At 64.3% G+C, this 115343-nt stretch carries 87 protein-coding genes, 3 other RNA genes and 4 pseudogenes (1 of these 94 cut by a window edge); 47 read left to right on the top strand and 47 right to left on the bottom strand.

The genetic code is table 11. From position 1 onward, the window contains the following. The 4 genes from mdoH to ACCQ06_RS03675 all read right to left on the bottom strand — a co-directional run. Window positions 1-1605, bottom strand: partial view of a glucans biosynthesis glucosyltransferase MdoH gene (mdoH, locus tag ACCQ06_RS03690; RefSeq protein ID WP_316690222.1) — the 5' portion only. Its footprint begins 333 nt before the window's first position; 1605 of the gene's 1938 nt are visible here — the first part of the coding sequence; the start codon lies at window positions 1603-1605; its stop codon lies beyond the left edge, outside the window. 929 nt (window positions 1606-2534) lie between these two features. Beyond that, entirely contained in the window at window positions 2535-4184 is a 1650-nt protein-coding gene (locus tag ACCQ06_RS03685) for a M28 family metallopeptidase (RefSeq protein ID WP_316690221.1), read from the bottom strand. 149 nt (window positions 4185-4333) lie between these two features. After that, window positions 4334-5314: a GGDEF domain-containing protein gene (locus ACCQ06_RS03680; protein ID WP_228325278.1), complete on the bottom strand. Its 981-nt coding sequence runs from the start codon at window positions 5312-5314 to the stop codon at window positions 4334-4336. A 240-nt stretch (window positions 5315-5554) separates the two neighbouring features. Beyond that, window positions 5555-7042, bottom strand: coding sequence for a SulP family inorganic anion transporter (locus ACCQ06_RS03675; protein WP_316690220.1), 1488 nt, complete (start codon window positions 7040-7042; stop codon window positions 5555-5557). 211 nt (window positions 7043-7253) lie between these two features. Here ACCQ06_RS03675 and ACCQ06_RS03670 point away from each other — a divergent pair, with 211 nt between their 5' ends. Together ACCQ06_RS03670 and ACCQ06_RS03665 are read left to right on the top strand one after the other, a co-directional pair. Then, window positions 7254-8729 (top strand): cellulase family glycosylhydrolase, encoded by a 1476-nt coding sequence (locus ACCQ06_RS03670; RefSeq protein WP_316690219.1) that lies wholly within the window; start codon window positions 7254-7256, stop codon window positions 8727-8729. 358 nt (window positions 8730-9087) lie between these two features. After that, window positions 9088-11220, top strand: coding sequence for a methyl-accepting chemotaxis protein (locus ACCQ06_RS03665; RefSeq protein WP_316692493.1), 2133 nt, complete (start codon window positions 9088-9090; stop codon window positions 11218-11220). Window positions 11221-11525: 305 nt separating this feature from the next. Here the strand turns inward: ACCQ06_RS03665 and ACCQ06_RS03660 are convergent, their stop codons facing one another. After that, window positions 11526-14204: a sensor domain-containing diguanylate cyclase gene (locus ACCQ06_RS03660; protein ID WP_316692492.1), complete on the bottom strand. Its 2679-nt coding sequence runs from the start codon at window positions 14202-14204 to the stop codon at window positions 11526-11528. A gap of 104 nt (window positions 14205-14308) precedes the next feature. Between ACCQ06_RS03660 and ACCQ06_RS03655 the strand changes: the two genes are divergently transcribed. Beyond that, window positions 14309-17188, top strand: coding sequence for a M16 family metallopeptidase (locus ACCQ06_RS03655; protein ID WP_316690218.1), 2880 nt, complete (start codon window positions 14309-14311; stop codon window positions 17186-17188). A gap of 747 nt (window positions 17189-17935) precedes the next feature. Then, entirely contained in the window at window positions 17936-18868 is a 933-nt protein-coding gene (locus ACCQ06_RS03650; RefSeq protein WP_316690217.1) for a GAF domain-containing protein, read from the top strand. A gap of 80 nt (window positions 18869-18948) precedes the next feature. Here ACCQ06_RS03650 and ACCQ06_RS03645 read toward each other — a convergent pair whose 3' ends face one another. Continuing rightward, on the bottom strand, window positions 18949-19965 hold the full coding sequence (locus tag ACCQ06_RS03645) for a hypothetical protein (protein ID WP_228325104.1): 1017 nt from the start codon (window positions 19963-19965) through the stop codon (window positions 18949-18951). Window positions 19966-20316: 351 nt separating this feature from the next. Here ACCQ06_RS03645 and ACCQ06_RS03640 point away from each other — a divergent pair. Next, window positions 20317-20393, top strand: a non-coding RNA gene (locus ACCQ06_RS03640) — sX9 sRNA. A gap of 95 nt (window positions 20394-20488) precedes the next feature. Here ACCQ06_RS03640 and ACCQ06_RS03635 read toward each other — a convergent pair. Together ACCQ06_RS03635 and ACCQ06_RS03630 are read right to left on the bottom strand one after the other, a co-directional pair. Further along, a non-coding RNA gene (locus ACCQ06_RS03635) (sX9 sRNA) lies at window positions 20489-20564 on the bottom strand. Between the two features lie 226 nt (window positions 20565-20790). Continuing rightward, complete coding sequence (locus ACCQ06_RS03630) at window positions 20791-21543, bottom strand: DNA-formamidopyrimidine glycosylase family protein (protein WP_316690216.1); 753 nt, start codon at window positions 21541-21543, stop codon at window positions 20791-20793. Window positions 21544-21648: 105 nt separating this feature from the next. Between ACCQ06_RS03630 and ACCQ06_RS03625 the strand changes: the two genes are divergently transcribed. Further along, on the top strand, window positions 21649-22431 hold the full coding sequence (locus ACCQ06_RS03625) for a DUF72 domain-containing protein (RefSeq protein ID WP_316690215.1): 783 nt from the start codon (window positions 21649-21651) through the stop codon (window positions 22429-22431). A gap of 461 nt (window positions 22432-22892) precedes the next feature. Beyond that, window positions 22893-24566 carry an alpha,alpha-trehalase TreA gene (gene treA, locus ACCQ06_RS03620; RefSeq protein WP_316690214.1) on the top strand — a complete coding sequence of 558 codons (1674 nt, stop codon included), beginning with the start codon at window positions 22893-22895 and terminating at the stop codon, window positions 24564-24566. A 461-nt stretch (window positions 24567-25027) separates the two neighbouring features. Here treA and ACCQ06_RS03615 read toward each other — a convergent pair whose 3' ends face one another. Continuing rightward, the gene (locus tag ACCQ06_RS03615) at window positions 25028-27124 is read right to left on the bottom strand and encodes an SMP-30/gluconolactonase/LRE family protein (protein WP_372365058.1); all 2097 of its coding nucleotides are present in this window, start codon (window positions 27122-27124) and stop codon (window positions 25028-25030) included. 205 nt (window positions 27125-27329) lie between these two features. On the opposite strand from ACCQ06_RS03615, the gene ACCQ06_RS03610 reads away from it, so the two are divergent. After that, complete coding sequence (locus ACCQ06_RS03610; RefSeq protein ID WP_005993016.1) at window positions 27330-28025, top strand: AIM24 family protein; 696 nt, start codon at window positions 27330-27332, stop codon at window positions 28023-28025. 157 nt (window positions 28026-28182) lie between these two features. On the opposite strand, the gene ACCQ06_RS03605 is transcribed toward ACCQ06_RS03610, so the two are convergent. Together ACCQ06_RS03605 and cycA are read right to left on the bottom strand one after the other, a co-directional pair. Beyond that, on the bottom strand, window positions 28183-29094 hold the full coding sequence (locus ACCQ06_RS03605) for a CorA family divalent cation transporter (RefSeq protein WP_316690211.1): 912 nt from the start codon (window positions 29092-29094) through the stop codon (window positions 28183-28185). A 285-nt stretch (window positions 29095-29379) separates the two neighbouring features. Then, window positions 29380-30753: a D-serine/D-alanine/glycine transporter gene (gene cycA / locus ACCQ06_RS03600; RefSeq protein WP_316690210.1), complete on the bottom strand. Its 1374-nt coding sequence runs from the start codon at window positions 30751-30753 to the stop codon at window positions 29380-29382. A gap of 556 nt (window positions 30754-31309) precedes the next feature. Between cycA and ACCQ06_RS03595 the strand changes: the two genes are divergently transcribed. Continuing rightward, window positions 31310-33082 (top strand): expansin EXLX1 family cellulose-binding protein, encoded by a 1773-nt coding sequence (locus tag ACCQ06_RS03595; RefSeq protein WP_316690209.1) that lies wholly within the window; start codon window positions 31310-31312, stop codon window positions 33080-33082. Between the two features lie 453 nt (window positions 33083-33535). Here the strand turns inward: ACCQ06_RS03595 and ACCQ06_RS03590 are convergent, their stop codons facing one another. Next, window positions 33536-33751 (bottom strand): hypothetical protein, encoded by a 216-nt coding sequence (locus ACCQ06_RS03590; protein WP_316690208.1) that lies wholly within the window; start codon window positions 33749-33751, stop codon window positions 33536-33538. Between the two features lie 304 nt (window positions 33752-34055). On the opposite strand from ACCQ06_RS03590, the gene ACCQ06_RS03585 reads away from it, so the two are divergent. Next, window positions 34056-34826, top strand: coding sequence for a transporter substrate-binding domain-containing protein (locus ACCQ06_RS03585; protein WP_104616763.1), 771 nt, complete (start codon window positions 34056-34058; stop codon window positions 34824-34826). Window positions 34827-34938: 112 nt separating this feature from the next. On the opposite strand, the gene ACCQ06_RS03580 is transcribed toward ACCQ06_RS03585, so the two are convergent. Next, window positions 34939-35814: a DMT family transporter gene (locus tag ACCQ06_RS03580; RefSeq protein WP_104616764.1), complete on the bottom strand. Its 876-nt coding sequence runs from the start codon at window positions 35812-35814 to the stop codon at window positions 34939-34941. Window positions 35815-36250: 436 nt separating this feature from the next. Here ACCQ06_RS03580 and ACCQ06_RS03575 point away from each other — a divergent pair, with 436 nt between their 5' ends. Then, on the top strand, window positions 36251-37102 hold the full coding sequence (locus ACCQ06_RS03575) for a class I SAM-dependent methyltransferase (RefSeq protein WP_228325095.1): 852 nt from the start codon (window positions 36251-36253) through the stop codon (window positions 37100-37102). 66 nt (window positions 37103-37168) lie between these two features. Continuing rightward, the gene (locus ACCQ06_RS03570; protein ID WP_228325094.1) at window positions 37169-37702 is read left to right on the top strand and encodes a hypothetical protein; all 534 of its coding nucleotides are present in this window, start codon (window positions 37169-37171) and stop codon (window positions 37700-37702) included. A gap of 146 nt (window positions 37703-37848) precedes the next feature. Here ACCQ06_RS03570 and ACCQ06_RS03565 read toward each other — a convergent pair whose 3' ends face one another. Then, window positions 37849-38187, bottom strand: coding sequence for a hypothetical protein (locus ACCQ06_RS03565; RefSeq protein ID WP_104616765.1), 339 nt, complete (start codon window positions 38185-38187; stop codon window positions 37849-37851). A 308-nt stretch (window positions 38188-38495) separates the two neighbouring features. On the opposite strand from ACCQ06_RS03565, the gene ACCQ06_RS03560 reads away from it, so the two are divergent. Continuing rightward, window positions 38496-39038 (top strand): hypothetical protein, encoded by a 543-nt coding sequence (locus ACCQ06_RS03560; RefSeq protein WP_104616766.1) that lies wholly within the window; start codon window positions 38496-38498, stop codon window positions 39036-39038. Window positions 39039-39118: 80 nt separating this feature from the next. On the opposite strand, the gene ACCQ06_RS03555 is transcribed toward ACCQ06_RS03560, so the two are convergent. Then, window positions 39119-39364 carry a hypothetical protein gene (locus tag ACCQ06_RS03555; RefSeq protein ID WP_316692741.1) on the bottom strand — a complete coding sequence of 82 codons (246 nt, stop codon included), beginning with the start codon at window positions 39362-39364 and terminating at the stop codon, window positions 39119-39121. Between ACCQ06_RS03555 and ACCQ06_RS03550 the strand changes: the two genes are divergently transcribed. After that, window positions 39356-39431: non-coding RNA, sX9 sRNA (locus ACCQ06_RS03550), on the top strand. The two genes, ACCQ06_RS03555 and ACCQ06_RS03550, sit on opposite strands and share 9 nt — an antisense overlap. Window positions 39432-39598: 167 nt before the next feature. Here ACCQ06_RS03550 and ACCQ06_RS03545 read toward each other — a convergent pair. Beyond that, the gene (locus ACCQ06_RS03545) at window positions 39599-41467 is read right to left on the bottom strand and encodes a diguanylate cyclase domain-containing protein (RefSeq protein WP_372365752.1); all 1869 of its coding nucleotides are present in this window, start codon (window positions 41465-41467) and stop codon (window positions 39599-39601) included. Between the two features lie 651 nt (window positions 41468-42118). On the opposite strand from ACCQ06_RS03545, the gene ACCQ06_RS03540 reads away from it, so the two are divergent. Then, a complete protein-coding gene (locus ACCQ06_RS03540) occupies window positions 42119-43210 on the top strand; it encodes a DUF1615 domain-containing protein (protein WP_316690206.1) in 1092 nt (363 codons plus the stop codon). A 51-nt stretch (window positions 43211-43261) separates the two neighbouring features. Here ACCQ06_RS03540 and ACCQ06_RS03535 read toward each other — a convergent pair whose 3' ends face one another. Then, complete coding sequence (locus ACCQ06_RS03535) at window positions 43262-44695, bottom strand: GAD-like domain-containing protein (RefSeq protein WP_316690205.1); 1434 nt, start codon at window positions 44693-44695, stop codon at window positions 43262-43264. A 430-nt stretch (window positions 44696-45125) separates the two neighbouring features. On the opposite strand from ACCQ06_RS03535, the gene ACCQ06_RS03530 reads away from it, so the two are divergent. Beyond that, entirely contained in the window at window positions 45126-47453 is a 2328-nt protein-coding gene (locus tag ACCQ06_RS03530; RefSeq protein WP_316690203.1) for a S9 family peptidase, read from the top strand. Between the two features lie 384 nt (window positions 47454-47837). Here ACCQ06_RS03530 and ACCQ06_RS03525 read toward each other — a convergent pair whose 3' ends face one another. Both ACCQ06_RS03525 and ACCQ06_RS03520 read right to left on the bottom strand, forming a co-directional pair. Beyond that, window positions 47838-49814 (bottom strand): alpha/beta hydrolase family protein, encoded by a 1977-nt coding sequence (locus tag ACCQ06_RS03525; protein ID WP_316690202.1) that lies wholly within the window; start codon window positions 49812-49814, stop codon window positions 47838-47840. Between the two features lie 167 nt (window positions 49815-49981). Further along, window positions 49982-50317, bottom strand: coding sequence for a DUF3817 domain-containing protein (locus ACCQ06_RS03520; RefSeq protein WP_228325086.1), 336 nt, complete (start codon window positions 50315-50317; stop codon window positions 49982-49984). A gap of 211 nt (window positions 50318-50528) precedes the next feature. On the opposite strand from ACCQ06_RS03520, the gene ACCQ06_RS03515 reads away from it, so the two are divergent. The 6 genes from ACCQ06_RS03515 (at window position 50529) to ACCQ06_RS03490 (ending at window position 54870) form a co-directional block, all read left to right on the top strand. Beyond that, window positions 50529-51164: a YiiX/YebB-like N1pC/P60 family cysteine hydrolase gene (locus tag ACCQ06_RS03515; RefSeq protein ID WP_316692491.1), complete on the top strand. Its 636-nt coding sequence runs from the start codon at window positions 50529-50531 to the stop codon at window positions 51162-51164. A 277-nt stretch (window positions 51165-51441) separates the two neighbouring features. Continuing rightward, complete coding sequence (locus tag ACCQ06_RS03510) at window positions 51442-52386, top strand: alpha/beta hydrolase (protein ID WP_316692490.1); 945 nt, start codon at window positions 51442-51444, stop codon at window positions 52384-52386. Then, window positions 52383-52676, top strand: coding sequence for a hypothetical protein (locus tag ACCQ06_RS03505; protein WP_228325085.1), 294 nt, complete (start codon window positions 52383-52385; stop codon window positions 52674-52676). Before ACCQ06_RS03510 ends, ACCQ06_RS03505 begins: the two co-directional genes overlap by 4 nt. Beyond that, window positions 52673-53158 carry a MarR family winged helix-turn-helix transcriptional regulator gene (locus ACCQ06_RS03500; protein ID WP_316690201.1) on the top strand — a complete coding sequence of 162 codons (486 nt, stop codon included), beginning with the start codon at window positions 52673-52675 and terminating at the stop codon, window positions 53156-53158. The genes ACCQ06_RS03505 and ACCQ06_RS03500 overlap by 4 nt, the downstream gene beginning before the upstream one ends. A 24-nt stretch (window positions 53159-53182) precedes the next feature. Then, window positions 53183-54112, top strand: coding sequence for a CPBP family intramembrane glutamic endopeptidase (locus tag ACCQ06_RS03495; RefSeq protein ID WP_228325083.1), 930 nt, complete (start codon window positions 53183-53185; stop codon window positions 54110-54112). A gap of 296 nt (window positions 54113-54408) precedes the next feature. After that, complete coding sequence (locus tag ACCQ06_RS03490; protein ID WP_228325082.1) at window positions 54409-54870, top strand: DUF4126 family protein; 462 nt, start codon at window positions 54409-54411, stop codon at window positions 54868-54870. A gap of 20 nt (window positions 54871-54890) precedes the next feature. Here ACCQ06_RS03490 and ACCQ06_RS03485 read toward each other — a convergent pair whose 3' ends face one another. Next, the gene (locus ACCQ06_RS03485; RefSeq protein WP_104616775.1) at window positions 54891-55865 is read right to left on the bottom strand and encodes a glutathione S-transferase family protein; all 975 of its coding nucleotides are present in this window, start codon (window positions 55863-55865) and stop codon (window positions 54891-54893) included. 447 nt (window positions 55866-56312) lie between these two features. Between ACCQ06_RS03485 and ACCQ06_RS03480 the strand changes: the two genes are divergently transcribed. Then, complete coding sequence (locus tag ACCQ06_RS03480; RefSeq protein ID WP_316690200.1) at window positions 56313-57902, top strand: SDR family NAD(P)-dependent oxidoreductase; 1590 nt, start codon at window positions 56313-56315, stop codon at window positions 57900-57902. A gap of 103 nt (window positions 57903-58005) precedes the next feature. On the opposite strand, the gene ACCQ06_RS03475 is transcribed toward ACCQ06_RS03480, so the two are convergent. After that, window positions 58006-58365 carry an excalibur calcium-binding domain-containing protein gene (locus tag ACCQ06_RS03475; RefSeq protein ID WP_316692489.1) on the bottom strand — a complete coding sequence of 120 codons (360 nt, stop codon included), beginning with the start codon at window positions 58363-58365 and terminating at the stop codon, window positions 58006-58008. Between the two features lie 76 nt (window positions 58366-58441). Next, complete coding sequence (locus ACCQ06_RS03470) at window positions 58442-58978, bottom strand: hypothetical protein (RefSeq protein WP_372365749.1); 537 nt, start codon at window positions 58976-58978, stop codon at window positions 58442-58444. 383 nt (window positions 58979-59361) lie between these two features. On the opposite strand from ACCQ06_RS03470, the gene ACCQ06_RS03465 reads away from it, so the two are divergent. Then, complete coding sequence (locus ACCQ06_RS03465; protein ID WP_316690198.1) at window positions 59362-60765, top strand: hypothetical protein; 1404 nt, start codon at window positions 59362-59364, stop codon at window positions 60763-60765. Between the two features lie 164 nt (window positions 60766-60929). Here the strand turns inward: ACCQ06_RS03465 and ACCQ06_RS03460 are convergent, their stop codons facing one another. Then, window positions 60930-61850 carry a hypothetical protein gene (locus ACCQ06_RS03460; protein ID WP_316690197.1) on the bottom strand — a complete coding sequence of 307 codons (921 nt, stop codon included), beginning with the start codon at window positions 61848-61850 and terminating at the stop codon, window positions 60930-60932. 283 nt (window positions 61851-62133) lie between these two features. Here ACCQ06_RS03460 and ACCQ06_RS03455 point away from each other — a divergent pair, with 283 nt between their 5' ends. The 5 genes and pseudogenes from ACCQ06_RS03455 to ACCQ06_RS03435 form a co-directional block, all read left to right on the top strand. After that, window positions 62134-64263 carry an ankyrin repeat domain-containing protein gene (locus ACCQ06_RS03455; RefSeq protein WP_316690196.1) on the top strand — a complete coding sequence of 710 codons (2130 nt, stop codon included), beginning with the start codon at window positions 62134-62136 and terminating at the stop codon, window positions 64261-64263. Window positions 64264-64473: 210 nt separating this feature from the next. Continuing rightward, window positions 64474-64800, top strand: coding sequence for a hypothetical protein (locus ACCQ06_RS03450; protein WP_316690195.1), 327 nt, complete (start codon window positions 64474-64476; stop codon window positions 64798-64800). Between the two features lie 48 nt (window positions 64801-64848). Next, complete coding sequence (locus ACCQ06_RS03445; RefSeq protein ID WP_316685821.1) at window positions 64849-65166, top strand: DUF1153 domain-containing protein; 318 nt, start codon at window positions 64849-64851, stop codon at window positions 65164-65166. Then, the gene (locus ACCQ06_RS03440) at window positions 65166-65990 is read left to right on the top strand and encodes an IS3 family transposase (RefSeq protein ID WP_323706400.1); all 825 of its coding nucleotides are present in this window, start codon (window positions 65166-65168) and stop codon (window positions 65988-65990) included. Before ACCQ06_RS03445 ends, ACCQ06_RS03440 begins: the two co-directional genes overlap by 1 nt. A 31-nt stretch (window positions 65991-66021) precedes the next feature. Beyond that, window positions 66022-66579 (top strand): annotated as a pseudogene (locus ACCQ06_RS03435) (transposase); the annotation flags it as partial. Window positions 66580-66879: 300 nt separating this feature from the next. On the opposite strand, the gene ACCQ06_RS03430 reads toward ACCQ06_RS03435, so the two are convergent. The 8 genes from ACCQ06_RS03430 to ACCQ06_RS03395 form a co-directional block, all read right to left on the bottom strand. Beyond that, entirely contained in the window at window positions 66880-67824 is a 945-nt protein-coding gene (locus tag ACCQ06_RS03430) for a hypothetical protein (protein WP_316690194.1), read from the bottom strand. Further along, entirely contained in the window at window positions 67821-69749 is a 1929-nt protein-coding gene (locus ACCQ06_RS03425) for an ORC-CDC6 family AAA ATPase (RefSeq protein ID WP_316690193.1), read from the bottom strand. Before ACCQ06_RS03425 ends, ACCQ06_RS03430 begins: the two co-directional genes overlap by 4 nt. Beyond that, on the bottom strand, window positions 69746-71023 hold the full coding sequence (locus tag ACCQ06_RS03420; protein ID WP_316690192.1) for a metallophosphoesterase family protein: 1278 nt from the start codon (window positions 71021-71023) through the stop codon (window positions 69746-69748). The genes ACCQ06_RS03425 and ACCQ06_RS03420 overlap by 4 nt, the downstream gene beginning before the upstream one ends. Before the next feature lie 4 nt (window positions 71024-71027). Beyond that, entirely contained in the window at window positions 71028-71819 is a 792-nt protein-coding gene (locus ACCQ06_RS03415) for a DNA adenine methylase (protein WP_316692487.1), read from the bottom strand. Window positions 71820-71932: 113 nt separating this feature from the next. After that, window positions 71933-74620 (bottom strand): pyruvate dehydrogenase (acetyl-transferring), homodimeric type, encoded by a 2688-nt coding sequence (aceE, locus tag ACCQ06_RS03410; protein ID WP_316690191.1) that lies wholly within the window; start codon window positions 74618-74620, stop codon window positions 71933-71935. Between the two features lie 600 nt (window positions 74621-75220). Further along, window positions 75221-76222 carry an arabinogalactan endo-1,4-beta-galactosidase gene (locus ACCQ06_RS03405; protein ID WP_316690190.1) on the bottom strand — a complete coding sequence of 334 codons (1002 nt, stop codon included), beginning with the start codon at window positions 76220-76222 and terminating at the stop codon, window positions 75221-75223. A 461-nt stretch (window positions 76223-76683) separates the two neighbouring features. Further along, complete coding sequence (locus ACCQ06_RS03400; RefSeq protein ID WP_316690189.1) at window positions 76684-78006, bottom strand: XVIPCD domain-containing protein; 1323 nt, start codon at window positions 78004-78006, stop codon at window positions 76684-76686. Continuing rightward, window positions 78003-78602, bottom strand: a complete 600-nt coding sequence (locus tag ACCQ06_RS03395; protein WP_316690188.1) for a hypothetical protein — start codon at window positions 78600-78602, stop codon at window positions 78003-78005. Before ACCQ06_RS03395 ends, ACCQ06_RS03400 begins: the two co-directional genes overlap by 4 nt. A gap of 296 nt (window positions 78603-78898) precedes the next feature. Between ACCQ06_RS03395 and ACCQ06_RS03390 the strand changes: the two genes are divergently transcribed. From ACCQ06_RS03390 to ACCQ06_RS03370, 5 genes are all read left to right on the top strand, one after another. Continuing rightward, on the top strand, window positions 78899-80851 hold the full coding sequence (locus ACCQ06_RS03390) for a SpoIIE family protein phosphatase (RefSeq protein WP_372365746.1): 1953 nt from the start codon (window positions 78899-78901) through the stop codon (window positions 80849-80851). After that, window positions 80848-81279 carry an ATP-binding protein gene (locus ACCQ06_RS03385; RefSeq protein WP_228325056.1) on the top strand — a complete coding sequence of 144 codons (432 nt, stop codon included), beginning with the start codon at window positions 80848-80850 and terminating at the stop codon, window positions 81277-81279. The genes ACCQ06_RS03390 and ACCQ06_RS03385 overlap by 4 nt, the downstream gene beginning before the upstream one ends. Further along, on the top strand, window positions 81276-81695 hold the full coding sequence (locus ACCQ06_RS03380; protein WP_104614427.1) for an STAS domain-containing protein: 420 nt from the start codon (window positions 81276-81278) through the stop codon (window positions 81693-81695). The genes ACCQ06_RS03385 and ACCQ06_RS03380 overlap by 4 nt, the downstream gene beginning before the upstream one ends. A gap of 93 nt (window positions 81696-81788) precedes the next feature. Beyond that, window positions 81789-82412, top strand: coding sequence for an HAD hydrolase-like protein (locus ACCQ06_RS03375; RefSeq protein ID WP_228325055.1), 624 nt, complete (start codon window positions 81789-81791; stop codon window positions 82410-82412). A 167-nt stretch (window positions 82413-82579) separates the two neighbouring features. Next, on the top strand, window positions 82580-82963 hold the full coding sequence (locus ACCQ06_RS03370) for a hypothetical protein (RefSeq protein ID WP_349810193.1): 384 nt from the start codon (window positions 82580-82582) through the stop codon (window positions 82961-82963). 210 nt (window positions 82964-83173) lie between these two features. Here ACCQ06_RS03370 and ACCQ06_RS03365 read toward each other — a convergent pair whose 3' ends face one another. From ACCQ06_RS03365 to mdcA, 9 genes are all read right to left on the bottom strand, one after another. Next, a complete protein-coding gene (locus tag ACCQ06_RS03365) occupies window positions 83174-83893 on the bottom strand; it encodes a GntR family transcriptional regulator (RefSeq protein ID WP_228322991.1) in 720 nt (239 codons plus the stop codon). Between the two features lie 79 nt (window positions 83894-83972). Beyond that, on the bottom strand, window positions 83973-85328 hold the full coding sequence (locus ACCQ06_RS03360; protein WP_316690186.1) for an SLC13 family permease: 1356 nt from the start codon (window positions 85326-85328) through the stop codon (window positions 83973-83975). An 87-nt stretch (window positions 85329-85415) separates the two neighbouring features. Continuing rightward, window positions 85416-86336 carry a malonate decarboxylase subunit epsilon gene (gene mdcH / locus ACCQ06_RS03355; RefSeq protein WP_316690185.1) on the bottom strand — a complete coding sequence of 307 codons (921 nt, stop codon included), beginning with the start codon at window positions 86334-86336 and terminating at the stop codon, window positions 85416-85418. Between the two features lie 184 nt (window positions 86337-86520). Beyond that, a complete protein-coding gene (gene mdcB, locus ACCQ06_RS03350) occupies window positions 86521-87390 on the bottom strand; it encodes a triphosphoribosyl-dephospho-CoA synthase MdcB (protein ID WP_316690184.1) in 870 nt (289 codons plus the stop codon). After that, complete coding sequence (mdcG, locus tag ACCQ06_RS03345) at window positions 87387-88028, bottom strand: malonate decarboxylase holo-[acyl-carrier-protein] synthase (RefSeq protein WP_316690182.1); 642 nt, start codon at window positions 88026-88028, stop codon at window positions 87387-87389. The genes mdcB and mdcG overlap by 4 nt, the downstream gene beginning before the upstream one ends. Before the next feature lie 2 nt (window positions 88029-88030). Next, window positions 88031-88735 carry a biotin-independent malonate decarboxylase subunit gamma gene (gene mdcE, locus ACCQ06_RS03340; RefSeq protein WP_316690181.1) on the bottom strand — a complete coding sequence of 235 codons (705 nt, stop codon included), beginning with the start codon at window positions 88733-88735 and terminating at the stop codon, window positions 88031-88033. After that, complete coding sequence (locus tag ACCQ06_RS03335) at window positions 88726-89628, bottom strand: biotin-independent malonate decarboxylase subunit beta (RefSeq protein WP_316692486.1); 903 nt, start codon at window positions 89626-89628, stop codon at window positions 88726-88728. Before ACCQ06_RS03335 ends, mdcE begins: the two co-directional genes overlap by 10 nt. 139 nt (window positions 89629-89767) lie before the next feature. Further along, window positions 89768-90085 carry a malonate decarboxylase acyl carrier protein gene (gene mdcC, locus ACCQ06_RS03330; protein ID WP_055853061.1) on the bottom strand — a complete coding sequence of 106 codons (318 nt, stop codon included), beginning with the start codon at window positions 90083-90085 and terminating at the stop codon, window positions 89768-89770. A 9-nt stretch (window positions 90086-90094) separates the two neighbouring features. Next, window positions 90095-91741 (bottom strand): malonate decarboxylase subunit alpha, encoded by a 1647-nt coding sequence (gene mdcA, locus ACCQ06_RS03325; RefSeq protein WP_316690180.1) that lies wholly within the window; start codon window positions 91739-91741, stop codon window positions 90095-90097. Between the two features lie 188 nt (window positions 91742-91929). On the opposite strand from mdcA, the gene ACCQ06_RS03320 reads away from it, so the two are divergent. The 3 genes and pseudogenes from ACCQ06_RS03320 to ACCQ06_RS03310 all read left to right on the top strand — a co-directional run bounded on the left by ACCQ06_RS03320 (window position 91930) and on the right by ACCQ06_RS03310 (window position 94897). Next, entirely contained in the window at window positions 91930-92472 is a 543-nt protein-coding gene (locus ACCQ06_RS03320; protein ID WP_316690179.1) for a PadR family transcriptional regulator, read from the top strand. A 621-nt stretch (window positions 92473-93093) separates the two neighbouring features. Then, window positions 93094-93882, top strand: coding sequence for a siderophore-interacting protein (locus tag ACCQ06_RS03315; RefSeq protein WP_316690178.1), 789 nt, complete (start codon window positions 93094-93096; stop codon window positions 93880-93882). 714 nt (window positions 93883-94596) lie between these two features. Continuing rightward, a pseudogene (locus ACCQ06_RS03310) lies at window positions 94597-94897 on the top strand (hypothetical protein). 94 nt (window positions 94898-94991) lie between these two features. Here ACCQ06_RS03310 and ACCQ06_RS03305 read toward each other — a convergent pair. Both ACCQ06_RS03305 and ACCQ06_RS03300 read right to left on the bottom strand, forming a co-directional pair. Then, entirely contained in the window at window positions 94992-95720 is a 729-nt protein-coding gene (locus ACCQ06_RS03305; protein ID WP_316690177.1) for a YceI family protein, read from the bottom strand. Between the two features lie 361 nt (window positions 95721-96081). Then, window positions 96082-96672: a malonic semialdehyde reductase gene (locus ACCQ06_RS03300; protein WP_039424579.1), complete on the bottom strand. Its 591-nt coding sequence runs from the start codon at window positions 96670-96672 to the stop codon at window positions 96082-96084. A 134-nt stretch (window positions 96673-96806) separates the two neighbouring features. Here ACCQ06_RS03300 and ACCQ06_RS03295 point away from each other — a divergent pair, with 134 nt between their 5' ends. The 6 genes from ACCQ06_RS03295 to ACCQ06_RS03270 all read left to right on the top strand — a co-directional run bounded on the left by ACCQ06_RS03295 (window position 96807) and on the right by ACCQ06_RS03270 (window position 102329). Continuing rightward, window positions 96807-97754 carry a mitochondrial fission ELM1 family protein gene (locus ACCQ06_RS03295; RefSeq protein ID WP_316690174.1) on the top strand — a complete coding sequence of 316 codons (948 nt, stop codon included), beginning with the start codon at window positions 96807-96809 and terminating at the stop codon, window positions 97752-97754. Between the two features lie 49 nt (window positions 97755-97803). After that, window positions 97804-98667, top strand: coding sequence for a DUF2145 domain-containing protein (locus ACCQ06_RS03290; protein WP_316690171.1), 864 nt, complete (start codon window positions 97804-97806; stop codon window positions 98665-98667). Then, entirely contained in the window at window positions 98664-99167 is a 504-nt protein-coding gene (locus tag ACCQ06_RS03285; RefSeq protein ID WP_316690168.1) for a hypothetical protein, read from the top strand. The genes ACCQ06_RS03290 and ACCQ06_RS03285 overlap by 4 nt, the downstream gene beginning before the upstream one ends. Window positions 99168-99710: 543 nt before the next feature. After that, window positions 99711-100268, top strand: coding sequence for a VUT family protein (locus tag ACCQ06_RS03280; protein WP_228322977.1), 558 nt, complete (start codon window positions 99711-99713; stop codon window positions 100266-100268). Between the two features lie 513 nt (window positions 100269-100781). After that, window positions 100782-101810 (top strand): alpha/beta hydrolase, encoded by a 1029-nt coding sequence (locus tag ACCQ06_RS03275; protein ID WP_316690166.1) that lies wholly within the window; start codon window positions 100782-100784, stop codon window positions 101808-101810. Window positions 101811-101828: 18 nt separating this feature from the next. Continuing rightward, window positions 101829-102329, top strand: coding sequence for a cyclophilin-like fold protein (locus ACCQ06_RS03270; protein ID WP_316690165.1), 501 nt, complete (start codon window positions 101829-101831; stop codon window positions 102327-102329). Window positions 102330-102519: 190 nt separating this feature from the next. On the opposite strand, the gene glnE is transcribed toward ACCQ06_RS03270, so the two are convergent. After that, complete coding sequence (gene glnE, locus ACCQ06_RS03265; protein WP_316690163.1) at window positions 102520-105345, bottom strand: bifunctional [glutamate--ammonia ligase]-adenylyl-L-tyrosine phosphorylase/[glutamate--ammonia-ligase] adenylyltransferase; 2826 nt, start codon at window positions 105343-105345, stop codon at window positions 102520-102522. 499 nt (window positions 105346-105844) lie between these two features. Here glnE and ACCQ06_RS03260 point away from each other — a divergent pair, with 499 nt between their 5' ends. Next, window positions 105845-106363: a cupin domain-containing protein gene (locus ACCQ06_RS03260; protein WP_316690162.1), complete on the top strand. Its 519-nt coding sequence runs from the start codon at window positions 105845-105847 to the stop codon at window positions 106361-106363. Next, window positions 106363-107280 (top strand): SMP-30/gluconolactonase/LRE family protein, encoded by a 918-nt coding sequence (locus tag ACCQ06_RS03255; protein WP_316690160.1) that lies wholly within the window; start codon window positions 106363-106365, stop codon window positions 107278-107280. Before ACCQ06_RS03260 ends, ACCQ06_RS03255 begins: the two co-directional genes overlap by 1 nt. 222 nt (window positions 107281-107502) lie before the next feature. On the opposite strand, the pseudogene ACCQ06_RS03250 reads toward ACCQ06_RS03255, so the two are convergent. The 3 genes and pseudogenes from ACCQ06_RS03250 to ACCQ06_RS03240 form a co-directional block, all read right to left on the bottom strand. Next, window positions 107503-109293, bottom strand: a pseudogene (locus ACCQ06_RS03250) (hypothetical protein); the annotation flags it as partial. A gap of 123 nt (window positions 109294-109416) precedes the next feature. Next, window positions 109417-109938, bottom strand: a pseudogene (locus tag ACCQ06_RS03245) (hypothetical protein); the annotation flags it as partial. Window positions 109939-110418: 480 nt separating this feature from the next. Further along, on the bottom strand, window positions 110419-112596 hold the full coding sequence (locus tag ACCQ06_RS03240) for a translocation/assembly module TamB domain-containing protein (RefSeq protein ID WP_316690157.1): 2178 nt from the start codon (window positions 112594-112596) through the stop codon (window positions 110419-110421). A 493-nt stretch (window positions 112597-113089) separates the two neighbouring features. Between ACCQ06_RS03240 and ACCQ06_RS03235 the strand changes: the two genes are divergently transcribed. Together ACCQ06_RS03235 and ACCQ06_RS03230 are read left to right on the top strand one after the other, a co-directional pair. Next, window positions 113090-113293 (top strand): hypothetical protein, encoded by a 204-nt coding sequence (locus tag ACCQ06_RS03235; protein ID WP_316690155.1) that lies wholly within the window; start codon window positions 113090-113092, stop codon window positions 113291-113293. A 101-nt stretch (window positions 113294-113394) separates the two neighbouring features. Continuing rightward, window positions 113395-113799: a hypothetical protein gene (locus ACCQ06_RS03230; RefSeq protein WP_316690153.1), complete on the top strand. Its 405-nt coding sequence runs from the start codon at window positions 113395-113397 to the stop codon at window positions 113797-113799. 65 nt (window positions 113800-113864) lie between these two features. Here the strand turns inward: ACCQ06_RS03230 and ACCQ06_RS03225 are convergent, their stop codons facing one another. Beyond that, window positions 113865-114938, bottom strand: coding sequence for a 3-deoxy-7-phosphoheptulonate synthase (locus tag ACCQ06_RS03225; protein WP_316690151.1), 1074 nt, complete (start codon window positions 114936-114938; stop codon window positions 113865-113867). Window positions 114939-115343: the final 405 nt, after the last annotated feature.

Here is a 115343-nt window from a genome sequence, read left to right as displayed (position 1 = left end):
GCCGGCCAGCACTTCGAACACGCCGCGCGACTGCAGGTACATCACCACCGGCGCCATCAGCGCGGCCAGCACGGTTTCCAGCAGGATGCTCAGCAGCGCGCGGATGGCGCCGCCGCAGGCCTTCATCTCGCGCGGGTTGAGCAGCAACGCGATGTAGCCCAACAGCTTGGGCGCCAGCAGCACGAACATGGTGCAGATGAAGATCCAGATCGCATTGCCCTGGCTGCTGCCGTGCCAGTAGCGCGCAGGCGAGAACGGCAGGTCGCCGGCTAGGTCGATGCCGCCGCCGGCCAGCGGAATGCCAATGCCGATCAGCATCAACATGCCCCACATCGGCGCAGTGAAGTAATGGCCGATGCCGATCAGCATGTGCATGCGGCTGATCCAGTGCAGGCCCTTGGCGCTCACCACCTTGGCGTGCTGCAGGTTGCCCTGGCACCAGCGGCGGTCGCGGATCAGCAGGTCGGTGAGCGTGGGCGGGCCTTCTTCGTAGCTGCCCTGCAGGTACGGCACCATGTGCATGGCCCAGCCGCCGCGGCGCATCAGCGCCGCTTCCACAAAATCGTGGCTGAGCACATGCCCGCCAAACGGCTTGCGCCCGCGCAACGACGGCAGGCCGGCGTGATCGGCGAACGCCTGGGTGCGGATGATGGCGTTATGGCCCCAGTAATTGCTCTCGGCGCCATGCCACCAGGCCACCCCGAAGGCGATGATCGGCCCGTACACGCGGCCGCCGAACTGCTGCATGCGCGCGAACAGGGTCTGCCCGTTGACCACCGCCGGCAGGGTCTGGATCAGGCCCACGTCCGGGTTGTTTTCCATGCCGGCGACCAGCCGTACGATGGTGTCGCCGGTCATCACGCTGTCGGCGTCCAGGATCAGCATCTGCGGGTAGCTGCCACCGAAGCGGCGCACCCAGTCGGCCACGTTACCGGCCTTGCGCGCGGCATTGTCGGCGCGGCGGCGGTAGAAGATGCGGCCATGCCCGTCGACGCGGTCGCACAGCTCGTTGTAGACCAGTTCTTCGGCGCGCCCGATGTGATCGCGGGTGGTGTCGCTGAGCACGAAGAAGTCGAAGTGCTCCAGCTGGCCGGTTTCGGCCACCGATTCGTAGATGGCCTGCAGGCCGGCCAGCAGGCGGCGCGGGTCTTCGTTGTAGGTGGGCATCAACAACGCGGTACGCGAACTTAGCGTGGGCAGCGGTTGCTCGGGGTCGATGCCGAGCTTGCGCCCGGCGCGCGCCACCACGGTGATGAAACCGGCCACGGCGCTGGCAAAGGACATCGCGATCCACGCGAACAGCAGCACGAACAGGCCAAGCAGGCAGCCTTCCAGCACGCTGACGCCGTCGGGCCACAGCACGCTGAGCATCACCCACACCGCGATGGCGGTGGTGGCGAAGGTGCCGCCGATCAAATAGAAACGGCGCACGCCGATACCGACCGGCGAGGTGCGCTGATGGGGCACCTGCAGGCTGCCTTGGCGCAGGTTCTGTTCGGGCATCGCCAACGGCGCTTCCGGCGGCAGCGTGGGCTGGCCGGCGTCGAGGGCGGAGGTGGGGGGGAGTGCGGTTGGTGCGGGGGGAAGGGTCACGGTGCCGTCCATCAAGGCTGCCCGTCGCACGCGTGCGACAGTGCGGACTGCAGCGGGAGGTCCATCCCCGCCACGCGTAGCGATCTTGCAAAGCGCATCGCACGGGCAAGGTGCCCGGCGGCGTGCGACCAGGTCGCGGTATTGGCAGCTATGAAACCACTCCGATGCACAAACTCTCCTGGCGGCGACGCGACGTCGCGGCTCATCCTAAAGAATCGACCGTTAAAGGAAACGAAGGCCATCGTGCAGTCTTCGCCCCTCCCGACGAGGACCGCGCGGCAGACTACGCGGTAACGACCGAACGCAACCCCAACAGATTGCAGCCTGAGAGGCGCGCTGTCACGGGCAGCGTGCCCCGCTTTAAAGTCAGGCAACTGCAAATGATGTGCCAGGAAATGCAATCGGTTGCAGCGCCACTGTACTGGCGCTGGAGTTCATGGCAATGACGCTGACCGAAATGCAAAGGCACGGCCACCTCATGGTCGATGGGAATAAGCGATACGGCTCCTGCAGCGACGTCGTGCAGGCTGTGAACGCTGCGTCCTGCGCACTTCAAGTGTTTTGAGACAACCGGATTTTGAGGCGGTGCGACGTTCAGATGCGATCGAACGCTTGGTGATTCGAGTGCGCGGCGCCCTCACCGCTCGCGGGACACGCCGTAAACCCGTCCATGGGGGCTCGATGGCGGCATCCATGCCGCCAACGGTCCCGCAAGCGGTCAGGACACCGCACCAGAAAATTTGTCGGTAGTTTTGTTGAAGAACGAAACCATCGCGTCGCGCTATTTCGAGGATTGCTGGTTGCTGTGCCGAAACCCTGGACACCGATCAACGCGACTGGCCCTTGCCCGCTGACCGTCGCGGGACCCTTGGCGGCATGGATGCCGCCGAGAGCGCCCACAACGCCGCCTGACCGCCACGACGGAGTTTGGCTAGCCGTTGTTACTTGCGCGCTGCTTCGCTGGCATCGCGGGTGGCGCGGAATTCCGAATCGCCGCTCCAGTTCGGCCACTGGCGCGAATCGGCCAACTGCTGGCCCAGCGTGTAGAGCACGCCCAGATCGCGCGCGGCACCGGCGAAGGTCCAATCCGGCTTCCACTCATCGCCTTGCTGGTGATAGCGCTTGGCGGTGTAGTCGTCCGACGCCGCCTTGCCTGCAGCAATGCCGCCCACTTCCCAATCCTGCCCGGCCGCGTACGACAGCGCCGGCACACCGCGCTTGGCGAAGGAGAAATGATCGGAGCGGAAAAAATAGCCCGCCTGCGGCTTGGGGTCGGGCGTGTAGCTCAGCTTGGATTGCGCCGCCACGGTCTTGAGCTGATCGAGCAATTCAAGCTTGGCGGTGCCATAGATGCCGAAATCGCGCGAAGGCACGAACGGGCTCATGCCGTCCATGTTGATCACCGCCACCGTGGTGTCCAGCGGATACAGCGGTTTGGAGGCGTAGAACTCCGAGCCCAGCAGGCCCTTTTCTTCGGCCGTGACGGCCAGGAACACCACCGAGCGCTCCGGCTTGGGCCCGCTGGCAAACCCGCGCGCCAGTTCCAGCAACGCCGCCGTGCCGCTGGCGTTATCCAGCGCGCCGTTGAAGATGGTGTCGCCACGCGCGTCCGGCTTGCCCACGCCGATATGGTCCCAGTGCGCGCTGTAAATCAGCGTCTCATCGGGGCGTTTGCTGCCTTCCAGGCGCGCGACCACGTTGTGCGAGGTGATCACGTCGGACTTGACCTGGTAGCTGGCGCTCAGGCCCTGGCCCTTGAGCTCGACCGGCTTGAAGCCGCGGGTCTGCGCCTGCTTCTTCAACGCATCGAAATCCAGCCCGGCGCGCTTGAACATCGCGGTGGCCAGATCGCGCTGGATCCAGCCTTCCACGGTGGCATGCGCGGCGCGCGGCTTGTCGCGCACCACGTCGAACATGCTGTTGGTATTGGAGCTGGCCACGGTGTCCCAACCATAGGAGGCCGGCGCGGTTTCGTGCACCACCAGCACGCCGAGCGCGCCCTGACGTGCGCCTTCTTCGTACTTGTAGGTCCAACGACCGTAATAGGTCATGCCGGCGCCATCGAAGGCGCCCTTGCCGGTGTCGAAGTCCGGGTCGTTGATCAGCACTACCGCGATCTTGCCTTTCAGATCCACGCCCTTGAAGTCGTCCCAATCGCGCTCCGGCGCCTTGACCCCATAGCCGACGAACACCAGCGGCGCGTTGGCGATGTCGACCTTGGACGAACCATCCAGCGCGGCGCGGATGGCGATCTCCTTGCCTTGCGTCAGCGCCTGCGGCTTGCCGGCATTGGTCAGCGCAAGCGTCGGCGTACCGACGATAGCGGCGCGGCGCAACGGCACTGCCTGGGTCCACAGGCGCTTGCCATCGTTGAGATCGCCGCCGGGCTGCAGGCCCGCGTCGGCGAACTGCTTGCTCAGATAGGCGATGGTTTTTTCTTCGCCGGCAGTGGCCGGGCCGCGGCCTTCGTAGGCATCGGAGGCCAGCTCCTTGACGTCGCGCGAGATGCGCGCGCCATCGAAGGTCGGCGCCTGCGCCATCAGCGCGGTCGAGACCGCCATTGCCAAGAGTCCCACGGCAAGTCGCTTCATTGCATACCCCAGATATCAGACCGCCCTGGAGTGTAGCCACCCGCGCGTGCAGGCGGCGGCATGTCGCGGGATGGCCGCCTGCGATGGCCGCGCTGGGCTGCAGCAGCTGTCGGCACGTCTACACGCGGTAGTGCGAGCGCGATGCGCGCTTAAAACAGGTCCACGCTGCCGGTCTGTTGCGTGGTCTGCAGCAATTGCCCGCTGGCGATCAGTTCGGCGTACACCACGGCGCGATTGCGGCCGTGCTGCTTGGCCCAGTACAGCGCCTTGTCCGCCTCATCCAGCAATTGACTGATCATGCGCCCGCCGGTCAGCTCCACGATACCGGTGCTGAGCGTGACCTGCCCGACCTGCGGGAACACATGCTCGGCAACGGCCAGGCGGAAGCGCTCGAACAGGCTGACCGCAACATCGCGCTCCACGCCACGCAGCACGATCACGAATTCTTCGCCGCCGAATCGGAACAGCAGATCGTCCTGGCGGAACGCGCGCTGCATCAACTGCGCCACCAGCAGCAACACTTCATCGCCATACAGATGGCCGAAGGTGTCGTTGACACGCTTGAAGTGATCGATATCCACGATGCCCAGCCAGCTGCTGTCGTTGGCCGGCACATCTGCCCCGCCTGCAAACAGCCGCAGGATCACATCGTCGAAGGTCTTGCGGTTGCGCAGGCCGGTCAAGGCGTCGCGCTGCGCGTCGTCGAGCAGGCTGCGGTAATTCTGGAAGAAGCGCGCAAAGCCCTGCAGCATCGCCTGTTCTGCAACACCGGGCGCGCGTGCACCGCCCACCCGCAGGCAGGTGCGGATACCGCGCGCTTCCATCATCGGATAGACCAATAGCGCCTGGCCATCCTGGTGCAGGTGCAGCACGTCGCCGGGGCCATGCACGTCGGCCAGCTGGGCACGCATCTGCGCGTCCTTGAGCTCGGCTACCGTCAACGACAAGCGGCCGTCGTCGTGCAGGCGGGTTTCGGCCATGGTGCGGCCATCCGGGGCGATGCGCAGCAGCGACAATTCTTCGGCAGCGCAGAGCTCGCGCATGGTGCGCAACAGGCTCAGATCGAGCAGATCGGCATCGCGGATGGCGGTCATATCCACCATCCGTTCCAGCAACGGCGTGGCGCTCATTGATCGCGCAGCCGGTACGCAGGCGCAGGAACGCCTTGCCGCACACGGCGGGCTGGCGGACAACTGGTGTGGCAACGCGCAGGCTTCACGACAACGACCGACAGTCACGATACCGGTGCATCGGCGCCCCAACCGCAAACTTGAGGTCGGGTGGCCGGCCACGCTCAGCGCGCGGGCAGCCGCCGCTGGCAGCAGACACAAACGCCCGCGACGCCCGCGGGGACGGCTGTCCTTGATTGCTCAGGGCAGCGCGGATTCCAGCGCGTCCTCGCCCAGTGCATGCCGCTGCATCAGCCGGCGGCTGCCGGCATTCAGGCCCTTGACCTGCACGTCCAGATCGTGATGCCGCAACCGCTGCACCACCTTGTCCAGCGCCGCCACGGCGGTGATATCCCAGAAATGCGCGCGGCTCACGTCGATCACCACGCCGCGGCCGGGCACCTCGCGCGCGTCGAAGGCGTCGATGAACACATCGGCCGAGGCGAAGAACACCTGCCCGCGCACGTTGTAGGTGCGCACGTCATCTGCGCCATCGGTGTGGGCGATCTGCAGCAGCCCGGCCACCTTGAAGGTAAAGAACACCCCGCTCAGCACCACGCCCACCGCCACGCCGGCAGCAAGATTGTGGGTCACCAGGGTCACCGCCACCGTGGCCAGCATCACCACGCTGGAGGTGCGCGGGTGAGTGATGACGGTGCGCAGCGAGCGCCAGTCGAAGGTCTCGGCCGACACCATGACCATGATGGCCACCAAGGCCACCACCGGCACCTGCGATACCCACGGCTTCAGCAACACCATCAGGATCAGCAGGAACACGCCGGCGAACAAGGTCGACAGCCGGCCACGGCCGCCGTACTTCACGTTGCCAACGGTCTGGCCGATCATGCCGCAGCCGGCAATGCCGCCGAACAGGCTGGCGGCCGTATTGGCGATGCCCAGCCCGGTGCATTCGCGGTTCTTGTTGCTGGGGGTATCGGTAAGTTCGTCGACCACCCGCGCGGTCATCAGCGATTCGAGCAGGCCCACCATGGCGATGGCCAATGCGGGCAAGGCGATGATGCGCAACGTTTCCAGCGTCATCGGCACCGCCGGCCATTGCAGGAACGGCAGCGCATTGGGCAGTTTGCCCAGATCGGCCACGGTCTTCAGCGGCAGGTGCAGGGCGCTGCCGGCGATGGTCAGCAACAAGATGCACAGCAGCGGCGAGGGAATCGCCGACAGGCCGGGCACGCGCAAGCGCGGCAGCCCGTAGATGATCGCCAGACCCACACCGAGCATGGCCCAGGTGGTGAGGTTGGCGCCCAGCAGATGCGGCAGCTGCGCGGCGAAGATCAGCACCGCCAGCGCATTGACGAACCCGGTGCGCACCGAACTGCTGACAAAGCGCATCAACACGCCCAACCGCAGCAGCCCGAACAGGATCTGCACCGCGCCGGCCAGCAGCCCGGCCGCCAGCAGATACGGCAACCCGTGCGCCGCCACCAGCGGTGCGGCCACCAGCGCCACCGATCCGGCCGCAGCAGAAATCATCGCCGGGCGTCCGCCGCAAAACGCAATCACGATGCCGATAACGAATGAGGCGAACAGCCCGACCTGCGGATCGACGCCCGCCACGAAGGCGAACGCAATCACTTCGGGAATCAAGGCAAATGTGGCGACCGCACCGGCCATCAGTTCGCGCGCGGGAGAAGCGCGCCATTGCGCCAGTTCGGCACGCAGCAAAGACATTGGGGGACACTCCGGGGACAAGAAGGACAGCCTGCGGACAGTGCGCAGCGGCAATAGTGTGCGGGAAAGCGACCGCGCCCGCAGCCCGCCTGTGATCCGTGCGCCAATGCGCCTTTCTGTGGCTGCGATCACGCCGCGCGACGCGGGCGCAGACCAAGATGCCCCCCTCACCGCGCTCGGGTGTCGAGCTCGGTTATCTAGGGAGATCACCATGTCCATTTTCAGGACCGCAAGTACACTCGCACTTGCCACCGCGCTGGCCCTGGCCGCCGCGCCGGCATTCAGCTATTCCATCAGCAACAACAAGATCGTCGACGACAGCGGCAAGGTCGTGCAGCTCAAGGGCGTCAACGTGTTCGGCTTTGAGACCGGCAACCATGTCATGCATGGCCTGTGGGCGCGCAACTGGAAGGAGATGATCAACCAGATGCAGGGCCTGGGCTTCAATGCCGTGCGCCTGCCGTTCTGCCCGGCCACGCTGCGCAGCGACACCATGCCCAGCAGCATCGACTACAGCCGTAACGCCGACCTGCAGGGCCTGACCTCGCTTCAGATCCTCGACAAGGTGATCAACGAATTCAACGCACGCGGCATGTACGTGCTGCTGGATCACCACACCCCCGATTGCGCCGGCATTTCCGAGCTCTGGTACACCGGTTCCTACACCGAAGCACAGTGGCTGGCCGATCTGCGCTTTGTCGCCAACCGCTACAAGAACGTGCCGTATGTGCTCGGCCTGGATCTGAAGAACGAGCCGCACGGCGCCGCCACCTGGGGCACCGGCAACGCCGCCACCGACTGGAACAAGGCCGCCGAGCGCGGTTCGGCCGCCGTGCTGGCGGTGGCGCCGAAGTGGATCATCGCGGTGGAAGGCATCACCGATAACCCGGTGTGCTCCACCAACGGCGGCATCTACTGGGGCGGCAACCTGCAACCGCTGGCCTGCACCCCGTTGAACATTCCGGCCAACCGTCTGCTGCTGGCGCCGCACGTGTACGGCCCGGACGTCTACGTGCAGTCGTACTTCAACGACAGCAACTTCCCCAACAACATGCCGGCCATCTGGGACCGTCACTTCGGCCAGTTCGCCGGCAAGTACGCGTTGCTGCTCGGCGAGTTCGGCGGCAAGTACGGCGAAGGCGATGCACGCGACAAGGTGTGGCAGGACGCGCTGGTGAAGTACCTGCGCAGCAAGGGCATCAACGACGGCTTCTACTGGTCGTGGAACCCTAACAGCGGCGATACCGGCGGCATCCTGCGCGACGACTGGACCACCGTGCGCCAGGACAAGATGACGCTGCTGCGCACGTTGTGGGGCACCGTGGGCACTACCACGCCCACGCCCACGCCCACGCCTACCCCGACGCCGACGCCCACACCAACGCCAGCGCCGACACCCACTCCGACACCTACGCCTACGCCGACCCCGGGCACCGGCACCTTCAGCACCAAGGTCATCGTGGACAGCAGCTGGAGCGGCGGCGCGTGCAACCGCGTGCAGGTCACCAACACCGGTACCGGCAGCGGCACCTGGTCGGTGACGGTGCCGGTCGCCGGCACGGTCAACAACGCGTGGAATGTGGTGTGGTCGCAGAGCGGCAGCACCCTGCGCGCAAGTGGCGTGGATTTCAACCGCACGCTGGCCGCCGGTGCAACGGCCGAGTTCGGCTTCTGCGCAGCAAGCTGATGTGAAAGGCGGGTACGCACTGCGTGCCCGCCGTCGTATCGCGCGATCGAACGTCTGGATGTTCAGGAGATGGCGGCACGTCGCGATTGATCGACCAAGCAAGTTGATTGATGTGTTTGGCCTGCGATCTGTCTAACGACAGCACGCCCTTGTAGGAGCGCACCCGGGCGCGATGCGGCCTTTATCGGTAACGCCGCATCGCGCCCGGGTGCGCTCCTACGTTGCATTGGCATTGCGTCTTTATAAGCAGACGCTGCCGCAATCAGTATTCAACCCGCATGTGAATCAGCCGCTATCCATGACATAGCGCCCTGCGCGGCGCGTTCTGGATACCGTTGCCATGCCCGTTGTCTCCCTGTTGCGTCGCCATGTTGCCAATCTCCCGCTGACCCGCAAATTCATCCTGTTGTGCACGCTACTCACTGTGGGCGTGATCCTGCTCGCAGTCGCCGCGGCACGTCTGCAATATCTGGATCTGGTCGAGGCGCGCAAACTCAGCGTCAGGACCGAGGTCGAGATGGGCCTGACGGTGATGCAGCACTACGCCGACAAGGTCAAAAGCGGCGAGCTGACCGCCGATCAGGCAAAGGACGCGGCGCGCACCACGCTGGCCGACATGCGCACCAACGATGGCGTGGATTACTTTTTCATTGTCGACCCGCAGATGCGCATCCTGATGCATCCCAAGCGCCCGGTCGGCACCGACATGTCCGATTACAAGAGCGATGCCGGGCAGTATGTGTATCGCGACATCAAGACCGCCATCGACAGCGGCGATGGCTTCAGCTATTACGACGCGCCCAAGCCAGGCAAGAAAGAACAACTGCCCAAGATCAGCTATGCCAAGACGTTTCCGGCCTGGAACTGGGTGCTGGTGATGGGCGTGTACGCCGAAGACATCCAGGTGCAGGCGTGGGGCTTTACGCGCACACTGACCTTGATCGGCGGCGCACTGGTTGCGATGGTGATCGGCCTGTGCTGGTTGATCGCCTCGGCGATGGCCGCACCGTTACGCGCCGCCTCACGCACCGCCGAGGCGATTGCCTCTGGCCGGTTCGACAACGACATCCGGGTGGAATCGCGCGATGAAACCGGCCAGTTGATGCACAGCATGCAGCAGATGCAAAACCAGCTGCAACGCTTCAACGGCGAGATGCAGACCATGATTCGCCTGCAGCAGGGCGAGAACATCGCGCACCGCATTCCGGAGGATTTTCCCGGCGATTACGGCAGCCTGGCGCATGGCGTGAACACGGTGGTGTTCGAACATCTGGACGCGATCAACGAAGCGATGGATGTGATGAGCGAATACGGCCGCGGCGATCTACGCCGCGACATGCGCCGCCTGCCCGGCCAGCGCGCGGCATTGCACGAAGCGCTGGATACCGTGAAGAGCAACCTGTCGGCGATCAACAGCGACATCGCGCGCTTGGCCGATGCCGCCGCGCGTGGCGACTTCTCCGCACGCGGCGAGCAGTCGCGCTATCAGTTTGCGTTTGCGGAAATGGTGCAGGCCTTGAACCGCCTGATGCAGCAGGCCGATGCCGGTCTGGACGATGTCGGCCGCATCATGGCCGCCATTGCCGACGGCGATCTGTCGCAGCGGGTGGAATCCCATTACGAAGGTGCCTTCGGCCGCCTGGCCGATGCCGCCAACCGCACCGCAATCCAGCTGACCAGCATCGTGCAGGGCATCCAGCATTCGGCCGAGATGATCAATACCGCCGCCGGTGAGATCGCCAGCGGCAACACCGACCTGTCCACACGTACCGAACATCAGGCCGCGAACCTGGAAGAAACCGCCGCATCGATGGAAGAATTGACCTCTACCGTGCGTCAGAATGCAGACAACGCGCGCCAGGCCAATCAACTGGTCAAAGGCACCGGCGATGTCGCCGAAAGCGGCGGCCGTGTGGTGCAGCAAGTGGTCGTCACCATGCAGGCGATCACGCAATCGTCGGCACGTATTTCCGACATCATCGGCGTCATCGATGGCATTGCCTTCCAGACCAATATCCTGGCCTTGAATGCCGCAGTGGAAGCCGCGCGCGCCGGCGAACAGGGCCGCGGCTTTGCGGTGGTCGCAACCGAAGTCCGTGCATTGGCGCAGCGCTCGGCCGGTGCGGCCAAGGAAATCAAACAACTGATTTCCGATTCGGTGGAAAAGGTGGAGCAAGGCTCGGCGCTGGTGCAGCAGGCCGGCAGCACCATGACCGAGGTGGTCAGCTCGGTGAAACGCGTGACCGACATCATGGCCGAGATCACCTCCGCCAGCACCGAGCAGAGCGCTGGTATCGAGCAGGTCAGCACCACGGTGATGCAGCTGGATGAAATGACCCAGCAGAACGCGGCGCTGGTGGAAGAAGCCACCGCGGCGGCGCGCAGCCTGGAAGATCAGGCAGCGGATCTGACGCGCGCAGTGGCCGTGTTCCAACTGGCACCGGCGCAGCCTGCGTCGATGCAGCGCCATCGCGTCGAGCAGGCTGCGTAGTAGTAGTAGAGCAACACTACTGCAGGTAGGCCAAGTCTTGATGCGACAGCACCACGTGGAGCGAGCCACGTCGTGCTGTCGCATCACGTCGAACAAGCTGGGTGGTAAGCGGGATGGCTTGCGGTTGCGCTTCGCGCGGACGCACCCTCATCCGCCCTTCGGGCACCTTCTCCCGAGGGGAGAAGGAACCGCGCGCACTTCGCTGTTCAAGCCCCTCTCCCGCTGGGAGAGGGGTTGGGATGATGGTGCCCCGTCGGCCAATATGCGGCGACAAGCCAAGATACGCATTGCCAATGCCGCTTGTCTCAACGCGCAGCGTCGCGGCGGTTCATGGCTGCGTCCTTGCTGCAGCGCGCGTTCTTTGCGGCGTACATCGCTTCGTCTGCGGCATGCATCAGGCTTGCCGCTTCGGCCTGGTCGCCGTGTTGCCAGGCGATGCCGATGCTGGGTTGGATCGGTAGCCGCTGCCCGCCGAACAGGGCGCCAGCGGAAGCCGCATGGCGGATGCGCTCGGCAACCCGCGCGCAGTCGGCGTCGGGCGTCTGCAGATTGTCCAGCAGCACCACGAATTCGTCGCCGGCCAGACGTGCCACCAGGTAACGGCCTTCCACCGCGCGCTGCAGGCAATGGCCGAACTCCACCAGTACCGCATCGCCGGCGCGGTGGCCGTAGGTGTCGTTGATGCGTTTGAAGCCATCCAGATCCAGAAACATCACCGCCACCGCGCGCTGCAACCGATGCGCCTGCAGCACGGCGGTCTGCAATGCCTCGGTCCAGGCATGGCGGTTGGGCAGGCCGGTCAGCGCATCGCGGGTGGCGCGCTCGTGCATCAGGCGGTGCAAGGTCTTGTGGGCGGTAACGTCCTGCGCCATCAGGAAGAACCCTTGCGCACCGCCCAGCAGGCGTCGGGTTCCTGGCACCAGGGTGATCTCCATATCGCGTGCGTTGCCACCCACGCGCAACACGTGCTCGAAACTGGCGCGCTGCCCGTCGGCCACCTGCGCCAATGCAGTGCGCGCAGTCGCGCTGAGCGGCGCGCCCAGCAGATGCGTGATCGGCGCACCGACCAGGCTGGCCGGCTCCACGCCCAGCCAATCTCGGTGCGCTTCGTTGGCGAACAGGCAGCGCTGGCTGGCATCGAACTGGCTGACCAGCGCCGGGGTGGCATCGCTGATTGCGCGCAAGCGCGCTTCGCTCTCGGCCAGCCGTTCGGCGGCCACATGGCGCTCGGTGACGTCCTGGATCTGCGACACAAAATGCACCGGGGCACCACTGCCGTCGCGCACCAGCGACACCGACAACTGCGCCCAGATCACCGCGCCTTGCTGGCTGATGTAGCGCTTGGCCAGGCTGTAGCTGTCGCGCTTGCCGGCGATCAATTCCTGCACCAGTTGCAGATCCATTTGCAGATCGTCCGGGTGGGTGATCTGCTGGAAGGTCGTGCGCAGCAATTGCTCGCGCGGGTAGCCGAGAATGCTGCACAAGGACGGATTGACGTCGCGCCAGGCGCCCTCCAGCGAAACGATCGCCATGCCTTGCGGTGCGGTTTCGAAGGCGCCGGTGAAGCGTTCGGCGGCCAGCTGCGCGGCGGCCTGCGCCTGCAGCTCCGCAGTGACATCGATGGCCATGGCCAGATACCCGGCAAGCCCTTGTTGCGCATCGTGGATGACGTTGAAGCACAGCCGCACCCGGCGCAACTCGCCGTCCTTGCGCACCAGCGTCCACAGTTCTTCGGTCAGCACATTGCCGGCGGCCGCCGCCGCCAGTTCCACATACGCCGGCGGCGACAACGCCAACGTGGCCATGTGGCGCTCCAGCTCGGCCTGCAGATGGAACCGCGACGGGCAGCTGCCCAGCACTTCGTCGGCCGCGTAGCCCAGCAGTTGTTCGGCACCGGGATTGAACAACTCGATGCGCCCCTGCGGGTCGAAGGCGATGATCGCCACGTCCTGCGAGGCATCCACCAGCGCCTGCAGCCGCGCGCGCTCGGCAGACAAGGCCGCCGACGCATCCCGCAGCTGGGTGATGTCGTGCATCACGCATACCGCGCCCAACGCAGTACCCTTGTCGCCGACCACCGGATCTGCATTGCACAGCACGCTGCGCGGAGGCTGCCCGTTGGCACGGATCACCAGTTCGGCATTGCGCACGTGCTCGCCGCGCCAGGCACGCAGCAGCGGGATGGCCTCGGTGGGCAGCAGAGCGTTGCCGTCTGCGCTGTACAGATCGAAATGCTGCGCCCATTGCGCCGGTGGCAGCACGCGCGGGTCGGTGCCATGCCATTGCCGCGCGGCGTTGTTGAACTCGCGCAGCAGGCCGTCGGTGCCGCAGGCCACCACGCCGTCGGGCATGGCTTCCAGCAACATGCTCAAGGTTTGCCGTTGCGCCTGCGCATCGCGCCGATCGCGACGCGCTTCCAGCTGGCCGACCGCCTGCCGCGCCAGACGGATCAGCGCCTGTTTCTGATGGTCCTCGAGCACGCGCGATTGGGTGCTGAGCGTGCACAGGGTACCGTAGGCATAGCCTTCGCGGCCGATCAGCGGCACGCCGACGTAGGAACGCACCCCGGGTGCGGCGATCACCAATGGGTTGTTGACGAAGCGTGGGTCGGCCTCGGCATCGGGGATCTCCATCAACTCGGTGCCCATCACCGCGTAGGAGCAGAACGACACGCTACGCTGTGTGCCTTCCAGGTCGGTGCCGCAACGCGCCTTGAACCATTGCCGGTCGGCATCCAGCAACGACACCAGTGCCATCGGCGCGCCGCTGACATGCGCCGCCAGCCACGCGATATCGTCGAACTCGGGCTCGGCTTCGGTGTCCAGCACGCCCAGACGGCGGACCGCGTCCACGCGCAAAGCATCGTTGGCGGGAATCGGCACGGGCGGCAACAGGACGGTCATGGCGTGATCGGCGGGCGGCGTGTGGGCAAGGTAGGTCGCACCAGGTAACGGCGAGGCGACGATCAACTTGAGTGCACCCAGCCGTGGCTGCTTTGGGGCCTATCCCACCCCCCATGCCGAACAGCATTTGCGGCCTCGCCAAGCAGCCACTACCCTCGGCCGATTGTCCTGCTCTGGAGTGTCACATGCTGCGTCCGTTGTCCTTGTTGATCGCCGGCGTGCTCGGCGTCGCTGCCGGTACCGTTCCGCCCGTCGCACAGGCCGCCCCGGCCAGCCTGTCCAAGACCGCGGACAGCAGCGCCATTCCCGACATCGCCTACACCCGCTTCACCCTGCCCAACGGCCTGACCGTGGTGGTGCACGAGGACCACAAGGCGCCGGTGGTGGCGGTGAGCATCTGGTACCACATCGGTTCCGGCGACGAGCCGGCCGGCAAGACCGGCTTTGCGCATCTGTTCGAGCATCTGATGTTCTCCGGCTCGGAAAACAACAAGGGCAGCTTCTTTGCGCCGCTGGAACAGGTCGGCACCACCGACATGAACGGCACCACCTGGTTCGACCGCACCAACTACTTCGAAACCGTACCGACCACCGCGCTGGATACCGCGCTCTGGCTGGAATCGGACCGCATGGGCCACCTGCTCGGCGCCATCGGCCAGGAAGAACTCGACACCCAGCGCGGCGTGGTGCAGAACGAAAAGCGCCAGGGCGAAAACCGCCCCTATGGCCGGGTGGACCAGAACATCCTGTCCAACCTGTTCCCGGCCAACCACCCGTACCAGCACGACACCATCGGCTCGATGGAAGATCTGGACGCGGCCTCGCTGGGCGACGTCAAACAGTGGTTCAACGACAACTACGGCGCCGCCAACACCACCCTGGTGCTGGCCGGCGACATCACCGTGGCGCAGGCGCGCGCCAAGGCACTGCAGTACTTCGGCGATATCCCGTCCGGCAAGCCGGTGGCGCGTCAGCAGCCGTGGGTCACCCCGCTGGCCGCGCAGAAGCGCGGCGTGCAGCACGACCATGTCTCGCAGCCGCGCATCTACCGCACCTGGGCCGCGCCGCAGCTGGGCACCGACGACATGATCCAACTGGATCTGGCCACCACCGTGCTGGGTGGCGGCAAGACCTCGCGGCTGTATCAGCGCCTGGTCTATCAGGACAAGCTGGTCGATGACGTGTCCGCCTCGGTGCAGCCGTTTGCGCTGTCCAGCCAGATGCAGATCCAGGCCGACGTCAAGGACGGCGTGGACCCGGCCAAGGTCGAGGCGGTGATCGACGAAGAACTCAAGAAATTCATCGCACAAGGCCCGACTGCCGACGAGTTGCAGCGCGCGCAGGTGGCCTACCGCGCCGGCTTCGTGCGCGGGCTGGAAAAGGTCGGTGGCTTCACCGGCAAGGCGGTGCTCCTGGCCGAGGGCCAGGTCTATCGCGGCGACCCGGGTGCCTACAAGAAAGATCTGCAGCGCGGCCAGGCCGCCACCGTGGACAGCGTCAAGCAGGCCTCCGCCACCTGGTTCGGCAAGGGCGACTATCTGCTCACCGTACTGCCGGCCGGCAAGGATTTCGACCCGGCTGCCGAAGACAAGGCGGTGGTCGCGCGCGCCGCCGAACCGGGCAAGCCGGTGCCCAAGCTGCCCGCCGCGGGTAAATACACCGTCACCGCTTCGAACGTGAATCGCAGCACCGGCGTGCCCAAGACCACCCAGTTCCCTGACCTGAGCTTCCCCAAACTGCAGCGCGGCAAGCTGAAGAACGGCATCGAAGTGGTACTGGCCGAGCGCCACACCATCCCGGTTACCCAGGTCGAGTTGCTGTTCGACGCCGGTTACGCCGCCGACCAGGGTAAGAAGCTCGGCACCGCCAGCTTCAGCGCCGCCCTGATGAACGAGAGCACCGCGTCGCTGGATTCGGTGGAAGTGGCCCAGCGCAAGCAGCGCCTGGGCGCGATCACCGGCGTCGGCTGCGATCTGGATAGCTGCAGCGCCTCGCTCAATGCCCTCAACGACCAATTGCAGCCATCGCTGCAGTTGTTCTCCGACATCGTGCGCAACCCGGCGTTCAAACCGTCGGACATCGAACGCATCCGTGGCCAGTGGCTGGCCGGCATCGCGCAGGAAAAGACCAAACCCACCAGCCTGGGCCTGCGTGCGCTGCCGCCGCTGCTGTACGGCGACAAGCATCCGTACGGGATCCCGCTCACCGGCAGCGGCACCGAGGCGGCGATCAAGAGCCTCAATGCCAAGGACCTGCAAGCCTTCCATGGCCAGTGGCTGCGCCCGGACAACCTGCGCATCCTGGTCGCCGGCGACACCACGCTGGCGCAGATCATCCCGCAACTGGATGCGGCATTCGGCGACTGGAAGGCCCCGGACAGCCCGCTGCCGAAGAAGAACCTGGTCGACGTGGCCGTGCAGCCCAAACCACGTGTGTACCTGATCAACCGCCCGGATGCGCCGCAGTCGGTGATCCTGGCCGGCCTGCTCGCACCGTCGACCAAGACCCAGGACAACCTGGCCATCGGCGTGGCCGACGATGCCTTCGGCGGCACCTTCACTTCGCGGTTGAACATGAACCTGCGCGAGAACAAGCGCTGGGCCTACGGTGCCGGCACCCGGCTGATGGATGCCCAGGGCCAGCGGCCGTATCTGTTCTCCGCACCGGTGCAGACCGACAAGACCGCCGAGTCGGCCAACGAGATCCTCAAGGAAGCCCGGGCCATCGTCGGCGACAAGCCGCTGACCGACGAGGAGATCGAAAAGATCAAGAACCAGAGCATCCGCGCCCTGCCCGGCAGCTACGAAACCACCACCGCCGTGCTCGGCGCGATCGAGGGCATCGTGCAGTTCGACCGCCCGGACGACTACGTGCAGACGCTCAAGCCGCGCCTGGAAGCGATCGACCAACCGGCCGCGCAGAAGGCCATCGCACAGATCATCAAGCCCGACGCAATGACCTGGGTGATCGTGGGCGACCTGAAGAAGATCGAAGCCCCGGTGCGCGCGCTCAAGCTGGGCGAAGTGCAGGTACTGGACGCCGACGGCAAGCCGGTCAAGCGCTGACTCGGTGCCTGTGCCCCCGCCCGTTTGCCAGATGCAGACGGGCGGGGGCAGTGATGGGTTGGTTCGGCATGGATGGTTTAGGTGATTCGTCGGTCGGTTGGCCGGTCGATCGATCAATTGGTCGCTAGGTTGTTCGATTGGTTGGTTGGCCGACCGTGGATTGGCCGCCTGTTCGCTTGTTTGGCCGGTTGTGGAGTAGCCCGTTGAGCAATGACCGAGCCAGTGGTCAGCCGGGCATTGGATTGCCCGGCTGTTCGCGTGGTCGATCGACTGGTCGGCTAGTCGTGCGCCGTTTGCAATCGGCCCGTTACGCTATCCGCACCACACCGCCGCCCGACTATGTTTGGGCCAGCGGCTATTTGATTGCTCGATCGCTCGCTCGACTGTTTCGTTGATTGACTGCTGGCGGCTGGCAATCAGCAGTAGCCGCAGCTGGACCATCGGCACTTGGCATTGCGGCCCGCTCAAGCTGAGCCGTACGCCACACCCCACGCATCCGTGCAGCACTTCGATTTCCAGCGGCGGCAACTGCTGGAGCGAACGACAAAACGACCGCGCTCACCGCCGGGCGGGCGCGGCCGGTCTACGTTACGGCATCCACCGCTCATACAGTGCGGTTCTAAGTGCGCCGCCCATACGCAGCTGACAACCGCTCGCCGCCTCTTAGCCGCCCTAAATATCGACGCCATGTTATCGGCCGCTCCGGTAAGGTTGGCGGCTGTCCTCGACAAGTAATTGGCCGATTCGATGAAAGAGATGCCGACGGTAGATGAAGCCTCCCGCCAGCAGGTCCTCGATGGGTATCGCATCGTCGACAGCCTGCCGGAAGAGACGTATCAGGACATCGTTCGGGTGGCCGCATCGCTGTGCGATACGCCCATTGCGCTGATGTCGCTGGTGGATCGCGACCGCCAATGGTTCAAGGCCCAACTGGGTCTGGGGCTGCAACAGACCGATCGCAGCCAGGCGGTGTGCGACCACGCCATTCGCGACCCGAGCCACCTGTTGGAAGTGCCGGACCTGACCAAGGACCCGCGGTTTCGCGATATTTCCGTGGTCACCGGCGACACCGGCGCACGCTTCTACGCAGGCATGCCGTTGGTGACGACCGAAGGCGTGGCGCTGGGCACCGTGTGCGTGCTCGATATCGAACCGCGCACGCTCAACGACCTGCAGCGCACCGGCTTGCAGGCGCTGGCTCGCGTCACCATGAACTTGCTGGACGCACGCCAGGAAGCGCTGCACCAGGAGCGCGCGGCCATCCTGCAGCCGGCCGCCGCCGCCGCGGCAACTGCGCTGGATGCCGAAGCGCCGTACCGGCTGGTGATTCTGGAAGTGCAGGAGCTGGCCGCCCTGGCCGAACGCCAGAGCGAACGGCTGCTTGGCCGCAGCTTGCAACAGCTCGACCAGGCATTTGCCGCACTCGTGCAGGGGCCGGGCAATAGCATCGACCGGGTCACCGAGAGCGCGGAATTCATCGCCGTCCTGCGTGGCCCCGATGCCGATCGCACGCTGCAACAGCTGCGCGACGTCGCGCACTTGCAACATGCACTCGGGCTGACGGTCTTACTCGGCGAAGCACAAGCCACCCGCGCCGACGAACCGATCGGCCAGGTCTTTTTACGCGCGGAAATTGCGCTGAGCGCAGAGAAGGATCGTTACCGGCAGAGTCTGGCGTAGGCGGCTTCGCCGCTGCCGTACCACCCCGTACGAACGCCCTGCCTTTGAGCCAAATTTACAGCGCACCGTAAATGCCCCACCTACCCCACCGCGCACTGCTTCAATTGCCGGTCGGCATACCACAGCGCGCGGCGGGCCAGGTCGTAGGCGCTGTCTGCCTGACGTGGCAACAGCTGTGCAGCCATCACCGGATCGGCGCCGTTGTTGAGCGCGTGTTCGGCGCGCTCCAGGTCGGACAAATGCGTGCGGACCGGCGACAACAACGATTTGCGCTTGGACGCATCGCAGCGGGCACTGCGTTGTTCCAGCGCTACCAATGCCTCGCGGATGCGGCGGCTGGCTTCGCCCTTGAGGTCGGGTAAGGTTTCGTGCGCGATCGGCGCGGCCTTGTACGCATCGCCGGTGGCTTCGCTGCCCATTTCGGCCTGATTTCCAGCCAATGCAGGATTGAAGCGCACATCCGGCGGCGGCCGCGCCTTGGCCACCTGCGTCTGCGGCCCGTTGAGCATGTCGTTGAACTTCTTCATGCCGCGATTCATTTCCTGCATCGCCACATCGCCCAACGTGCCGTCGCTCTTCCAATCCTTGGCAAAGCGCGTGTCCTGGTACTGCACCGGGTTGACCCGTTCCATCACATTGCGTGCCTTGGCCTGCGCCCGCGCGTCGGTCATGCCCGGCGGCACTGCGTCGCCTTGCGCCATCGGGTCGACCTTGGTGTCGAGCGGCATGCGCAGACGGCCCTCGCGGGTATAGAGCTGCGCTGCCATCGATGCATCGGCCGGCGCGTTGGCGGCGGCGACCTGGCGTTGCGGCGGCGGGGTGCGCGTGGGCGGTGGCGCGCGGCGGGCAGCCGATGCGGAAGCGGCGGTGGCGCGTTGTTGCCGCTTGGGCTGCTCCTGCGGCGGCGGCTCGGTCGGCGCCGGCTGCGTCACTTGCGGACGCGGCAGGAAATACACCTGCAGGCTCTCGTCTTGTTGTGCAGTCGGGCGCGGAGCCGGCATATACAGCAACAGGCACGCAAGAAAAAACAGGATCGCGCCCGTGCATGCGGCTGCAGCAACATGCGGGACAAGCGCTTCCTTCCTGCGGGTAGTCACAATGCGGGAGACCGATAAGGTGAGAGACGGGCACCGCACCACCAACCCCGATGCGGAACGCGCAAATCTAGCGGCAGCGACGCTTACGCGCGTTTGAAATTCGTTGTCTGCCCGAAAGGGACCAGCCGCCATTCACATTGAGCGCACGCTTTGGCTGAACCGTTCGCCTCATCGGCCGACGTGCGCAATGTTCGGTACCCGATGACCTGCCGGCAGGCCAGGCCCGCTCACTGCATGACACGAGCGCACCTCGGCACGTCTGGGCGCGCCAGCTTCTGTATATCGGCCGGCACCGGCAGACGATCGGCTAACAGAACGATGGGACTCGTCGCCAGGCGTGCGCAGTGCGCCGCGTCGCACCCATACATTCCGGTTCTGAGTGCGCCGTCCTCACCCATCCGACGACCGCTCGCCCCGCTCTGTTCGCCGCTTTACGTTCGATACCATCCACGTGCATGCGCTGCGCTGGATGATGCAGGGAACCTCATCGCACAATCGCCTGCAGTTCGGGCGGCTTTAGAGCGGCTAACAAAACGTAGCGAGCAGTCGTCAGGTGGGTGTGGACGGCGCGGAGGAACCGGAGTGTACGGGTGGTACATGAGGATTCCGAGCACCGGCCGCGCCCGCCTGGCGGCTGCACAGTAGTTTTGTTAGCGGCTCTTAATAGCGATGATGCCAACGCGCAATCACCTGCCGATGTCCGCGACCGGCTCGCTGAGAGTTCGCCTGGACATGCAGTGCTGACATACACCTGATCCAGACCCTCTCGCAGCCGCGCACCAAGGAGTGCATCTACGCAGCAATCGGCAAGCGAACCGACTGCGCCTATGCGTCCTCTGCCCGGTACAGCCGCTGACACACCTCGCAGAAAAATGCGCGTCGTCCGGCCTTGCCCAGATGTTTTCGATACTGCAGGGGCGCGCCGTCGCGCGGGCAGCTGGTCTTGGTGTGTACCTGGTAGTGCTGCTTCAGCACAAAGGCTTTCTTCCAGGTGTAGAAATCGAAACTGTACGCGCGCGCCTGGGTCACCAGCTCGCCGAGCTTGCGCGCCGGCAACCCACCCACTGCGCTTTGCGGATGCACACGGATGCGGTGCAACACCTCGTTCTTGATGATGTTGCCGACCCCGGCAAAAATCGTCTGGTCCAGCAAGGCATCGGCTGCAAGCATGCCGGGTGCGGCACGTAATTTACGCCGTGCCTGCGCCGCATCCCACAGCGGATTCATCACATCTGCGGTCCAGTCGTAGACCTCATCCAGTGGGCGTTCGATGAACTGCACCGAGCATGCATAAAAATTCAGGCGCTCACCCTTGGAAAATTCCAGACTCAGCCGCGGCACCGCATTGGGCTTGTCTTCGTTGATGCGATAACTGCCGAACAACAAAAAGTGGATGCGCACGCTGAACTGCGCGCATTCGATCAGCAAGTGCTTGCCCCAACTGCGCAGGGCCAGCACTTTTTGTTGATCCAGGCGCGCGATGTCCAGCTTGCTGTTTCCGCTCACGTGCAGGATTTTGCGGCCGACAAACGCGGCAGTGTCTTCGCGCAGGATGACGAGTGTGGGACCTTCTGGCATGCGTCCAGTATCGAAGGCGATCGTGAGTTGGCCGTGATCGCGACGCACACGCAATGCTGACAGGCGGACCTGCATAGAGGGCTGCCGCACAGCGCATTCCCTGTCATGCCCGCTCGCTTTCCGATCGCCGATACACGTGTGCGTTGCGGCTGCGCAGGCTGGTCGATTCCCGCCGTAGGCCGCGCGCGCTTCGGCACAGGCGCCACGGTGCTGCAACCTTACGCAACGCGCTTTGACGCGGTGGAAATCAACTCTTCGTTCTATCGCCCGCATCGCGCCAGCACCTACGCGCGTTGGGCCGACAGCGTGCCTGAAGATTTCCGTTTTTCGGTCAAGCTGCCGCGCAGCATCAGCCACGATGCGCGCCTGCGCGGTACCGGCCCGTTGCTCGACGCGTTTTTGGCGCAAGCCGGCGCGCTGGGCACGCGACTCGGGTGCCTGCTGGTGCAACTGCCGCCCAGCGCCGCCTTCGATGCACGGGTGGCGGCCAGGTTCTTCGCACTGCGGCGGCGGCGCTGGCAGGGCGCTGTGGTCTGCGAGCCGCGCCACGCCAGCTGGTTGCTGCCAGCGGCGGTGGCGGTGGCGCTGCCGACGCGCCACCGCATCGCGCGCTGCGCCGCCGACCCTGCGCCGGTACCCCGGGCAGCAACACCGGACGCGAGCGTCGCCCCGCCCTACTGGCGCTGGCATGGCAGCGCGCGCGTCTATTACAGCAGCGACGACGAGCGCGCGCTGCAGGCGCTGGCCGATGCAGTGCGCGCCACGCCACACGTTGCGCGGCAGCCGCCAGCCGAACGCGGGGTGATCTTCGACAACACCGCCGCCGGCCTGGCCGTGCCCAACGCGCGCAGGCTGCAGGCGATGCTGTGGGTCGAACGCGGGGTGTAGGCCTGCGACAGCGCCCGCTGCACGCGGTTGCGCCATTGCCCGCCGACGCTTGCACGTCGACACGCCGGTCCCAGCTGTACAGGCCGGCGCGTCAGGGACACCAATGCCCAGGCCCTACATGCGCCAGGTCGCCGGTGCCACGCAAAGCGCTACGCGGCAGATGACCCCAGTGCCTCCATCGACGCCGTCCCGAGCCGGCGCAGCAGCGCTGGCCGCCCGCCTGCCCTGGCGCACTTCTTGCGGCGATGACACCCGACGCAGTGCGCCGTCGCTGCGCTCAAGCTGCCTGGATCGGCGCCGATACGCTTAGATTGGCGCACGTTGCGGCAGCGCGCCGGATCACCTTGCTGAATCCCGTTGTCACTGCGCGAAGTCTGCCGGCGTTGCGGCAGCGCACGCGGTCCCGCCTGCCACTTCGGTCGTTTACCATGCCCTACGCCACTGCCCGTTCTGGAGATGCCATGAGTTCTGCCGCGCCCCCGTGCTGCACGTCGCTGCTTGGCCTGTCGCTGAGCATGTTCGTTGCGCCGTGCACGCTGACTGCCGCGCCGCTGGATACTCCGGTCGTCAACGCGCCTGCGTCCACGCCGCCGACGCCCGATGTGGCCTACCCGGAACTGTTCCAGGCGGTGCAGAGCGGCGAGCTGTTCGACGACCAGAAGCATTTCGTCGACTTTTTGCCGCTGCGCGACCCGGCCCTGATCAACGCCGACTATCTGGCGCAGCACGATCACACGGGCTTTGACCTGCGCAAGTTCGTGGATGCCAATTTCGAAGAATCGCCGCCGGTGCAGACCGACGCCATCCGCCAGGACACCGCGCTGCGCGAGCATATCGACCTGCTGTGGCCGAAGCTGGTGCGCAGCCAGACCCACGTGCCGCCGCACAGCAGCCTGCTGGCGCTGCCGCATCCGTATGTGGTGCCGGGCGGGCGTTTCCGCGAGGTGTATTACTGGGATTCCTACTTCACCATGCTTGGCCTGGTGAAGAGCGGCGAGACCACGCTCAGCCGCCAGATGCTGGACAACTTCGCCTACCTGATCGACACCTACGGGCATATCCCCAACGGTAACCGCACCTACTACCTCAGCCGTTCGCAGCCGCCGTTCTTCTCCTACATGGTGGAATTGCAGGCCGGCGTGGAAGGCGAGGCGGTGTATCAGCGGTACCTGCCGCAGCTGCAAAAGGAATACGCGTACTGGATGCAGGGCAGCGACGGACTCAAGCCCGGCGAGGCCGCGCGCCATGTGGTGCGCCTGGCCGACGGCAGCGTGCTCAACCGCTACTGGGACGAGCGCGACACGCCGCGCCCGGAAGCCTGGCTGCACGACACCCGCACCGCTGCCGAAGTGAAGGACCGCCCGGCCGCCGAGGTCTACCGCGACCTGCGTGCCGGTGCCGAAAGTGGTTGGGATTACACCAGCCGCTGGCTGGCCGACGGACAAAACCTGCGCACCATCCGCACCACCGCCATCATCCCGATCGATCTCAACAGCCTGCTGTATCACCTGGAGCGCACCCTGGCCCAGGCCTGCACGCAGCCGGGCGCCGAGTGCACGCTCGATTACGCGGCACTGGCGCAGCAGCGCAAGCAGGCCATCGACGCGCATCTGTGGAACGCGGCCGGCTACTACGCCGACTACGACTGGCAGACCCGCACGCTGAGCGACCAGGTCACTGCCGCCGCGCTGTACCCGCTGTTTGCCGGCCTGGCGTCGGACGCGCATGCCAAGCGCACCGCCACCGTGGTGCGCGCGCGTCTGCTGCGCCCCGGCGGCCTGGCCACCACCGCGGTAAAGACCGGGCAGCAATGGGATGAGCCCAATGGCTGGGCGCCGCTGCAATGGGTGGCGGTGGACGGCCTGCGCCGCTACGGCGAAGACGCGCTCGCGCGCACCATCGGCGAGCGTTTCCTCACCCAGGTGCAGGCGCTGTTCGCACGCGAGCACAAGCTGGTCGAAAAATACGGCCTGGATGCCGATGCCGCCGGTGGCGGCGGCGGCGAATACGCATTGCAGGACGGTTTCGGATGGACCAATGGCGTGACCTTGATGCTGTTGAATCTGTATCCGGGCACCGACAGCAAGACCGCGCCTGCAAAGCGCGTGCGCAAGACCGAAGCGACGGCGCGCTGAGTGTCGCGCCGTGACGCCGGGCAATACTCGGGCATCACGGTGATCGGTTTTGCACCGCCAGCAAGCCAGCAGGTGGTTGCCGCAACGCGTGCGCACGCGCGGCTGCTATCGTCTTGATGCGGCGACATCGCTTGAAACGGCGATTGCACTTCGCGTCCGTCAGCATATGCAGGCGCTGACGAGACATCAGAGACGGGTTTGAGGAGCTGCGACATCTCGCATCGGCTGTCGTCGGCATGCATCCCGCGCCGGCCGCATTCGCGCCACGTATTTCTCACGGTGCGCTGTTCAACGCAGCATCTGCGCCCGTCAGCAACCTGTGCCACTGGGCACGCGACCAAGCGCACAGGCTGCTGCATCATCGAGGCGGCACCAGAACGAGGCGAGACATCAGCGCACTGCACCGCACCGTACTCAAACGATTCCGCCCTGCCATCAATCACCGCCGCCATCGCCGCGGATCATTCCACCCGCACGCGCAGATCGCGGTTGGTCGTCGCTGTATTGCCGCTGTAATCGCGTGCGGTAATGCGCAGCGTGTAGTCGCCCGGCGCCAACGCACCGGCCTGCCACTGCTCGTTGCCGAGACGGCCATCGCGCACCGTGTTGGTGACCAGATAGCGGAACCGCGTCACCGCGCTGCCGTGCACGGTGATGCCGCTGTCCGGCGCATAGGCGGTCAAGACGGCATCCGGGTCGCTGGGCATGCGGTCGAACACGATCGTCATGCGCGGCGTGGCCTCGCCCGGCAATGCCACGCCCTGCGCGTCCAGCACCTGGTAGCCCAGCGCGTACAGCCCCAGCCGGCGCCGCGGCAGATTGCGATCCACCTGATCCCAGGCCTCCACCACGATCTGCACCGCCGCCGCGCGCGGCACCTGCACCACGCCCTTGGTCACCGGCAATGGCTGACCCGCAGCATCGAGCAGGCTCACCTTGTCGATGCGCGGCGCCACATGATCTGCGTAGCCTACAAACCCCAGCTGCACCGCATTGCGCTCGAAGCCGTTGGCGCCAACGCTCAGATGCACATGCGCCATGCCATTGAGCGTGCCGAGCGCATCGCCGGCGCGAAATCGCGTGCCGCGCACTACGCGCATGCGTTCGGGCTTGCCTTCCGCATCCGTCAGCAGATGGAAGCGTTGCGGGTCCAGCGGCTTGCCTTGCGCGGTACGACCCACGCGCAGATGGAGGTAGCCGATTGTGTCCAGCGCCATCCCTTCGCTCAATTGCCCAAGCCCCCAACTGGCATTGGGGCTGGATACCTTGGCATCGGCAATCGCAAAGACCGTCTGACCGACATCGCCGCGGATATCCAGGCCCGCATGCAGATGATCGCGGCTGAGTCCCTGGTAGTTGCCGCGCACTTCGCCGAGCGTGCCGACCACCTCGTGCCAGCTGGTCTGCGGTTGCAACGGCCAGCGGCCTTGGGTGACAGGCAGGGGCTGCGCGTCGGCCGGCCCGACCACGGGCGTGTCGTCAACGTTCGTCGCCGTTGCCGGCACCAGCCGATGCACGCGTGCGCTTCCCGCATCGCTGACATACACCGCGCCCTGCGCATCCACCGCAATCCCCGCCGGGCGCGACAGGCGTTGCATCACATTCTCGCCGCTCATCGTCACCACGTGCCCGGCGCGCGTCACCTGCAACACGCGTCCGCTTGCATCGCCCACGTACATCACGCCGTCGTGGGTGATGGCGAGTGTCATTGGGCGATACAACAGCGGGCTGCGGTCGGCAGGATCGCCGCCGACCAAAGTACTGACGCTACCATCGGCGGCGATACGGCGAATCGCATCGTTGCGCATGTCCGCCACCCACACCACACCGTGTGCATCCACCTTGAGATCGGTCGGGGTGTCGAAGCGCGCCTGCTCGCCGACGCCATCGGCCATGCCGGGCAGGGCGCCGCCGGCTAAGGTGCGCACCTGTCCATCACGATCGATCACGCGAATGCGGTCGTTGTAGGTGTCGGCGACATACACGCGCCCGCGCGCATCCACCGCCACGCCGATCGGCCCATTGAAGCGCGCCTGCGCCGCCGCACCATCGCGAAACCCCGCACTGCCGTCGCCAGCGAGGGTGGTCACCACGCCTTGCGGCGTGCGCTTGCGGATCGCGTGATTGCCGGTGTCGGCGATATACAGATTGCCGGCCGTGTCGAAGGCGATCCCCGAAGGCGTATGAAACGTTGCGGCCGCGCCGATGCCATCGGCAAAGCCTTCCCTCCCGCCAGCAAGGGTCTGCACGTTGCCGTTGAGTACGGTGCGGAGACGGTTGTTGTCGCCACCATCGGCGATGTACAGCGTGCCGTGCGCATCGATCGCCAGGCCATAGGGGTCGGCAAATTGCGCGTCGGCCGCGCGGCCATCCTGCGCGCCACGCACACCGTTGCCGGCCACCCACTGCAGTTGCGCCGACCAACCCAATGGGGTTGCAGCCGGACCCTGTGCCTGCGGCACTGCCGTTGGCGCGGGCACCCACCACCAGGTCGCCAGCACTGCGGTCGCGGTTGCTAGCAGCACTGCGCAGATCCACAGCTTGCCTCGTGTTGCCATGCCAGTCGCGTGTATGGGAGGAACCGCACTTTAAACGCGTTCGGCAACGTGGAGCGTTGAGCGCAGCGCCACGCGTGCGCCGAGGCACCGCACTCAACGCTGCGTCGACCTGCGGCAACCGCAAGCAGCAGGCGTGCGCACGCAGGCGCTGCCGACACGCAGGCCGCGTATCATGCGCACTCTTTCACGTACTAGGGATGGACCCATGGCCGTACGCTCGCTCAACGAATTTCTCGCCCACTCCAAGGAAAAGGACGTCAGCCCCGATCCGTTCGAGCTGGAAAACCCGCATCTGCTGGAAGTGCGTCTGGATGGCATGGTGTGGTCCAAGGCAGGCGCCATGGTCGCGCGCACCGGCAACGTCAAGTTCACCCGCGAGGGCTTGCTGGAACAGGGCCTGGGTAACCTGCTGAAAAAAGCGGTCAGCGGCGAAGGCATGCAGCTGATGAAGGCCGAAGGCCAGGGCCGCGTGTATCTGGCCGACCTCGGCAAGCTGGTCACGCTGCTACGTTTGAATGGCGAGGCGATCTTCGTCAACGGCAACGATGTGCTGGCATTCGAGCCCGGCGTCGAACACAAGATCACGATGATGCGCAAAGTGGCCGGCATGCTCTCCGGCGGCCTGTTCAACGTGCGCCTGAGCGGCCACGGTATCGTGGCGATCACCTCGCATTACGAACCGCTGACCCTGCCGGTGACTGCCGCCAGCGGCCCGGTGTTCACCGACCCGAATGCCACGGTGGCGTGGTCGGGCACGTTGACGCCGGAGCTGGTGACCGATGTGTCGATCGGCACGCTGTTCGGCCGCGGCTCGGGCGAAAGCCTGCAGATGCGCTTCGCCGGCGAAGGCTGGGTGGTGGTGCAGCCGTACGAAGAAGCCAGTTTTCAGGCCAAGGGCTGATGTCGGAGTGCCCAGCGGCATGATGCGTGGCTGGGCACTTCATCTGCATACGCAGTGCGTTATTGGCGCATGTCGTGTGGAAGCGCGTTGGACGCGATGTGGGTTTATCGCGACCGCCCTCGCGCCCGGGTGCGCTCCGACGCGGTAGCGGCGTGCATCACACCCAGCCGCGCTTGCGGAACCATGCCAGCGGAATCACCACGCTCAGTGCGATGACGCCCAGCGCCCAGAAATACGCATCGTGCCCCTTGAGCTCGGGCATATAGGCGAAGTTCATGCCCCAGATGCCGACCAGCACAGTGGGCGGAATGCCGACCACCGATGCCACCGCCATCACCTTCATCACGTTGTTCTGGTCCATGTTGATCATGCCCAGCACGCTGTCGAGCAGGAACTCGATGCGGTCGTCCATGTGCTGCTGAAATTCGCTCAAGGTGGTCAGGTCCTTGTGCAGCATTCCGATGCGCTTGGCCGCATCGGCGGCGAACCAGTCCGGCGCGGCGCCGTCCAGATAGGTGATCAAGCGCAGCATGCCCTGCCCGGCGTTGTGCAGCCCGCCCAGCTGGCGGCCCATACCGCCCACCTGGTGCAGCATGCGCTCCAGATCCTTGGTGGTGTGCGGGTTGTCGAACACCTGCTGCGTGGTCTCGGTGACCTGGGCCTCGAGCGCTTCCAGGCGGTCTGCCAGGCGCCCGACCAATTGATCGAACATGCGCAGCAGCAAGTCGTCGGAACTGTGGCAGGGCTCGCGCTCCAGCCGCGCAACCAACGCGTCCAGCGAGCCGATGCGCTGCTCGCGTATGGTCACCAGCATGCTCGGCGACAGCGCAAACCCCAGCGGCGCGGTCGGGCCATCGTCGTCCTGGAAGCGCGGCACATTGAGAAACAGCACATCGCCCTGGCGGCGCACCCGGCTGCTGAATTCGATCTCGCCGATGGCCGCACGGTCGGGCAGCGCAAACCCCACCCGCTTGGCGGTGTCGGCCAACTCCTGCGGACTCGGCTGGCACAGGTCGACCCAGTAACCTTGTGCGTGGTGGGTTCCGGCAATCGGATGGATCGTGAGCATGCGGCAGGCCGTGGCAGTGGATGGCCGCGAGCATCCGGCCCCGCTTCATCGGCGTCAACGCCAACGCACCGGCACGCTCAGCTGACAGTGGCCTTCATCGCGGCGACGTGTAGCCACTCAAGCAATGGAATCGCATTGCGAATGCCTGCCTTGCGGCACAGATCGAGCGAGCCAACCAGATTGGCTGCCTGCGGGGCGGTGCGCGGCCTCACAGTGCAGTGCAGTGCAGTGCCGCGCAGACCAAGCCGGCACGTCACGCCGTGCCAGCGATGCCATGCTTATCTGTCAGACACGGATCTGCCGCTGCTTCACCGCATAGCCGACCGCCAGGATCAGGAACCACACCGGGCTGGCCAGCAGGGCCTGGCGCGTATCGGCCTGCAAGGTCAGCAACACCAGAACGAACGCAAAGAACGCCAGACACACGTAGCACATCAGCACACCGCCAGGCATTTTGAACGCCGAGACGGCATGCTGCTCCGGGCGCTTGCGCCGGTACGCGATGTAGGCGCACAGGATCAGCGACCACACGAACATGAAGAGCACCGCCGACAAGGTGGTAACCAGCGTAAATGCGGTGACCAGGTTGGGGATCAGATACACCAGCATCGCCCCCAGCAACAGGCACACGCAGGAGAACAGCAGACCGCGCGCCGGCACCGCCGCACGCGAGAGCTTGGCGAACCCCTTCGGCGCATGCCGTTCTTCGGCCAGACCGTAGAGCATGCGGCTGGTGGAAAAGATGCCGCTATTGGCCGACGAGGTGGCCGAGGTCAACACCACGAAGTTGATCAGGCTCGCTGCCGCCGGCACACCGGCCAGCACGAACAACTCCACGAACGGGCTCTTGTCGGCCACCACCTGCCGCCACGGCGTGACCGCCATGATCGCGATCAGCGCCAGCACATAGAAGATCAAAATGCGCACCGGAATCGAGTTGATCGCCTTGGGCAGATTGCGCTGCGGGTCGGCGGTTTCTGCAGCGGTGGTGCCCACCAGTTCGATACCGACGAAGGCGAACACCGCGATCTGAAACCCGGCGAAAAACCCGCCGATGCCCATCGGGAACATACCGCCGTCGTTCCACAGATTACTCAGCGAAGCCACGTTGCCGGACGGCGAGCGGAAGCCCCACACCACCAGACCTGCGCCGGTGACGATCAACGCGCAGATGGCGACGATCTTGATCAGCGCAAACCAGAATTCCATCTCGCCAAACAGCTTCACCGTCACCAGATTCAACGTCAGCAGCAACAGCACGCACGCAATCGCCGGAATCCACGGCGCCAATCCCGGAAACCAGAATTGCGCATACGCGGCAATGGCAATCACATCGGCGATGGCGGTGATGATCCAGCAGAACCAGTAGGTCCATCCGCAGAAAAATCCGGCCCATGGGCCGAGCAGATCGGTGGAGAAATCGATGAACGACTTGTAGTCCAGGTTGGACAGCAGCAACTCGCCCATCGCACGCATCACGAAAAACAGCATCGCGCCGATGATCAGATAGACGAACAGGATCGATGGACCGGCCAGACTGATCGTCTTGCCCGAGCCCATGAACAACCCGGTGCCGATCGCCCCGCCGATCGCAATCAACTGCAGGTGGCGATTGGACAGGCTGCGTTGCAACTGGTCGGGTGCGGACGGATCGGACATGGGGACGGCACCAGCAAGTGAACAAGCCGTCAAAAATACGAGATCGCGCCGGCTGGCACCAGCGTCTGATGCGCACTCCGTTCGCATGAACGAAGCAGGCACACAATGCAGCGGCCCGCTTCAACATGCTGCGGTGGTGGTCTCTGATACGCAGCGCAACGGCCGATAGCCATCTGCTAGCGCATCGATTGGTGAGGCCCCTCCGTTGCATTTGCCAGCGGCACGCTTCGATGTCAGCGTGGAAGACTTCGACGCCCCTGGCATTGCCATGCGCCGCCGCTGCACGACGCTGCCGGTCCACATGCCCACCGACTGTCATCCATCCATTACAGCGTGTGGCTGTCATGCAAGCAGCCAGTCTCACGCTCGCCATCTGAGACGACTATGCAGAGCCAGATGACAGTCGTGCGGCATTTCGCACAAACAGCGACCCCCATCCCAGTGCGGCCGTCTGCTCACGGTGCTGCGCACACTCCAGCCCGCTTCCTTGACTGCGCGCACGGACCGCACGCGGCAATCGCTGGTCTGCTGCATCGCTGGCCTCCAGGAGACTTCCATGCAAACACTTACCCATCTATTACTCGCGCTCGCACTGCTCGCCCCTGTGACCGCACTGGCCGTGGAGGTCGATCCGCAGGGCCGACTTGTCGATGCGCAAGGCCAGGCACTGCAGATTCGCGGGGTGACCTGGCCCGGCTTTGATCGCACTGCATTGGCGGCTGTCGGTTTGCGCGACAGCACGCTGGCGCAGGTGCTGGATCAGATGCAGGCCGCCGACATCAATGCCGTGCGCGTGCCCATCTGCGCGGCAGCGCTGCAGGGCACCCCAGTGGCGGCGGCAGAGGTTGCCGGCGACCCGGCATTGCGTGGGCTGGATGCATCGCAACTGCTCGATGCGGTGGTGCATGCCGCCAGCCAACGCGGCATGCAGGTGATGTTTGCGTTTGCCGATGGCCGCTGCGATGACAGTGCACCGCAACTGGGCACACAGCAGCAGGCATGGATGCGCGGCCTGACCGGCCTGGCGCGTCGCTACCGCGACGCCACCGGTGTGATCGGCATCGATCTTGGCAGTAGCGGGTATCGCAATGCCAACTGGGCAGGCAATACCGCAGAGGCGGACTGGAATCGCGTCGCATCGCATGCGGCTACCGCCGTGCTGGCGCAGGCGCCGCGCTGGGTGGTCGGCGTGGAAGGTGTCGGCAGCAACGCGCTGTGTAGCGATTCCGCACGCAAGGCCGCTGGCAGCAATCTGCAGCCGTTGGCCTGCGCGCCGCTGCACATTGCACCGCAACGCCTGGTGTTGATGCCCAAGCTGGCCGGCCCGGATCGCGATGCGGCCACTGCATTTGCTGCGCCGGATTTTGCACAGGCATTGCCTGCCACCTGGCAGCGCGACTTCGGGCAATTTGCGCGCAACCACGCCGTAGTCCCGGTCAGTCTTGGCGGTGGTCTGGGCGATGGCGATCCGCGCGACCCGACATGGCAAACCGCACTCAGCACCTACCTGACCAACAGCGGATTGCGCAGCGCGTTTCTCGGCAGCTGGGAAGTAGGCAATGCCAACAACGGCGGCCTGCTGGCGCACGATGGCAGCCCGCGCGCAGACAAGCTGCAGGTCTTGCACCAGGCCTGGGGCATCGCGCCGGCAGCGTCTGTCGCCGCATCGGCGAAACGTGCTGCCGCAAAGAACGCCAGCAAGGCTACGCCCTGGAACAGCACCTTCACCGGCACCGCAACGTACACCGGTTCTGGTTATTCCGGCGGTGCACTGCTGCTGGATCCGATCCCGAGCACCGCGTTCATCACCGCACTCAACCCGACACAGCTGAACTTCGGCGGCATCAAAGCGGCGATGGCCGGCGCCTATCTGGAAGTGACCGGCCCCAAGGGCAAGACCACCGTGTACGTCACCGACCTGTATCCGGAAGGCGCCTCCGGCGGTCTGGACCTGTCGCATAACGCCTTCGCGGCGATCGGCGACATGGTGGACGGGCACATCCCGATCAGCTGGAAGGTGATCCGCGCACCGGTCACCGGCAATGTGCAGTACCGCATCAAGGAAGGCAGCTCACGCTGGTGGGCCGCGATCCAGGTGCGCAACCATGCCTACCCGGTGGTCAAGTTCGAGGTGAAACAAGGCACCACCTGGAAGAGCCTGCAGAAGATGGATTACAACCATTTCCTTGGCGAACAACTGGGCAATCAACCGCTGTCCATCCGCATCACCGATATCCGCGGCAAGGCGATCCTCGACACGATTCCCGCGCTCTACGAAGACGGCAGCCACCCGGCATATTTCAAGCCTGGCAGTGTGCAGTTTCCGTGATTGGGGAGTCGGGATTTGGGATCGGTCGTGACGTAATTGATATCTAACTTGGTGCACGCTTCTGGTCGCGTGCAAATGCGTGACTCAGCGTAGCTTCGCCATGCAACCTACGCGCGGCGCAGCGATCGACGCCCCTCTCCAGGCGAGGCGAGGTGCACTGCTTGCACCGCTGGCTTGCAAACCTTGGAGCGCCCGCGCCACACGCGGGCCGGGGACCCACGCGGGGGTGCAGTAAAAGTCAGGGCGAAGCATCTGCACTTTCGTCGTTGACTGAAGTCGTCTCTGCTCACTTCAGTCGTCTTTGCTCGCTTCGCAAAGGCACCTTCCACGCAAAACCTTTGATCTGGCGACCTCACAGCAAGCGCCGCATCAAGAACACAACCAGCCCGGCAGAGCAGAACTAACCCGCTTCAATCTGCCATCAGCATGGCTGCGCAGCTTGCCGTCAAGCCCTCACCCACCAGCAAGGCCACCGCCAACACGTCCGGGCAGCGCGTTGCTGTCATCCTCTTCGAGATTGCCCACCTCCTCGCGCAAGCCGCCTTGTTGCGGCGCCTGCTCTTCGACCGGGATCTCGTCCCCGTTCGTCTCCGGATCGGGGGTGCCGTGGACCAACATGCCTGCCGTGAAGGTGGTCATCGGGCGTGCAGTCCGTGGAGTGAGGTGCATGGGTGGCTCCGTGCGTTCGGGTGATGCATCGACGCTAGGCCGCGCGACGCTACCGGGTTGTGAGACAGACGCCGGTGGCCGTAACGCCGTGTTGACGTGTCGCAGCAACAAGGCGCGACGGCCACGGACAACGCAGGCAGCGATGCATTGGCCTAGCGTCGCTGTGGATACCGCAATGACCGACCGCAAGCAGCGCTCAGGCTCAGGCGCAGACACACCACATGCCACCGGCTGCGTCGCAAGGATCCAGCATGCTGCCCGGCCGACCACCGCTATCATGCGTGCTCATCTTCGAGGCCATGCCATGCGCTATCGCATCCTGCTCGCACTGCTGCTGACCTGCGGTATCGCGTCCGCTGCTCCGCGGGGCTCGCGGCTGGATGCAGTGCTGCACGCCGGCGTGTTGCGTGTGTGCACCACCGGCGACTATCGCCCCTACACCTTGTTGCGCGCCGACGGCAGCTTCGAAGGCAGCGATATCGCGCTGGCGCACTCGCTGGCCGATAGCCTGGGCGTACGGGCTGGCTTTGTGCGCACCAGCTGGCCGCAACTGCTACCGGACCTGCTGGCCGACCGATGCGACATTGCGGTTGGCGGCATTTCGGTGACCTTGCAACGGCAGCGCCAGGCCAGCTTCAGCGCGGTGCTGGATGTGGACGGCAAGATCCCGCTGGTGCGCTGCGCCGACCAGGCACGCTATCGCAGCGTTGCGCAACTCAATCGCCCCGAGGTGCGCGTGGTCGAACCGCCAGGCGGCACCAACGAAGCCTTTGCCCGGCGCGAATTGCCGCGCGCGCAGCTGCGGCTGTTTGCCGACAACACCACCATCTTTCAGGAGCTGCTGGACCAGCGTGCCGACGTCATGATCACCGACGCGTCCGAAGCGCTCTACCAGCAGGCACGGCTCCCCGGCCTATGCGCCGTGGCTCCGGAGCAACCGCTGCAATACAGCGAAAAAGCCTTCCTGCTTCCACGCGACGACAGCGCATGGAAAGCCTATGTGGACCAGTGGCTGCATCTGAGCAAGGCCAGCGGCGAGTATGTTCGTCTTGTCGAGGCCTGGCGGAGGCCTTGAATCGGGAATCGGGAATCGCAAGAGCAAGCTTAAGCTCACCAGAATTTGCGCAGCAACGCCGTTACGATTCCCGATTCCCGACTCCCCATTCCCGCGGCGCACCGCGCCGCCCTCAAACAATCTTGGTCCGCCGCCACCAGCGCGATACCTGTTCTTCGCGGAACAAGGTAAACAGGCCGGCACCTAGAATCAGTGCGATGCCCACGCCCATCGGCCAGTCCAGATGGTCGTGGAACAGAAAGTAGCCGAATGCGATCGCCCACAACATCTGGCTGTATTGCGTGGGCGCCACCACGCTGACCGGCGCCAGCCGCGTGGCGTACATCATGCAAATGGCAGCCAGCCCCGCGAGCAGGCCGTAGCCGGCCAGCAGGCCCCACTGATACAGCGACGGCCATACGAAACTCGGCAGCATCAGGATGCCGCCCATCACCAACGGCCCGATCACGCCGGCCCCGTAGAGCGTCAAGCGCTTTTCGCCATGTCCGGCCATGCGCAGGGCGATCACCGAGATCGCCCCGACCAGGCCGCACACGATCGCCGCCACATGGCCGTGGGTGAGATGCCGAAAGCCGGGGCGCAGCACGATCAGCACGCCGATGAAACCGACGATCACCGCCGTCCAGCGCCGCCAACGCACTTCTTCCTTGAGAAACACCACCGACAACACGGTGACGAAGATCGGCATCAAGAAGATCAGCGCAAACGCCTCGGCCATCGGTAAGGTGGTGAAGGCGATCACCGAGGTGAGATTGCCGATGGCGCCGGTGAGCGCGCGCAGCAGCCACAATGCCGGTTGCTTGGCCATGACCAGTTCGCGCAGCTGGTCGTCGGGCTTCTTCAGGAACGGCACCGCCAGCAGCATCAGCAAGGCGCCAAGAAACAGCACCTCGTAGACCGGCAGCGTGCCTTCGAGCAGCTTGACGAAGGCATCGCTGATCGAATACGCCGCATAACATGCAAAACCGAGCAGCACACCTTTGAGCATCACGCGCCTCTTGAATTCGATGACACCCCTCGCGTAAGGAGCGCGGGGAACCGAGCCATTATGCAGGGTGCGTGCGGCCTGTTGGCCGGATGATCTCGCTACCCGGCCCCAAGGCATCCACGCTGGATTGTGCGAGGAGTGCCGACCCAAGCGTCTGGCCGCGCACCCTGACCAGGCGTGCACCACGCACCCGCCAGACCGTGCATCACCGAACTTCCGTGGAGTTCGCGCAAGGGCTCGGCAGTCGCGGGACGTGGGCACAACTGCCGTCATCGAAGACCAGACCCGCCCCCCCCTTGGGCACGCACCGCGCTCACGTATCGCCGTTCCCGGGCCAGCGCTTGCAACCGCCGCGATGCATCGCGCATGCATCACCACGTTTTTAAGTCGTCGCCGCGTCGGGTACGATGCCGCGAAGTTCTTCCTTTGCGACCACGTGACCCATTACTCCGGACCGTTGCTCACCCTTCCCGATGCCCAGGCGCTGCTGGCAGCACGCAGCGCCGGCCTTGCCACGTGGACCGGGTCGCTGGATCTGGGCCGCAGCAGCGATAGCGTGCAGCTCGATGCACAGACCTGGCAGTGGCGCGGCATGGGCTTCCCCTATCCGGGCAAGCTCAAGGACCGCACGGTGTATTTCTGGGGAGGCGACGACTTCGCGCCGATCTCGCGCTTTGGCAGTGCGCTGATCAAACTGGTGCCCACCGAATGGGGGGCGCCCACCTTCGAGATCGATGGCATCAAGATGCTGCCGTCTGCGCAGATCTCGCCGTTCGAGGATGCGCGGCGCAAGGTGGCGCTGGTAAACCCGCGCGGCAAGATCGTACTGGACACCTGCGGCGGGCTTGGATACTTCGCGGCCTGCGCGCTGGAAGACGGCGTGGCGCAGTTGCTTTCCTTCGAAAAGAACGCCGACGTGTTGTGGTTACGCACCCTCAACCCGTGGTCGCCCAATCCGGAGGCGACCGATGCCGACGGGCGCCTGCAGCTTGCGCATGCCGACATATCGCAGCACATCGCCACGCTGGCGGACGATTCGGTCGACGCCATCCTGCATGACCCACCGCGGTTCGGCATCGCCGGCGAGCTGTATTCGCAGGTGTTCTACGATCACCTGGCGCGCGTGCTGCGCCGTGGCGGGCGGCTGTTTCATTACACCGGTGCACCCAACAAACTCACCAGCGGGCGCGATGTGCCCAATGAAGTGGCCAAGCGCCTGACCAAGGCCGGCTTCGCCGCCCAACTCGCGCTGGATGGCGTGCTCGCCACCCTGCCTGTGCGGCGCTAGTCTCCTCGCTCGGCAATGCCGCCGTGCGGATCTGCGATACTGCACCGCCCTCGACACGGACGTTGCATGCGCATTCACCTCGGTACTTTCTCTTTGGCCGCGTTGTTGATGGCGCTGTGCGCGCCGGCCTACGCGCAGACTGCACCGGCACAGCCCATGTCGGACGTCACCACGCGGTATCCGGTGACCACCGCAACGTTGGCGGGGCGACTGATCCGGCTGGGCGAGCGCGATGGCAAATGCGCCGTGTTGCGCGATGACGAGGCGCTGCCACTGGGCGTGCATGCCCCGTGCTACTTCAGCATCAACCGCGAGCACGGCGCGCAGGTCCACCACTTCAATGGCAGCGACATCGTGCTGGTGCAGCATGCGCGCCCGACCGCACGCGCGGATTGGGACGTCGCACGCGATGGGCCCATCTGCGCATTCGAGTCGCAAGCGGTGCGCGAGGTCGATGGGGTGCTGGAGCCGGGCATCGTTGCCAACTCGTGGCATTGCGATCCCACCGCTGGCGCCGACCAGAAGCAATTTGTCTACAGCTACGACACCTGGCCCAACCGCGACGCGCAACAGCCTGCGCGCAGGCAACGCAGGCCTTAAGGGCGGCGGCATGCACACGTGCGCTGCGGCAACGCACCTGCCGCGTTCGCACGCCGCGTTGGTTGCCACCGCCAACAGATGCGTGCATCCCTGCAACACCTCACTGCATCCGATACGTCACGCGCAGGCGGGTGCTGGCGGGACGATCACCGCGCTCGCCGGCGTTGACGACGTCGACGGCGATGCGACTTCCAGCCGGCATAAGCGAACCAGACGATGACGGCCAACAGCGTGCAGGTCAGCGCGGCATCCCAGCCGATGGAGATCCAGAATCGCTGCGGGTCGCTGTCGGCATAAAAGATCCTGGTCGGGCGACCGCGGATGACGCTGACATAGCGCTGCTTGAAGACCGCATCCAGCAGCAGCCAGAGCCGTCCAACACAAGCGATCGCCACCGCCAGCACCACTGCGCGCACCAGCCATGTCTGGATGGTCGATTCCGCACGCGTGGGCGCCGGTTGCGAGACAGTGCGACGCTTTTTCACCTTGATTCCAGACCGTTGCGGGGCGCGCAGTGTACGTGGGGCAGCGCAGGCGACGCGTGCGTTGACGGTTGTCTATGCGTGTTGGCAGCGATACGCGCCGCCACTGACCTGTCGTTGCAACGTGCATGCACACGGTGTGCGGCTATACTGCCCGCGCAGCGTACGCAGCCGCGTGCATGGAGCGCTCCACGCTGCATTCGTCTCAAGGAAGATGGCCTGCAACACCGCGCTGCCGATGTCCGGACGCTTCCTTGAGTTCCTGCGGGTTTGCCACTGCATGGCAACCGCGTTGTATCAAGGATCTCCCTTTGAAGACGTTCACCACCCTTTTGCTTGTCTCTCTCGGCCTGCTGCTTTCGGCGTGCGGCGGCGGCGCCACCTCCGGCGCCTCCAAGCTCTCTTCCAGCGATTACCTGCTGCACAACGTGTCGGTCTGGAACGGCGCCGTGACCATCATCGACCCGTGGGTGTCCGGCGATCGCGGGCAGAGCCTGATCACCGATGCCGTCGCGCACAAGCCGCTGGACAGCTACAAGACCGCACTGGGCAGCCAGCGCAAGGCATTGGCTGCCAATGCGCAGGCCAATACCGCCATGGCTTCGGGCGTGCCGGACAACGCCAAGGACCTGGACACCAAACTGTCGGCGTATCTCAAGAGCGCCGACGCGATGATGGCCGCGCTGGAGCGCGTCGCCTCGTTGCCCAATGGCTACACCAACGCCGAACTGGAGCCGTTGGCCAAGGATCTGGAAGCGGTCTCCACCCAGCTCAACACCGATATGGACGCCTTGAATACCGCCCAGCGCGCGTATTCCACCGAGCACAAGATTCCGCTGCGCGAATCCCGCTAACAACACCTGCGGCCATCGGTCGCCCGCACAGGTCAGCATGGCCTGCGCGGGCGAGCGATGCGCACGCACAGATCAGCAACTCAAACCGATTTCAACGTAATGATTGCGACACCGGCCACTGCATCGCTTGCGATCGCACACGCCATCGACGCCGCCGAGCTGGCGATATCGTCGCAGACAACGACATTCGGCACGGTCGTGGCCTGGATCAGATCCACGGCAAGATAGTTGCCCAAGGGCTCATCGCGGCCGCTAAGAGCAGCTAACAAAACGACTGTGCAGCCGCCAGGCGGGCGCGGCCGGTGCTCGGAATCGGCATGTACCACCCGTACACTCCGGTTCCTCCGCGCCGTCCACACCCACCTGACGACTGCTCGCTACGGTTTGTTAGCCGCTCTAAATCCACGCCGTTCCAGCACCGGGCCGATCTCGGTCCGTGGGGTGATGCGCATGCCGTCCCGCCCGGATGCCTGCCGCTCGTGCAGCACCCACCGAGCGTATCGGCTCGCCTTACAGCGCTCTCGACGCGCCAGTCACTCGTTGCACGCCGCGCCGCAAGCTCAGCACACCGCCCATTGGTCGCGTCCGGCGGTCTTGGCGGCATACAGCGCCAGATCGGCCTGGCTCAACAGCACGTCCAATCCTGCCGCCGGGGTCACGCTCACCGCGCCCATGCAGAAGCGCACCGGCTGTTCTGCGGGCAAGCCAGGGATCTGGATCGCCGCCACCGCATTGCGCAAGCGCGCGAACACCGCCGGAATTTCGTCCGCGCCGCAGCCCGGCAGTACCAGCAGGAATTCTTCGCCGCCCAGCCGGCCCAGGCGATCCTGGGCGCGCAACGCCAGCAGCGAGGCGCTGGCCAGCGCGGTGAGCACCGCATCGCCGCTGGCATGGCCGTGCACATCGTTGATCAGCTTGAAGTGATCCAGGTCGATCAGCGCCAGCATGCAGGGCGTTTGGGTGCGCAGGGCATGGTCGATCTGTTGCTGCGCCTCGGCGCGGATGGCACGTCGGTTCGGCAGGCCGGTGAGTTCATCGCGCATGGCCAGCCGCGAGAGTTGTCGGCGATGGCGTGCGACAAACGCCAGCACGATCAACGCGCCCACCAGCAGCAGGCACGCGGCACACAGCGCGATCCACAAGGCGCGCTGACCGGCTTCGCGCGCCTGCAATGCCAGCTGCGCGGTTTCGCTGCGTCGGCGCAACTCGGCATTTTCCGCCTCGCGACGGGCGTCTTCATAGCGGGCCTGCAGCCGTAGCATCACCGTGTCGCGCTGGCGATCCAGGTTCTGCGCGCGCAGCGCGTTGGCGCGCTGCAGCTCCTGGTAGGCCTCGGCATGGCGCCCTTCCGCCGCCAGCGCCTGGGCGATGGCATCGACCAGCTCCGCACGCCCGCTCAAGGTCAGGTTCGGGTCGTCGGCCGCCTTGGCCGCGATGATCGCGCTGCCCAGGCTGGGCGACTTCAGCGCGGTCAAGGCCTGCAACAGGATCGCGTGGCAGGCGGCCACCCGGCCGATATTGCCCTGCGCCTGCATCAGCGGCAGCGCCTCGCGCGCCATCGCCAGCGCCGCTGCGGCATCGCCGGTCTTGATCAAGGCTTCGCTGGCGCTGGTCAGCGCTGCCGCCACGCCGGCCTGATCGCCCAGCGCACGGCTAAGCGCCAGCGCGCGCCAGAAGTGCAGCAATGCGGCGGCCGGTTGCTGCAGTGCCAGCGTGGCACCGTATTCGTATTCGATCAGGCTGCGCTGAAAGCGCGCCGGCTGGTCGTGCAGGCGCGCCAGGGCGCGCTGCAGGTAATCCTGCGCATCGTTGTCGTCGGCTACGCGGCCTGCGACGCGGCTGGCCAACGACCCCAGCTGGGTCAGGCCATCCAGCTCAACGCTGAGCAGGTGTTCACGCGCGGCGCATTGGTAGCTGGTCTGCGCGGCGCTCCAGGCTTCGTCGCTGCTGCCGGAGGCCAGCATGCTCCACATGTCGACCGCTTCGATTTCGCACAACAGATCGCTGCGCCGCAACGCGCGCGCCTGCTGACGTAAGCCGTTCAGCCGCGCCACCATGCTGCGGTTGGGGTTTTCGCGCACGTCGCTGAGCGCCTGCACGATGTCCAGCCATAGCCGCGCCTGCGCCGCATTGCCATGCAATTGGTCCAGCAGGCCGTGGGCCTGGGTGAGCGCAGCCTGGCGCGCCTCGCTGTCTTCCAGCGAGATCAACACGCGCGACTGCGCCAACAGCGCCCAGAACTGCGCATCGCGGTCGCCATCGACGCGCGCCTGTTGCAGCGCACGCTGGGACATCTGCAACGCCCGCATCGGGTCGTCGAGCGTGGCCAATTCAATGGTTTTCCAGGGTTGCGGCTGCGCCCAGGCCACAACGCCGACCGACAACGACAAGCACGCAGCGAGCAGGCGGCGCCAGACCATCGCAGGCATGCTCATTGGCGTATCACGGGGAGGGTGGACCACACTGCATGCGCACGCTCTCCACGGCACGGCACCTGAGCTGGCCGGGGCTAGCTGTTTGCTGCGGCATCTGAAGGCACTCCCGTGGTCGGACAGCGGTGGAATCGCGTGAGCTGCGCGGCAATGCGCGCGCTCGATGTCGTACGGCTGCAAGGGTGACCGGCGAACACGGCAGACGCCGTGATCGCTTTTGATGGTCGAGCCCGTTATCGGCCAGGATGCGCAAGTCTTGAATCCGGTCGATGACGCGGTTGGGCGCGCGCGGTGCCCGGCAGGCCGAGCGAGCAGGCGTTCGGCGCCCGGGATGCAACGGCGTTGCGAGTGGGCGCGGTAGGGTTGCGACGCGCACTCCCAGGTCGCCGCCCTGCCAGCGCTGCGTGCCTGCAAGCGCTGCGTGGGCCGCAGTGGATGCGGGACGAGCGCTTGGGATCGATACGGGCTTGCTACCGCACGCGATGCCGATGCCACACCCGGCGCCACGATCGGGCGGCCACGGTCTGACGACAATGGCCACGCCACAGCGCGCGGCCATTGTCGCTTGGCAGCCACATGACGGACGCCACGGCGCGGCCACGTAAACTCCGGCACGGCAGCTGCCGCCCCTGATCGTCTGGAGACGCCGTGACCTTGCCCCTGCCCCGTCTGCTCACCCTGATCGCCATCGCGCTGCTGTCGGCCTGCGCCACCCAGGCACCGCGTGCGCCGCAGCGCTCGCCGGAGGCGGTCAAGGCCGACATCGCACGGCGCCTGCCAGCCAACCTGCCCGATCGCAGCGGCTGGGCCAACGATGTGTATGTCGCGCTGTCGTCGCAGGCGCTGGACGCCAGCGCCGAGCACATCTGCGCCGTGCTGGCAGTGACCGAGCAGGAATCGACCTACCAGGCCAATCCCGCGGTGCCCAACCTGGGCAAGATCTCGCGCGCGGAGATCGACCGCCGCGCCAGTGCGCACCACATCCCGGCGTTCATGGTCGATGCCGCACTGCGCATCCCCTCGCCGGATGGCCGCAGTTACGCCACCCGTATCGCCGCGGCGCGTACCGAGCAGGAACTGAGCCGCATCTTCGAAGACTTCACCGGCAGCGTGCCGCTGGGCGCGCGCCTGTTCGACGGGCTCAATCCGGTGCATACCGCCGGGCCGATGCAGGTGAGCATCGCCTTTGCCGAACAACATGCCGCGCGCTACCCGTATCCGCCCGACAGCTCGGTCCGCCACGAGGTGTTCAGCCGCCGTGGCGGGCTGTGGTTCGGCACCACCCATCTGCTGGGCTACCCCACGACCTACGATGCGCTGCTGTATCGCTTTGCCGACTTCAACGCCGGTTGGTATGCCAGCCGCAATGCCGCGTTTCAGGCCGCACTGAGCAAGGCCAGCGGCATTGCGCTCGCACTGGACGGGGACCTGCTCACGCCCGGCGCCAGCCTGGAGTCACCCGGCGGCACCGAGCGCGCGGTGCGCTCGCTGGGCAGCCAGCTGGCGATGAGCGACCGCCAGATCCGCAGTGCGCTGGAAGCCGGCAACACGCTGGAGTTCGAACAAAGCGCGCTGTATCGCCAGGTGTTCGCGCTGGCCGAGCGCAGCGCCGGCAAGGCGTTGCCGCGCGCGGTGCTGCCGGGCATCACCCTGGATAGCCCCAAGATCACCCGCACGCTGACCACTGCCTGGTTTGCGCAGCGGGTCAATGAGCGCTGGACGCGCTGCATGAGCAAGTAAGCGACTGGCTTGGCAGCGCTGCGAGCACGGCCTGCGCAGCGCACCGGGATCTCATTCCCCGCTCAGGCGACTGGTCAACACATCGCCGACAACAGGACCCTGTTCCAGCTTGCCATCGCGACCGCGTTGATAGTTGATGCCGACCCGACAGGCTGCAGGGTGCATCTCCCAGACCCAGCCATACAGGCCACGCCCCGTGTCTGGCGGCGAGCGCAGCGGCATGTTCATGCGCAGCCCATCGTCTTGGCCTCGGTCCAGTGTGCACATGACGGTGCCGGCGCCGTCGTCTTCAGCGTCGGGGTCGACGTCGTCCACATGGGTGATGGTGGCGATGATCGCTTCGGCATTCACCCGTTGCTGTAACGCGCGTGGAAGATCGGCAAGCGGCGGCGCAGTGCGTCCATCGGATGGCTCCTCGACAAATGCATCGCTCAACCTCACCTTGCGAAAGTAATACTCGCTGCGGCCCAGCGTGTTCGCACCGTCCATGGCCGTTGCCATGTCTGCCAGTTCGTCGCTACGCAACAGAAACATGTCGGTACCCGAGCGCATGACCACCAGCTGCGCATCGTTGGCATCGCTACCACTGGAGTCGGGCCGCAACCGGATGTCCAGCGTCACCTGTTCGTCGCCCATCTCGGTATGCGTCACCGCATAGCGGCCCGCATACGCACGCACATTGGTGCGTGCAAGACTGCGATGATCGATTTTCCAGAACAGCAGGCGATACTGGCCGTTGGGCTCGAGCGCCAGCATGCGATGCCAATCGATATACGACGACAGGTACACGCCGTGCAGGTCGTTGCCGGACTGTGTCTCGTTGAAGATGTCCTCGAACATGGAGCGCTGCTCTGCTGGCAATGCGTCGCCATTGGTCGTCGGTGCATCGGCGACGGTTGCAGGGCCGTCGACAGCATCGCGAAGCCGGCTGTGCAGCGCCAACGCATCGACCTTGTTGACCCGCAACATCTGCATCGAAAACAGCATCTGATCGATCTCGTAGACCTCGCCCGCAGCCAGTGCGCCGCACTCTTTGCGCGCGGCGGCGAGCAGGGCCGATGGGATCAGGGAGTCGCAGAATTCCGCCTCGCACAGGGACTGGTTGAAGAAGTCGTCCAGGCTCCAGCTCAGGTCAGCGGCGGCTTTGGAGACCGGGTCCAGGTAGACCACGTCTTCGTCGGTGGCGGTCAGCTTGCGGTAGTACAGCAGCGCGCCGAAGGGGGTGAGCGCAATCGGAATACGCCGCACCGCATCGGGTGGCGAGACGATCCAGCGATCCAGCACCGGTTGCCATTGCCGGGGGTCGATCAGCGCGAGTTGCATGTCGCCATGGTGCCCCAGTCCTTTTTGGCGCCAGAGTTCAAGCAGGCTGGCAGGCAGCACCGGCGCATAGGCGGCAATCAGGTCCGCCGGGGCAGGCTGCGTCTTGCGCGGCGGGTGTGCCTTGATAAAGGGGGACAGTGCCAAGCGGCGGAACCATGACATCAGACGGCCTCCAGTCAACGTTGCGTGCGTTCAGTAAACCCAAATCGTGCCGCATGCTCCTGTGTGGACGCCGAGAAACTTATTGCATAGCGTGACATTCCCGTCGTCAGTGGCTGGCCGATCACGCAGCGCGCGTGCGGTCCACGGGTGTGATCTCCCTCGATGGGCATCGCGCTCGACGAACCTCATCGGTCACGCTGTGGCTGTGGCTGTGGCGGTGCCGGGCCGGGCGATCCGCTCGGCAACCGCTCGATCACAGGTCCGCCCCGCGTCGGCCACGCTCACTCGGTCGCCCAAACGCGTGCGGCCTGCCACCGTCGAAAACGGCGCAGACACGACTTCTGGCAGAGGCACCCGGCCCACGTGGCAGGTAGCATCGGACGGTCGCGCCGGCCGCATTGCGCGCTCCTTTCGTCCCGGAGAGTCTTTCATGCCCACCCCGTTTCCGATGCGGCAGCTGTTCGCCGCCCTCGCCCTGGCCGTCCTGCCGGTCATCGCCAGTGCGCAGCCGCCCAGCGTCACCGAGGCCGACTATGCGCGCGCCGAGCGTCTGATCAGCTACCTCACCCAGCCATTGGTCGATCACACCGCCTCACGCATCGACTGGCTGGACGCCACCCACCTGGTCTATGTCGACCACGATGCCAAGGGCGATAGGCTGCTGCAGCTGGATACCGCCACCGGCAAGACCGCACCGATCTTCAAACAGTCCGCGCTGGTCGCTTCGCTTAACACGCTATTGAAGACCGGCGACAAACCGCTCAAGGCCGACACCTTCGCGCCGGTGGTCAAGGTCACCGCCGATGGTCGTTACCGCTTCGATGTGCGCGATACCGCCGTGGTCTGCGATGCGCGTGCGCGTTGTAGCAAGCTGTACGCCAAGGACAAACCGGAACCTGGCGTCTTGTCGCCGGACAAGCGCAGTGAGGCCTTCATTCGCGACTGGAACCTGTGGGTACGCGATCTGGCCAGCGGCCAGGAAACCCAGCTCACCCGCGATGGCGTGGAAAATTTCGGCTACGCCACCGACAACGCCGGCTGGCAGCACAGCGATCGCGCCATCGTGGCGTGGTCGCCGGACTCGCGCAAAATAGCGACATTCCAGCAGGACCAGCGCAAGACCGGCGACATGTACCTGGTCAGTACCAAGCTCGGTCACCCCGAGCTGCAGGCATGGAAATACCCGCTGGCCGGCGACAAGGACGTGACCATGATCGAGCGCGTCATCATCGATGTGCCATCGCGCAGCGTGGTGCGGTTGAAGATGCCGCCGGACCAACACCGCTCCACCTTGTGCGATGACGTCAGCTGCGGCAACGATGGCGCATGGGACGATGCAAAGTGGTCGCCCGACGGCAAGACGCTGGCATTCGCCTCCACCTCGCGCTTTCACAAGCAGACCTGGTTCCGCATCGCCGATGCCGCCACCGGCGAGGTCCGCACCGCGTTCGACGAAACCGCCAAGACCTATTACGAAAGTGGGCAGGTGGCCGCCAATTGGGCGTATCTGCCGGGCAGCGATGAAGCGGTGTGGTTTTCCGAACGCAGCGATTGGGGTCAGCTGTTTCTCTACGACCTGCGCACCGGCAAGCCCAAGCACGCCATCACCACTGGCGAAGGCAACGTCACCGAGCTGTTGCGCGTAGACCCGGCGACACGCACCGCCTGGTTCATGGCAGTCGGCCGCTCGCCGGGCGTGGACCCGTATTACCAGCAGCTGTGGAAGGTGAGCCTGGATGGCGGCGCGCCGGTATTGCTGACGCCGGAAGTGGCCGACCACAGCGTCGTGCTATCGCCCGATGGCGCGCGCTTTGTCGATACCTATTCCACCTCGCTGACGCCACCGGTCACGCTGCTGCGCGACGCCGCCGACGGCCGCAGCATCAGCACGATAGCCACTGCCGACATCACCCGCCTCAAGGCCGCCGGCTGGGTGCCGCCGGAGCCGATCACGGTCAAGGCGCGCGATGGCAAGACCACGCTGTACGGGTTGATGTTCAAGCCCAGCAACTTCGACGCCAGCCGCACGTATCCGGTCATCGATTACATCTACCCCGGCCCGCAGACCGGCTCGGTCCGCGGCCGCGGCTTCTATGCCGGCCATGGCGACAATCAATCGCTGGCCGAACTCGGTTTCATTGTCATCGCCATCGACGGCATGGGCACGCCGTGGCGCTCCAAGGCCTTCCACGACACCTGGTACGGCGACATGGGCGACAACACCTTGCCCGACCAGGTCGCCGGACTGAAGGAACTGGGGCAGCGCTACCCGTGGATGGACCTTACCCGTGTCGGCATCTGGGGGCATTCCGGCGGCGGCAACGCCTCCACCGGCGCAATGCTGCGCTACCCCGACTTCTTCAAGGTGGCGTGGTCGGAAAGCGGCAACCACGACAACCGCGGCTACGAAGACGACTGGGCAGAGAAGTACCACGGCGAGCACATCGTCAACAAAGACGGCACCTCCAACTACGACGACCAGGCCAACGCCACGCACGCCAGCAAGCTCAAAGGCAGGCTGATGCTGGTGCACGGCACGCTGGACGACAACGTGCCGCCGTATCTCACCCTGCTGGTGGCCGATGCGCTGATCAAGGCCAACAAGAACTTCGACATGCTGATGCTGCCCAACGCCAAACACGGCTACGGCGAGATGACCCCGTATGTCACCCGCCGCCGCTGGGATTATTTCGTGCAATACCTGCTCGGTGCCACGCCGCCGGCGCAGTATCAAATGAAGCCTGTGCCGGAGAGGTGAGTGATGCTGGACACGGCATCGTCGACCATCGACGGTGCCGTGCTGCCAGAGCAATTAAAGGGGGGAAGTGCACAGGAAAGCGGTGATGCAGCTGGCCTGCTCCGTCGTGCAGCAGCTGTCTAATGCGCAACATGAGATTCGCAATGCACCCGAGCATCGCTCGCACAAACCTGCAAAGCCCCAAAAACCGTAGGAGCGGCGCCGGCCGCGATGCCTTACCTGTAGACCCGTAGCCCCCCAACACAGCAACCCAGCAACCCAGCAACGCGAAAAAATGCAGGCGCAATGCGCAATGCAGCTAGCGCATCAAGCTTCACGCACCACCACAGCAAGCGCTCTCGATAACGCGCCCCATCAGGCAACACCTGATGGGACGCCAACCGATTACTTCGCCGTCGCACCACCCAGCTGCTTGCTCAAGAACGCCAGCAAGCGCGTGTAGTACTCTCGTCGATGCGCTTCGGTGTAGAAGCCGTGACCCTCGTTGGGGAAGTACAGCGACTCCACCGGCACGCCGGCGCCCTTCAACGCGCGCTCCATGGCCTTGGTATGTTCGATCGGCGCGCGCTCGTCCTTGCCGCCGGCCGCCAGAAACACCGGTACATTGATCTGCCGTGCCAAGGTCACCGGCGAGCGCGCAGCCAAGGTGTCGCGTGCGCCCAGCCAATCGACCGTCCAGTTCTTGGCCCAACGCGCGGAGCGCCCGGTATCGCGCGCCATCATGTCCAGATCGTAGACGCCCACATAACCGGCCGCGCAGCGATACAGCGCCGGCTCCTTGGCCACGCCCATCAGCGCTGCATAGCCGCCGTAGCTGGCACCATAGATGCAGATGCGCGATGCGTCGGCAATACCGGCGCCGATGGCCCAGCGGGTGGCATCGGTGACATCGTCCTGCATGCGTCCGCCCCACTCCTTGGCACCGGCCTGGGTAAACGCGTCGCCATAGTTGGCCGAGCCGCGGTAGTTGACGCGCAGCACCGCGTAACCGGCTGCCGCCAGCAACTGAGTATCGTCATCGAACTCCCATTTATCGAAGATCCCGAACGGGCCGCCATGCGGCATCACGATCAACGGTAGCGGCGTGCCGGCTTGCGCATGCAATGGCTGGGTCAGGTAGCCATGCAGCACCAGGCCATCGCGCGCCTTGAAGCTCACCTGCCTGGTCGCCGGCACTCCATCGGGCGGAAACCATTCGCGACGGCTGAACACGCGGTCGGCCTTCTTGCTGACCGTGTCGAACAGATAGTAATCGCCGTTGTTGCGATCGCTCCACACATACACCAGCACCAGACGGCGATCGCTGGTGGCCGAGGTGATATAGACCGCGTTGCCGTCGAAGGCTTTTTCCAGGCTGCGATACAACTTGGCGGTGGGCGCTGTTTCGTCGAAGAAGCGATTGCGCACGCGATCGCTCATATACGACGCACCGATCGGCGTGGTGCCGTCCAGATCGCGCAGGATGCGGTACGGGTCCACGGTATCGTCGTGCAAGAGCGGTGTTGCCTTGCTGGTTGCCGGGTCCCACGCCACCAGCACGTCGGTGCCGGCGGCCTGCTCCACCTGCAGATAAGCGCGGCTGCCATCGGCGGAAAAACCCAGCGGAAACTCACGCCGTTTGCTGGTGGCCGCATCGTTGATCAGCCGCCACGGCGCGTCGTCGTTGTCGTTGTCGCGGTAATACAGCTTGCTGACGTTGCTGATGTCCAGGCCGTTGGCAAAGCGAATACGTCCTTGCTGGTCGGTCACAAACCCTGCCCGACGGACCGGCGAGGTCGCCACGGTCGTGCGCCGGCCGGTCTGGATATCCAGCTTGTCGATGCGGACGTTGGGATCGCCCACGAACGGAACCGCCGATACCAGGATGTTGCGCGTGTCGCCCGGCAAGGTGTCCAGCATGTAGGTCGCCGGGTCCAGGTCCATCTTCAACTGCGCGCCGTTGATGTCCGGATTGGTCCCGTACGGGCTGGCCAACAGCCGGCCATTCTTGCCGTCGGCATCGATGGCATGCAGCTGGCCGATGGCCACCGGCTCGTCGCGCGAGCCCAGCCGCTGCGCCATCGACACCACGATGCGCTCATCGCTGGCCCACCAGAAATCGTCCACCACGCTGTTGACGCCGCCGGTGACCTTGGCCGTGGCCACCTTGTCCTGCCGCCGCACGATGCCCAGCACGGTGCGATCTTCCAGCGGCATGGTCAGTGCGAAATACGCACCGGACGGTGAGATCTTGATCCGCTCGAACTGGTCGCTCTTGAGATACGGCGCCAGATCCACGGTTTCCGACGCGCTCTGCGCATATCCCGGGCTTACGACCGCCCACGCCAGCACACTCAGCACGCCTATCGTCCAACCACGCATAGTGCCACCACGACCTGTCCTTGAGAGTCGCATGGTGGCAAACGACTGCCGCCGCGTCCATGCCCCATCAGCGCAATCGGTGATGCTGCAAACCTGCGACTGGCTGGCCTACTGCGCCCGAACCTACTGCGGGCGATGCCGCAAGCGGCCTAAACGCATGCTCCGCATCAACCGACAGACGGCGGCCGCTGGCCAAGCAAGCCGATGCGCCGGAACCACATCTCCAACGGCACCGTCACCAACGGCGGCAGCGCGGCCAGTAGGCTCAGCGCCCAGGCCCACCAAGGCCAGCGCAGCCGCGTGGCGGCGAGCAGGCTTACAACCACGTAGAACAGAAAGGCGCCGCCGTGCAGGCGACCGAACAGCCACACCACCACCTCGGTGGTTTGTGTGCCGTACTTGAGCACCATGCCGAGCAACAGCCCGGCCCAGGTCACGCCTTCGATCAAGGCGGCAACCGCAAACAGGCGACCCATCGGCGACAACGCAGCAGCAGAACGCATGCAACACTCCAGTGGACACTCAAGGATTGCCGCGACGCGATGGCGGCGGCGACGCCCGCTGGCAGCAGCAGTTTACAGGCAAGGCCAAGTGAACCGGCACGTGGCGCTGCCAGTACACGTCCCGCGCTTGCTGGTGGTCGCGACACGCACGCAGCGTCCTACGGCTGGGCGCATCCAAGCGCATCCCGGCGATAATGCCGGCACTGCCGTCCTGAAGCCTCACACAATGCGTATCGCTCTGCTGTTGTTACTGTTGCTCGCGTTACTTCCCGCGACGGCACTGGCGCGAAAGGTGCACGATGGCGACCTGCTATTCGTCACCGCGGCGCGCACCGGCCTGAGCGGCGCCATCGACGACGCCACCGCCACGCAGGGTGAACCCAGCTTCGACCATGTCGCGCTGGTGGCACATGCCGGCAATACCGGGGTGGTACTGCATTCCGACGAACAAGGCTCGCGCGAGCAACCGCTGCAGTCATTCATCGATGAGGCCACCGCCAAGCAGCGGCAGATCGTCGTATACCGGCTCACCCCCGCGCATCGCCCCGCCATTGCCGACGCCATCGCGCAGGCGCGGCGCATGCTCGGCAAACCGTACAACCAGACCTACGTGCAGGACGACAACCGTTACTACTGCTCGGACTTCATCGAGCGCGCCTTCCGTGCACATCAGGTGTTTGCGCTGCAACCGATGAACTTCAAAAACCTGCAGACCGGCAACGTGTCGCCGTACTGGACCGACTTCTATCGCAGCAGAGGCATGGCCGTGCCACAGGGCTTGCCCGGCACCAATCCGAACGATATGGCCAAGGCAGCGGCGTTGCGCATAGTTGGTCCGTTGAACTGAAGGCATGTGTTCCCGCGGTTTTAGCTGGTTGGAAGCGCTACGCCGTTCGATCATCGAAGACTTTGGACCCACATGTGTTGTGCGGCGCCAGGTGCCTATTGCTTCTTTCAGGTCGACTGACATCATCGGTGTCTATATGCGTCCAACGCGACAGAGCTGGTGCGCGCGGTTCGCTGTGCACCCTCGTCTAGATGTCATCTGCACTACTGCAACAACATTGCGCTCTAGCGCCACGCAGGAGGCTGTCTTGAATAAGCTGTCATCAACAGGATTGGGAATATTGCTTCTGGCTGGCTGCGGCAAGGCACCAGCTCCGCCGCCAACACCGGCTACAGCAGCGACGCCACAGCCAACGGTGTCAGCGCGTACGCCCGCTCACGCACCCGGTAGCCAGCGTGGCGAGGGCCAACCGTATGAACTCGCCGACACGCAGGTCTGGGACGTGCCCGATCCGGCGACAGGTCGCACCTACCAGGTCTTCGTCGCCCTGCCACGTGGCTATGCGGACAATCCACAGCGCCGCTACCCGGTGCTGTATGCCACCGATGGCGACTATGCGTTTCCACTGGTCAAGCAGATCGCGCGTCGCTTGAACGGCGAAGGGCCAGCCATCGAGGACTTCATTCTGGTTGGGTTGTCCTACGCACTCGGCGACGAGCCCATGCCGAGCCGCAGACGCGATTACACGCCCACACCGGAAGATGGCCCAACCGCAGCGCCCGTTGCCACCCACGGCAAGAGCGCCGACTACATCCGCTACCTGCGCGATCGCGTGCTGCCGTTCGTTGCCAACCGCTACCGAACCGACGAACAGCGCCGCCTGTATCTGGGGCATTCGTACGGTGGCCTGCTGGGCACGCAGATCCTGTTGAGCACACCGGAGATGTTTGCCGGCTACATCCTGGGCAGCCCATCGTACTGGTACGGCGAGCACGGGATGGTGGCGCAGGAAAAAAGCTTTGCCGCCTCGCATACCGACCTGCCGGCACAGGTGTACATGTACGTCGGCGAGTACGAGCAGGTGCGCTATCACCAGAATTACGACATGGTCATCGACGCACAGCACATGGCACAGGCACTGCGCGCGCGACACTATCCGTCGTTGCAGGTCGAGCTGGACGTTCTCAATGACGAGGACCACCTGACCATCGGGCCACGCGGCGCCACCCACGGCTTGAAGGCCTTGCTCGGGATGAAGACTCCTGATCGGAGCGAGCGGTGAAACATCGGGTGCTGGCTGGATGCAAGGTCCCGATGTCGCTACGGGCAATTGCGCTGCTGGCACTCGCAGCGTGTTCGCTGATGGCCGCAGCGCCGACACTGCCGGGCGCAGGGTTCGAGGTCGAGCGCTATCACGTGCAACTCCGCTCGGATCTCTCCACCACCGCACTCTCCGGAACACAGCGCATCAGCCTACGCAGCACCTCCGACCAACTCACCCAGCTGACCTTGATGCCCCCCACTTCCGGCACATGGCGTAAATGCAACAGCGCTTATACATTTGATTCATGAGCGCAGCATCTCCGACCCTAGGCACCCTGGTCCGTCACCTGATCGAGCTGCTTGATGGCGATCTGGAAGCGGTCTATGCCGCTGCAGGGCTGGACTGGCGGCCGCGCTACACACCCGTCCTGCGCGTTCTGCTGCGATCCGGGCCGCTGCCTATCAAGGCTCTAGCGCAGGAGATCGGCATCACCCACTCCGCTGCCAGCCAGACCGTGGCGCAGATGACCCGACAACGGCTCACCGTGTTGAGGCCAGGGGCCGATGCGCGCGAACGCATCGTGGCACTGACGCCGAAGGCAAAAAAGATGGTGCCTGCGTTGCAACAGCAATGGGCCGCGACCAACGCAGCCGCCGCACAGCTCGATCGGGAGCTGTCCGTTGCGCTCTCCGCTGTCCTTGCTGAAGCCATCGCCGCCTTGCAGCACCGCTCATTCGCGACTCGTATCGCAGCCGCCTCAGACGCCTCATTCCGCTCAACCACCCGCTAGCAACCACCCCACAGGACGTCCCCAATGCACGCACCCACGCCATCGGTTGCCAATAGCGCACTGGCCACGCACAGCCACACGCCCCACCGGATCGCGCTGGGCGAGCGCAAATTTCTGCATCCCGGCCGCCTACGCTGGCTGCGGGCGATGGGTTGGGCCGTCCTGCTGCTGGTGGTGGTCGCAACGCTGGCGCCCATGGCCGGCAGAGGCATCGGCAGCCTGCTGCCCAAGGACTCCGGCCCCCTGCAACTGGTCGCGAGCCTGATCGGCATCGCGGTTGGATTGGCGGTCTACGTGTTGGCGGTGCACCTGGCCGAAGGGCGACGCGCCAGCGAGCTTGCGCTGCGCCCGATGCTGCCGCAGCTGACCATTGGCCTAGTTGTTGGCACGACCATGTTCGCCGCGGTCATGGGCAGCATGGCGTTGTTCGGGCTGTACGACATTCAAGCACTCGGCCCGGCACCGGCCTGGACAGCGGTGCGCAAGGCCTTGCAGGCCGGGGTGGTCGAAGAGCTGCTGTTCCGCGCCATCTTTCTGCGCCTGGTATGGCGCGCGTTCGGCCCGTGGGTGGCGTTCGCCGCCTCTGCCGCACTGTTCGGCTTCGGCCATATCGCCAACCCGCATGCAACAACGTTTGCGGCGATCTGCATCGCACTGGAAGCGGGCGTCCTGCTGGGCGCGTTCTACGCCCTGACCGGCCGCATCTGGATGTCGATCGGCGTGCATATCGCCTGGAACTTCACCCAGGGCTATTTGTTTGGTGCAGCGGTTTCCGGAACCGACATGGGGCCGGCCATCGCCCGCAGCACGGCCCGTCCCGGATTTACCGAGTGGCTCACCGGCGGTGCCTTCGGCCCGGAAGCCTCGCTGCCCGGCGTGCTGATCTGCCTGGCGGTCGGTCTGACCGTGTTGTGGATGGCGTGGCGCGCGGGCAGCTTTGCAAAGCAACCCTGACCGGTCTTGGCGATGGCAACGCGCTGTCGCGTCTGCAGGGTCGGGCAGCGTCAAGACGCAATGTGGCATGGCCGCCGCCGCTGCCACATTGCGCACGACCACACAGGCACTTATCGCTCGCACGTGATGCCACGCGTCAAGCGAGCGCGTCATGTCGTTACGCAAGCACACATCACACTGGCACCGCCTTGCCATCGCGCAGACATCCGGCCTCCTAGGCTCTGAGCACCAACAACCTGATGCGCGCCTGCTGGCTCCACGTGGGAGTCCGTCGGCGCGCCCTTGCAGAGGTGCACATGGCATTGATCCACTCCATTTTGATGAGCGCCGTCGCCGGCATGCGCTCGATGACCCCACTGGCTGCAGTGGCCAACGCGGCACGCACCGGCAAACTTCCCGCCGACAATGGCGCGCCGGCGTTGCTCGCCAATCCCCTGGCATCGGCCGGCATGCTGGCACTGGCTGGCGGCGAGCTCGCCGGCGACAAGATGAAAACCGCCCCGGACCGCATCGTGCTGCCCGGCATGCTTGCCCGCATCGCCACAGGCGTCATCGTCGGTACTGCATTGGCACCGCGCGAGCAACGCGGCATCGCGGCATTGCTCGGCGCCACCACCGCGGTCGCAGCGGCCTATCTCACCTTCAATGCGCGCATGCGTGCGATCGAGCGCTACGGCCAGACCAGCACCGGCGTTGTCGAAGACGCCATCTCGGTGGGTGCGGCGACGTTGATCATTCGGGATGCGGCCAAGCGTTAGTCCAACCGGCCGGCTGTGTCTCAACCACCGCGCCCATGCGCTGCGTGCAGATCCAGCACCGGCCCCATCGGCACGATAGCGGTCGGGTTGATGCTGTCGTGACTTTGGTAGTAGTGGCCCTTGATGTGCTGAAAGTTCACGGTGTCTGCAATACCGGGCATCTGATAGAGCTCGCGCAGAAATCCCGACAACTGCGGATAGTCGGCAATCCTTCGCAGATTGCATTTGAAGTGACCGACATACACCGCATCGAACCGGATCAACGTCGTGAACAGCCGCCAATCTGCTTCCGTGAGCGTGGCGCCGCAGAGATAGCGTTGCTCACCCAGGTGCGTCTCCAGCCAATCCAGCGTCTCGAACAGCGGCGCTACCGCTGCTTCGTAGGCAGGCTGCGTGGTGGCAAAGCCCGCCTTGTAAACGCCGTTATTCACGGTGTCGTAGATGCGCGCGTTGAGCGCATCGATCTGCTCGCGCAACGGGGCCGGATAGAAATCGCCTTCGGCCGCACCAACTTCATCGAAGGCGTTATTGAACATGCGGATGATATCGGCTGACTCGTTGCTCACCACCGTGTTGCGCTCGCGATCCCACAACACCGGCACGGTCACGCGTCCGGAGTAATGCGGGTCGGCCTTGAGATACACCTCGTACAGGCGCGTGGCGTGGTGAATCGGATCGGCTACCACACCCGGGCCGGGATCGAACGTCCAGCCCTGGTCGCGCATCAACCAATTCACTACCGACACATCGATCAGCGGCTCCAACCCCTTGAGGCGGCGAAAGATCAAGGCGCGATGCGCCCACGGGCACGCCAACGACACATACAGGTGATAACGCCCCGCTGCCGCCTGAAATCCACCATCCCCATGCGGCCCCGCTGCGCCGTCGCGCGTCACCCAATTGCAAAATTGCGCTTGCGAACGTTCAAAGCGCCCATCGCTCTTATCGGTGTCGTACCAACGGTCTTGCCACTTGCCATCGACCAGCAGGCCCATGGTGTTTCCTTGCACTGCAGAACAGGCAAGCACCGTAGCCCAGCCATGTTGGAAAACACGTGAGCGGGCCTGCAATCAGAGCGCGTGCTTACCGCAAAAGTCGCTTCAGCAGGTCGCAGCGCGCTCCCTGATGCGCTGCCTGCTAGCGCGCGATCACGGGACGGCTGCAGGTGGCCACTGTTGCGCTTGGCGACGCTTGACGCGAGCAGATGGCTTTGGCAACAGAACTCTCGCAGAGCACACGCATCAGGTATCCGGGGCACCTGGCACCCCCTCCCACCCGTCGATTGGCGCCGCGGCCCCACAATCGGCGAAAATGCCCGAGTTGCGGCCGATCGCTTGCCGCCAGCCGGCAGCCCGCTGTCGTCCTCACCTGCGTCCCTTTGTGCATTCCCGGCTGCCGGCCGTCCCCGCCACGCCCCTGTACCGCTTCTTTCCGGATCTCCCTTGAACACCACTGCCCCACCCCCGCCCGCCAACGACGACCTGCCGCTCACCGACCGCCTGCGCGCCGCGCTGGATCTTCTGGAGGCGATCGAGGCCGACCGCAGCGTGCTCGACGCGTTGCCCGAGGCCGACCGCGTGCGCCTGCACCAGGTGGTGGCCAAGGTCTATCACCCCGAGCCCAAGGCGCGGCGGCAGTTGCTCAAGCAGCGCGAGCGCGAGCGGCATCAGGAGAAGGTGCGTAAGGCCGAGGCGCTGCTCGAACAACGTGGTATCCGTGCGTTGCGGCGCAAGCCGGTGTTCAGCACGCCGAACGTTTTCCCGCCGCACGCCGCTGGCCTGCACGACGCCCACAACGGCGAGAACGCACCCGAAGCGCCGGAGCCGATGCATTCGCCCGAACTGCGTCACTGCTATGTGTGCAAGCAGAAGTTCACCCAGCTGCATCACTTCTACGATCAGATGTGCCCGGCCTGCGCCGAGCTGAACTTCTTCAAGCGCACCGAAACCGCCGACCTGCGCGGCCGCGTGGCGCTGCTCACCGGCGGGCGGGTCAAGATCGGGTATCAGGCCGGCTTGAAGCTGTTGCGCGCCGGCGCCGAGCTGATCGTCACCACGCGTTTCCCGCGCGATTCGGCCGCGCGCTACGCGGAAGAACCGGATTTTGCGCAGTGGGGTCATCGCCTGCAGGTGTTCGGCCTGGATCTGCGCCACACGCCCAGCGTCGAGGCGTTCTGCAGCCAGTTGCTGGCCACACGCGAGCGGCTGGACTTCATCATCAACAACGCCTGTCAGACGGTGCGCCGCCCGCCGCAGTTCTACGCGCACATGATGGCCAACGAAACCGCCGCACTGGATGCACTGCCGGACGCCGTCCAAAAGCTCGTTGGCCATTACGAAGGCCTGCGCACGCCCGAGCTGTTGCGCGAAGCCTCGGCTACCGCGCTGCCGGCCGTGCATGGACGCGGCCTGGCCGATGCCGATGGCCTCACCCGCGCCGCCGAGCTGTCGCAGGTGGCACTGCTGGACGACGAGCTGGTCGGGCAGGAGCACCTGTTCCCCGAAGGCCGTCTCGATCAGGATCTGCAGCAGGTCGACTTGCGCGGACGCAACTCCTGGCGCCTGCTGATGGCCGAAGTGCCGTCGGTCGAGCTGCTGGAAACACAATTGGTCAACGCCATCGCGCCCTTCATCATCAACGCGCGACTCAAGCCGCTGATGCTGCGCACGCCCGAGCGCGACAAGCACATCGTCAATGTCTCGGCGATGGAAGGGCAGTTCTACCGCAACTTCAAGACCACCCGTCACCCGCATACCAACATGGCCAAGGCCGCGTTGAACATGATGACGCGCACCTCGGCGGCCGATTATCAAAACGACGGCATCCACATGAACAGCGTGGACACTGGCTGGGTCACCGACGAAGATCCGGCCGACATCGCTGCGCTCAAGGTGCAGCAGGAACGCTTCCACCCGCCGCTGGACATCGTCGACGGCGCCGCCCGCATCGTCGACCCGATCATCCACGGCTTCAACACCGGCGAGCACGTGTGGGGGCAGTTCTTGAAGGATTACGCGCCGACGGATTGGTGAGTGGTGATACTGGGCCACGCATCCAGGACAGATGCCCGGCCCATGCTCGCAACACGTATGCGCCACACGTGACAGTGATCAGCACGCAGGATGGCGTGGTGCATCAGCGCCGACGCGACGGTTCGCATCCCACGCCATCATGGTCGCGATCCAGATGTGGGCCATATCCTGGATCGCCACGCCGCACCGGTGCAGCACCCGCTGCGCGTGCTTCTGCGCAATTGCGGAAGACCGCCCCGGTCGATGGGATCCACGGGGACCGATCAAGCAGCTCGGCCGCGGCCGTCGGTTTGCCTTCGCCATTGGCGGAGCGGTGACAGTGGTAGCCACCGTTCTTGTGATCGTTGTGGCAGCCCTGCCTGTTCAATCCACCCGGATGCGCGACAGCCGCAGGGGTTACCCAGGCAATTGCCGCGATACACGTCGCCAGCACTAACGGGCGTGAGGGGATTCGATCAAGCATTCGTAAATTGCCACGGCCAATCGTGCAGCGCTTGTGCTGCACCTGTTTTGTTTCTGCTGCGCCGATGTGCTGCAAGTTACTTGCAGTCTTTTGCAACCGGCGCAACATCCACCGGACTGACCTGACCGTTCGCATCCACACGATTGACCGCCAGCGTGCAAACCGAGCTACGAAAATCCAGGTTCAAGGCTACCTCGTAATCTGCGCCAGGTTCCGGAACAAACGTAGAAGCAAGCAATGCGCCGCAGCTCCAGCCAATGTGGTACCCAGGCGACTGACTCCAATGCGCCGGCGAGCTCGCACCCGCCTCCACAACGACCGGCTTACCAGGCTCGATCGCGTATTCCTTGTAGAACGGCTTGGAACCGATCATCTTCCGGTCGCGCAGATGACGCGTATTTTCTGTCTCCGGGATGCCGATCGACTCATTCTTCACCGAGCCCATCAACGACCCGAAAGCGCTTTTCAGCGAACCGGATGCGCGTACCTTCTCGCCATACGTGGCCGTGCACACCGCATCCTTGTACAGCACGATACCAATGCCATTTTGACCAAACATCCGGATGCGCGCGCCGGCACCATCGGTGGGCGAGGACGCAGGCTCCGCGGCCATGGCGGGCACCGCAGACGCCAGAGACAAGACAAGCAATCGAGTCAATTTGTTAAACACATTCTCCACGATCGCAATCCAGCGATTCCATTGAGCTGGTAATAGCGGCGCGACGTGACAGTTCTTGATAACAGACGACGCCCTGATATGGAAAGTGCGCAACAGCGCACCAACAGGCACGCTGATCCGCGCCAAGCGCCAGGAGTTCCCCCCCCTGCGACTCCCGCTCACCCGGTTGCCCACCCCGCTGGCATGATGATGCGTGGATGTTTACCGTTGACGCAAAGGACGCCCGGATGTCACAACACGCTATCGAGGAGTTGGTCGAGCGCTGCATCCATTTGGTCGATCGCAGCACCTTGCGTCGCACGCACAAGGCAGCGCTCATGCGTAGCCTGCTTCGGCTGCAGGCGCGCTACGACACCGGCCTGACCTGGTTCCGGCTGCACGCCGAGTTACTGCGTCATGGCGTGCTGGTGCGTACAGCGGCCGAGGAGATCGACGACGCGACCTTGCGCGCGCAGGCCCTGGCCGCCGAGGCACCGGGTTGGCTGGAGGACGCGCATGGCGAGGTCTATCTGCACTGGCAAGACCAGGCACGCGTGGTCTACCGCCAACCAGACATCGGCCAAACGCTGCCGCTGGCAACTGTGTTCGGTGATCTTTTGATGCTCGCCGACCAGGCCGATGACACCGCGTTGTTCACCGACTGCTATGGCCTGTTGGTCAACGGCTGGCTGGACGAGACCTTCGACGTCGAAGACGGTATCCCGCCCACCCTGGATGGATTGCTCGCCTCCGACACACTGCACTCCCTGCGCGCGCTGGCCGCACGCCGTGGACTCAAGCCTCGGCGTGGCGCGCCCGAAGACCTGGCCCTGCCGCGGCCGGACGACAACGCGGTACTCGGCGAGATCGATCGCGTGATCGGCTTGCGTTTTTTCCTGCAACCCAAGCGCACACCAACAGCGCTGCGCGCAGCGCGCGACAAGGCCCAGCGTCAGCAGGCACGTGCCCGCGAGTTGCTCCCGCTGCTGGTCGAACAACGCCTGGGCGCACCGCTGCAAGCCGCTGGCTGGTCGCCTGTGCCGGTTGAACAGGAGCATCGCTGGCAATGGATCCGCGACCGCGGTGGCAGCCGTCAGTGTCTGTGGACCATCTACGAACCGGATCTGGGTGAGCTGATCGTCCAGGTGGGGATGCAGCATGCACGCCTGCTGGTCTGGCAGCAGCGTGCGGCGACCACGCAGCTGCACGACCTGCATGTTGTCGATACCGCAACCGCCTTCCTGGGCAAGGACATCCTGGACAGCGCGGACGTGGGCGCCTACGGCGGCTGGGCGCTGAAACCGGCCCACAGCGACGCGGCGCTAAGCGCCGGGCTGGACCGCCTGGCGGCTGCGCTGCCCGAGCTGGATGCGCGCTATTTCGGCGTCATTGACGAACAACTGGCTGGGCCCTGGTTCCAGCAGTCCGCCGACACCTGGCTGCAACGGATGGAAGGCGACGAAAACGGCGTGGTTCCGCCTGAGGTGTTGTTCGCCAGCCCCGAGAGCGTGCTGCTGGCGTTCGTGTTTTACCACCTGGAGTGCGGTGAACAGCCACGCGCGCAGGCACTGGTCGAACAGTTGCGCGCACGGCAAACCGAACGCAGCCAGCGAAGTGTCTGGTATCGCCTGGTGCTGACGCCGTTTTTTCAGCAGTGGGAACAGGGGCTGCGCAAGCTGCCGATGCCACCGGTGCTGCACCCGCTACTGCTCGCTCACCTGCGCGCACAAGACAGCGCCTGATTGCAACGCTGCGGCACGTCTGCGGGCGCGCAGGCGAGTGAAACCATGCAGCGCGATCCACCACCAAGGTGAGCACATCGGCGCGGCGCATCAAGCACGGCGACGCATGCTGCCGCTTGGTCAGCTCACAAGCTCTGCGGCGCGCAGGCGTTTTGCGCAGCGGATCAATAGCGCAGCGCCTCCGCCGTGGGTGCAACCGGCGCAAACCGCGCATTGCTGAAGTCATGCAGCAGCCGAACCACCTGCTCGCCGTCCTCCGGATAGCGCCGAAACTCGCTTTTGCACAGCCGATACAGGCAGCCGCCACGCGCAAACACCAGGTCGCCGCCATCCCAATCGGCCCAATCGGTGCCGGGCAACTCCACCAACACAGCACCATCGCGATCCAGCACGCGGTGATCCAGCGCATACCATGCATCGTTCTGACGCCCCACGGCATGCAGCAGCGATTGCAGCCGACGCCCGCCACCGCCGTCCTTCTCCCACACGCGCGGGCGCGTGAAGCGGTAGAGCACCCCGCTCCGCAGGCCGCCCCGCTCCCCCTCACCGGCGTCGATCACACGCCAACCATCGCGCTGCCGCAGCACGCTGTCGATCGGCTCGTCTTCGCCACCGCCAGACCACTGCCCGAATGGCCGCACCGTCATCATGTGCTTCAGCTGAAAGCCTGTCGGTAGCGGAAACGGCTCGCGACCTGCCTGCGGGCGATGATTCAACAGCAACGTCTGCTCATCTTCGAACGCACCGCCGCCGCCCCAGGCATCGCCCTTGGGCCAAAGCGCCAACGCGGTCAGAAACGGCGGGCGCGACAATGCCGTCCAGGTGCCGAAATCGCCTTTGTGCTTGGCCGCGAAATACACCAGCAAACGCCCCGACGGCGACAGATCGCAACGCCGCTCGTAGATACGGCCCTTGAACCACTGCCCGTGTTCGAAAGTGTCGGTGGCGCGATCCCAGCGGATGAGCTGCACCTGCTTGCTGGGCCCACGCCGAAAGATCACGCCGGTGCGCGCCTGCCGCGCCAACAGCCCGTAGAGCCGTGTGAGCGAAGCCAGGCGATCCTGGTGGTGGGATGTCGGGTCCATGCGAGTACCTCCGTACTGCCTATCCTACGCAACCGTGCGACACCTGCGCCGCCCCTGCTCCACCCGCGGCCAGGGATCGCCCAGGGATCCAGCGCAACGCAGCACCTGCAGCGGCCGCCTGGCCGACATCCCCACCCGCGCCCGCAGCCGATGCGGCAAGGCCTTGTCGCGCGTTTAGCATTGCTGCGTGCATCCTTGCTCGCAGACGCCTCGCCCCGTCGCCAGACGCAAGGAACTGCTTCTGATCACGCTCTCACGCCGCAAGCTTCTCGAGGCCGGCCTCATGGCCCTGGCCACCTCCACATTGCTCGGCGCCTGCACACCGCAGGACACCGACCTGCAGACACGCTGGACCCTGTGGCAGGCGAAATGGCGCTGGATGGAAGCCATCGCCCGCAAGCGCGACTGGCAGGTGACGCCGCTGCGGATCGCCCCGCCTGCGACCGAACGTCAGCTGCTGTCGCTCGAACGCCGTCACCACCTGCCGATCCCGACACAGCTGCGTCGCGTGCTGCGCGAGCTGTCGGCAGCGGTGACCTTCGGCTGGTACGTGCCCTCGCACCTGCGCGCGATGGAGCAGCAAGACCTGCCGTCCATGAGCTGCAACCGCGACGCGGTGTGGAGCCTGACCCACATCGACACGATGGCCCTGCCCGTGTTTCTGGACTGGAAGCAGGAGCTGGCCACGCGCGACCTGTCCGAGGCACCCAACAGCCCTGCACTGTGGGAACACCAGTTTGCCTTCTACACCCTCATCAACGGCGACTGGCTGACCATCGACACCACGCACCCGGATCCCACCAGGCAACCGGTGCGCTATTTTTCGCACGAACTGGAAATGCTGCACGGCCTGGCGCTGGCCCCGGATTTCTTCAGCTTCATCACCCAGATGTCGGCGTTGGGCATGGCCGGCACCGAATGGGCCTCGTGGATGCGCTTCGGCAATGGCCAGAAAAACGACACCTTCTACCTGGATGCCAGCAGCGAGGGCGCCAAGGCGTGGCTTGCCTGGCTGGAGCGCGACCCCGCACAGCCCGACAACGACACACCGCCAGTGCCGGTAGTGGAGCGCAGTGCGGCCGATCGCGCATTGCTGGACGCCGCACGCGCCAATTCGCTCGCCGGTATCGAGGCGGCATTGCTGGCAGGCGCCGTGCCCGATTGCACGCCGGACAGCGACTGGCTGAGCGAGCACATCGCGTCCGATCAGGAATTTTCCACCGCCATCAACTACGCCACCCGGCACGACAACACGGCCATGATCGCGCGCCTACTCACGGCCGGCGCAACGCTCAACACACGGTTGCTACCGCTCAATACGGCGGTCAAACACAGCACGCTGGCCACCGTGCGCTGGCTCATCGCCAACGGCGCACGCGTCAACGGCTGGGCCAATCAGCGCTATTGGCCGCTGCACGATCTGGTGGTCACCCGCGGGCCCATCGCCGCAATGACCCTCGCCCAATACCGTCAGCACCTGATCGACAGCATCAGCATCGGCAGCCTCGACGCGCTGGATGCCATGATCGCCCACGCCAAGGATGCACAGACCCGCGAGCGCTATCGCGCCGCCAAGCATGCCCTGCAGCAAGCCAGCAAGGAGGCGGTGAAAGACGTCGACAGCAAGCTGCACAACCACCTCAGCCTGCAGGACTATCTGGACATGCTGGAGGCACTGCTGGACGCCGGCGCCGACCCCGACGCACGCTGGGACAACGGCACCACCATGCTCGACTGGGGCTGCGTCGCCACCGCACGCGTGCTGCTGGCGCACGGCGCCGATCCCAACGCGCGCGACATCCACGGCACCACCCCGCTGCACACCGCCAGCACCGGCGAGAAAGTGCGTGTGCTGGTTGCCGGCGGCGCCGACATCAACGCGCAGGCCATCGCACAGAACCCCGACGACTCGCTGCACTACACGCCGCTGCAATCGGCCCTGCTGTCCCACACGCTCGACGGCGACAGCCCCATCACCGCGCTGCTGGAACTGGGTGCGGACGCCACCCGCAATGCAGCCGATGGGCGTTCGTCGCTGGCCTATTGTTTCCAGCCAGACCTGGTCCGCCTGATCATGGCCAAGGGGCTGGACCCGCTCGCCCTGCAACCGGGCCGGCAAACCCTGTTGCATAACCTCACCGCCCGTCACTGGCTACCGCGCCACACATTCCCGAAGGAAGTGGCCTTTCTCGATTTTCTGCTGAGCCTGGGCATCGACATCAACGCGCGCGACGTGCGGGGCCGCACCCTGCTGCACTACGCCGCCGAACAGGAAAGCAATGACGAGAGCGCGCCCAATTACGCGCTCGTGGTGGCCAGGGGTGCCGACAAGACCATCAAGGACAACGACGGCAAGCGCGCCGTCGACCTGTTTGCCGCCTCGTTGCAGACGGTGCGGGCGGCATTGCGGTGATGCGCATCAAGGGTGATGCTGATATCCATCGCTCCATCACTTCCGGGACGCCACAGCAGACGCATGGACAGGAAAAACAAGATCAGCCTTCTGACAATGACATGCCTTGCATCTACGGCATTTGCCACCGCCATCTGCCTCTCGTAGCCGCCTGACGGCGCGCCCGAACCCGCAGCGATCCTGGATCACCCCGTAGCAAGCCTCGCTCTTGTGCCCGGCGAATACATCACCGAAAAGGGATGGGGGCATCTGCGACTGACCAGGCACAAGCAATCGCTACGATTTTCTTTGGAAAGCACTACTGGCCAAGCCATGTGCTTTCTGGAAGGCGCGATTGATGGAAACCAAGGCATCGCCACAAGCGAGATGGGTCCCACAGATTGCAAAGTGCAGTTTGCGGGCAACGCCGAAGATATCGACGTGACCACCACTACACCGGTCGAATGCAAGTCTTTGTGCGGCTATAACGGCGATTTCGAGGCCCCGTACCTGCGGGCCATAGACGGCTGCAGCGGCAACTCCCTAGCGCGCATGTAATGACCCACTGAAACTCTGCTCAGGTGTTAGTTTTCAGAGGAGACATCGATGAGTGCAGTGATGGACGAAGAACAGATCAAGCGCTGGACGGCCCGGCGCAAGTCGGCGCTGGTGCTGGAGATCATCCAGGGGAAGACGACGGTGGCCTTGGCCAGCCGGCAATTCGACCTGACGCCCAATGAGATCGAAGGCTGGGTCGAGGAAGGTAAGCGCGGGCTGGAGAACGCGCTGCGGGCCAAACCAGAAGACGTGCGCGAGCAGTACGCACGCCAGCTCAAGGACCTGCAGGAAGCCTACGGCGAGGCCATGCTGGAACTGCGCGCCCGAAAAAAGTTGTCAGCCCTGCTGGGCAAGGACGAGAGCTGATGGTCTCGATCCAGCAGGGCCTGAAGGAGGACGGGTTCGACGTCTCGATGGTCAAGCTGTGCCGCTGGTTCGGTGTGGCCCGGCGCAGCGTGTACTACACGCCGCGCAAGGCAGCGCCGAAGGTGAAGCCGGAGCTGGCCGCACCGATCGAAGCCATGATCGAGGCCGAGCCGTCGTTCGGGTATCGGACGGTGGCCGGACTGTTGGGGATGAACAAGAACACGGTGCAGCGGATCTTTCAGATCAAGGGCTGGCAGGTGCGCAAGCGGGCCGTGGGCAAGCGACCGCGGATCGAGGCCTTGCCCTCGGTGGCCAGCGCGCCGAATCAACGCTGGGCCACCGATCTGTGTCGGGTCTGGGGCGGCAAGGACGGCTGGCTGAGCCTGGCCCTGGTGATCGATTGCCATACCCGGCAATTGCTGGGCTGGCAGCTCTCGCGCACAGGCAGGGCCAGCACCGCCGTGGCGGCCTTGGAGCAGGCGCTGATCACCCGCTTCGGCACGCTGGGCAAGGTCAAGGAGCCGTTCCTGCTGCGCTCGGACAATGGCCTGGTCTTCACCAGCCGCGACTACACCCGCCTGGTCGCCGGCTACGGCCTGAAGCAGGAGTTCATCACGCCACACTGTCCGCAGCAGAACGGGATGGTCGAGCGCGTCATCCGAACACTCAAGGAACAGTGCGTCCATCGGCACCGGTTCGAGAGCCTGGCCCACGCCCTACGCGTCATTGGCGACTGGATTGGGTTCTACAACCGGCAGCGGCCGCATCAGGCACTGAAGATGATGACGCCCGACCAAGCCTATGCCGCTACATTAACCACCTGACCTGTGCAGAAACCGATGGGTCATTACATCGATGCAGGCCAATCGCAGCGATCCACTCGATTGCCGGTTAGTGGTTTACGCCAAGACACGGCAAGGGCGCAAACAGTGCAATCGCCGCTCACCCGCCAAAGCCTCGCGTGCGTCATCGAGTCTGAAGGCCGCGGCGCGTGAGCGCGAGCCATGGTTGATCGTTGCATCCCCGCAGCTGCAGGCACCCAGCGCAAAGCAGTTGGTTAATGTGTACGCACGACGGATGCAGATCGAACTGGCATTTCGCGATCTGAAATCACATCGCGACGGTCAGGCGCTGGAAGACAGTTTGACCCGACGCGGCGAGCGACTGCAGATCCTGCTGCTGATCAATACGTTGGCTGCATTCGCCAGCTGGTTGGCAGGGCTGGGATGCGAAGCTACCGGTATCGCCCAGTGGCTGTCTCCATGCAACAGCACACGCAAGCTTTACTCCACGCTACGCATTGGCCGAGAAGCCTTGATCAGGCACTGGCCGATGGAGCCCGTCTCACGGTGGATAGAGCACTTGCGCGCACTGCCTGCGGCAGTGCGCGAGCAGATGATGCTTACGGTGTAAAACGTGGGGATACCTTAGAACCTGACCCCGTTATTCAGCCCCGTTACTCATGAAGCCCTATCCGACGAACTGCTCGCCAGCACCCGCCTTCATCTATAGCAGTAACGAGCCTTGGGCTATGATGCCTTTCGTGCGATGGTCGAAGACAAAAACCGCGTCTTTGCAAGTGTTAGGCTCGCGAATTGGTCACGCAAGCCGAGCGCCGTCGATTGGTAAGTGAACCTACCCCGCTATAGGCTCGCATTGCCGGCATTACCGACCTATCCGCCATTTCATTTAAATAATTTTATTTATTATCCCTCATACATAATCAACTGGTTGCAAATCTATACTGAATGACACGACTACTCCTGACGGCCTATGGTCATTTTCAGGAATGTCACTATCGCCAGTCGCGTGCCATACTCCTAATTGGTCGCGGACTGCAGAGATAATGAGACTCATGGCAAAAAAAATCTTTGGACCAAACGGCAAGATAAGAGGATTTGAATGAAAACATTGATCGTCAACTAAAGCCCCGAGGGAAGTAATCGTTTCCACGGGTCTATTCACATCATAAAAAATCAACATTCCCTGGCGACTAGCCTTATCAATAATTTGCTGATTATTTTCTCTTACTGCTTTATCGTAATTTTCTATCGGAGACCGAGGCACAAAGATCCAATTTTCTGCCGAGTCAAAGTACTCACATGCTCCATCGGCCTTGCCTCTTTCGTAACCAAGCCCCACTATTAAGCTAGTTGGGGATATTGCATCAGCAGGCCATCCAGCAAATAGAGGAGTTACTGGCTTTATGTCCTCATTAAAAGTGAGCGCGAGGGGAGGCTCACTGTACTCGGCAAGAACATACGCAACAGTGATGCAGATCGGCACACATTTTAATGATGGACGTTTAAGAAGAGCACCAAATAGCGCTCCCATGTCGGTCCTCGTCATACAGGTAACATCTATGAGAATTCTTACAGCCTCATTTCTTCCCTCCATAAAATTTGAAATGGCCTCTTCAATAACATTCTCTCGAAGAACAGTGAAGCCAGGATACCTTATTAAATTCCCATACTTATCTTGCTCATATGGAAGATTATTATTTTTTTTGGCAAAAACCCAAACTTCCTTTGACATGTTTGATACCAAGTCTGGAATTACCCATCCTCTGGTCTCCCCAGTGACAGAACAGATTGCAATATCATACGAAATCTCGCCACCCAAGTCGCAATCATATATGTCGGAAATCTTATACTTCATAAAAGCTTTCCTTGAAGATAGACGTTCTCCTGCCCTGCGCTTGACGACAATTCTGCATCAGCAAATTGCTTAGCGACAAGAATTCCCTCGTGAATGAGACCGCCAGAATCAAGCGCACCACTCAGGGACCTCTGCTTAGTTGATCGAAGTGGCAGCCGGAATCGTGGCGCCAGCCTGTAGCTAATTCGAACCCTTGCACCTAATAACGAACTACTGCCACGAGACTGGGCTAAAGGCGCGACAGAGCCTCTTTTTAGAAAAACGAGAGCGCCCAGATCAATACAAAGCCTAATGTAGTCCTCATATTGCGAAAGAGCTTTTGCATCAATCGTAAACGACAGCGCCGGATCTCCATCAAACTTAGAATCATACAAAGCCTGATTGAGCGTTGCTCCGAGTTCGTCGACAAACTTCATCAAGGTCCAATTCCTACCGCCGGATTGTCCTGTCGGATAGACTGTAAGCTTGGAAACAAATTGATCAACATAATCACTCAAGCTTCCGGACTGAACTCCTTTACTACCAATCTTCTGTTCTTGAAGGCGACTTCTAGATTGAAGGAGATCCACCAGCGTAAGAACCCAACGTGGATTACCTTCGGTAAGATCAATGAGATTCGGATATCCAACGTATGCGTCCGTGCTCTTTCTGCCACCTTTTTTGATCGAGCCGTGACTATATGTATAAGACTCAATTTCACGCTCCCTCATACATACTAAAGGAGTTATTTTCCTGACAAATGTTCCACTCGGGCTTTTATCCGAGAGCTGAGGATTGCTTGGAATAATGCCTTTTTTATCCAAAATATCCCGGAAAGACTCATCCTTTCTATAAAGCCTCTCAAATGCCGCAATTCGATCCCTGCGTACATTTACAGTAATAGGCGTAGCACTTAGATCCTCGTCGTCCGAAGACCCACCGATCCAATTAACACCGAGCACCTCTCCCAGATCTAAAGTGGTGGAAAGACCAGACCTCAGAAGTTCTTCAAGAAGAAGGCGCTCTGAAAACATGCGCGCATCCTCTCTGTGTTCGTACCAGAGTGGAATTGGTCGATAGTCGTTACCAGGGGTTGGCGCCGTACTATCTCCTGACATTATTAGGTCAGTACCAGTGGGGCTGAGAGCCAATTTAAACTTTATCTGAGGGGATGTAGAGCGCAGTGCCTGAACTATGCTATTCAGTATTTCCGAGGGAACTATTTCCAGCTCATCTAATAGAATTGCCCATCGTTGATCCAACCGACCGAGCATTTCATTGATTATAGAAATCGCCGAAGAAAGATTATCTAGCCACGAACTCGAAATAAACTGATTTTCTGCAACGACATCGGAAAGTTTTCCCCCGCAAATCAGCAGGGTCGAGATGTGCCCGATATCGTGCTGACGAACCCTCAGAGATAGCTTAATGCCCTCGAATGAGGGTACGTCCACATTTATCTTCCACACTTTACTCAAGGATCGGACTATTTTTGCCTCCATCTCTCTTTCAAGCGTAAAAAAAATTTCAGGGTAACTATTTTTAAATTCTTCACTTTGTGAAGAGCAACACTCAATAGTTTCTATCAAGGAAAGAGAGGTTGCTACGGAAAAAGCCGATTGCATTAAAAGATCTTTTGATTTCCCATCCAGCCCACCAAGGCGAGAGGTCAGCTGCTTAGCCCATCTAACGTCAGCTGGTACGAATACGCCGACAAAATCTATACGAGCCCCCTGATTTTTCTCCCACTTCGAAAATGCGTCTGGCGTTAGCATCCTTAGAAGTGTCGTTTTCCCGCTACCGCGCGGCCCCTCTAAGACACAGTTATAATCTCCTAAAAGACTAGGAAATACCGATGGCGCGATAAAGCGCTTTGCGACGTCAAGCGACTTCATATCTCTTGCGTTAAATACATTCGTACTCAGGGGAGATGTAATACGAGTCATGGCTGTACTCCCGTCAAGAGCGAAAGGTCAGAAGGCAAACCTGCTCCAGGCCTCCAAGTTGCTTTTATTCCTGCTTTTTGAAAGGCACTCCTTATTGCATCCATTTGCTTGGGCATTAAAAGCTTCAGTTGAGGAATACTATCTACAAGCTCACCCCATTTCACAAATGATTGACCTGAGTTCTTTATATGGTCTTGGACGCTGCGCACTAAATTAGAGAGATCGACTGGAGGAGAGGAAAAACCACATCGATCTGGAATTCCGTGATTAACATCAGTGGCGTATTTCCATGAGTTATCGATCCACGATAATGCACGCACGTGTCCTTGAAGAATTGGCAGAACCGATGTATCTGGATCTGGGACAATTAGCTCGATTAGATATGCTTGGAGTCGCGTCGTTAGTCCATGCGTGCCTTTCATCAGAGCCCCGGCACTACCCGCTGCGAATACGACCGGTTGACAGACCTCCCCCTGCGCAAGAATTAGACGACCATGATGCTTATGCCCGTGGATGACCAGCCATGGAACCTGTGACTCCTCCAAAACCTCCACAAGTTTCGACCCGTTAGTCATATCGATCCGACCAAGCTCAACGTCGAGGCTTTCGTGATTCACAGGCGGATGGTGTAGCAATGCAACAAAAGCTTTAATTCCATCTTGCTTTACGCGCGAAGCAATTTCTTTCCTAAGCATATCGACAATATGAGTCCCTATCCGTCCTCTTTCATACTCGTTTTCACGTGTAGTTGAGTGGTAATGGCTAGAGTTGATCAAAAGAAATAGAACACCTGAAACTTGTATAAATTCATACCCCCTCCCCCAGTACACCCACCGCCTATCTTCACCATTCCAGATACTACTTGGGTAGTCATCCGTTTCCTGTAGAGCTCTTATCGGATCAAGTTCGATCTCGACATGACCGGAGGTGTCGTGTGAGGACTCCGCGCGAGAATCAACCTCGTGATTTCCAGTGCTTGCTATTAAATGCTGTGCGCGAAGCGCGGTTTTCAAGCTTTTAAGCTTTCCCCATCCAGTGAGAAAACCCTTCTTTGATGCACGATCAGTAATGTCCCCCGGACAAAGAAGGAAATCAGCCTTCCACTCGTCCTCAGTCCCCTCGCAACCCTCAACATATTTTATCAAAGCGGCGATGGGGTCATAACCTGTTCCGCCTTGCGACGTAGCTGGCCTACATTCTTCCCCGACAGAGTACTCCCGATAATGCATATCGGAGACAATTGCGAGCTTTATAGAAGTGCACTCCGTTGCCACTTAGTCACCTATAGTTTCTTATCAATAGTTCTTTGGCAGACATTCTACCGCGAGCGAACCCACTAACATTCCGCGCGACACTAATACCTTGAATCGTCCAATCACTAAAGGATTCACGCACAATAGGAAGATCGGCATATGAAACTAAAACTTTTGCGCCTCGTACTGCTGCCGATTCAACTGCCTCGCGAAATCGATAAAAGTCATCGAATTTGAACGCATTTGAACCGTATTCACCCCTATCCCGAACATCCCTACCTACATAAGGCGGATCCAAGTAAATAAAATCGCCACTTCGTGCAGCATTTAGGACTTTCTCGAAATCAACGCATTGCAACTCAACATCCTTAAGAAGTCGACCAAACATAACGAGGTCCTCTTCAGAAGGCAGAGAACCCGTATGGGTTCCACGTGGCACGTTAAAATTTCCGAGTTTATTTGTTCGATACACACCATTGAAGCAGTATCGATTCAAGTAAAGAAAACGCGCTGCTCGCTCCTCTGCAGTTAAGTCAGCAGTATCATGAGCACGAATAGCATAATAATCAGCATCGCCATTAGGAAGAGAGTGTGCGAGTTTCGCCACCACCCTTGGTCTCCAGCGAACCATTCGGTAGAAGTGTATTAGCCCTTGATTTATATCACCAACAAGCGCCTGAGTCGGACGAAGAGCTGCAAGCAAGCACATTGATCCACAAAATGGCTCAACGTAACGTTCATATGATTTCGGTGACTGATTTACCAGCAATGGTAACAATCTACGTTTGCTGCCGGCCCATCGAATCGGCGACCGCATAGGCTCCTTCAATTCCATAGGCCCTCTACTCTTTAAAAAACTTTGCCGAGGCATCTTTCGAAGGCCGCAGCAAAGTCAGTTAGACCTACTTGTACAGGCAGACCCTGGAGCCATCAAACCCCAACAGGATTAGCCTTCTCAGGATCAATCTTGTACTGCTTGATCGCCCGAGCCACGTCCTTGCCGGTCATCTTGCCATCCTTCGCCAGCGCGGCAATGGCCGCATGCGCGATGTAGTAACGGTCGACCTCGAAGAACCGACGCAGGTTGGCACGCGTGTCCGAGCGACCGAAGCCATCCGTGCCGAGCACGGTGTAGGTCATCGGGACGAAGGCGCGGATCTGGTCGGCAAAGGCGCGCACGTAGTCGGTAGCGGCGATCGCCGGGCCCTGGCGGCCTTCCAGCAGCTGGGTGACGTACGGCTTGCGCTGTTCGGCTTCCGGGTGCAGGCGGTTCCAGCGTTCGGCGTCGAAGCCGTCGCGGCGGACTTCGTTGAAGCTGGGGCAGGACCAGATGTCGGCAGTGACGCCGAAGTCCTTGTTGAGCAGTTCGGCCGCGGCAATGGCTTCGCGCAGGATGGTGCCGCTGCCCAGCAGCTGCACGCGCAGTTCGCCCTTCTTGGGCTTGCCGGCGTCGGTGAGCAGGTACATGCCCTTGATGATGCCTTCGGCTGCGCCGTCCGGCATGCCGGGGTGGGCGTAGTTCTCGTTCATCAGGGTGATGTAGTAGTACTCGTCGATCTGGTCTTCCATCATCGACTTCATGCCGTGCTGCATGATGACGGTGACTTCGAAGCCGAAGGTCGGGTCGTAGCTACGCACGTTCGGGATCGAGCCGGCGATGACCTGGCTGAAGCCGTCTTCGTGCTGCAGGCCTTCGCCATTGAGCGTGGTGCGGCCGGCGGTGCCGCCGAGCAGGAAGCCACGCGTGCGCATGTCTGCTGCCTGCCAGGCAATGTCGCCCACGCGCTGGAAGCCGAACATGGAGTAGTAGATGTAGAACGGCAGCATCGGCACGTCGGACACCGAGTAGCTGGTGCCGGCGGCCATCCACGAGGCAATCGCACCCGGTTCGCTGATGCCCTGCTGCAGCACCTGGCCGGTCTGGTCTTCGCGGTAGTACATCAGCTGGTCGGCGTCGACCGGCTTGTACTTCTGGCCGAACGGGGCGTAGATGCCGATCTGGCGGAACATGCCTTCCATCCCGAAGGTGCGCGCTTCATCGGCCACGATCGGCACGATGCGCGGGCCCAGTTCCTTGTCGCGCAGGGCAATGTTGAGGCTCTGCACGAAGGACATGGTGGTGGAATAGCTGCGCTCGCCGCTGTCCTTGAGCAGGCGCTCGAACTTGTCGAGCGTGGGCGCGACGAAGGACTTGCTGGCCTTGGGACGGCGTGCGGGCAGGAAGCCGCCCAGCACGTTGCGGCGGTCCTTGAGGTACTGCACTTCCGGGGAATCGTCGCCGGGGTGGTAGAACGGCACCTGGCCGTCTTCCAGCTGGGCGTCGGTCACCGGAATGTTGAAGCGGTCGCGGAAGTGCTTGACCGCCGCGTCGTCCAGCTTCTTGGTCTGGTGGGTGGGGTTGAGCGCTTCACCGGCCGAGCCCATGCCGTAGCCCTTGACCGTCTTGGCCAGGATCACGGTGGGCATGCCCTTGGTGTTCACGGCCTGGTGGTAGGCGGCGTACACCTTGTGCGGGTCGTGGCCGCCACGGTTGAGGCGCCAGATGTCGTCGTCGGACAGGCCGGCCACCATGGCCGCGGTCTCCGGGTACTTGCCGAAGAAATTCTCGCGGGTGTAGGCGCCGCCGAAGGCCTTGCAGTTCTGGTATTCGCCGTCGACGGTTTCCATCATCAGCTTCTTGAGGACGCCGTCGGTGTCCTTGGCCAGCAGGGCATCCCAGTAACCGCCCCACAGCAGCTTGATGACGTTCCAGCCGCCGCCACGGAACACGCCTTCCAGTTCCTGGATGATCTTGCCGTTGCCGCGCACCGGGCCATCCAGGCGCTGCAGGTTGCAGTTGACCACGAAGATGAGGTTGTCCAGGCCTTCGCGGCCGGCCAGCGCGATGGCGCCGAGGGTTTCCGGCTCGTCCGACTCGCCGTCGCCGATGAAGCACCACACCTTGCGGTCGGACTTCTCGATGAGGCCGCGGTTTTCCAGGTAGCGCATGAACTGCGCCTGGTAGATGGCGGCCAGCGGGCCCAGGCCCATCGACACGGTGGGGGTCTGCCAGAACTCGGGCATCAGCCACGGGTGCGGGTAGGAGGAGATGCCCTGGCCGTCCACTTCCATGCGGAAGTTGTCCAGCTGGGCCTGGCTGATGCGGCCTTCCAGGAAGGCGCGGGCGTAGATGCCCGGCGCGCTATGGCCCTGGACGAACAGCAGGTCGCCCGGGTGGCTGTCGGAGGGCGCACGCCAGAAGTGGTTGAAGCCCACGTCGTACAGCGTGGCGCTGGAGGCGAACGAGGCGATGTGGCCGCCCAGGTCGCCCGGCTTGCGGTTGGCCCGCACGACGGTGGCCATGGCGTTCCAGCGGATGATCGAGCGGATCTTCCACTCCAGCGCGGAGTCGCCGGGGTTCTTGGCCTCGTTGGCCGGAGAGATGGTATTGACGTACTCGGTGGTGGGCGAGAACGGCAGGTAAGCGCCGGCGCGGCGGGTCTGTTCGACCATGCCTTCCAGCAGCTGATGGGCGCGCTCCGGGCCTTCGACGTCGATGACGGCCTTGATCGATTCGAGCCACTCCTGCGTCTCTAGCGGGTTCGGATCGTTGTGCAGCACTTCGTTCAACCAGTTCATTAGCGCTCCCGGGGGGACACACCCCGCGGGTGTGTCGACATCGTGAATTCGTGAACCCGCAAGTGTACCGCACGCACCTGTTGCCATTCCTCGCTACGGTGGCGTATGGAATGGGACGGTGTGTGCATGGACGGTGTGTGCATGGACGGTGTGTGCGTGGGCGGGGGGATGACGGGCGCTGTGCACGCGGGCGCGGCCGGTGTACGACCAAAGGATGAGGGGCGTGGGCGGGTGATGCGTACGCGGCCGTTGCCGCTCGGGTCCAGGCGGAATGCACCCACACACGCGCACGTGTTTGTAGGAGCGCACCTGGGCGCGATCGGGCTTTACCGGTAAGACCCGTCGCGCCCGGGTGCGCTCCTACGGGTGTGCGGGATGGCCGCGGTCTGCTGGTGCGGCAGGCTGGCGTCGGTAGGACGTCAAGCCATCGGCGTTGGTGGGCAGGTCTCGACACGCGTGCAGGACCGACCATCCCGTAGGAGCGCACCTGGGCGCGATGGGGCCTTCCCGGTAACGCCACAGTCGCGCCCGGGTGCGCTCCTACGATAGGTGGGGTTTGGCGGGGCTGGAGGGCCCCGCCGTGTTTGCTGGGGTTGCCGGTCAGAACGCCTGCAGCGCTTCGGTGAGTTGGCCGTTGTTGTTGACCGCGCCCATGGTGTAACCCTGCCAGCCCGGGTAGGCGTTGGGTTCCCAGTAGAAGACGCCGAGCATGCGTGAGCCGATGGCATTGCTGCGGTTGAGCAGGTCGGTGAGCATGGAATGGGTGGTGGTTGCCTGCTGCCAGTCCATGCCGACCTCGGCCACCACCACGTCGGTGCCGTAGCGTTTGATCATGTCGCGCATGTTGGTGTCCAGCCGGGTGTTGTAGTCCTGCCAGCTGCCCACCGGCGGATAGTGCGACATGCCGATGACGTCCCATTTGCCGCCGGCCGAGCGCAGGTTGTCGAAGAACCAGCGGAAGTTGGCGTTGTCGTAGCCGTTGGCCAGATGCACGATGACCTTGGCATTGGGATACACCGCCTTGGTCGCGTTGTAGCCGCTGTTGATGAACTGCCCCAGGTTGGCGAAGTTGGGCGTCTTGCCCTGGTCCCACAGCATGCCGCTGTTGATCTCGTTGCCCACCTGCACCCAGGTGACGGTGATGCCGTTGTCCTTGAGATATTTGAGGATGCCCTGGGTGTGGTTGTAGACGTCGGTATTGAGCTGGGCCACGGAATGCCCTGCCCAGGCAGCCGGTTTGTTCTGCTTGCCAGGGTCGGCCCAGCTGTCGCTGTAATGGAAGTCGATCATGATGCGCATGCCCTGCGCAGTGGCGCGCTTGGCCTTGTCGAGCGTGTCGCGGCCGTCGTTCCAGCCATCTTTCGGGTTGACCCACACGCGCAGGCGAATGGCGTTGCCGCCGACATCCTTGAACAGCTTGATGAAGTCGGTGGTCTTGTTGGAGGCATCGCGGAAGACCTGCGGCGGATTGTTGGCTGCCTGCTGATTGAGCCAGCTGACATCGGCGCCTTTGGCGATGCCCTGCGCGCCGGCGCTCATGCAGACCAACGACAGCAGCAACACCAACAACAGGCGGCCGTAACGCGTACTCAACACACTCATGAACCCTCTCCCTTGATCGATCGATATCGCGCCAGATGGCGCCGTGCCTGATCCCCTGATTGCGATCCGCGTGGTGTGGCGTGACAGACGATTCAAGTCACGACCAGCGACACTGCGAAACGCTGGCGATTCAACCACCCGCGTTTCGATTGGTCGAGGTCGCTATAGCTCAGCTGTGATGTCGGAATATCTCCGGGCGCAAAGTGCTTGAATTTGCGAGTGCGCCCGATGTGCGAGAGAGTTTTGTTGTGCGCTTGCAGCAGAAAAGTGGTGTCTGGTTGCGCAAGACACAACAAACGCCGGGCAGGCCGGCGCGTATGCTGGAGCGTTATAGAACGTCGCGAGCGTTTTTCAGTGGGGTGCGTACACCGCACACCGATCGACGTACGTGCGTTGCACATGCGATAGCGACACCGACTGCGCCCGCCTGGCGGTGAGCGCAGGTGGTCTGTGAGCTGCACTCAGCTCATTGCACGCGCGCCCTGCTGTTGCTGCTGGGTCTGCGCCTGCTGCTGTTCCAATGCCACCGACTGCCGCGCAGCGTTGTCGGCCACGCGTTGGCTGCTCTGTTCGAGCGGCGTGTTCATGGCGGTCATGGTGTCCACACTCACGCGCAGCTGCGCCGGGTCGTCCGCGCGGCCCTGCACCGCAAACGTGCGCGCGGCATCCGGGCTCATCATCACCGCATCGATGCGCTGGCCGCCGGCCGCGTGCATTTCCGAAGCGAGCGAGCCAGACAACTGCGCACTCTGATGATCGGGGCTGCGCCCTGCACGTGCGTCCTGTAGATGCACGCCGCGTTGCGCATCCTGGAACAAGGGGTTGCCCACGTGCCCAGGTTGATCGATACGCAACGAGGTGTGGTCGTTGCCATGCTCGCGCGCATCGCGCTTGGCCGGCTCGCCTGGAGCGAGGGGGCCGCGGATGGCGTCGACCACATCCTGCCCAAGGCCTGGTGCACCACGCGTCAGGATGGTGGTACCGGTACGCAACCCGTTCACGTCGCTGCGGTATTCCTCAATCATCCGCGCGTTCTTTTCGGCGAGCGGACGTGCGTTGGGATCGGTGAGCGCGGAATGCTCTCCTAAAAAATTGCCAAGTTTGTGCGCACCCAACGAGGCCGTAGCTGCCATCAGCGGATCGTCGGGAATCAGGAAGTTGGCCTTGCTGTTGCTATAACCGCTCGCGCTCAAGGCGAGCATTTCAGTGGGCTTGGCATAAATGCGCACCTGACCGAAATGCGGTGAGGCCGCACTGACCGGGTCGGAGGCCATGACGTGATTGACCACGCTGTTGCCGCCTTCCGGGATGCGATAGCTCAGGCTGGCGGCACCGTACGCGTTGAAGGTTTCGCCCTTGAGGTCGTAATGGTGCGCGGAGATCTGTGCGAGTGCGCCGCCGAGCGAGTGACCGGTGACGGTGACTTGGGGTGTCCGCCCTTCTTCCTTGCCGATTTCCTTTGCGTAATCCAAGGCATGTTTGGTCAATGCCAATGCATCGGCAGCCTGCGGATTGGTCCGCGAGGTGACCATGGTCGCATCGGTGAGGATGTCATTGGCTGCACCCTCGGTACCGCGGTGCGCAACCACGATCTCGCCAGTGCCCTGGCGTTGATAGATCGTGCCCTGGTAGCCATTCGACTTGTTATTGACGTGTTCCAGAACAGCGTAGCGCTGCCCTTCGATCGTGACGATCTCTTCGTGTCCAGGGGCGCGACGGCCTACTGCACGATCCTTGTAGACGTCGTCGGAGAGACCGGCATATTGCGGAGACGGGATGGTCATGGCGCAACTTCCTTGGCGGCCAGCGTGATGGTGAAGAGCTTGTCGCGAATCTCTGGCTTGAATTCCTCGGCAGCGTGCTTGCCCATGTCCGGGAAGTTGCTCATTTCAGAGCGCGGATAACGCTCGCTCCAGTAATACTCCGTTGACGCCTGCTGCGCCGTCACCGTTTTGGCTTCGATAAACGACAGGAAGCGCGTCTCTTCTTCCGCGCCAGTCGCCTTGAGCATCACGCTGGCGCCGCTGAATTCCCAATGGCAGACGCCGCGACCGTAATAGTCTTCGTCCTGCATCAGGTCCAGATAGACGGTGCCGCGATATTCGGTATCGGACACCTTCTTCAGCGCGACGTCTTCCTGGCTGGTGATGCGGCCGGCGGTGCCGGTCTCCGGCTGGATCTTGCCGCACTCGGCTTCGTTGCTGACGTCGTACTGCGCCGCGGCCTGCACCAGGCCGAACGCGCCAGGCGCGTTGTTCAGGGTGAGCGTGACCTCGAACGCCTTGCGCGGACCGGGATTGACCTTGGCAAGGCCGCGGCCGCCCGCCTCGACGTTGGCTTCTGCAGCGGCCTCGGTGGCGGGGGATTGGGTCTGGGTCATGCTGGTCTCCGGGGCGGTACAGGCCGTAAGCAATAGGGCCAGCAGGCTTGGGGTCAGAATCTGGCGCAAGGCCGGCCTCCGTGGCAGTTGGGTAGCCAATCTAGTCCGCTTGCGTTCGGGGGGTCAATCGCGGCGGCGTGAGGATGAGGCCGCTGCCGGCGATTGTGGATGGGCGCAAAGCTGCCATGATCGCGCACAGCCATCGCCAGGGAGTGCGCGCCATCGTTACCCGCCCACCAGCGCCCGCGCCTCCCGCAGCAGCGGCCCCGCGCGTGCACTGGCGCAACAGCTTGCGGATGCGGGTGATGCTGGCGGCAACGGCGGTGCTGGTGGCGTTGCTGGCAGCCCTGGGGACGGTGTTCTACCTGGGCGCACGTGCGGAGTTGGTGGGCGCAGCGCGGACCGAGGTGGACGGGTTGACCGAGCAGACCGCGCGCAGCCTGGCGGCGACGCTGGATTCGGTGCAGGTGAGCGGGCGCACGCTGGCGGCGAGCAGTGGCGCGGTGGGATTGCAGCCGTTCAACCTGCGCGCGTTGTTGCTGGCTACGCTCAGTGGCGACCCGGATATCGGTGCGGCGCGGTTGATCATCGAGCCGCGAACGCAAAAAGCGGGCGATACGGGCTTTGTCTGGTACGTGCATCGCGACGGCACGCGCACCGTTGAAAAGTCGGTGAACGAGCTGGGCTACGACTATCGCGCGATGCCGTGGTACCTGCGCACGCAGCGCGAAGGCCGTGCGTGGTGGTCCGAGCCTTACCTCAACAGCAATGGCGGCAGTGCGCTGTACACCAGCTACAACCTGCCGCTGCGGCGGCCGGGCGATGCGCCCGACGCGGCGCCCGTGGGCATGGTGAGCGTGGATCTGCCGCTGCAGCATCTGCGCCAGATCATCGACCAATTGCCGCGCGATATCGGTATCCAGCCGATGCTGTTGTCGCCGGAAGGCCTGCTGGTGTTCAGCCCCGACCCGGCGCTCAACCTGCATCACACGCTGGACGCTTATGTGACGCGCTCGCGGCCGGATCTGCGGCCATTGCAGCGGGCCGTTGCGGCCGGCCAGCCGATTTCGTTCTCGCACACTGCGCCGGATGGCGAGCGCTTTCTGACCCATAGCGCGGCCGTGGGGCACAGTGGTTGGACATTTGTGCTGTCTGCTTCGGAAGGCTATGTGTTGTCTGGTCTGAATTGGCTGGCGGCATGGGTGGCCGCAGCCGCATTGGTGGGTGCATGCGTGTGGTGGTGGTTGATGGGGCGGATCACGCGCAAATTGACGCGGCCGATCGAGGAGTTGACCGACACCGCCGAGCATTTCCGCCGTGGCGAATTCGAATACCCGCTGCGGCACATCGAGCGCGATGACGAGGTGGGGGTGATGGCGCGCGCGTTCGACAGCGCACGCGATGCGATCCGTCACCATATCGCCGAGATTGGCGAGATGACCGCCGCGCGCGAACGCATGCAGAGCGAGCTGCAGATTGCGCGCGAGATCCAGCAGGCGATGCTGCCGTCCGGGCGCACCTTCGACCGTGCAAGTTCGCATCTGGAAACCTGCGCCTGGCTGGAGCCGGCCAAGGCGGTGGGCGGCGATTTCTACCACTTTGTCGAAACCGAACCCGGGCTGCTGTGGTTTGTGGTCGGCGATGTGTCCGACAAGGGCGTGCCGGCAGCGTTGTTCATGGCGCGTGCGGTGAGCGTGCTGGAGATCGCCGCGCGCCGGCACACGCGCCCGGACGGCATTCTGATCGCCGCCTCCACGCGGCTGGCCGAGAACAACGACACCTGCATGTTCGCCACCGTGCTGTGCGGCCTGATCAATGTGGTGAGCGGCGATTACTGGCTGGCCAGCGCCGGGCACGAGCCACCGCTGTTGATCGACATCGACGGCACGACGCATGCGCTGCCGCTGGAAACCGGCCCGCCGCTGGGGATCGAACCGCAGACCTCGTTCCCCGTGCTGCAGGGCCGGATGACCGCAGGGCAGACCTTGTTGGGGTACACCGACGGGGTGACCGAGGCGATGGACGAGCACGGCGCAAGTTATGGGCTGGAGCGGCTGCTGGCCACGCTGCACCCGCGCCGCAGTGCGGCGGCGCAGTGCAAGGCGGTGATTGCCAATATCGCCCGCTTCACCGGCAACGCCGATCCGTACGACGACATCACCCTGCTGGCGATCCGGCTGCGCCAGGAGCATGCTGGACGGGTCGCAGAGACCGGCCGGGGCGTTCCCGGAGAGGCAACCAGCCCATGAAGTTCGATCTGGCCATTGCACCGTCGCTGGCCCAGCTGGCCGGCGCCAACGACGCGCTGGAAGACTCGCTCACCCGTGAGGGCCTGCACGCCGAGCGCATCGGCCAGATCCGGCTGATCGTGGAGGAGCTGGGCTGCAATGCGCTCACACACGGGCAGTGCGCCGAACAGCCGCTGCGGTTGCAGCTGCAACTGGACCAACAGGCCCTGGTGCTGGAAATGCACGACCCCGGCAGCGCATTCGACCCGTGCGCTGCGCCCATGCCCGATGTGACAAGCGAGCTCGACGATCGCCAGATCGGCGGTTTAGGCTTGTTTCTGGTGCATCAGTTCGCCGATCACATCGACTACCGCCGCGATGGTGCATACAACATCGTGCGCGTCACCCTGCTCCACCCGTACGCCCCTGTCCCCGAGGCTTTGTCATGACCACGCTCGCCATCCAGATCGACCCGCCGCAAGACACCCGCCAACGCGTCATCCTGACCGGGCGGCTGGACACCCACACCTACCAGGACCTGGACACGGCGCTGTCGCCGTTGCTGGGCACCCGCATCACCACGCTGGTGCTGGACCTGTCCGCGCTGGAATACATTTCCAGCGCCGGCATCCGCTGCATCTTCAAGGCGCGCAAGGCGCTGGCCACGCACCATGGCAAGGTGCTGGTGACCAACCCGCAACCGCAGATCCGCAAGGTCTTCGACATGGTCAAGGCGGTGCCGCTGAGCGATGTGTTCGCCTCCACCGAAGAACTGGACGCCTACCTGGCCGCAATGCAGCGCAAGGTCATCGAACAAAGCGCGCAGGGCGATGCGCCCATCGTGTCGCATTTCGCCGAAGCGTAAGCCGCATCGCCTGCGCGCACACGTGGGGACGTGTGTGCGTGCGGCGTGCGTGCGCGCTTGCTTAGGCTATGACGCCCCATTCGCTGCGCCGCAATGCCTGCACTGATCATTTTCGATTTCGATGGCACCCTGGCCGATTCGTTCGGCTTCTTCTTGAGCACACAGCGCGCACTAGCCGCGCGGCATGGCTTCCGTGCGGCAGAAGCGCATGAAGTGGACGCCGCGCGACGGCTGACCACGCGCGAGCTGCTCAAACAATCGGGTCTGCCCGCCTGGCGGGTGCCGCTGGTCGCAGCCGACTTCATCCGCCTGATGCGCAACGCGCCACCGGCTGCGTTATTTCCCGGCATTGCACAGACTGTGAGCGCGCTGCATGCAGGTGGCACGCGCCTGGCGGTGGTGTCGTCAAACGCGGTGGACAACGTACAACGCGCCCTGGGCGAAGAACTGAGCGCCAAATTCGCCATCATCGAAGGCGGCGCGCATCTGCTGGGCAAACAACGCGCACTGCGCCGGGTCTTGCGCGCGACCTCACACACCCCAGCGCAGGCAGTCTATGTGGGCGACCAGGTCGCCGACTGGGAAGCGGCGCAGGTCCTCGGCCTGCCGTTTGCCGCCGTCGCCTGGGGCTACGCCCACCCGGACGTGTTTGCCGGGCTGGCCGGAACCTCGCTGATCGAACGGGTGGACGATTTGCTGGCGTTGGGGATGCGTTAGCGACGGCAAAGCGCAGCAGCGCTTCGGGCGCCTTCTCACACAGATGGGGACGTAGCACCTGCTTGCGCTGAACGGCGATCGGCACACTGGCACCTCCTTCCCCGGCCCAACTCTGGGCGCTCGCTGATATTGGTGTTTGCGTAGCGAGCAGGCGCTGTCCTCAGCCCTTGCTGTTGCTGTTGCTGTTGCTGTTGCTGTTGCTGTTGCTGTTGCTGTTGCTGTTGCTGTTGTTGTTGCTGTTGCTGTTGCTGTTGCTGTTGCTGTTGCTGTTGCTGTTGCTGTTGCTTCACCCACGTCGCCTTAAAGCAAGCCGAGCACCGCAGTCACGCGTGGCCGAAGAGGCGCCCTTGTTTGAGCGAAGCGAGTTTGGGCGCCGTGCCGCGCATGACGAGGAGCGCAGGGGACCGGCGCGACCGTATCGCGCCGGATTGCGTCAGGCGACAGCGGTTTTGGTGACTTTTGCCAAGACAAAAGTCACCCGCGCCCGGAGGGCGCGGAAGCCTTTGACTTCGCTGTGGCTTGAGCGCTGTGGCTTGAGCGCAGACGCTTGAAAGCTGTGCTTCAAATTCCTGCATGGTCTACAGGTGCACCTGTTGGAGATCACCGGCAACCGTACCCTCATCCGCCCTTCGGGCACCTTCTCCCGGAGGGAGAAGGATGAGCATGCAGCGAGCTTTTAGCCGTACTGCGCGTGGCACGGAGGGAAACGGTTGAACACTGCAACGTGCGCCGCATGACATCCGGAAACCACGCGCGAACGCCTATACCCCACCGGAACTCGGCAACGGCGCCGGCACGTTCAACATCCCGCCCGCCGCCACGTAGGCCGCCAGAGCCTGGCCCTGGCTCAACAGATGCCCGTGCATGGTCCGCTCCGCACCTTCTGCATCGCCGCGCCGCACGCAGTCCATCAACTGCCGATGCTCGGCCAGCGACTGCGCCATCCGTCCCGGCGTCAACAACTGCCGGCCGCGGTGCATCTTCAAGATGCGATGCAAATCGTGCGTCACCCGGATCAACCAAGGATTGCCTGCGTAATGCTGCACCGTTTCGTGGATCAGGTAATTGTTGCGGTAATACTCGGCCAGATCGCCGGAAGTGGCAGACGCTTCCATCGCCGCATGCAGCTCTTCCAGCCGCTGCACGCCGGCCGCATCCAGACGCTTGACCGCGTCATGCGCGCAGCGGCCTTCCAGCATCGCCATCACCGGGAACAGCTGGTTGAGATCTTCCAGCGTCAGCCGCGTGACTCGGCTGCCGCGGCCTGCATCCAGTTGTACCAGGCCTTCGGCCGCAAGCAGCTTGAGACTTTCGCGCAGCGGCGTGCGGCTGATGCCGAGTTCCTCGGCCAATGCCGGCTCGTCGATCCATTCGCCCGGCGGCAACGCGTAGTCGTAGATTTTCTGGCGCAGGCGCTCGGCCACTTCCTCGTAGAGCGGTACGCGCTTTTTGGCAGTGCGCGAATCAGGGGCGAGGGTCATGGCGGGCAGGTCGTCGGCAGTGGATCGGGGGCGCCCATTCTACGGGCGCGCCCGCCGACCCTGCCCAACAGCGCCATCCTCACAGCCAACCCGGCACCACGAACAGCAGCCACGCCGCCAGCGGCCCCAACAGCACCACCAGCCCGCTATAGACCAGAAAACGGCGGAACAGCCCATCGCGTTCTTCCTTGGCCGCCGAGGCCACCACCAGCGCGCCGTTGGTGGAAAACGGGCTGACATCCACGATGGTGGACGACACCGCCAACGCGCAGATCACCCCGGCCGCACCCAGCTGGCCCTGCATCAGGAACGGCACCGCCAGCGGAATGGTGGCGCCCAGCACGGCCGCCGACGACGCGAACGCAGACACGATGCCGCCCACGTAGCACACCAGCAACGCGCCCAGTAACGGCATGCCGATATGCGACACGCCGGTGCCGATGTAGTCCACCGCGCCGGCCTTTTCCAACACCGCGACATAGGTGACCACGCCGCTGATCAGCAGCACCGTGGACCAGCTGATGCCATCCACCGCGCCCTTTTGTGCATTGGGCGAGATCAATGCCAGCGCCACGGCGACGGTGATCGAGACCAGGCCGACGTTGAGGTTGTAGACCAGCGCCGCAACGCCCAGCCCCAGCAGGCCGACCAGCGTGATCACGCGATCGCGGGTGATGGACACGGCCTCCAGCGCCAGCGGGTCGGTGGACAAGGTGCCGCCGCCGGCCGCCACCAGTGCGCCATGGCCTTCGATGGAGAAGCGTCGCTGCGATGCTTGATCGCCACTGACCGGCACGTACTGCGCATCGGCCAGCGACACCTCCTGCCGACGCATCAGCTTGAGCCCGCCGAAGGCGCAGAAGCAGATGATCGCCATCATCAGGTTGAATCCCAGGCTGGTGAGAAACACCGCCATCTCGGTGACGTCCAGCCCGGCCTTTTCCACCACCTTGTTGGTGATGCCCCCATACACGCTGATCGGCGAAAACCCGCCGCCCTGCGCGCCATGGATGACCAGCAAGCCCATCATCAGCGGGTTGATGCGGTACTGCTTGGCAAAGCGCAACGCCACCGGGCCGATGATGGCCACCGCCGCCGGGCCCAGCGCACCGAAGGCGGTGAGCAGGCCGGTGATGATGAACATCACCCACGGGATCGCCACGATGTGCCCGCGTACCGCACGTACTGCCCAATGCACCAAGAGATCGATGGTGCCGTTTTTCTGCGCGATGGCGAACAGATAAGTGATGCCGACCAGGGTCAGGAACAGGTCGCCGGGAAAGCCGGCCAGTACCTCCTTGCCGTCCAGTCCCACCCACACGCCACCGACGATGAACGCCAGCGCGAAAGCCACCGCGCCCATGTTGATGGGCAATGCGGTGGCGACGATGAACATGATCACCAAGCCAAGAATCGTTGCAATTTGCGGGGTCATGCGCCCTCCCAGACACCTGATACGCGTACAGCACGGATGGCCACCCGCCATCCAAGGGTCACGCCGTGTACGACACCTGCCTGATGGTCATGCCGCGCGTTCGCACGCGGCGTTGACCCACTCCACCACCCCTTGGGTGCTGTGGAAATCGTCGACCGACCGCGCTTCGCAGCCCGGTACGATCTCGCGCGCCATGCGCGCCAATGCGCTGCCGGGGCCGAGTTCGAGAAATACACGCGCACCGCGTTCGGCGGCCTGCACCAGCAGGTCGTGCCAGCGCACGGTCTGCGCGATCTGTGCAGCCAGGCTGTCGATCACCTGCGGCGGCGTGGCGACGGCACGTGCGTCGATGCCGGCAAGCACGCGCAGCGTGGGGGCGCGAATGGCCACCGTGTTCAACGCGGCGGCGAAGGCATCGGCGGCCGCGCGCAGCCACGGCGTATGCGCAGGCACGCTGACCGGCAGCAGGGTGACGCGTGCGCCGCGCGATTGCGCGTCATCGCCAAGCCGCGCCAATGCCGTGCGCGGCCCACCAAGCACGGCATGGTCGTCGCCGTTGATGATGGCCACTGCTGCACCATGCGTGTTGCAGAGCGATTCCAGCGTGGGCAGCGGTAGGCCGATCACCGCTATCAACCCGGCATCCTCGGGGCTGGCCGCATCCATCGCGCGCGCACGGGTGGTCGCAAGGTGCAGGCAGGTCTGGATGTCGATGCTGCCGGCCACCGCGTGCGCGGCCAGCTCGCCGACGCTATACCCCAGCACCAGCAGCGGCGTCGGCAGATGCTCGCGCAGCACCTGCCATTGCGCCAAGGTGCCTGCGCAGACCAGCGGCTGGGCGACGGCATTGGCGTAGCGGCCAGCATCTGCGGCGAGGGTTTGCGGAGCGGCGCCAAGCACCTGGCCGGCTGCCGCGAGCACCGCTGCCGCAGCGGGCGCATCGGCAATGCGGGCGAACATGTCGGCGTGCTGGCCGCCTTGGCCTGGGCAGAGGATGGTCAGGGTCATGGCGTTGGCCGCGTGCATGCGCTGGCGCGACTGCTGCAGGAACTGTACGTCTGCGCGCTATGGGCAACGTGTCCTGGTGCAGCGTGCAATACCGCAGCCGCTGCTGTGCGAAGTGAGGCACAGATGCGTTGCGTGCACGCGCAACGTGCTTCTGCAGCCACAGTGACACTGGGCGCGCGCCTGCTCACAACGTCTCCTGGCAATGCAGGAACCACGCACACGCCAGCAGGTCCGCGCTTCCGCCGGGACTGAGCCGACGCGCCACGAATTGTTTGCCGATCGACGACAGCCGATCGCGCCAGTGGGGTTGCGCAATACCGCCGTCATCGAGAAAGCGCCGCGCCTGCGCTTTGGCATACGCCAGACCGTCTGAGCCGCCACGATGCAGCAGATTGAGATCGTCGACATGCGCGACCAGTTGCATCAAGGTCTGCGCGAGTGCAGCGTCCTGCGTGGCGCCAGTGCCCAACGCGACGCGCAGGCTCGGCAGCGCGATCTCGCGCAGTAGCGGGTAGCCGGCTGCGGCCTGCTCGCGAACGCCAGCCACCTTGTACTGCGCGCGCATGCGCTGGCCGTTGCTGCTTGGGTCCAGCGGCGCAGCGCGCAACGCCGCGCCCCACACTTGCACCCCGTTGCAGACCGCGTCGGCAGATGGCCGCTGGCCGTGCGCGGCGCGCAGACGTGCGGCCTGTGCGGTGAGCAGACCAAGGCTGAAGATCGCACCCCGGTGGGTATTGATGCCGCCGGTGGCGCGCAGCATGGCCGCCTCGGCCGCGATGCCCAGATCGCGCAGCCGTGCAAAGGGCGCGTTGTCGCTGCCGGCCTGCGCGATGGCGATAAAATAGCCGCGCAATGCGAACAAACTGCGCAAGAACGTGGAGGCATCCATGTCGCTGTGGCTACCGCTGTCGAACGGCGTCACCAGCCCGGGCTTGGGCGCGCAGGCCAGCTCCGCATGGAGCGCGCCAACGGCGAGCCGGCCGAGCCGGTGCGCAACGTCGCGCGGCACTGCGGGCACATCCACATGATGCAGGTGTTGGACCTGCGCGCTCATGCCGCGCTCCTTAACTGAAACAACGCAGCGCGCGGCAACAAGCAGCAGCCGTTGCCGGATTTCACCAGCACGTGCTGCGCGTCACTGGCGTACTCGCGCCAATTCACCGCGATGTCGTTGGGCAGCAGCAACTCGCCATCGGCACGCATGCCGTGGCGCCGCTCCCAGCGCTGCAACAAGGCAACCACTGTTTGTGCCTGCTCGGGCGTATCAATGGACCACAGCAGATCCAGATCCGATTGCGCGTGCACATAGGTCAAGCCCGTCAACGCTTGCCACGCGAAGCTACCGAACACGCGCGGCTGCAGTGCATCAGCCTGCGCGTGCGCGCGCAATACCTGCAGCGCGGGCTGCAACTCGCCGGGTGCGTGCGCGATGACGGCATCCAACGACAGTGGCTCACTGCAGCGTGCGATTTCCACGACATCGGCATGCAATGCCAGACGCTGCTTGCATTCGCCGGGCGGCAACGGCACACCCAGGCGCACGCTGCCCGGCGCCTCGCTGCCGTCGCCACGCGCCACCACTGCCGGCAAGCCGGCGGCAAACCACTGCTGCAAGCGTGGCTGCGCACCTGGCGTGTGCGCCTGCCATTGCGCATCGTCGCGTAACCACACCAGGGCGTGGCGGCCGGCCATTCTCAGGCCTCGCCCGCTGCCACGGCGGCAGCAACATCGCGCGCCAGCGTGCGGCCGCCGCATTGCGCGCCGAGTGCGCGACGCTGGTCGCCATCGACGGGCGCGGCCAATGCATCGAGCAGCGCCTGCGCCAGATCGCCGTCCCACAGCGATTCCACCGCGCCCATGCGCACATAGTTTTCCACGCCCGGCGCAAATACCGGCGAACTTTTGCTGAGCGCCTGCAAGGTGTCCACCGATTGCTTGGTGACACGGGCCATGGCACGCAGATCCATCACGCGCACCTGCGCATCCGGCAATGCATGGATGCGGTCGGCCATCAAGCCGAACGACAGAAATCCGCCGCTCACCGCTTCGCCATACACCAGTGTGACCAGCCGCGCGCCGCGCCTGCGCGCCAGATCCAGCGCACGCGCCAGATGCGCGAAGTAGCCATTGATGCCGAGCAATTCATCGCGACGTGCCAGGCGTTGCCCGGCGGTGTCGGCCAGCATCACGATCGGCCGCTGCGGATGCGCGCGGGTGCTGGCCAGCACAGTGGCGGCCAGGGCCAACGCGTGGTCCACGCCCACTTCCAGCTTGTTAGCGGTGCCGATCACCGTGACCTCGCCTGAGGCCGTGGTCGCGCTGCCGGTGAGCACATCATCATTGCGCGCGATGGCGTGGCCGAGCGGAAACAGCTGGTCGAGCAGTTGGCTCAGCTCCATGGTGTGCTCCGATCTGCAGTGGCCGCGAGGAAGGCGTCGGTGTCCAGCAGCGGCAGCCGCTGCGGATCGGCGATGCCTTGCCGCGCCCAGATGTCCAGACCGTCGCGGCAATCGCCATAGGCCTCGATGCGCGCAGACAGTTGCTGATGCGCCTGCTCCAGGGCCTGCAGCGCGGCATCGCTTTCGGGTTCGACAAGTGTGTCCAGCGTGACGGCCGCTGCATCGGCAAACGCGGCGGTGCGGTCGGCCACAAAAGTCTGCGCGTCGCCCAGCAGATAGCGGTGTTTGCCGCCGGTCACGCGCCAGACCAGAGCGCGGTCGCGGGCGTCGAACTCTTCCACCCCGCGTACGGTTTCGATCACGTCCGGACCGGACAACGACAAGCGGCCTTCTTCGGACATGATCACCGCGCTGCAGCAGCGCGCCACGATGCCCATGCCGCCGAATGCGCCATTGCCGCTACCGATCAACGCCAACACCGGCACGCCGGACGCGCGCGTATCCAGCGTGGCACGCATGACTTCGGAAATGGCGATCAGGCCGGCATTGGCTTCGTGCAAGCGCACGCCGCCAGTGTCGAGCAATAACAGCACTGCTGCCGGATGCGTGGCTGCCGCGCGCTCGAGCAAACCGGTGAGCTTGGCACCGTGCACTTCACCCACGCCGCCACCCATAAAGGCGCCCTGCTGGGCAGCGATCAACACGCTGCGGCCACGCAACGTACCCTCGCCCACAACGATGCCGTCGTCGAAGGCGCCCGGCACGTCGAGCTGCGCCAGATGCGGGCTGGCCAGGCGCCGGCGCGGGCCGACGAATTCGCGGAAGCTGCCGGCGTCCAGCAGCCCGTCGATACGCTCGCGGGCATCGGCTTCGTAATAGCTGCGCTCGGCCATGGGAATGGTGGTGCTCATGCGCGCCTCCGGATTTGTGCTGTAGGAGCGCACCTGGGCGCGACCGCGGCGTTACCGGGAACACCCGTCGCGCCCGGGTGCGCTCCTACGCAGGTGTCTGTGTCTGTGCGATGCAAAAGGCTCATGCCGCATCTCCTTGCAGGACATCGATCGCCTGTTCCAGACGCAGACTCACCACTGCCGGCGTTGCGCCAACATCGTTAATGCTGATGCGCACATCGCGCAGCGGGTGGCGCGCGGCGAAGTCGCCCAGCACCGCCTGCCAGATCGTGCCGAAGCCGCGGGCCGCGGTGAGGATCTCGATTTCCATAGCGCCGTCGAGCGGCACGCGCTCGACCAGCACTTCCAGGTTGCCGGAGGCGACCACGCCGACCAGCGCATGCTCCAGACCGGTACGCGCACCGTGCTGGCCGTCAAAGCGATATCGCAGGGTTTCCATGCTGAGCCCTTACCAATTGCGGAAACGTTTCGGCGGGTCGTACAACCCACCGGACCAACGCACCAAGTCCTTGACCGTGCGTGCGGCAAGCAGATCGCGCGTGGCATTGCGCGGACGGATGCCCAGATCTTCCGGCCGCTTGATCACCCCGCGATCGCGCAGGTTTTCCACCATGCGTTTGTCACGTCCGAGACCCACGGCGGTGTAACCGGACACGCCGCGAATCGCCTGCTCGCGCTCTTCCGGCGTGCGGCACAACAACAGATTGGCGATGCCTTCTTCGGTCAGCACATGGCTGACGTCATCGCCGTAAATCATCACCGGCGGCAGCGGCATGTTGGCGCGCTCGGCCAGTTCCCAGGCATCGAGCTTGTCGACGAACGCCGGCGCCATATGCTCGCGGAAGGTTTCCACCATCTGCACCACCAGCTTGCGCCCGCGCGGCATCTCACCCGGTCGTGCGGCTTCGTGTCCTGCCTTGAGCCAGGCAGCGCTGGCATGGCGGCGGCCGCGAGCATCCGAGCCCATGTTGGGCGCGCCACCAAAGCCGGCGATGCGGTCGCGCGTGGCGGTGGAGCTATTGCCCTGCAAATCGATCTGCAGGGTGGAGCCGATAAACATGTCGCAGGCGTATAAACCGGCGGTCTGCGACAGCGCGCGGTTGGACCGCATGCTGCCGTCGGCGCCGGTGAAGAACACATCCGGGCGCGCGGCGATGTAGTTTTCCATACCCAGCTCGGAGCCGAACGAATGCACCGACTGCACAAAGCCCGATTCGATCGCCGGGATCAGCGCCGGATGCGGATTCAGCGCCCAATGCCGGCAGATCTTGCCTTTCAATCCCAGCGATTCGGCGTAGGTGGGCAACAGCAATTCGATGGCGGCGGTGTCGAAGCCGATGCCGTGATTGAGCCGGTCCACACCGTACTCGGCGTAGATGCCCTTGATCGCCATCATCGCCATCAACACCTGGATCTCGGAGATCAACGCCGGGTCGCGGGTAAATAAGGGTTCGATGTAGTTGGGCTTGGGTGCCTCGGTCACGAAGTCCACCCAATCGGCCGGAATATCCACGCGCGGCAAGGTGTCGAGGATTTCGTTGACCTGCGCGATCACGATGCCGCCCTTGAACGCGGTGGCCTCCACAATCACCGGCGTATCTTCGGTGTTGGGGCCGGTGTAGAGATTGCCGTGGCGGTCGGCGGCCTGCGCGGTGATCAACGCGATGCGCGGAGTGAGGTCGATGAAATAGCGGCCGAACAATTCCAGATAGGTGTGGATGGCGCCGATCTCGATGCGGCCTTCGCTCACCAAACCAGCCAGACGCGCGGCCTGCGGGCCGGAGAACGAAAAATCCAGACGTTTGGCGATGCCGCGCTCGAACACATCCAGGTGCGAGGCCAGCGACAGCACCGACTGCACCATGTGCAGGTCGTGCACGCGCGCGGGGTCCACCTCGGTGAGGCAGCGCGCCAGGAAATCGGCCTGCTTTTGATTGTTGCCCTCCAGACACACGCGGTCGCCGGGCTCGATCACCGCCTCCAGCAGCGCCACCACATCGGTGGCGGCCACCACGCGGCCCTGCGGCGCCAGCGCGGCGGCACGCTGCAAGCGCCTGCGCCGGCCTTCGGCCTGGGTGTCCCACTGTCGACTCATCGCATTGCCTCACCGGGTCGAGCCCGTAATGTCGAAGTAATTACATCGTAATTATGGAAAGAGGTGCTGTCTAGACGCATTGCAGCATCGGTGGATGACGTGGCGACGGACGGTCAGCAATGCGACAGCCAAGTGCTTGCGGCCGCCCGCACTTCGATATATCGTTTTTGCATGCTTCGATATATCGAATGAAACCGAACACCCGCCATCATGCGGTCTTGGCCGATCTGGATGCAGCCGACGGCAACGTCTCCGGGCGCGGCAGTGCGCGCATCCGGCCGCTGGGGCATGGCGATCTGCGCCTGCTGGTGCTGGCCTTGATCGAACAGCACCCACGCCACGGCTACGAGTTGATGCGGCAGATCACCGCGCTGTTCAAAGGCCTGTACACGCCCAGCGCCGGCGCGATCTACCCGGCGCTGGCGCAGCTGGAAGCCGACGGCTGGGTGCAGACCGATCTGGAACAGGGCCGCAAGCAGTATCGGATCACCGACGCCGGCCGCAGCTACGCCGGCGATCAGCGCGACGCCCTGGATGCCGCACTGGCGCGCACCCATCGCCGCGCACGCGAGCTGATCAAGGCGCAGACACCGCCACCCATCCGCGAGGCAATCCACCGCATCAAGCACGGCTTGTTTGCACGCCACGGCCAATGGAGCGAAGCAGACATTGAACGGATTGCCGCACTGCTCAACGCCGCCGCCGACGGCATGGAGCAGGACGAGCACTGAGGGGTGTTGCAGCGTCGACGACAGCCGTTGGCCGTTGTTGCGTTGTTGCGTTGTTGCGTTGTTGCGTTGTTGCGTTGTTGCGTTGTTGCGACAGCGAGTCTGCTGGCCGGTTCTGTTGATCGGTCGTTCTGTTGAGTTGATTGGCTGCTCTGTTGATCGGAAGTTCCGTTGGGTGTTCGTTCCGTCGCCCGATGTTGCGAGCGTTGCTAAAGCCCCTCTCCCCTCGGGAGAGGGGTTGGAGTGAGGGTACGGCGCGAAGCTTCACGAACATTCCAACCACACAAACATGTCGCTCAACCTCCTCCACCCACAACTACGCGTCACTTGTTCCACCTGCAGGAAGAAACACCTCGAAGCGGGAAGAAAAACAGCGGTGTCTTGGCACTCAGCAAGTTTTAGAGCCGTAAAAACCAGCAACCAATCGTCAACTAGACATGGACAGCGCACCCAGAACCAGAGCCTACGAGGAGCACATACCACACCGAGCACCTGCGGCGCCCGCCTGGCACTGAGCACAGCCGTCTTGTTAGCCACTCCTAACTATCCATCGTGTCACCGCCGTACCTGCTCCCCCCCCCACGCCGCGCCTCTGTGCGCGACACCATCAGGAATCGCACCCCCATGGCTGCACACACCAATACCCAACTTCGTCGCGACTCGCGCCTGCGCTCCGTGCACGTGGTCCGTTGCGAATCGATCACTCCGCAGATGCGCCGCATTGTCTTTGGCGGCAGCGAACTGGCCGGCTTTCAAAGCGAAGCGCCGGACGACCACGTCAAACTGTTTTTCCCCAATGCCGATGGCGCCTTCGTGCTGCCGACCATGACCCCGGAAGGACCGCGTTACGCCGAAGGCGCATTGCCCTCCCCCGGCCGCGATTACACCCCGCGCGCGTTCGACCCGCAGAGCAGCGAGCTGAGTATCGATTTCGTGCTGCATGGCGACGGCGTGGCATCCAGTTGGGCCGCACAGGCGCAGCCCGGAAATGCGCTGAAGATCGGCGGCCCACGCGGCTCGTTTCTGGTGGCCGACGACTTCGACCATTACGTGCTGATCGGCGATGAAACCGCGCTGCCCGCGATCAGTCGCTGGCTGGAGTCGATGCCGGCCGACATGCAGGCAGAAGTCTTTATCGAAGTGGCCGATGCAGACGAGCGGCAGGAGTTGATCAGCGCCGCCGATGTCGCTGTGTATTGGCTGGAGCGCAATGGCTTCGCTGCGGCCAGCAGTACCTTGCTGGAAGACAGCCTGCGCGATTACGAGCCGCACGACGGCGACACGTTTTACTGGATCGGCGCCGAATCGATGCGCGCACGGGCCATGCGCAAGTTTGTGGAAGAGCACATGGGCGTGGACAAGGAGTGGATCCGCGCGAAGGGGTATTGGAAAGCGGATCCGGCCGGGGAGTGAGGCCAAATGTTCCCGCCTCTGGCGATCAATCGAGGGCAGCCAAAAACTAATTCGCATCTGGCGAGCTGTCGACGGTCGGAGTCAGAGACCTCAAGGCATAAGTACTGGGCTGACTTGGGAGAACCGCCTTGATCGCGGCGGTTCTGACGTATCACCGCCTTCAAAGACGTGGTACGGCGCATGCACCTTGATATGACCTGGGATGGTTCCGCACCTGGTTTGGCAGCATGGCCTCCGGATGACATCTCGCGCGGTTGCGCACCGCTCCACGGTGAGGCTTTCAAGACTGGTAACGCATCGATGCTCAGTCGCGACCGGCTCAAGCTGTTCAAACGTATTCGGGCATGACGTGTGGGCTTGATACGTACGAACGCGGCTTGGAAGACGGCATGAGATGCAAAGAACACCGGTCAGCACGATTATCAAAAGTGCGTAGTTACATTCGACCACAACGTCAAGCAGGCGAACACAACAGCCATTGACAGTCATAAGTGCGCTTGCTAGAACGCAAGCGTCAGGACCCCATAGACATTTATCTGATAGGTGCTTGTCACCGGATGGACCTACTCAATCGAGAGGCTTCCCATGAAAGATATGAAGGCAGATCAACGTCGCCGCTATTTAAGAGTGGCCGTCGGCATCGTGCTTTCTGCAGCATCGCCTATCGCTGCTTACTCGGCTCAGCAAGAAGACACCACCGCCCTTCATCGGGCAATACCGAAGAAGCAGATATTAGAGGTGAAGGTTCGAGGTGATTTGAGCGGAAGAGACGTTGACCTTGAGCTAAGTCCTGGCGAAATTTCGCCCGTCCTGGTTCTACCCGACAACAGAAAATACCGCGTAAAAAGCATCAATGATCCGTACCGACCCACGATTTGGGGACATCTACGCACTTGTTCTGGCAGACGCAAAAGGGAAAACCCTCGCGGAAATGAATATTGCAGGAAACACGACTGCGACGTTCGGCGATCACAGCGTTCAGATCTATCTGCTTCCAATCGAGCAAGCCATCTGATCAGAGGCGACTCTCTCAAAGCTTAGACACTTGAAATTTGCCCGAAAAAATTAGGGCCCGCCAATGGCGGGCCCTAATGCGAGCAACCGCTTAATTACTTCGCAGCAGCGTCGCCGGCCTTGGCCTGCAGGGCTTCGGTGGTGATGCGGATCTTGACCTCGTCGCTGACGTTCGGGGCGTACTGGCCCACGCCGAAGTCGCTGCGCTTGATCGTGGTGGTGGCGTCGAAACCGGCTGCGGCCACCTTCTTCATCGGGTGCTCGCCAGCACCGTTGAGGGTGACGTCCAGCACGACCGGCTTGGTCTGATCCTTGATGGTCAGGTCGCCGGTGACGGTCAGCTTGTTGGCGCCGGCCGATTCGACCTTGGTGCTCTTGAAGGTGGCGGTCGGGAACTTGGCCGCGTCGAAGAAGTCACCGCTCTTCAGATGCTCGTCGAACTTGGCGGTGAAGCTGTTCAAGCCGGACAGCGGCAGGGTCACCTGCACGGTGGACTTGGTCACGTCGGCCGCGTCGTACACCAGGGTGCCGTCGACATTGCCGAAATGCGCGCTCGGGTTGGAGAAGCCGAAGTGGCTCCACTGCGCCAGCACGTCGGTGTGGCTCGGGTCCAGGGTGTAGGTGCCCGAGGCCACTTCCACGGCCGGGGCGGTCGCGGCAGCCGGCGTCGCAGCCGGGGCCGGAGTGGTGGCAGCGGCATCGGCCGGCGCGGTGGCGGCCGGGGTTTCGGCAGCCGGTGCGGCGGCGTTGTCGGCCGGCTTGGAGCAGGCGGCGATGGCCAGGGTCAGGGCGAGCGGCAGCAGCAGCTTGTGGGTGGTTTTCATTGGAACTCCATGTGATGAGAGACGCGTTGGATCAACGCGGATGGGACGAAACGCAGACGGACGAGGACTGCAGGAAAGTGGAAACGGCAAACCTATCTTGCACCGCAGTGGTCAGACGGCGAAGGACGGCAGGCTCAGAACGCGCAGTGGACAGGTGACATCCACCGCTTCCGGGCATCGGCCGCGCTCACTTGCGCGTGAGCACGGCCGCTTGATCGACGAAACACAGCGATGCAGCAAACCATAGCGCGCCCCACACCGGGCGGCGCCAATGACGACGCACAGCGATTGCCGGGCAGACACGCTGCAGCGTTGATGTCACACCGGATGCGTCACACGCGGTGCCGCTCACTGCGGACGATTATTCAAAGCGCGCCGCTTCATCGAAGCTCAGGCGCGGCGAACGCGGGAACAACCCGGCCGGGTCGCCGTAGCCAAGATTGATCAGGAAGTTGGACTTGATCGGCGTGCCGGCGAAAAACGCCGCATCCACCTTGGCGTTGTCGAAGCCCGACATCGGGCCGGCATCCAGACCCAGTGCGCGCGCAGCCAGGATCAGATAGGCACCCTGCAGCGAGCCGTTACGGAACGCCGATTCGGTGCGGCCTTCGCGCGGGCCGTCGAACCAGCTCTTGGCATCGGCATGCGGGAACAGGTACGGCAGCTTTTCGTGGAAGTCTTCGTCGTGCGCCACGATCACCGTGACCGGCGCGGCCAGCGTCTTGGCCGCATTGCCTTCGGACAGCGCCGGCTTGAGCTTGGCCTTGCCCTCGGCGCTGGTCACGAACACAAAGCGCGCCGGCGAGCTATTGGCGGCGGTGGGTCCCCACTTCACCAGCTCATAGAGCTCACGCAGCACGTCCTGGCTGACCGGCGTGTCGGCAAACGCGTTTTGCGTGCGGGCGGTACGGAACAGCTGATCCAGTGCGGCGGCGTTGAGCGAGTCGGACATGAGCACTCCAGAAGAGGGGGTGGCGCGACGGTAAGCTGCGGCGTCGGCACCAGTGTGAAGACCCGCAGTGTAGAGTGGCGCGATTGCCGCCACACGCGTTCAATCTGAAACAAATCTATGTCGGATCTGAAACGATGGCGGTGACCTGGGCGCTGAGCGACGGCCGCGCCGGCAATGCGCGCCAGGCCGAAGCGCTGGCGCGGGCACTGCAACCTGAGACCTTCCAGCCGATCCATCTGCACACGCAGCCGCCCTGGCGCTGGACGGCGCCGCGTCTGCTACCCGGCGCACAACGCGCATTTGGCGCAGCGTTTGCCCAGCAACTGCAGCAGCCCCCCGCCCTGGCCATCGGCTGTGGCCGCCAGGCAGCGCTGGCCACCCGGCTGCTGCGCGCGCGCGGCAGCCGTAGCGTGCAGATCCTGGACCCGCGCCTGGATGCCCACCACTGGGATCTGCTGATCGTGCCCGAGCACGACGCGCTACGCGGCAGTAATGTGCTCACCCTGCTCGGCAGCCTGCATCCGGTGGACGATGACTGGCTGGCGGCCGGGCGCGCCGCGTTCCCGGCACTGGGCCGCCTGCCCGGCCCGCGGCTGGCGCTACTGGTCGGCGGACCCACCGCGCAGGTGCCATGGACAACGCAGGAACTGACCGCGCTGTGCACGCCACTGCGCGAGCAACTGCACGCCGCCGGCGGCAGCCTGCTGGTCACCGTCTCACGCCGCACGCCGGCGGAGGCAATCGCACCGTTGCGTGCGATCTGCAGCGGCTTACCGCACCTGCTGTGGTGCGACGACCGCGACGGCCCCAACCCGTACGCCGGGCTGCTGGGCTGGGCCGATGCGATCGTGGCCAGCGCCGACTCGGTCAACCTGCTCTCCGAAGCCTGCGCCACGCGGGTACCGGTGACGGCGGCGTTTGCCGAACAGGCGCAAGGCCGGGTTGCCACGTACGTGCGGGCACTGCAGTCGCATGGCCGTTTATGCGATGCAGCGGATGTCTTCGCAACGCCGTCGCACCTTCAACCGCTGCGCGAAACCCAGCGCATCGCCGCGCTGGTGCGCGAGCGCCTGCACGTATGATGGTGTCGCCGTGGCTGCCACGGGGCAACCACACGGACGATCAACCCCCATGCAATTCGAACTTAAGCAGCGCAGGTGGCTTGCAACGGCGTCGTTACTCATCGCCTTGACATGCGCACTGCCCGCCGTTGCCGCACCGATCTGCACCCCGCACTATCCAACCCCCGCCACGCTGGCGGCGATGTTCGACATGGCCAAATCCACCCAGCAGACGCTGGACGCCGTGGACGGCGCGCAGGTGGTGCTGCTGGCACGCGGCGGCCAGGATCTGAGCCGCTATGGGTTGAAACACAGCCATCTGGCCTTCGCACTCCGCGAGGACGACGGCACATGGCGGGTGAAGCACCTGCTCAATCACTGCAAATCGGACAACTCCGCGCTGTATCACGAAGGTCTGAGCAACTTCATCGGCGAAACTGCCCTCAGTGCAGATCTGCGCGTCGGCGTGCTGGCACCGGCACTGCAGCGGCAGCTACGCATCTTGCTGCAGGACCCGGCCACACTGGCGCATGCGCTACATGAGGCGCGCTACAGCATGATTGCCTATCCGTTCTCCACCGATTACCAGAACTCCAACCAATGGGTGCTCGAGGTGCTGGCGGCGGCAATGGCGGCAACCACGGCAGCAGATGCGACACCTGCGCCGGTGAGCGATCGACACAGCGCGCAAGCCTGGCTCAAGCACAACGGGTACCAACCCACCCGCTTGCATCTGGATCTGAGCAAGCGCATTGGCGCACGCTTTTTCGTCGCCAATGCGGCGGTGACCGACCATCCTGCCAGCGAACGTCTCTCCGGCAATTATTCGGTGATCACGGTCGAGTCCGTGTTCGATTTCCTGCAGCAACAACAGGTGCTGCAGCAGGACCAGTCCATTCCACATCGCGTCGCCACGCACGGAGCGTCTCCATGAACATCCCTTCTCAATTTACCTTCCTCGGGCTGTTGCTCGCCGTCTCGTTCGGTCAACCGATGCCGGCGAATGCAGGCTTGACCACGATCACCCGCGGCGATGCCTCTGCGATGTCGGCGATTCTGGTGATCTCCGCACCGTACTTCGTGTCGTTGGCGCTGGGCCATAGTGCGATAGCAGGCTCGGAAGCACTCGATCACGCATCGAACAAGGCCTCCGCAGGGCCGTTGCCGCCGATGCGGGTCAAGTCGGTGGAAAAAACCACCGACGGCGGCTGCGAAGTGCAGTTGCAGGATCCAGAAAAAGCCGACAACACCGCCCTGCTGCGCTGGCCGGCGCGCGAGGACGACCCGGCTGCGGGCTTTCGCGTTGGCGAGACGGTGACCTTCCAGCCAAGCCCGGCCGGCGCCGGCTGGACGGTGCAGTCGCCACAAGGCCAGGCGCTGGCGTTCGTGCCGACCGCAGAATCCGCTGCGCAGAACAGCAGCAAGACCTGGTGATGCCGGCAAGCTGCTTGTAGATGCTGTCGTCGGCCAGGATGGGGCGTTACTGACGCCTCCCGTCTGCGGATACGGTGCTAAGCGCGGCGCACGCAGACACATCTTCCACCGTCTGCCGAACTACCTGCGCGAAGACGTGTTGATGGTCACCGATGCGTACGGCGTGCGCAGTTGCAGACCCGTAGCGCACGATGCCTGGCATGTGCGCAGTTGCCAGCGTGCCAATCACGCTGCAGGTGGCATCGGTGTGTCCGCGGATTGGCGATGTCTCGGCGGCGTGTGCATGCGGGCGTTGCTGGTACTGGTGGCACGCCGCATGCGGTCAAACGACAGCGCAGCGGCACGGTGGATCGATCAGGCATCGCGGTCGCGCGAACGCAAGCGACTCACACGACGTCACTCCACCGTGCTGGGTCCATCCCCTCATCACCACGCCGTTTCAATCTGCAGCAGCCGCCGTGGATTCTACGTGCGGCTCTGCGCACTGGTCCGCCTGCGTCAACGCGCGGATAATCCGTATTTTTCTGTCATTGCCGCACTGCCATGTCCAGCACCTCGCCGACGCCGTACACCCCACTCACTGCGCGCGCATTGGCGTGGGCGGTGTTGGCCATGGGCGCGGTGGTGCTGCTGTCCAACATCCTGGTGCAGTACCCGATCAACGACTGGCTGACTTGGGGCGCGTTTTCATACCCATTGGCGTTTCTGGTCAGCAATCTGATCAATCGCCGCTTCGGCCCACGCGCAGCACGCACGGTGGCCTGGTGCGGGTTCGCACTGGCGGTGCTGTTGTCGATCTGGCTGGCGACACCGCGCATTGCGGCGGCCTCGTGCACGGCCTTTATCGCGGCGCAGTTGCTGGATATCACCGTGTTCGACCGGCTGCGCAACGGCAGCTGGTGGCGCGCGCCGATCGTGGCCACCACCTGCAGCGCCACGCTGGATACCGTACTGTTCTGGAGCATCGCCTTTGCCGGTGCATCGCTGCCGTGGGTGAGCTGGGCCGCTGGCGATCTGGCGGTGAAGCTGGGCATGGGCGTGTTCTTGCTCGGGCCGTTCCGCGCGTTGCTCTGGCGCAGCGCACCTCGGGCGACCAGCTGACTCACGATTGCGCTCTCGCAGCCTGCGCATGGGCATCTGCGCTGTAAACGATTTGCCAATGCCACAGACACGCAGTCTGCGCATGCGTCAGCACCCACCACCTGCATGGCGCCAAGGCGCCCCACGTTGTCATGCGCACGGCACATCACAGCACTTATGAAACACGCACATGAAGGCATGCGCGTGGCGCTAATGCTCTAGCGCATCGCTTGACCTACATTAGGCCACCGCAAGATGCACCACGGCGGCAGCAACGCCCACCCGCTGCAGCAGGTAGGCCAGCAAACGCGCAATAAACAACCAATGGCGCGACGCTGCATGCATTGCGGCGCCGATCGCCCACGGTGATGCACTGCGGTCATCGGCGACATCGCAAGGGGCATTGCTGCAGCCATGCCACTGCCCACACGGCGTCGCCCGTTGGCCGCACACGTCATCTCGTCATCCACCGGCAAACGCAACCGCAGCGGCACACAGCTGCGGGCGGCGTGCACCCTTCATGAGAGCCACACCATGCAACTGCGCATCCTCCTTCTGGTGCTCTTGCTCGTTTCATTCACTACGCTAGGAGCAGACATGTCCCACGGTGCCGATAATTTCTACACCAGCGAGGCGGTGACCATGCAAAAGGTCACCTTCAAGAATCAGTACCAGATGACCGTGGCCGGCACCCTGTTCGTCCCCAAGGGTCTGGACACCGGCAAGCGGCATCCAGCCATTGTGGTCGGGCATCCAATGGGTGCGGTCAAGGAACAAAGCGCCAATCTCTACGCCACCAAACTTGCCGAACAGGGCTTTGTGACGCTGTCCCTGGACCTGTCGTTCTGGGGCGAAAGCGAAGGGCAACCGCGCAACGCGGTGTCGCCGGACATCTATGCCGAAGACTTCAGTGCGGCAGTGGATTTCTTGGAAACGCAGACGTTTGTCGATCGCGAGCAGATCGGTGCGCTGGGTATCTGCGGCAGTGGCAGCTTCGTGATCAGCGCGGCCAAGATCGACCCACGCATGCACGCGATCGCCACGGTGAGCATGTACGACATGGGCGCGGCCAACCGCAACGGCCTGCGTCATGGGCTCAGCCTGGCGCAGCGCAAGCAGATCATCGCCGCGGCCGCAAAACAGCGCTCAGTCGAATTCAGCGGCGGGCCGGTGGAATACACCGGCGGCACGGTCCTGGCGCTGACGCCGGAATCCAACCCGATCGAACGCGAGTTCTACGATTTCTATCGGACACCGCGCGGGCAGTACACGCCCAAGGGCCAGTCGCCCGAGCACACCACACGGCCGACGCTGACCAGCAACGTCAAGTTCATGAATTTCTACCCGTTCAACGACATCGAGACCATCTCGCCGCGGCCGATGCTGTTCATTACCGGCGAGAAGGCACATTCACGCGAGTTCAGCGAAGAGGCCTACCGTCTGGCTGGCCAGCCCAAGCAATTGGTGATCGTGCCGGACGCAGGACACGTGGACTTGTACGATCGCGTGGAGCTGATTCCGTTCGACACGCTCACCGCGTTCTTCCGCAAGCACCTGCAGTAACCCACGAGGACAGCGCCGATGCCGATCCTTCGCCCCAGCGCCTGCCTACACACCCTATTACTGGGGTGCGCCTTCCTGGTCACCGCCTGCTCGGCTGCAACGCCACCGGCGGTGACCACCCCACATACACCGGAGCGCACAATGCGCATCACCCTGACCATCGGCGATGACGTCGTCGAAGCGGAGCTGGTCGATCACTCGGCCACGCGCGACCTGTTCGCGCGGCTGCCGATGACTGTGTCGTTCGAAGACTTCCATGCGAGCGAAAAGATCAGCTACCTGCCGACCAAGCTCGACCTGAGCGCAGTCGGCCCTGCCGGCCCGGCGCAGGTGGGCGACCTGATGTATTACGTGCCCTGGGGCAACCTGGCGGTGTTCTACCGCGGCTACACGCCATCGCGCGATCTGGTGCGACTGGGGCGGATCGTGTCCAACCCACAGGCGCTGACACGCTCGGCCAGCTTCACCGCCACCATCGCACGTGCGGCCCCCGCGGCTGCGGCACCGCCGCCGCACTGAGGCGGGCGACCACAACAGGCATCAACTCCGCTGCGCATGGCGTGCTGCCGTTGCTGCAGACCTTGCCGGCCCCGTTCGCCGACGCGGGCCTCGATCTCCTGCTGAGCCACTCCTGCGCCTGGCGTCCTGTGCCAGCGGCAGCACGCAGGCGGCGCTGTGAATCACCTGCACATCACCGCGTAATGCCTCCTCACCCACGCGGTGCGTCCCTGCCGCGCGGGAACGCCAGGCCTTGCGCCTGCGCAATCGCAAAGATGCTGCCGGTGGCCTGCTGGATGGCGGCAGTTGGCGTGATCAGGCGCGGGCGCCGGTCCAGCGTGCAGGCCAGCCCGGCATCCACCAGCGTGGCATGTGCATCGTGCAGCGCCTGCGCGGCAGTGCCGGGCAACCACTGCGCCTGCACCAGTGCATCGATCAGTGCGGGCGTGTCGCAGACCTGCAGCAACGGCGGATGCTGCGCCGCCTGGCCCAGCACACCGGCCTGCAGCAGGAATTCCAGATCGACCAGACCGCCGGCGCCCTGCTTGAGATCCAGCCGGCCGGCATCGCTGCGATCGAGTTCGGCGCGCATGCGTGCGCGCATCTTGCGCACGTCTTCGTGCAGCAGCGCAGTGTCGCGCACGCGCGCCAGCGTCTCGCGGCGTACCTGTGCAAACGCCTCGCACAGCGCGGGATCGCCTGCGACCGCGCGTGCGCGCACCAGCGCCTGATGCTCCCAGGTCCAGGCGCGTTCGCGCTGGTACTCGCGGTAGCTGGCCAGCGACGACACCAGCGCACCCTTGCCGCCGTCCGGACGCAGCCGCACGTCGATGTCGTAGAGCCGGCCGGCGCCGGTTTCGGCAGACAGCAATGCCATCACCTTCTGCGCAAACCGTGCGAACCAGCGCCCGGCTTCCAGCGGCCGCTTGCCGTCGGAGCTTTCCACCGCACGCGGATGATCGTAGAGAAACACCAGGTCCAGATCCGAGCCGAAGCCCAGTTCCAGCCCACCCAGGCTGCCGTAGCCGATGATGGCAAAGCTGCCGCCGGGTACCTGCCCGTGCGCGGCGACCAGTTCGACCCGCGCCAGCTGCAATACGGTCTGCACCACCGCCTCGGCAAGCCAGGCCAGTTGCCGGGTGCTGTCCACCGCGAGTTGGCGGCCATCGAGCGTGGCCAGCGCGATGCGAAAACTCAGCGCCAATCGGCGCTCGTTGAGTTCGCGCAAGGCCGCTTCGGTATCGTCGATCTGCAGCGTGTCGGCACATGCCGCATGCAGGGCCGCGCGATCCGGCAAGGGCCCGCTGATGCGGGTGTCGAGCAACTCGTCCAACAGCAGCGGATACGCGGCCAGGCGTTCGGCCAGCAACGCGCTGCGCGAGAGCACATCGACCAGGCGTGCGAGCGCGCTGGGTTGCTCGTCCAGCAACGCCAGATAGCTGGTGCGGCGCAAGGTGGCCTGCAACAGGCCCAGCATGCGCCGCACCGCCGCATCGGGCTGGCTGGCGCGCGTGGCCGCGTGCAGCAGCGCCGGCATGACCCGATCGAGCCGCACCCGCGCGGTATCGGACAGTGCGTGCACGCCGGACGACTGCGCAAAATCGCTCAATACCTGATGCGCGTTGGCGGGATCGTGCAAGCCGATGCCCAGCAACGGCGCTGCATCGCCCTCGGGCAATGCGCGCCAGTAATCGGCCAGCGCATCCGGCGCGGTGGCGCGCACGCGCGGCGCCAGCAACTCGGCAAACTCCGCCGCCACCCGACTGCGATGCGGGGCCAGCGCGTCCAGCAGCGCAGTCCAGCCCGCGTAGCCCAGGCCCAACGCAATCCGCTCGCGGTCCAGCGGCGACTGCGGCAACGCATGGGTCTGCGCGTCGCGCAACATCTGCAGGCGGTTTTCCAGACGGCGCAAAAAGCGATACGCCTCGGTCAATGCGGCACCGTTGTCCGCTTCGATCTGGCCTGCGGCAACCAGCGCCTGCAACGCAGGCAACAGCCGCCGCTCGCGCAGCGCGGGCTCGCGTCCGGCGCGGATCAGCTGCAGCGATTGCGCGAGAAATTCGATCTCGCGAATGCCGCCGGGCCCGCGCTTGATGTCGTCCAGCCGGTCGTGCCGCGCCACTTCGGCAGTGATGGCGGCCTTCATGTCGCGCAGGCCGTCCAGTGCAGTGAAATCCAGATAGCGCCGGTAGACGAACGGCCGCAGCGTTTCCAGCCAGGCCTCGCCGGCAGCGATGTCGCCGGCCACTGCACGCGCCTTCAGCCAGGCATAGCGCTCCCAATCGCGGCCTTCGCGCTGGAAATACTGATCCATGCCGGTGAACGACAACGCCACGCGGCCGGCGGTGCCGAACGGGCGCAGGCGCAGGTCCACGCGGTGACTGAACCCATCGGCGGTGGTTTCGTCGAGCAACTTGGCCAGTTGCTGGCCCAATCGCGCGAAGTATTCCTCGGCCGCCAACGGGCGCGCGCCGGTGGACTGCCCGCCCTGCGGGTAGGCGTAGACCAGATCCACATCCGAAGAAAAATTCAGCTCGCCGCCGCCGAGTTTGCCCAGCCCGAACACCACCAGCCGCTGCACGCTGCCGTCTTCGGCCATCACCTGCCCATGGCGGCTGTCGAACTGCTGCTCCAGCGCCTGCAGCGCGCAGTGCAGGCAGGCTTCTGCCAACCGGGTCGCACCGGCAAGGGTGGCGTCCACGCTGTCCAGGCCCAGCACGTCGCGCCACACCAGGCGGGTGGATTCAGCGGCGCGGTAGCGCCGTAACTGCGCCGCCCAGGCCTGCGGCTGTGCCGGGTCCAGCGTTGGCACCGGCAGCGGTGGTGGGTCGGCCTGGGCCAGGTGCAGCAGCAGTGCCGGCTGGCGGGCCAGGGTTTCCAGCGCGAAGTCGCTGGCAAGCGCAACCCGTTCAAGCGTTGGCACAAGATCGCCGCCGGGCCAGGGTTGCTCGGCTGGGACGGCCTGGCGGACACGCGCCACGGCCCGCTCGATCAGAGCGGTGAGCGCAGGAGAAGCGGAGGAGATGGGCAGCGACATGCGCCGATTCTGGCATCCCGCCACGACAGTGGCATGTAGGCGCGCGCTCCCTTGCCCGGCAACCGCATGCAGCTGTCGCTCTCGCCTGCACGATGCGCGATGCAGGCCAAGCGCAGCGAGATGGCGGCACACTGCGCTGTCGATCAAGCCCGCGACCGGGGCTACGCCGTGCCTGGGCACCGAAACATACAGGCCGCATCGCAGGCGCAGCGTCGATTCGACCTTGAAGCGCAGCACACCGATGTCAGCGATGAACTCGACACGCTCGGGCAAGCACCAGACCAAGCGTCAACACGGTCAGCGCGAGGGCTGCAGGCTGCAGCGCGTCAACGAACGCTCACTCCATACAACGCGGGTAGACAGACAGATATCGCACTCGGCTCAGCGATTGGAGCAGTCGCGGGTAAAGCAGTCGCGCGATTTCCAAGCAGTGAACATTCTGCTGACGGAGCCCTGACGACGGCCGTGCTGCACTGCGGTTTTTGCACGAGGCTCCGCCATGTCCGCCACGCTGTTGCCCGACGCGCTGCTGCCGTCCCGGATTCCGCTGGACAACGACGGCACCGATCTGACCTCACCGCCCAGCCTGCCGTTCTTGCATCTGTGGACCGGGCCGGATGGCGCCAGCCGGCTCAACCTTTCGCAATTGCCGGGTTTCGGCAGCAAGAGCGTGGGCGGTGGGGCCGCGCCGCAGTGGCTGCGGCCGTTCCCGGGTGAGGTGCTCGGCATCCAGTTTGCGGTGTTGCCGGTGGGCTGGGTCGGCGATTGGCACGAGAGCCCGCATCCGCAGTGGGTGATTCCGCTGCGCGGCCGCTGGTTCATCGAAACCGGCGACGGCACGCGGGTGGAAATGGGCCCTGGCGATATCCATTTCGGCCAGGACCAGGGCACCACCGATGCGCGTGGTCACCGTTCCGGCCAGCTCGGCGATGCGCCGTGCTTTCAGATGCTGGTGCAGTTTGCGCAATCGCCCGGCGCGGCGGTGGCGCATCCGTTCGGTCACCAGGCGCCGCGTTGATGGACAGCCATTGCCGCGTGCGTCCGGCCGGGGCGCCACCGCCAACCGAGTGCGCACCGCCAAGCACGCAGCACCCCGCACTGGCCGCACGGCTGGGCAACGCGCGCCTGCACACGCTGTACCACCAGGCGACCTGGAGCGAAGGCCCGGTGTGGTGGGAGGCCCGGCGCACGCTGGTGTGGAGCGACGTGGTGGGCCGCCGCGTGCTCGGGTGGCGCGAGGACGGCGCGGTGGACGTATTGCTGGACGCCACCGCCTTCACCAACGGCAATGCGGTGGATGCGCAACAACGGCTGGTGCATTGCGAGCATGGCCGCCGCGCGATCACCCGCAGCGATGCAGCTGGACGTGCGCATCTGCTGGTCGGGCGTTTCGCCGGCAAGCGGCTGAATTCGCCCAACGATCTGATCGTGGCCGGCGACGGCGCGATCTGGTTCACCGACCCACCGTTCGGCCTGCTCAAGCCCAGCCAGGGCTGCCCCGGCCCGCAGGAACTGGACTATCACGGCGTCTACCGGCTACCGCCCGACGGTGGCGCGTTGCAGTGCATGGCCAGGCTGGATCACCCCAATGGACTGGCGTTTTCGCCCGAGGAGCGCGTGCTGTACGTGTCGCAAACCCCGGAAACCGGCCCGTGCGAGCCGGAGATCACCGCACTGGACTGGCGCGATGGTGCACTGCACGATCCACGCCGCTTTGCAGTGGTGCCCCAAGGCCTGGCCGACGGCTTTTGCGTTGACCGGCAGGGCTGGGTGTGGAGCAGTTCCGGCGCCGGCGTGTGCATCTTCGATCCGGAGGGGCACCTGTTGGGGCTGGTCCCGACCCCGCACACCGCATCCAATTGCAGCTTCGACCAGGAGCAGAAGCGGCTGTTCATCACCGGCGGCAGCGCGCTGTGGATGCTGGAATTGGCGTAAATTCAGGGCCTTACGGTGCTGAACACGCTTGACTGGCCAAACGTCAGGCAATAAAAAAGCCCGCTTGCAGCGAACTGCCAGCGGGCTTTGCTCCCTCCCCCACGTCGGGATGCAGGATCATAGTGCGCGCCCCGAATCCGACTTGCACGCTGCACTGCAAAACAACACCAGACGGTACAGAACTGACCCAGTTTTCTTCACATAGCGCAGGCGGGCCGGGCGTCACCGGATGAGATCCGGCTGCGCCTGATACCACTCCGGCGCACGGCGCAGGTGCCACTCGGGGGTGTCGTTGCGCAGGCCGACGGCCGCACTCACGACACCCCAGCGCGCGAGCAGGCTGCCGCTGCGCTGGCTGCCTTGCAGACGCAAGCGCGCATCGACCTGGAAACGATCGTTGCGCGCCTGCAGTCGATCGACGATGACGGTATCGCCTTGCCAATGCACACGACCGGTCACCTGCGCCTGCCCTGCATCCACCAGGCGCAGCATCCAGCCGGGGATGGAACGGTCGCGCGCGTACAGCGCCATCAAGAACGCCAGGTCGCGCATCTGGATGCGCACGCGTCCATCCACACCGATCGGCTGCCGCCATTGCATGCGCGTGTCGTCCAGCACGATACGCGCCCACCAGCCATCGCGGCGCTGTCCGTCCGGACCGGTGAACCCGACATTGCGCAGCTGCACCGTGCTTGCATCGAGGCGAAAATTTTCTGCACGCAAATCGCCACGCTGCAGGCGCAGATCGGCATCCACGTCGCCACGCAAGGCGAGCCCGGCAAACTGCAGGCGCGCCGCGCGTGCGCCGACACGCAAGCCGCCCTTGCCGATACGCCCGCCGGGCTCGATCTGCAGATCGCCGCTGAGCACACCGTTGCCGCCATCGAAGCGCAGCTGCTGTTGCGGCAGATAGCGGTTATACGCACGCAGATCCGGCACACGCGCATTGGCAAAGGTCAGATGCGCACGCGTGGCATCGCGCAAGCTGGTCAGGTTGCGTGCGTCGGCGCGCGTCTGCAGCTCCAGACGCAGATCGCGGCCTTGCACGAACGGACGCGCGAGTGCGTCGCTGTGCGCGATCGAAAACTGCTGCATCTGCAGTGCGAGCGCGGGCAACAGCTGGCCGTTGGCATCGGCATCCACGCGCAGATCGGCGCTGGCCTGGCCATCGATGGCGTGCCCCATCACGCCGACGTGCGCGCGCACATGCGGCACCTGCAGCCGGCTGCCCGCACCGAGCTGGCCACGCGCAATGCGCAGGTCCGCATCGACGAGGCCATCGCCTTCCAGGGTGAGCCAGTCCACATCCGGAAACAGTGCGGGAATCCAGCTGAGCGAAGCCAGCTGCCAATGCAGCCGTGCATGCCCGGAGGTGCGCGGCAGCAGGTCGCGCAGAGAGTGCAGCGGCAACTGCCGGCCCTGCACGCGCAGGTCGGCATCCAGCGTCAGCCCCGCATCGGCAGGCTCGGGCATGCTCACGGTCAGGCGCATGTTGTCGTCCACCTGCAATTGCGCTGCCAGCTCGCCCAACAACGCGGCAGGCGTGCGCGTGCTGTCGTGCAGCGGCGCACGCCAATGCAGCTGACTGCCCGGTTGCAACGCACCGCGCGTCCAGCGCAACTCGCCATCCGCACGCCCTTTGCCCGGCCGGGTGACCACTGTGTGGCGGCCCTGCGCGGTGCGGGTGACATCCAGCGCCGCAGTGTCGCCGTGCACGGCCACCAGCGCATCGGTCAGCTGCAGCAAGGCAAGCCCGCGCGCCTGGTCGGGCGCATGCCGCGCAATACTCGCTTCCATGCGCAGCTGCCCGTTGCGCAGCGCCTCACTCTTGCCCCAGTGCACACGTACGTTGTCGAACACGGCACGCGATGGAAACAATTCCATCGGCCCACCACGCAACTGCTTGAACAGACCGAGCTGCAGCTGGCCGTCGCCTTCGATCCGCAATTGATGCAGCGACAGCGCGTGGACCTGCGCGGCATCGATGCGGTCGAACTGCAGTGTCCAGGCGGGTGTGGCTGGCTTGGGGTTTGCGGGGACATTAGCGGCTGGCGGATTGTGTGCCCGATCTGATGGAGATGTTGCTGGTGGTGTCGGCTTCGCACGTGCTGCGGCTGTCGCTGTTGTTGCTGTCGAAGGCGCTGCTGTCGCGCGCGTTGCATTCGCTGCGGCTTGCTCGGGTGCAGCGGTCGTGGATGCATTCGATGTTGCGTCCATCGTCGTGGTTGCTGTGGGCGCACCCACCGCGTTGGCAACGGGAGCTGCGCCCACGGCATCCGCTACGGACGGTACCGACTGCAGGCCGGCACGCACACCCTGCACATGCAGTTCCGGCACCAGCAGTTGCCGATGCAGCAAGGGCAATATCCGGATCTGTCCGCTCATGCGCTGCGCGCTGACGCTCCAGCGGTTGCGTACTGAGCTGCCGTGCAGATCGACATCCCACAACATCATCCGTCCCGGCCACCAGGTCAGCCCAGGGCCCCACTGCATGGCGAAGGTGTCCGGCTTGCGATTGAGCGCTGCCGGCCCGAGCGGCGTGTTGAGCAGCAGGTTGCCCAGCAGCAGGTAGCTGGCATACAGCGCGATCACTGCCGATAACGGCCAACGCAGCGCGCGAGGCACTGCGCGCCAGCGGGCGCGAACGGGCATCGTCATGACGGCAGGCTCCTTACAAGACCGCGCAGGCGGCGCCGCGCAGTGTGCCAAGCCGGCCGTGAGTGCGGTGCGTATCGGGCGACATTGCTGCGCATGCGCATAGCGAAGGCGAAGGCGAAGGCGATGATTGCCGCGCGGCATGGCGTTTGGTGTGGATGCTTCGCATCGAACGCTCGGCGCAATGCTCCATCAGGCGACCGGGTGATGCAACACGTTGCCGGCACCTAGCAGGCAGTCGTCAGGTGGATATGGACGGCACACAGCACATGCAGTGAACGAGTGGGCCGTGCCGAATCCGAGCACTGGCCGCGCTCGTCTGACGGCTTGGCAGTCGTTGTGTTAGCCGTTTTTAGCCGTTTGATGCATCCGCCGCGCTGCCTGCAACGCGCGCCGAGACGGCATTGCACCGATGCATGCCTAACGCATCACTACGCCACGCCATCACGAACCATCAAGCACTGACTTCTGCTTGGATACCGGCTACTTATGCTTGGACACCGGCGGCAGCAAGCCCGGCTGTTTGTCGTACCACTCGCGCGCGCCGGCCAGATGCCATTGACGCTGCTTGCCATCGAGTTCGATGCCGGCGCCGAGCACGCCCCAACGCAGATACAGATTGCCGCGCCGCGTGTCGTCGTCCAGCGCCAGGCGCGCGCGCAACGAAAGCCGCGCGTTTTCCGCCTGCAGGTCGTCGACCGTCAGTTGCTGTTTGCGCCAACGCACGCGGCCGGTGGCATCGAGCTCGCCCGAATCCAGCAAGCCCACCACCCAGCGCGGATAGTCGGCTCGCTGCGCGAACACCGACAACAGCGGCGCGGCATCGCGCATGCGCAGCGCCGCGTCGGCGTCCAGCTGGAACGGCGCACTGGCCTGGATGGTGCCCGCCCCGACCTGTAGCTCGCCCCACCAATTGGTATCGCCAGTGTCATCGCCCACGCGCATGTTGCGCAGACGCACGCGTGTCCCGCTGAGGTCGAAGAACTTGTTCTTGAAGTCGGCGCGTTGCAGCTGCGCCTGCAGTTCGGCATCGCCGCGCATTTGCACGCCGGCCAGCGCCAGATGCGCGCCCTGCCCGCGCAGATGCGCATGCCCGCTGCCGACATCGCCGGCTGCGTTAAGCGCGACATCGCCGGTCAGGCTGCCGCTGCCGCCGAGCAGACGCACGGCCTTACCGGACAGATAGCGGTTGTAGACGGTCAGGTCGGGCACCTGCGCATCGCTGAAACGCAGCTGCGCCTTGAGCGTATCGCGCAGGCGCGCCAGTTCCGCATCGCCATGCATGGCCAGCTGCAGGTCGCGGCCATCCAGCAGGATCTGCTTGGGCGCATCGCGCGGCGCGGCGCGGAACGTGGGAATGCTCACGTCCAGATGCGCCTGCGCGGTGGCGGCATCGTCGATACGGCCGCGCGCCCTGGCAATCCCGCTAAGTCGCGTGTCGAACACTTGCGCCACTGCCTCCACACGTGGAATCTCCAGGCTGCTGCCGCTGGTCAGCCGGCCTTGCGCCAGGCGTAGATCGGCTTCCACCAGGCCACCGCCTTGCAGCTCAAACCACGGCTTGCGCACAAATAGCTCGGCGATCCAGTTCAAGGATTCGAACTCCCAGCGCCCCTGCACCTGGCCCGACAACCGCGGCAGGATCTGCGCAGGCTCCTGGAAGGGAATGCTACGTCCGGCAATGCGCAGATCGGCATGCACTTCGCTGCCGGTGTCTGCATCGCGCGGCAACCGCGCCTGCACGCGGATGTCCTGCGCTACGTCCAGCTGTAGCGCCAGCATGCCGCGGTCGGTGGCCCCGACACCGGCCATCAATGGCAGCCGCCACACCGCGTGGCTGCCCGGCTGCAGCGCGCCGCGGTCCAGCGTGATGTCAGCCTCCACGCGCGCGGCCGATGGCCCGCTGCGGATGTCCACGTGCGGGGCACCGGTATCGATCTTCAACGCCACCGTACTGGCCTTCAACTGCAGGCGCGCATGGGTGATGCCGAGCTTGCGCAGACCAGGCGCTTCATCGCGGTAGTGAAGCGGAAACTGAAACTGCGCATCCAATTGCGCGCCATTGAACACCTGCACGCCATCGAAGCTGACCACCGCATCGGTAAAGCCGGCCTCGGACGGAAACAGCTCCGATGGCCCGCCCTTGAGCTGTTTCAGAAAGCCGACCGTGCCGTGGCCGTTGCCGGCGATCAGCAATTTGCCGAGCCGCGCGCTGCGGATGCTCTTGCTGCTGATCGCATCGAAGCGCAGCGTCCAGCCCTGGTCGCCGCGCGGCGGTGGCGGGATCGGCGTGTCGGAGGTTTCCACTTCCGCGCTCAGGCCGGTGGCATGCAGCCACGGCAGACGGACCTCACGCCGGAACAGCGGCAGCAGCGCGATGCGTGCATGCGCACGATCGGCATGGAAGACATACACGGTGCGGTTGGCCTGCCCGCGCATGCGCACATTCCAGGCCATCACCTCGCCCGGGAACAGCGTCAGTGCCGGGCCGGTCTGCATGGTGAACTTGTGCGGCTGCCGGTTGGTCGTGGCATCGAACAACGGCGTGTTGAGAAACACATTGCCGGCCAACAGATACAGCGCGTACAGCGCCAACAGCACAAGCACTGCGAGCCGCCACGGCCGGGGCCAGCGCTGAAAGCGTTCGCGAAGAGAGGGCATGGGCGCAGGCAAGGACGGGTCGGCCACCACTATCGCGGGTGCGCCGACGGCGAGGCGTGAATGCTGAGCGCGCACGACACGGTGGAGGCGCTGTAAGGTGGATGCTGGAATGCGCGCTGTCGCCTCTGCATGCGCGACACGCATCCAGGCGTCGACGCGGTGCGGCCGCGTTCGGCTGACGCCGGGCGCAGCGATTGCAGATGGCGCCCTCACTGGCAGCAGACGCCAGTGACCATTGCACCAAGGTCGCACGCAGCCAGATGCCGGCTGCGGCCATAATGGCGCTGCCCCGTTGCCGCGGTGCCCGCCATATCCGAGCAACGCGTCATGTACGCGCTGCTGCGCGACCGAAGGGTGTCTGCCGAGCGGCAGCCGCGCCGACCCAACCGGACCAGACCGTGGCGACGAGCGGCTTCATCGGCTCCGGCTATCCCAAGGCGGCTCCGATGGCGCTGGCGCAGCGCATCAAAGCGGCGAACCTGCAGGGCAAGCAGTGGCCAATCTGCGTGTGCTCACACCCAATCAGCACGTGTGCCAGTCGCTCGACCATTGCGTGTCCCCGCGCTATCGCAATGCACTGGAACACCAGGTGGCACGCGCCAATCACGACAGCGATGGCACGCACACTCCGCAGACGCTGACTGAGTCATTGGCGCGGCGCCAGCGCTGGCTCGACCCTGGCGACATGCTGGGCTGACGTTGCGTGCATGCACAGGTTATTGGGTTGCGTGGTCATGCGTGCAGCGATGTACGCAAGTGAAGCACCGCCGCGGTACTGCTTAACTCTTTCGAAACTTCATGTCTGCCTGCGCCACGCAGCGACATGCGCAGGCCAAGCGCACGGGCGATAACGTCTCTACCCGCTCGCTGGCGGTGCAGAACGTCTCTCCCCCCCTAGCCACCGCAGCGACGGGTCACCAGTGGGTGGTGTTGTTCAATCCGCCGGACCGGCTCCCTGCGCCGGTCCGGCGGTTTTCTTTGGCCGCCCGTGTGGTGCTTCAGGCGATGGATGGGTTTTTCCGTCGCACCATCGCCCCAAACCTCTCCCGCCAGCACGGCGGCTTTGGTTTTCTCGGACGAAAGACGCTTTCATCATGTCGATGCGCGCTGCTTTCATCCTGTCCGAAGAAACGACGCTCTCGGCCTTCTCCCATCGGGAGAAGGTGGCGCATCGCGCCGGATGCGGGTCAGGGCGACACCTGATGCCGCATCCGCAAACCGACCAATCCGCAAGCTCAAAATCAGTCAACGAACGCGATGCCGCACGCTTACGCAGCCTCGGCAATCCGCCGCGCGCGCCGGGCGCGCACTGCAGTGGCCAGGCGATCCAGTACCTGCACCGACGTGTCCCAGTCCAGGCAGCCGTCGGTGATGCTCTGGCCGTAGGTCAGCTCGCAACCTGCGACGAGTTCCTGGCGGCCGCCGACCAGATGGCTCTCGACCATCACGCCGACGATGCGCGTCTCGCCGCCTTCCAGCTGCCGCGCGATATCGTCGATCACCTTGGGCTGGTTGTCGGGATTCTTGCCGCTGTTGGCGTGGCTGGCGTCGATCATCAGCCGTGCCGGCAGACCGGAGGTGTTGAGCAACTGGCTGGCCGATTCGACACTGGCCGCATCGAAGTTGGGCACCTTGCCGCCGCGCAGGATCACATGGCAATCCGGATTGCCCGCCGTGGCTGCCACCGCGGTCTGGCCGTCCTTGGTCACGGCCAGGAAATGATGCGGATGCGAGGCCGCGCCCACCGCGTCCACCGCAATCTTGACGTCGCCACCGGTGCCGTTCTTGAACCCCACCGGGCACGACAGGCCAGAGGCCATTTCGCGATGCACCTGGCTTTCGGTGGTGCGTGCGCCGATTGCGCCCCAGGCCACCAGGTCGGCGATGTATTGCGGCGAAATGATGTCGAGAAACTCCACACCGGCCGGCAATCCAAGGTTGTTGATGTCGCGCAGCAGGCCGCGCGCCACGCGCAACCCCTTGTTGATCTGGAAGCTGCCATCCAGGTCCGGATCGTTGATCAGGCCCTTCCAGCCGATGGTGGTGCGCGGCTTTTCGAAGTACACCCGCATCACGACCTCCAGCGCATCGCCGAACTGCTCGCGCAGTGGGCGCAGCCGGTGCGCGTACTCCATCGCCGCGACCGGGTCGTGGATCGAGCAGGGCCCGATCACCACCGCCAGGCGGTCGTCGCGCCCATGCAGGATCTCGTGCAGCGCGGCGCGCGAGTTGGTGACGGTTTCGGAGGCGCGCTCATCGCAGGGCAGCAGCGACAGCAGCTGCGAAGGCGGTGCGAGGGCTTCGATCTTGCGGATACGCAGGTCATCGGTTACGGGCGGCATAACAGTGTCTCGGGTCGGCGGTTGCATCGGGGAGCCAGGCGAGGCGGCAACAAAAAAGCCGCCAGTGTGCGCTGGCGGCTTTTCGGGAATGCTGCTGAAGTTTCCTTCAGGGTGAACGCACTCCTTCCTCCGCCAGCGGCATCGGAAAACCGTAGTACCAAAAATAAAACTGGCTGCGGGGTGCGTTCATTGGATGCATTGATACCACGCGTATTTGCGCGTTGCCACAGTTTCATCGGCAACGGAACGTTGCAGCGGTGCCCATGCAGGGTGCCTGCAAGCCGCATGTGCCGCGCCAGCCGCCACATCGCACGACAAGCTGGGCGAACCGATGCGTGGCATCGCCACGCGCGCGCTGGCAAGCCGGGATCGAGTACGGCTTGCCTCGACGATGCATCGCACGCC

It is taken from the genome of Xanthomonas sp. NCPPB 4467 (genome assembly GCF_041475665.2).
Taxonomy (GTDB): Bacteria; Pseudomonadota; Gammaproteobacteria; order Xanthomonadales; family Xanthomonadaceae; genus Xanthomonas; species Xanthomonas dyei.
The sequence above is the reverse complement of the archived record's forward strand: the minus strand, read 5'-3'. Positions and strand labels throughout refer to the sequence as shown.

What these genes read in the sequence shown, in the direction of transcription:
- ACCQ06_RS03685 (WP_316690221.1), bottom strand. Translation starts at nt 4,184, where the DNA reads ATGAAGCGACTTGCCGTGGGACTCTTGGCAATGGCGGTCTCGACCGCG.
- ACCQ06_RS03680 (WP_228325278.1), bottom strand. Translation starts at nt 5,314, where the DNA reads ATGAGCGCCACGCCGTTGCTGGAACGGATGGTGGATATGACCGCCATC.
- ACCQ06_RS03675 (WP_316690220.1), bottom strand. Translation starts at nt 7,042, where the DNA reads ATGTCTTTGCTGCGTGCCGAACTGGCGCAATGGCGCGCTTCTCCCGCG.
- ACCQ06_RS03670 (WP_316690219.1), top strand. Translation starts at nt 7,254, where the DNA reads ATGTCCATTTTCAGGACCGCAAGTACACTCGCACTTGCCACCGCGCTG.
- ACCQ06_RS03655 (WP_316690218.1), top strand. Translation starts at nt 14,309, where the DNA reads ATGCTGCGTCCGTTGTCCTTGTTGATCGCCGGCGTGCTCGGCGTCGCT.
- ACCQ06_RS03650 (WP_316690217.1), top strand. Translation starts at nt 17,936, where the DNA reads ATGAAAGAGATGCCGACGGTAGATGAAGCCTCCCGCCAGCAGGTCCTC.
- ACCQ06_RS03630 (WP_316690216.1), bottom strand. Translation starts at nt 21,543, where the DNA reads ATGCCAGAAGGTCCCACACTCGTCATCCTGCGCGAAGACACTGCCGCG.
- ACCQ06_RS03625 (WP_316690215.1), top strand. Translation starts at nt 21,649, where the DNA reads ATGCCCGCTCGCTTTCCGATCGCCGATACACGTGTGCGTTGCGGCTGC.
- treA (WP_316690214.1), top strand. Translation starts at nt 22,893, where the DNA reads ATGAGTTCTGCCGCGCCCCCGTGCTGCACGTCGCTGCTTGGCCTGTCG.
- ACCQ06_RS03615 (WP_372365058.1), bottom strand. Translation starts at nt 27,124, where the DNA reads ATGGCAACACGAGGCAAGCTGTGGATCTGCGCAGTGCTGCTAGCAACC.
- ACCQ06_RS03610 (WP_005993016.1), top strand. Translation starts at nt 27,330, where the DNA reads ATGGCCGTACGCTCGCTCAACGAATTTCTCGCCCACTCCAAGGAAAAG.
- ACCQ06_RS03605 (WP_316690211.1), bottom strand. Translation starts at nt 29,094, where the DNA reads ATGCTCACGATCCATCCGATTGCCGGAACCCACCACGCACAAGGTTAC.
- cycA (WP_316690210.1), bottom strand. Translation starts at nt 30,753, where the DNA reads ATGTCCGATCCGTCCGCACCCGACCAGTTGCAACGCAGCCTGTCCAAT.
- ACCQ06_RS03595 (WP_316690209.1), top strand. Translation starts at nt 31,310, where the DNA reads ATGCAAACACTTACCCATCTATTACTCGCGCTCGCACTGCTCGCCCCT.
- ACCQ06_RS03590 (WP_316690208.1), bottom strand. Translation starts at nt 33,751, where the DNA reads ATGCACCTCACTCCACGGACTGCACGCCCGATGACCACCTTCACGGCA.
- ACCQ06_RS03585 (WP_104616763.1), top strand. Translation starts at nt 34,056, where the DNA reads ATGCGCTATCGCATCCTGCTCGCACTGCTGCTGACCTGCGGTATCGCG.
- ACCQ06_RS03580 (WP_104616764.1), bottom strand. Translation starts at nt 35,814, where the DNA reads ATGCTCAAAGGTGTGCTGCTCGGTTTTGCATGTTATGCGGCGTATTCG.
- ACCQ06_RS03570 (WP_228325094.1), top strand. Translation starts at nt 37,169, where the DNA reads ATGCGCATTCACCTCGGTACTTTCTCTTTGGCCGCGTTGTTGATGGCG.
- ACCQ06_RS03545 (WP_372365752.1), bottom strand. Translation starts at nt 41,467, where the DNA reads ATGCCTGCGATGGTCTGGCGCCGCCTGCTCGCTGCGTGCTTGTCGTTG.
- ACCQ06_RS03535 (WP_316690205.1), bottom strand. Translation starts at nt 44,695, where the DNA reads ATGTCATGGTTCCGCCGCTTGGCACTGTCCCCCTTTATCAAGGCACAC.
- ACCQ06_RS03530 (WP_316690203.1), top strand. Translation starts at nt 45,126, where the DNA reads ATGCCCACCCCGTTTCCGATGCGGCAGCTGTTCGCCGCCCTCGCCCTG.
- ACCQ06_RS03525 (WP_316690202.1), bottom strand. Translation starts at nt 49,814, where the DNA reads ATGCGTGGTTGGACGATAGGCGTGCTGAGTGTGCTGGCGTGGGCGGTC.
- ACCQ06_RS03520 (WP_228325086.1), bottom strand. Translation starts at nt 50,317, where the DNA reads ATGCGTTCTGCTGCTGCGTTGTCGCCGATGGGTCGCCTGTTTGCGGTT.
- ACCQ06_RS03500 (WP_316690201.1), top strand. Translation starts at nt 52,673, where the DNA reads ATGAGCGCAGCATCTCCGACCCTAGGCACCCTGGTCCGTCACCTGATC.
- ACCQ06_RS03495 (WP_228325083.1), top strand. Translation starts at nt 53,183, where the DNA reads ATGCACGCACCCACGCCATCGGTTGCCAATAGCGCACTGGCCACGCAC.
- ACCQ06_RS03490 (WP_228325082.1), top strand. Translation starts at nt 54,409, where the DNA reads ATGGCATTGATCCACTCCATTTTGATGAGCGCCGTCGCCGGCATGCGC.
- ACCQ06_RS03485 (WP_104616775.1), bottom strand. Translation starts at nt 55,865, where the DNA reads ATGGGCCTGCTGGTCGATGGCAAGTGGCAAGACCGTTGGTACGACACC.
- ACCQ06_RS03475 (WP_316692489.1), bottom strand. Translation starts at nt 58,365, where the DNA reads ATGCTTGATCGAATCCCCTCACGCCCGTTAGTGCTGGCGACGTGTATC.
- ACCQ06_RS03470 (WP_372365749.1), bottom strand. Translation starts at nt 58,978, where the DNA reads ATGGCCGCGGAGCCTGCGTCCTCGCCCACCGATGGTGCCGGCGCGCGC.
- ACCQ06_RS03465 (WP_316690198.1), top strand. Translation starts at nt 59,362, where the DNA reads ATGCGTAGCCTGCTTCGGCTGCAGGCGCGCTACGACACCGGCCTGACC.
- ACCQ06_RS03460 (WP_316690197.1), bottom strand. Translation starts at nt 61,850, where the DNA reads ATGGACCCGACATCCCACCACCAGGATCGCCTGGCTTCGCTCACACGG.
- ACCQ06_RS03455 (WP_316690196.1), top strand. Translation starts at nt 62,134, where the DNA reads ATGGCCCTGGCCACCTCCACATTGCTCGGCGCCTGCACACCGCAGGAC.
- ACCQ06_RS03445 (WP_316685821.1), top strand. Translation starts at nt 64,849, where the DNA reads ATGAGTGCAGTGATGGACGAAGAACAGATCAAGCGCTGGACGGCCCGG.
- ACCQ06_RS03440 (WP_323706400.1), top strand. Translation starts at nt 65,166, where the DNA reads ATGGTCTCGATCCAGCAGGGCCTGAAGGAGGACGGGTTCGACGTCTCG.
- ACCQ06_RS03430 (WP_316690194.1), bottom strand. Translation starts at nt 67,824, where the DNA reads ATGAAGTATAAGATTTCCGACATATATGATTGCGACTTGGGTGGCGAG.
- ACCQ06_RS03425 (WP_316690193.1), bottom strand. Translation starts at nt 69,749, where the DNA reads ATGACTCGTATTACATCTCCCCTGAGTACGAATGTATTTAACGCAAGA.
- ACCQ06_RS03415 (WP_316692487.1), bottom strand. Translation starts at nt 71,819, where the DNA reads ATGCGGTCGCCGATTCGATGGGCCGGCAGCAAACGTAGATTGTTACCA.
- aceE (WP_316690191.1), bottom strand. Translation starts at nt 74,620, where the DNA reads ATGAACTGGTTGAACGAAGTGCTGCACAACGATCCGAACCCGCTAGAG.
- ACCQ06_RS03405 (WP_316690190.1), bottom strand. Translation starts at nt 76,222, where the DNA reads ATGAGTGTGTTGAGTACGCGTTACGGCCGCCTGTTGTTGGTGTTGCTG.
- ACCQ06_RS03400 (WP_316690189.1), bottom strand. Translation starts at nt 78,006, where the DNA reads ATGACCATCCCGTCTCCGCAATATGCCGGTCTCTCCGACGACGTCTAC.
- ACCQ06_RS03395 (WP_316690188.1), bottom strand. Translation starts at nt 78,602, where the DNA reads ATGACCCAGACCCAATCCCCCGCCACCGAGGCCGCTGCAGAAGCCAAC.
- ACCQ06_RS03390 (WP_372365746.1), top strand. Translation starts at nt 78,899, where the DNA reads ATGCGGGTGATGCTGGCGGCAACGGCGGTGCTGGTGGCGTTGCTGGCA.
- ACCQ06_RS03385 (WP_228325056.1), top strand. Translation starts at nt 80,848, where the DNA reads ATGAAGTTCGATCTGGCCATTGCACCGTCGCTGGCCCAGCTGGCCGGC.
- ACCQ06_RS03380 (WP_104614427.1), top strand. Translation starts at nt 81,276, where the DNA reads ATGACCACGCTCGCCATCCAGATCGACCCGCCGCAAGACACCCGCCAA.
- ACCQ06_RS03375 (WP_228325055.1), top strand. Translation starts at nt 81,789, where the DNA reads ATGCCTGCACTGATCATTTTCGATTTCGATGGCACCCTGGCCGATTCG.
- ACCQ06_RS03365 (WP_228322991.1), bottom strand. Translation starts at nt 83,893, where the DNA reads ATGACCCTCGCCCCTGATTCGCGCACTGCCAAAAAGCGCGTACCGCTC.
- ACCQ06_RS03360 (WP_316690186.1), bottom strand. Translation starts at nt 85,328, where the DNA reads ATGACCCCGCAAATTGCAACGATTCTTGGCTTGGTGATCATGTTCATC.
- mdcH (WP_316690185.1), bottom strand. Translation starts at nt 86,336, where the DNA reads ATGACCCTGACCATCCTCTGCCCAGGCCAAGGCGGCCAGCACGCCGAC.
- mdcB (WP_316690184.1), bottom strand. Translation starts at nt 87,390, where the DNA reads ATGAGCGCGCAGGTCCAACACCTGCATCATGTGGATGTGCCCGCAGTG.
- mdcG (WP_316690182.1), bottom strand. Translation starts at nt 88,028, where the DNA reads ATGGCCGGCCGCCACGCCCTGGTGTGGTTACGCGACGATGCGCAATGG.
- mdcE (WP_316690181.1), bottom strand. Translation starts at nt 88,735, where the DNA reads ATGGAGCTGAGCCAACTGCTCGACCAGCTGTTTCCGCTCGGCCACGCC.
- ACCQ06_RS03335 (WP_316692486.1), bottom strand. Translation starts at nt 89,628, where the DNA reads ATGGCCGAGCGCAGCTATTACGAAGCCGATGCCCGCGAGCGTATCGAC.
- mdcC (WP_055853061.1), bottom strand. Translation starts at nt 90,085, where the DNA reads ATGGAAACCCTGCGATATCGCTTTGACGGCCAGCACGGTGCGCGTACC.
- mdcA (WP_316690180.1), bottom strand. Translation starts at nt 91,741, where the DNA reads ATGAGTCGACAGTGGGACACCCAGGCCGAAGGCCGGCGCAGGCGCTTG.
- ACCQ06_RS03320 (WP_316690179.1), top strand. Translation starts at nt 91,930, where the DNA reads ATGAAACCGAACACCCGCCATCATGCGGTCTTGGCCGATCTGGATGCA.
- ACCQ06_RS03315 (WP_316690178.1), top strand. Translation starts at nt 93,094, where the DNA reads ATGGCTGCACACACCAATACCCAACTTCGTCGCGACTCGCGCCTGCGC.
- ACCQ06_RS03305 (WP_316690177.1), bottom strand. Translation starts at nt 95,720, where the DNA reads ATGAAAACCACCCACAAGCTGCTGCTGCCGCTCGCCCTGACCCTGGCC.
- ACCQ06_RS03300 (WP_039424579.1), bottom strand. Translation starts at nt 96,672, where the DNA reads ATGTCCGACTCGCTCAACGCCGCCGCACTGGATCAGCTGTTCCGTACC.
- ACCQ06_RS03295 (WP_316690174.1), top strand. Translation starts at nt 96,807, where the DNA reads ATGGCGGTGACCTGGGCGCTGAGCGACGGCCGCGCCGGCAATGCGCGC.
- ACCQ06_RS03290 (WP_316690171.1), top strand. Translation starts at nt 97,804, where the DNA reads ATGCAATTCGAACTTAAGCAGCGCAGGTGGCTTGCAACGGCGTCGTTA.
- ACCQ06_RS03285 (WP_316690168.1), top strand. Translation starts at nt 98,664, where the DNA reads ATGAACATCCCTTCTCAATTTACCTTCCTCGGGCTGTTGCTCGCCGTC.
- ACCQ06_RS03280 (WP_228322977.1), top strand. Translation starts at nt 99,711, where the DNA reads ATGTCCAGCACCTCGCCGACGCCGTACACCCCACTCACTGCGCGCGCA.
- ACCQ06_RS03275 (WP_316690166.1), top strand. Translation starts at nt 100,782, where the DNA reads ATGCAACTGCGCATCCTCCTTCTGGTGCTCTTGCTCGTTTCATTCACT.
- ACCQ06_RS03270 (WP_316690165.1), top strand. Translation starts at nt 101,829, where the DNA reads ATGCCGATCCTTCGCCCCAGCGCCTGCCTACACACCCTATTACTGGGG.
- glnE (WP_316690163.1), bottom strand. Translation starts at nt 105,345, where the DNA reads ATGTCGCTGCCCATCTCCTCCGCTTCTCCTGCGCTCACCGCTCTGATC.
- ACCQ06_RS03260 (WP_316690162.1), top strand. Translation starts at nt 105,845, where the DNA reads ATGTCCGCCACGCTGTTGCCCGACGCGCTGCTGCCGTCCCGGATTCCG.
- ACCQ06_RS03255 (WP_316690160.1), top strand. Translation starts at nt 106,363, where the DNA reads ATGGACAGCCATTGCCGCGTGCGTCCGGCCGGGGCGCCACCGCCAACC.
- ACCQ06_RS03240 (WP_316690157.1), bottom strand. Translation starts at nt 112,596, where the DNA reads ATGCCCTCTCTTCGCGAACGCTTTCAGCGCTGGCCCCGGCCGTGGCGG.
- ACCQ06_RS03230 (WP_316690153.1), top strand. Translation starts at nt 113,395, where the DNA reads ATGTCTGCCTGCGCCACGCAGCGACATGCGCAGGCCAAGCGCACGGGC.
- ACCQ06_RS03225 (WP_316690151.1), bottom strand. Translation starts at nt 114,938, where the DNA reads ATGCCGCCCGTAACCGATGACCTGCGTATCCGCAAGATCGAAGCCCTC.